This is a genomic window from Ruegeria sp. HKCCD3925 (genome assembly GCF_057221175.1).
On the sequence record NZ_JBWVBI010000002.1, the window covers coordinates 1 to 114,107 of the forward strand.

Below are 114,107 nucleotides of genomic sequence, written 5' to 3' on the forward strand. Positions count from 1 at the left end.
CAACCAACTTACCTCCCAACTCAACATGCAAAGCGTGAAGAGGCGTGCGTTTTAATTCGGTCATCAGACTAACCTTTCAATCAGCGGGACTGGTCGCGAACAACCGTGACAGTGCAATGCGCGTTGCGCACGACACGGGCCAGGTTCGGGCCAATCTCGTAGTTCGGAAAATCGCCTTTGGTCGAAGCCATGACGATCAGATCAAAGCCCTCTTTGTAGGCGAGCTTCAGTATCTCACGATAGACGCTGCCTTCTTCGATATGGATCGCCACATCAGATGCACCGTTGTAATCCAGTATGGCCTGCACCGCATTGCGCACGTGGTCTTTTGCGCCTGCGCCATAGTTGGCGGGCAGGTTCGGCAACTGGATGATCTCAGGAATGACGGCAATCGCGTGCAATTCGGCACCGTAGAACTTTGCTTGTTCTTGTGCGAGCGGCAGGGCGTTCTTCCACGAACGGTCGTCGGTGTGATCAATCGGCAGCAGGATTTTCGTGGCCATCACGTCTCTCCTCGAGAAATGGAATTCTGTTTGAAGCCGGGGGGCCGGGATGGCCCCCCGTATTTTCATCCGAGATTATTCGGCGGGTGTGCCGCCTGGCTCTTCGGACTTGCCGCCCGAAGCGAAGAACTCTTTCGTCAGTTTGAAGACGATCGGGCTCAGCAGCGCCAGGGCGATCAGGTTCGGAATGGCCATCATCGCGTTCAGCGTATCGGCCAGCAGCCAGATGAAGCCCAGATCCGCTGTTGCGCCAAAATAGATCATGACGATCCACAGGACGCGGTAGGGCATCAGGGATTTCACGCCTAGCAGAAACTCAACACATTTCTCGCCATAGAAGGACCAGCCCAGAATGGTGGTAAAGGCAAAGATCGACAGAGCGATGGCGATGAGATACCCACCGATACCCGGCAGCGACAGTTCGAACGCGTGGCTGGTTAGTGCTGCACCGGATTCACCCGATGTCCACGCACCCGACGAGATGATCGCCAGACCGGTGATGGTGCAGACGATGATTGTGTCGATGAACGTACCCAGCATCGCGATCAGGCCCTGGTTGACCGGACCTTTGGTCTCGGCTGCGGCGTGTGCGATCGGAGCGGAACCCAGACCGGCTTCGTTCGAGAAGACACCACGTGCCACACCAAAGCGGATCGCGGCCCAAACGGCAGCACCCGCGAAACCACCTTCGGCGGCCGACGGGGTGAAGGCGTAGGTGAAAACAAGCGACAGAGCGGAGCCGATGTTACCGATGTTGATCAGTAGAACCAGCAGGCCTGCGACGATGTAGGCAATCGCCATGAACGGAACCAGTTTACCTGCAACCGCACCGATGCGGGTGATGCCGCCCAGGATCACGGCCGCGGTCAGAACCATCAGGACAACGCCGGTAACCGAAGTGTTCAGGCCGAAGTTCGACTCCAGAACCTGTGCAACACCATTGGCCTGTACACCGTTGCCGATGCCGAACGCCGCGATTGCGCCGAACAGAGCAAATGCAACACCCAGCCAGGCCCATTTCGCGCCGAGGCCGTTTTTGATGTAGTACATCGGGCCGCCGACATAGTTACCAAGCTCGTCTTTTTCGCGGTATTTCACCGCGCAGACAGCTTCGGCATATTTGGTGGCCATGCCCACCAGGGCGGTCATCCACATCCAGAACAAGGCGCCCGGACCGCCCAGGAAGACAGCAGTGGCCACACCAGCGATGTTGCCCGTACCGATAGTCGCAGATAGCGAGGTCATCAGTGCGTTGAACGGGCTGATCTGGCCCTCGCCCTGACCTTCGCGGCCTTTGAACAGCAGGCTGAAGCCCGTGCCAATGCGCAGGATCGGCATGAACTTCAGGCCGACCTGCAGGAAGAAGCCAACGCCGAGAATGAGAACCAGCATCAGCGGCCCCCACACGACGCCATTGATGGCCCCTACGATTGAATTTAACGCTTCCATGGTTTCCCTCCCATTTGCGTTAGGTTTATGCCCTGTTCGCCAAAGCCCGCTGGCGGGCCCGCTTAAGGGCGGCAAAGTCTTCGTCCGCGTGGAACGATGATCGGGTCAGCGGCGTTGCCGACACGTGCAAAAAGCCCTTGGAACGCGCGATCTGTTCCAGTTGGGCAAATTCTTCCGGTGTCCAGAACCGGTCAATCGGATGGTGTTTAGGGGTCGGTTGCAGATATTGGCCGACGGTCAGGAAATCGACATTGGCCGCGCGCAGGTCGTCCATGACCTGACGGACATCGTCCAGACTTTCGCCAAGCCCGACCATCAGGCCAGATTTGGTAAAAAGCTCCGGGTTCGCGCGTTTGGCATCATCCAGCAGACGCAGCGAGGTGTAATAGCGTGCACCCGGTCGCACAGTTGGATAAAGGTGCGGCACAGTTTCCAGATTGTGGTTGAAAACGTCCGGCGCCGCTTCAAATACGATCTCTGACGCAGTGCCTTTTCCAAGAAAATCGGGTGTCAGAACCTCGACAGTCGTACCGGGGTTCTGATGGCGCACGGCACGGATGGTCTGAGCGATATGCTCGGCCCCACCATCTGCTAGATCATCGCGATCGACCGAGGTGATCACCACATGAAGCAGGCCCAGTTTCTTGACGGCGGCGGCGACTCGCCCGGGTTCAAACACATCCAGAGCATCCGGGCGACCCGTTGAGACATTGCAGAACGAACAACCCCGCGTGCAAACCTCACCCATGATCATCATGGTGGCGTGGCGCTTGGACCAGCATTCGCCGATATTGGGGCAGGCGGCTTCTTCGCAGACCGTCGCCAGATCATGCTCGCGCATGAGGCGTCGTGTTTCATAGTATTCAGCGCTGTCGCCCTTTTTCTTGCGAATCCACTTGGGCTTGCGCGGGATGACACTGTCGGCCTTTTTGGCTTTTTCCGGGTGGCGGGGGCGAAGCTGGATGGTCATCTGGCTGGTCTCCCTTATGCGTGGATCGCGCGGCCCAAGGCGTCGAGGCAGGCTTCTTTGACGGCCTCGCCCATGGCCGGGTGCGCATGGCAGGTTGCAGCGACTTCGGACACCGTTGCGCCCTTTGTCATCGCCAGAACCAGTTCAGCGATTAGATCGCCGCCATGGGCTCCGCATATATGCGCACCCAGGATCTGGCCGTTCGGGTCTGCCAGAACCTTCACTGCACCGTCTGTTTCACCGGTCGAACGCGCGCGCGAGTTCGCCATGAAGGCGAATTTGCCGACCGAATACTCGGCACCGGATTCTTTCAGTGCTTCTTCGGTCAAACCAACCGAGGCGACTTCGGGGTCGGTGTACACCACGCCGGGAACAGTGTTGTAATCGACGTGGCCAGCTTCGCCTGCCAGCATTTCTACACAGGCGACACCATCTTCTTCGGCCTTGTGCGCCAGCATAGGTCCGGGAACGCAATCACCGATGGCGTAGATGGCCGGGACAGATGTCTGAAATGCGCCATCAACTTCAATGAAACCGCGTTGGTTCACGGCCACGCCCAGCTCTTCCAAACCAAGGCCACGTGTGACTGGGCGGCGACCCACGGCGATCAACACCTTGTCGGCCTCGATCACTTCTTCTTTGTCCTTGCCGACGCGGTCCACAGTTAGTGTCAGGCCAGTATCCGTTTTGTCGACGGATTTCAGTGCCCGGCCCAGCTGGAATTTCAGGCCACGTTTTGACAGCGCGCGTTGCGCCAGCTTAGCAATTTCACCATCCATGCCGGGCAGCACGCGGTCCAGATATTCGACGACCGCAACTTTGGCTCCGAGACGCGCCCAAACTTGCCCAAGTTCCAGTCCGATGACACCGGCACCGATCACCACCAGGTGCTCGGGCACACTCTCCAGCGCAATCGCGCCCGTCGAACTGAGGATATCTTGCTCGTCAATCTCAATTCCTGGCAACGGAGTAGGTTCGGAACCAGTGGCAATGAGGATGTTCTTGGCCTCATGGACTTCGTCGCCTACCTTGACCTGACCAGCGGCCGGAATACTGGCCCAACCTTCGATCAAATCAACGCCGTTTTTCTTGAACAAAAACGCAATGCCCTTGGTCAGGTCGCCTACGATCTTGTCCTTGCGTCCCATCATTGTGGGCACATCGATGCTGGCCCCCTCGACCGCAATACCGTGGGAGGAGAGATGTGCAAGTTCGGCATATTTGGCCGAGGAGGTCAGCAACGCTTTGGAGGGTATGCACCCCACATTCAAACAGGTCCCGCCAAGCGCACTGCGGCCTTCAACGCAAGCGACTGTCAGGCCCAGCTGTGCCGCGCGGATCGCGGCGACATAGCCGCCCGGACCGCCCCCGATGACAATAAGATCGTAAGTCATTTGGTCTTCTTTCAGTAGATCGGGTGGCTTGCGCAGAGCGCGCGGACCTTTTCACGGGTTTCCTTTTCGACGGTCTCGTCACCGTCAGACGATTGTGCCAGCGCGTCCAACACATCACCGATCATGTGGCCAATCTGTTTGAACTCTTCTGGTCCAAACCCACGGCTGCAGCCTGCGGCCGTACCAAGACGGATGCCGCTGGTGACAGTGGGCTTTTCGGGATCACCCGGAACGCTGTTTTTGTTGCAGGTGAATCCTGCACGCTCTAGCGCCGCTTCGGCGTCTTTGCCGGTTACGCCGATTGGGCGCAGATCAACCAGCATAAGGTGGTTTTCAGTGCCGCCCGAAACGATGTCGCACCCGCGCGCCATCATCACGTTGGCCAGTGCCGAGGCACTGTCGACAACGCGCTGCATATATTCTTTGAATTCAGGCTCCAGCGCTTCACCAAATGCGACTGCCTTGCCTGCGATCACATGCATCAGGGGGCCGCCCTGCAGACCCGGGAAAACAGCCGAGTTGATCTTTTTTGCCAGCGCTTCATCGTTTGTAAGAATAATCCCACCGCGCGGACCGCGCAGCGTCTTGTGCGTAGTCGACGTAACAATGTGTGCGTGCCCGATGGGCGAGGGATGCAGGCCAGTCGCAACCAAGCCGGCGATGTGGGCCATGTCTGCCAGAAGCCACGCGCCTACTTCGTCGGCAATGGCGCGGAAGCGTGCGAAATCGATCTTTTGCGAATAGGCCGATGCGCCTGCAATGATAAGTTTGGGCTTTTCGGCTTTCGCCAATTCTTCAACCTGATCATAGTCAATCAGCCCGGCCTGGGTCAGGCCATATTGAACCGGACGGAACCACTTGCCGGACTGGGCAGGTTTTGCGCCATGGGTCAGGTGGCCCCCAGCATCCAGCGACATACCAAGAATCGTGTCACCTGGGCTGAGTAGTGCCAGCTTAACCGCTCCGTTGGCTTGCGCGCCTGAGTGCGGCTGGACGTTTGCATATTCACAGCCAAACAGCTTCTTCAATCGATCAATGGCTTCGGCCTCAACCTCATCCACATATTCACACCCACCATAATAGCGGCGACCCGGATAGCCCTCGGCGTATTTGTTTGTAAGTACGGAACCCTGCGCATCGATCACTGCCTGAGAGACGATGTTCTCGGAAGCGATCAGTTCGATCTGTTCAGCCTGGCGTATGCCCTCGCGTGCGATCGATGCTGCGATGACGGGATCAGCCTCGGTGAGCGGTTTTGTGAACATGATCTCCTCCTGTAATCTCGTTTCCAGTGTACGAAATTTTGTTTCCTATAGTGGAATTAGTGTACGCAAGGCAACAAAAATTTCATCACAGTAAAGTTGTTTGGCTCGGGGGAAATGAGTAAGCTTTGATAAAACAAGGAGATTCCCATGTCTGAGGACAACCTGAAAGATGGTGCCGGACCGGAAGAACAGGACGAGGGGGCGGCTTTGGGTCGGTCGATCCGGGATGCACGCCGCGCAAAAGGCTGGACATTGGAGGAGGCCGGGCGCGAAGCGGGAATCGGTCGATCAACACTTTCAAAGATCGAAAACAACCAGACACGTCCAAGTTTCGAGATCGTGCGGCGGCTGACACAGGCCTTGGACATGAACACGCCACAGCTGTTCTTGCAGTCCGCTCAATCGGGAATTTCGGGGCGACGTGATTTTACGCCGAAAGGGCAAGGCGAGATAAGAAATACGCCGACCTACATGCACGAATTGCTGTGCTCGGACCTGACCAGTAAGCGAATGCTTCCTTATATCGCGACGATAAAAGCGCGTGACATATCAGAATATGAGAACTGGATCAGGCACACAGGCGAAGAATTCATGTACGTTATCAGTGGCGAGTTGATATTCGTATCCGAGCATTACCGCCCCTTACCGATGAAACCCGGAGATTCTCTGTACTACGATAGCGGTATGGGGCATGGCTGTATTTCTACGAGTAAGGAAGACGCCAGGGTCCTGTGGGTTTCGCTGGAATGACACGTTAGGCCACGGCGCTTTCGCGCAGAATACCAATACCAACCTGAGCAAACGGATATCTCATGGACCGGACTATTTTCACTGGAACTATGCCTGCCCTTATGACGCCGTGTAAGGCCGACAGGACACCTGACTTTGACGCGCTGGTCAAAAAGGGCAAAGAGATGATCGCGGCCGGCATGTCCGCTGTCGTCTATTGTGGCTCGATGGGGGATTGGCCGCTTCTGACGGATGCCCAACGGATGGAGGGCGTGGAACGACTGGTCGACGCTGGCTTGCCGGTTGTCGTGGGGACGGGTGCCATCAACTCGAATTCCGCTGTGGCGCACGCAGCACATGCACAGAAGGTCGGCGCGGCAGGGTTGATGGTTATCCCTCGGGTTCTGTCACGAGGCTCATCGGTTGCCGCGCAAAAGAACCATTTCAAGGCTATTCTTTCTGCGGCACCGGACGTGCCTGCGATCATCTACAACAGCCCTGTCTATGGGTTTGCCACTCGTGCGGATTTGTTTTTTGCACTGCGGGCCGAGCATCCGAATTTGGTTGGCTTTAAGGAGTTCGGGGGCAAGAGCGACCTGCGCTATGCCGCCGAACATATTACATCGCAGGACGATCAGGTCACTTTGATGGTAGGCGTCGATACTGAAGTCTACCATGGGTTTGTGAATTGCGGCGCCACCGGATCGATCACCGGGATAGGAACGGCGCTGCCCAAAGAGGCATTGTTGCTTGCGGCGCTTTCGAAAAAGGCAGCAGAGGGACATGCCGAAGCACGGTTGCGTGCGCGCGAACTGGACGAGGCATTTGGCGTTCTGGCAAGTTTTGACGAAGGCACGGATCTTGTTCTTTACTACAAGCATCTGCTGGTGCTGAACGGCGAAGAAGAATACCGCCTGCATTTCAATGAAACCGACGTGTTATCCGACGCCCAGAGAAATTACTGCGAGCAACAGTACAATTTGTTTAAGTCGTGGTTTACCGATTGGGTTCGTCAGGGTGGGGTCATTGCGGAATGCATGTGATTGACAGCCATACCGGTGGAATGCCCACACGGGTCATTCTGGACGGGGGGCCTGATCTGGGTTCAGGATCACTGGCTGAACGCGCCAAGCGACTGGCAACGGAACATGAGCGGTTCTACAAGTCTGTTCTACTGGAGCCACGCGGCCAGCCCGGCATGGTCGGGGCGCTCCTTGTCGAACCGGTCAGTGCTGAATGCAAAGCGGGCGTGATCTACTTTGACGCGGATGCGGTACTGGGCATGTGCGGCCATGGGACGATCGGGTTGGGCGTAACATTGGCGCATCTTGGACAGATCGAGGTTGGCGCGCACCGAATCGAAACTCCGGTAGGTGAGGTTAAGATTGATCTGCTGGACGCCAACACCGTGCAGGTCACCAACATTGAAAGCCGCCGCGTACATCATTCCGTGACGGTCGAGACTGCAGAGTATGGCCCCGTCACCGGCGATGTCGCTTATGGCGGCAATTGGTTCTTCATTGTCGAGCCAAGCCCGATCCCGGTTGCGCCTGAGAACATTCGCCCGCTGACCGACATGGCTATCGCAATTCGCGAAGCCTGCATTGCGCAAGAAGTTGGTGGCGAAAATGGCGAGCCGGTTGATCACGTGATCTTTCAGGGCACCTCACCGAATGCAGGTATTCATAGCAGAAACTTTGTTCTGTGCCCCGACGATGACTATGACCGCTCGCCTTGCGGCACCGGCAGCTCGGCCCGGCTGGCCTGCCTCGCGGCCAGTCGGCGCTTGTCCGCTGGGGAAGAAATCGTTCAGGAAAGCATCATCGGAAGTTCGTACAGGCTGTCCTATCAGCCGGGGCAGGGCGGAGGCATTGTTCCCCAGCTAACTGGCCAGGCGCATGTGATGGCAGAGGGTAAGCTCTTCTTTGCGCAGAATGATCCGTTTCAATTTGGTATTGCGCGTTGACGCAGGGAGACGAGCAAGACGGAATCCCATTCGGGCGTCGTGTTCAGAAAATCGTATCAGGTGGACAAACCGGCGTAGACACTGCCGCATTGGAGTTTGCCCGCGCAAACGGCATCCCTTACGGCGGCTGGGTGCCGAAGGGTCGAACAAATGAGGATGGGCTGATCCCGGCTCATCTCAGCGGGCTTGTTGAAACGAAGTCTGAAGATGTCGCTGAACGGACAAGGCTCAACGTCTTTGCCAGTGACGCCACGCTTGTTTTTATCGACGGGTCAGACAGTCCCGGCACGCGGAAAACGGTTGAGTTTGCAGTTGATGCTGAAAAACCGCATCTGGTGGTGGATATCAGAAAAGGAAAGGCCGATTGCGCGCAACAGATACGTGCTTGGCTGAGCGCCAACCCTGTAACAGTTCTGAACATTGCAGGCCCGCGCGCTTCGGAGGCCCCCGAGATTGGTCCGCGTGTGCACGAGGTGCTGGACGCTTGTCTGGATCAGTTCATTCAGCCCAAATAATCGCGCAGCGCTGGCGGAGGATTGTTGAAGAGTGTCTCGGTCTCAGCAGGTGGATGTGCGATTTGATCCGCAACCAATACGGTTTGGTCGGTTATCCGAAGCGCATCCCGTGGGTCGTGGCTGACCATAAGCAGGGTGGTTTTGGTCTCGGCAACCAGTTCTGCGACCAGATCCAGCATCTCAGTTTTCAAGGCGGGTCCCAGCGCTGCAAAAGGTTCGTCGAGCAATAACACCTGACGCTTTTGCACAAGGATCCTCGCCAGCGCCACGCGGCTTTGCTGACCACCTGACAATTCGGCGGGCTTTCTGGCCACCTTTCCCTGCAGGCCAACGCGGCCGAGGGCCGATTGAATGTGGTGTTGGTCGTCTGCGGTCAAACCTCCATTGGGCCTTAGGCCCAGGGCAACATTCTGTTCTGCGCTCAGGTGAGGAAACAGGTTTCCGTCCTGAAACAGCATTGCAATCGGTCGACTGCCTGGTGGTAATGTCGACAGGTCATGATCCTTCCAGTGGATGTGCCCACTTCTCAGGTCTCGAAAACCCGCGATAGTTTCAAGAAGTGTTGATTTTCCTGCCCCCGACGGACCGATGATCGCAACGCTGGATCCGGCCTTGACTTCAAAGTCAGCGCTTAATTGGAAGTCGCCATTTGCGATGATGCAATTATCAAGCTTCAGCATGCCAGCGACCCCCTCGATCCAGAACCCAGAAAACACTCATCGATAGTATAAGCAGCAGCAGCGCGCCTCCTGCTGCGGCCTGCATCTGGTAGGCGCCCATCAGGCGGTAGATTTGCAGGGGCAGCGTCGCGATCTGCGCATCTGCAAACAGGGCGATCACACCCAGATCACCCATGGACAGTGCCGCCGTCAGGCCCGCGGCAAAACCGATCTGGGGGCGCAGGCGCGGAAGCATGACACGCAAGAAAAAGGACCAGTTGTTCATGTTCAGGGCCAGTGCCAACCGCCCGTGCCGTTCCAACACATCGCGCGCTGCGGGAACCAAAATTCGAAGGGCGAAGGGGAGGGCCATAACCGCGTTCACAAGCGCGGTTACCGGCAACGCGAGAGTTGTAGGATTGGCCAGCGGGCGGATCAGAATAAAGAGACCCGTACCAATGACCAAGGGCGAGGCGGCGAGGCCAAGAAGTCCGCCAAGTTCGACGATGCCGAACCGGCCTGTCGCGACAGCTGTCGCCATGGGCAGGGCCAGCAGTAATAGGAGGATGGTACTGGCGGCGGCAACACAGATTGAAATTATAGCGGCACGGAATACCAAAACCGGCATCTCAAACAGCCCAGCGATACCCGAAATCGTGACGGATGCCAGAGGTAGCAGCAGGAACGCGGCGGCGGTGATAATCCAAAACGCATCCAGCAGCGGTCCTCGGCCATCCCAGCGCCGGATCTCACGATTCAGGCCGGTACCGAACCCGTCGCCGCGCGAGAACTTTAAGGCTGCCAACGCAGCCGCTGCAGTCAGGACAAGTTGCAAAGCGGATAATAAGGCGGCGCGCCCTAAGTCAAAATCATATGTAAAGGCCTGATAGATCGCGAGTTCAATCGTGGTGGCGCGCGGCCCTCCACCCAGCGTCAGGGCAACAGCAAAACTGGTCAGGCAAATGGCGAAGATCACGGCCAACACTCCGGGCAGAATGCGGCGAAGCATTGGCAGTTCGATCAAACGGAACATTGCCATTCCTTCGCACCCAAGTTGGGCCGCTAGCCGGAAACGCTCGGCAGGGATCTCCTGCCAACCCTGCAAGATCAGGCGTGTTGCCAGAGGTAGATTAAAAAATACGTGGGCCAGAACGACACCGTGCAGCCCATAGATTCGAATGGGCGGCAGACCGAAATAGCCCAACGCGTCCGAGATCCATCCTGCCCGGCCAAAGACCTGAAGCAATCCCAGAATGGCGACGATGACCGGCAGGATGAAAGGTGCACCCAACAGCGTGATCAGGACGCGCCTGCCGGTGAACCGGCGGCGGGCCAGCGCGCGGGCGACCGGAATAGCCAGACCAGCGCTGAACACTGCAGAGAGTGTTGCTTGCAACAGGGTGAAGCGTAAGGCTGCCCAGTCGGCTGGACCAAACCCGCCGCCTGCATCTGCCCGCACCGCCACCATGAACAACGTGCCCAATATCAGTGCGGCAACGATGGCCGCCGCACTGACACCGGGGAGTGGGTTTACTGGCTGAGTGCGCCCAACCATTCCGAAAGCGCCTGTTCCCGCGCAATGGCGGCTTGGTCCTGATCAAACAGCAGAGACTTCTGAGGGATCGTTAGAGTTTCAAAACCTTCGGGCAGACCGGAAGATGGAGTTACGGCAGGGTACATCCAGTTGGTCGTTGGAATGATCGTCTGAAACGCGTCAGACACCATGAAGTTCAGAAACTGATCTGCCAGCTCGGGCTGATCGGAATTGGCTAGCTTGGCCGCAACCTCGACCTGCATATAATGGCCTTCGTCAAAGGCTGCCGCTGCTTTGCTGGCATCTTCCTCGGCAATCAGGTGATAGGCTGGCGAGGTCGTATAGCTTAGAACCATGTCGGCCTCACCTTCAAGGAACAAGCCATATGACTCGGACCAGCCCTTGGTCACCGTCACGATATTGTCAGCAAGGTCAGCCCAGATTTCTTGGGCTTCATCGCGATACGCGGCCTTGACCCACAGCAGAAGACCCAGCCCCGGTGTCGATGAACGCGGATCCTGAATGATGATCTTGATGTCACTATCTGCCAACTCTCGGAAGCTGGTAGGAGCGGCAAAATCTGCATTGTGAACAAATGCAAAGTAACCCCAGTCGTAGGGGGCAAAAACTGTGTCGGTCCACTCGATGGGCAGTGCATACTCGGCAGTGACTGAATGAGGTGCAAACAGGCCGGTTTCTTTAGCTGCCGATATCAAGTTGGTATCCAAACCCAATACAATATCGGCGTCGCTGTTTTCGCCTTCCAGCCGAATGCGTGACAGCAGTGCCGCGCCATCTTCGACGCCGACAAGGTTCAGGTCGCATTCGCATTGCGCTTCAAACGCCTCTTCGACCTTCGGGCCGGGGCCCCAGTCCGAAACGAAGCTGTCGTAAGTATATACGGTCAACGTGGGCTTATCGGCTGCCACAGCCGAAGTCGCAGTCAGTATTCCCGCAGCAATTGCCAGATGTTTCATATCATCCTCCAATGCGGCGAGAGGGTAAGGATGGATGAAACCTGTACCTTTCCCTCCGCCGGTTCTAGCCGGTTCAGGTTCAACGGGTTTGCCAATTGGCATCTCAGCGCGGTCTTTAGCGCACCCCGAGGTAGGGTCGTGATTAGGGGGATGAGAGGATGATTTCAACCGAAATCGTTAGGTTCTCGTTCAATAAGCATTGAATGAAATACCATAAGAACGAGCCACGAAGCCAGAGAAGTCCTTTAGGAGATATGCGCATATTTGACGCGCATATAGTATATTGATATTCTCAGGCACATGGAGGCCAAGAAAGAATGAACACTCAACCACGCAAACCGACCAATCTATCACTTGATAGCGCATTGCTCACCGAGGCCAGAGCGCTGAACGTGAACCTGTCGCGTGCCGCCGAAGAAGGATTGCGTGCCGCCGTTGCCGCTGCGAAGGCAGCACAGTGGAGGGCCGAAAACGCGGAGGCACTGCTAAGCTCAAACTCGTATGTTGAACGGCACGGGTTGCCCTTGGATGGCTTTCGTCAGTTCTGATGCCGAAATACGATGTATTCCACAACCCATCCGGCGATGGCTATCTTCTGGATGTGCAAACCGATCTTCTGAGCGATCTGAATACCCGCATGGTGGTGCCGCTTTTACCAAAAGCACATGCGCCGAAACCAGCGACCCGCCTCAACCCTGAGTTCCTGATAGATGGTGAGCAGGTTGTAATGGTGACCCAGTTCATGGCTGCTGTTCCTGTGGGGCTCCTCAAATCACCAGTGGGTCATCTGAAAGATGATTTCGAGCAGATCACCGTGGCCGTAGACATGCTGATGCAAGGGTTCTGAACGACAATGGCTGGCCTCATTGGCCAGCCATCTTGCACGCATAACACCGGTCAGGTGTTATGCTTCTGCTCTACTTGTCGCGCAGTACCACGACACTGCAATGTGCATGGCGGACAACACGTGCAGCCGTTGAACCGATCAGATAGTCCGAAAGGCCCGGTTGGTGTGACGCCACCACTATGCAGTCCACTTTGTGTTCTTCGGCCCAATCCAGAATGGAATTTGTTGGATGACCTGTAACAACATGAGTGCCGATCTTCGGAGACTCCATCGATGCGTTCAGTTTGTCCTCAAAATCAGAAACGCTTTTCTGAACCTGCTCGGGTGGAAAGTACGACCCGATATACGAAGGTAGTTCTTCGAGAACGGACAGCACCGATACTGTCCCGCCATCCGTCAGCAAGCGGCTTGCTGCATCCAGAGATTTGGCACAGTCGTTGATGTGATCAGGGGCGACTGGAACGAGGATATGGTTATACATCTGTACCTCCGGATTATTTCAGGATGTTGGGCAACCAGGTGGCGATCTGCGGGAAGATGAAGATCAGTGTCAGGCCAACGAACTGGAGTGCCACAAACGGGCCAACCGAATTGTAGACATCCCCCATGCTGACATCCTTGGGCAGAACCCCTTTGATCCAGAACAGCACAAAACCGAACGGAGGTGTCAGGTAAGCGATTTGGATGTTCACGATGAACAGCGCGCCAAACCACAGCTTGTCGATCCCCAATTCGTCGATAATCGGGATGAACAGTGGTGTGCAAAGCATGATGATGGCCCAATCATCCATCACCATACCCAGGACGAGGATGATCAGCATCATCATCAGCAGGATGCCGGTTGCACCGCCGGGCATGGAAAGAACCAGATTGGTCAGCAGGTCCTGGCTGCCAAGCGTGTTGAACACATTAAGATAGACGGTGGCACCAATCAGAATCCAAAGCCCCATACCGCTGAGCTTCAAGGTGGACACCAACGATTCCCTCAGCACCTCCCAGGTCAGTTTGCCGTAGATCAGGTTGATGACAAAGGCGCCTGCGGCACCAAATGCGGCAGCTTCCGCCGGTGTTGCGATACCGCCCCAGATGACGCCCAGAACGATGATGATGAGTAAGGCAAACGGCCAGATGCTGAGAACGGCGGTCAGTTTTTCGGTGCGGGTGAATTTCTGATCAGCGGGCAGGGCGGGGCCCAGCTCGGGCTGGATTTTACAACGTACGCCGATGTAGATCGTGTAGAACGTGGCCAGCATCAGACCGGGCAGCAACCCCGCCATGAACAGGTCACCGATCGAAACCTTGGCCAGCAATCCATAGAAGATGAACGGAACGCTTGGTGGGATCAGAGCACCCAACGCACCGCCTGCCGCGATACAACCGATCGCGATACGGCGATCATATTTGTAGCGCATCATCGAAGGATAGGCGATCTGACCCATCGTGGTGGTCGCCGGCGGTGTGATGCCGGTGATTGCGGCAAAAACAGTACAGACCTGAACTGTACCCATCGCGAGACCACCATGAATGTGGCCGATCAGCTTGTAAACGGCGTCATAGGCCGTTTCGGCTATCCCCGAAAATCTTATGAGTGAGCCCATGAACAGGAACAATGGCACTGTGACCAGTACCGAATTCCAAGGCGTTGAATAGAATGCACTGGGTACGGACAACAGCGCGCGAGGTTCGAAAACCAGGGCAAATAGAACCGCTGTTCCGCCCAAGCCGAACGCAACCGGCAGCCCCATGAAAAGGATCCCAAACAGTATTAAGAAATACAGCGCTGTAATTAGTTCGAGGCTCATGATCTTTAGTTTCCCTACCTAGTGGCCGTTCGCGCGGTCTTTGCCGGGTTGTGTGTCAGCAGTGCTTTTAACACTGACATGCGCCCGTCTGGTCCGCTGGCCCGACGATCGGGCCAGCGAAGGAGTTTTAGCTATATTGGAAAGATGACATTGCGCGGGATTATTGCGCGTTCGCCTTGTCTTCCAGGAACCTCTTGAAGATTTCCACGCCTTTGGCGTTGCCCTCGGATGCGGCTGCAACCTGCGGCCACACTTCGGCAATGGATTTCTCGCGCATACGAGCAACTTCTTCATCGCTCAGCTCGATTACTTCACCACCGGCATCGCGCAGGATTTGAAGCGCTTCTTCGACACCTTCCGCATGCATGCGGCTGGTTTCGAAATAGGTTTCTTCAAAAACTCCGTTGATCTTTTCGCGCTGCCAGTCGGTCAGGGCGTTCCAGCTCTGCAGGTTGATGAAGATCTCCTGGTGCTGAGCAGGGTTCCAGCCGGGCATGATCGCATAGTCGATAACTTCCTGGAACGACATGTCATCGATGCCGCCTGTATCCCAGTAGGTGCCTTCGATGGTGCCCAGTTTGATTGCGGTGTAAATCTCACCACCGTTCATCGAGACCGGCGCGCCGCCCATGGTCGAGTGGAAGATGGCCTGGGGTCCACCGGCGCGCATCTTGCGGCCTTCCAGATCTTCCAGTTTTTCGACACGGAACTTGGTGAACATTGCGTTCGGTCCCTGGTTGGTCCAGCCTGCCCACTGCAGGTTCCGCGCGTTGGCGGCCTCTTGCACGATGTCACCAACGCGGTAGTCGGGGTTGCCCCACATCACTTCCCACGCTTCTTCGGTGTTGTCGGCGCCCATGGCCATGCCAAACGCCAGCATGCCTTCGGGCATGTCGCCACCATAGACTGAACCCCAGCCCGCGTAGCCATCGGTCAGACCAGCAGCCGCTGCGCCAAAGGCCTCTGCACCACTGACCAGCGCCCCTGCGGGCTCAACACGGATTTTGACCGTGCCTTCAGTCGCTTTTTCAACTGCTTCAACCCAAGGGATCAGGCCATTGTCCCAGCCGGCATCGGTCTGGTCAAATGCGGGCTGGAAGGTCCACTCGGTTACTTCATCCGGCGGCCCATCTTGTGCGACGGCAATGCTTGCGGTCACGGCTATGGCGCCTGCCCACATGGTTGTGTGCACAAACCTGTTTGGTTTCATGTTAATTCCTCCTCGTTAGTGGATCAGTCTATTTTCGTTTGTATTTGCGGGCGCCCAGAACAGCGTGTCTAACTGCGCCCGAAGATCGTTTGCAGATCGCGGAGCAAGTGTTTCAGGACCACCAAGAGAACCATTGCGCCGCTGAGCGGGATCGCAAATTTGATCGGATAAATCGGGATCGGAATGGATGTCGGGGTCTTCTGATTAAGCATCAGAGACAGCGATGCGGCTTCGTAACCCTTCCAGATCAATGCGACCAGAAACAGGATTGCAATCGGTGCCGTCAGGACATCCAAAATCGCCTTTGACCGCTTGCTGGCGTTTGCATAAAACAGGTCGAGTTTGACGAAACTGTCATGCTGCAACGCATAGACGCCGCCGGTGCAGGCCAACAACACCATCGCAGCTTGCAATGTGGTGCCGATCCACTGGGAGGGCGCGTTCAGTACATAGCGCATGAATACGTCCGACACGCCAAACGCCATGCAATACAAGATGAGAAACCAGCCGATGCGGCCCATGACTTCTGAGATTGCGCTTGTCAGCTTTTCCAGACCGCGCATCAGCATGCCAACCTCGTTGTGTTTTTCATGGATCTGGTTCTCCCTCAAAAAATCTGTGCGCTGAATTGATGTACCGGACCCTTCGCGTCGGGGTTCGGACGGACATCAGAGAAACGTCTGCTGAATCGCTGTTCACAGAGTCGACGCATATCCCACTCCTGCAAAACCATGCGAATGGTCTCCCTCCCTAGTCGCATCGAACGGCCCGGGTGATCCCTAATTTCGACATGGAACTTCCCGGATCGCTACAGCAAACGCGAAGGAGTTCGACTGAGAAAGATACAGTTGTTTGTAATAATGGGTACAGATTTCATCGCGCCAAGTGACTGTTCGATGCCGCGATTCAGTCCCGAGCGTTAAGATGTTACAAGTTCAACAATGGTAGCGCAGGTTGCTTAAGCACATCTCAGGTCGGTATAAGTACTTTAAAAACATAGCGTTGGCTGAAGCCTCTTTTTTGAGTTATCATCAACCCGCTTTTAGTAAGAGCGCTATTGCTTTCAGCATTGCCAGCACAGAATTTGGGAATTTGGCGTCGTTTCCACTTTGCATGGAGCACTTGAAAACATGGATACAGTTTGCAAATCGCGTCGCAGAATTTGCGACTAGAGCCTGACAGGACATGACACAACGGTTGAGCATCGACAAATCTCAGTCCAGCGGTTTGCGAGATCAGATCGTCTCGCAGATATCACGACTCATTTTTGAAGGTTTGATGCCGTCTGGACTAAAGCTTGCCTCATGTCGGGGGTTGGCGCGGGATCTCGATGTTTCGATCAATACGGTCGTCGCGGCTTATCGAAAGCTTGAAGAAGAGCAACTGATCGAGGCCCGGCCCCGCTCGGGTTTTTATGTTTGCTCTGACGTGGGGATTCGCACGGACGGTGATGCGATTGGGCGAACCAACACCAGACAGCGCACATCGATTGGCCAGAAACTGAACAAACTGCGCCGCACCGAAGAGATCGAAACCATCCAGCGCCCGAATGACTGGTACAAGTACGACTATCCGTTTGTGTGCAACCAAATCGATGATGGCGCATTCCCAGTTGCGGATTGGCGCGAATGCACTCGGTTGGCCATGAATCGAAAGCACCTGAAAATCTGGTCTGCGGACGGGCTGTACGAGGATTGCTTTGAACTTATCGAGCAGGTCCGGCAGCGCATCCTGCCCCGTCGCGGTATTTTTGAACCCAGCGATTCAATCCTGATCACATTGGGTTCGCAAAACGGGTTGTTTATCACCAGCCTGTTGTTCGGCGGGCGCGATAAAACAGCGGTCATGGAGGATCCGGGATATCCGGATGCACGCAAGATCCTTCAGGCAAATTTTGGGAATGTAAGGTTTCAACCCATTGATAACGAGGGTCTGATCGTCGATGAACGTCTGCGCGAGGCTGACCTGGTATTCGTAACCCCCAATCGCCAGCACCCAACCACCGTCACGATGTCCGAGCGTCGCCGCAAGGCCTTGCTGCAGGCCGCTGAAGAGTATGATTTTTACATCGTCGAAGACGATTACGAATGCGATGTGGATTACCGGCATTCTACTTTGCTGCCGCTGCGCAGTCTGGATGACACGGATCGACTGATCTATTTGGGCAGCCTTTCCAAAGGTCTTTCACCAGGTTTGCGCCTGGGGTATCTGGCGGCTGCGCCAGAATTTATTGACGCCGCGCGCGATTGCCGGGGCATGATGATGCGCCATCCGCCGATGATCCTTCAGCACACTGCTGCAGCGTTTATCAACTTGGGGTACTATGATGGCTTGTTGCGCAGGGTTCGCCAGAATTATGAGCTGCGCTGGCATCTGGCTGATACGACGATCCGTGAAAAGCTACCCCATTTCCTGAAAACGGGCGAATTTGGCGGAACGGTTTTTGTGCTTTCTGATCCCGAGGCCCGTTTGGATGCCATGACGATATGTCAAGCCGCCCTAAAACGCGGTGTTATTGTGGAGCCGATCGGGCCCTGTTTCTCAAATAAAACCGCAGGGAGATACCACTTTCGTCTTGGCGTCTCGTCAATCCAACCCGGTTCTATCCGAAAAGGGATTGAGCTGTTGTCCGAAGTGATTTCAGACCTACGCGCAACAAACTCGTAATGTACCAGGGCGGGAGGCAAACCAATAGTCCGCAAGCTTAAAAAGATTGATCGATGGTTCAATCTCCGACAGCTGAGTTTTCCCCCCACAGCATACGTGACACCAGGCTGGCTAGAAGGCTCAGGACGTACCAAGTCAGCAGAAAGCCGACGCATTCCAGGGCGAATGACCCCCATTTGTAGAATAGGTCAGCAATAACAAAGGCGATAAGTAGCCAGGGGGCTTCCTGCCGCAAGAATGACTTTACGCCTTGTGATTTAATCGCTCTGTGCATGATGTATATCCCTGAATTATAAATGGTTATAATGTTTTAGACGATAACGGGCGGATGGCGACGTGGTGCGTCATAGCGCTGCTGTGCGAACCAGGTCATGGTTGGTTCGATGTCAGTTTGGGTGTTCCCGCCCTGCAGCGTGTACCCGGCTGCCAGCCAGGTGAAGCCATCATCGGCAACCTCGGCACAGTTGGTGTAGTCGCCCCATTTTCCCAGACCCGGAGTGTCTGTGCCACGTCGAGCGAGGGCCAGCCGCCAAGTCAGATCGATATCGTCGTATGAGCCAACAACATGGCTCGGATGCAAATTCCCACCACCCGCAAAGACCGAAAGCCCTACATCACCAACCCGGTTTACAGCTGTTGAGGGGTAGGCGAACGCGATCTGACTGTTCCAGATATCTGGTTCGTCAATCAATGACATGGTTGCTTCGTCAATGCGGACGGTCCTGACGAAAGGGAGTGGCCTGTTGGTCTGACGATTAGCTGTCCACATAAAGCCCAGAACGCCGCGTCCCAGCCAACCAGCCATAATGCGTGGATCAGTGCGCGACATCCAGTCGCCACCGGTGGTCAGCGCGGAATAATTGCCTGCGGACCAAGGCGTGACATCGATGTCGAATTCATCTACGTCCGAGGCGTTCTCGGCCCATCTGAATACGCGGATCTGCGAGTTCGTGTTGTGGCTGGCAAAGTACATCGCGCCGCGTGCGCCTTGTACGCAGCGCAGAGAGAAGTTGTCTTCTGTTTCGAATATGTCGAATGATAGCGTTGCCGCGGTCGCCAGTTCGTCCAGTGAAATCCGCAGAATGACCGAGCGGGTAAACTGGTTAGCCCCGGCCGAGAACACATTGGTGCCTGCATACATATAGTTTTCGGACAACGAAACGTGGTTATAGTCGAACCACTCATTGTTCCACGCGGGATCAAGCCCGGCGGGGGTGAAATCCCAAATGTTCCATGTGTCGTTCCCCAAGGTGCGCCCTTGTTTGACCGCAACCCGCAGTGTGTTGGTGCCCCCCTGTTCGATATATTGAAGCAGCCAGATAAGCAGATCCCGGCTTGGGTCGTAAATCGTGGTCTGGTCGCAGCAAAACCCCCCGTCAACAGGTGGGAACAACGTGAAAGGGCTCATGTGAGACCAGCTTTGGCCGCCGTCCAGTGACCGACTTGCATACCAGTTGCCAGTGGCCAGAATCTGACCTCCATTGCTGGAAACTGTCGGCTCGCCCACCGTAGAGGTTTGGCCGTTAGTATCGAAATCCGTAAGGTTTATTGTGTTGAAAATCCTTGGCTGATGGGTCGAGGGCATAGCAGCCTCCGTAATCTATTCATGTCAAAAAAATGTGCTTAATTGATTAGTAATCCAGTTCCGTCGGATCAGCGTCATTGCCGGATTGATCCGAATTATCTTCTTCCAAAGCAGGCCCGCCCTTTTTGCGAGTTTTTGAGACGCGCTCATCGCGTTCGCTCAGCATTTGCGGGGTCATGAGGCCTGACACCCCGGCCCGTTCGCTCAGGGCGGAATGGGCCGATGGTTGTGGTCTCACCTCAAGTGTGCCCTTTCGGGTCGTTCGCTTTCCACGTGCTTGATTTGCCATTCAACTCTCCTATCCGTTCGTCAAGAAACGCATCCGAATTCGCAGGTCGTCGGATGGTGTTGAATGCACTATACATAGCAGATTTGCCCCGACTCTTCAATTGAGCCGGCTCGATGCGGGTCTCGCTCTGCTTGAATTCGCGCGCGTTAAAGCGGCACCATCCGAGATAAGCGCCCCGATAGCGGGAACAGGCAAGCCTGCAATGAATGATAGATATCCGGTTTGCCGTCAAAGATGGATGTCACGATGTCACCGGATTCATCCACCGCCGGGAACCAGCCGCCATGTTGGTGATCCACGAACGTTTCATTCGCAAAGGTCCAGAGTTTTCTGTACCAAATTTCATCCTCTTGCCTTTTATCCAGTGCGATCAGGGCTCCAACCGCACCAATGGCTTCAGCTACTGGCCACCAGAACCGCGACGCATTTGCGACCCGACCCCCAAAATCCAGCGTATATGCCATGCCGCCGCCGGGCAGCCATGCATCCTTGAGGGCCTGCTCAATCAATCGTCGCGATGACTCGGGCGCGCCCGAGTTTGGTCGGCCCGATAAATCCCAATGCTGCAGCTGAAGTCGCCCAAGCTCGAATGAATGGCCCGGGGTCGTGCCTGCGGGACGAAACATCGGGTCACCGGCATAGCCTCGGTCAATCTGCCAATCTGAATTGAAATGCTCGGGCAAGCGCCAGTTTTCAGCAGGTGCGATCCGGCCGATAAAGAAATCCAGAATACGACCGGCGCGGGTAAGATAGATTTCGTCGCCTGTCGCCTCAAAAGCTGCAAGCAGTGCCTCAACTCCGTGCATATTCGCGTTCATTCCGCGATATGTGGAAAACGGCGTCCAATCGCGGTTCCATTCGTCGCGGAACAACCCGGTCTCATCATCCCAGAAATGTGTATCAAGGATATCCCGGATTTCGGCCAGCAGTTTGTCAGCTTCCGAGTGCCCTATCTGTTTTGCGCTTGAGGCAGCGAGCAGAACAAAGACATGCCCGTAGGCAAGTTTGCGATCATCCTTGATGTTGTCGCCATCCAAAGCCCAAAGGTAACCGGCGTGATCCCTGTCTTTGTGGTGGCTGTTGAGGTAGGCCATACCGTGATCGATGATCCGCTCTGCGCCTTGAAATTCAATCAGATGCCCCAGAGCGTAAGAATGCACTAGGCGTGTAGTCGTGTGCAGTTCCTGCAATGTGTTTGGCAGCGGGCTGCCATCATGGTCGAGGATGAAAAATCCTGGCTCGGTCCGACAACTTGCGCTGAAAAACGCCAACTGTCGCATAGCCTGATCTTTCAACCACGTGCGGTGTTCAGATGTATCAAGCCAAAAGCCCGGTTCGGAATGCGGGCCGGGTGGCAGAGGCAAGGTGTTGTCCATATTCTTCATCTCGCTTGAGGGACCATTCGGAATCGAACGAAAAAGCGCTGCAAAGCGCCAGTCGCCAATGAACCAAACACCGCGCACGAAGGCAATCGGCAAACCCGCACCGGACTGTCAGGGGTTGCCGTTCAGCCGTCGCAGTTGGCGGAAAACTCTTGGTAACTGCTTCAGGTTAATAGGTTAATCCCGGCCAGAATTACCACGGCGATGAACAACGTCTCCACTATGATGAGGGCGATTGCGGCTGCACCGACCGACAGGATCTGTTTAAGGTTTGTCTTCATCCCAACAGCTGCGATCGCAACAAGCAACAACCATCGAGAGCATTGGCTTAGAAATTCTGAAATCGCTGGCGGGATCACTCCGAATGAGGATGCCGCAGCGAGAACCAGAAATCCTAACACGAATCCCGGCAACAGCGGTGGACGTTTCCCGTCTTCGTCCATTTCAGCAAAGCCACGAATAATCAGTGAAGCGACCAAAACCACCGGTGCCAGCATCGCAACGCGGAACAATTTGACCAGCGTCGCTGTATCTCCGGTTTGTTCCGAGATCGAAAATCCCGCGCCGACAACCTGAGCCACATCATGGATGGTGCCACCCAGAAACACACCGCCCGCAATATCGTTCATCCCTAATGAGCGTACGAGGATCGGATAGGCGATCATGGCGATGGTGGACAAAACGGTCACGCCCATGACCGTAAAAATCAGACGCTCTTCCGAGCGTTCGTCCTTGGGCAGGATTGCACTGATCGCCATTGCCGCCGATGCACCGCAAATTGCAACCGAACCGGCGGTCAGAAAGGCAAAGCGCCATTTGTGGCCAAAAAAACGAGCTACGGACAGGCCAAATCCTATGGTCAACAGCACTCCGACGATCACAAGGGCAATCAGGTCCCAGCCCAGATCCAGCATCAGGGTCATCGACACGCGCACACCCAGCAAGGCCACGCCAAGGCGCAGAAGTGTGCGTGCGGCGAATCCGATCCCCTCAACGGTTTTTCCTTCTTCGCCCAGAAAGCTGACCGCAATCCCCAAAAGAAGGGCAAGCAGCATGGCCGGGGTAGCATAATGCTCGGACAGGAACTTGGCGGCGACGGCAACGGTTACGGCGATCATGACGCCGGGAAAGAGCGTGCGAACACGCTCCTTGCTCCGCTCGGTGAGGGATAGGGCTGAAGGATCGGCGGACGCCATAACGGATGGTCCTTTGTTTGTAATGAATGGGTCGCGGGCCTGCGCGATAAAGCAGGCGGGCTGCCGAGTTTAGGGTTCGCGCGCCTGCAGGATGGTCACCGCGATGATCTGCGTCACATCTTCCGCGCTGCATCCGCGCGATAGATCATTGGCCGGTTTGGCGAGCCCCTGCAAAACCGGACCGATCGCCAGATAACCGCCCAGCCGTTGAGTCATCTTGTACCCGATATTTCCGGCATCCAGATTTGGGAAAATCTTGACGTTCGACTGACCCGCGACCGAGGACCCGGGGGATTTTCGCTCACCAATCGACGGCACGAAGGCGGCATCGAATTGCAGCTCGCCATCCACATTCAACTCTGGGTGTTTCGCCCGCAGTATTTCTGTCGCGTTGACGACCTTGTCCACCGCTGGGTGTTGGGCGCTGCCTTTTGTTGAGAAACTCAACATCGCGATCTTTGGCTCTTCCTGCAGCAATGCCCGCGCGGACACCGCTGAAGCGGCCGCAATGTTTGCCAGTTCTTCGGATGTCGGATCGATCACCAAGCCGCAATCTGAATAGAGCATGGCGCGAGCGCCCTCAGCGGCGGCCTCGGGTGGGTACATCAGAAAGAACGAGGATACCATACCAGCATCGGGCTTCATTCCAATAACCTGGATGGCAGTTCTGACCACATCGCCTGTGGTATGGACCGCCCCGCCCACGGTTCCTGTTGCGTGCCCCATTCGCACCAGCATCGCGGCATAGACCAGCGGCGATTCTGCGGCTTTGCGTGCCTTGGCTTCATCGACACCTTTGTGTTTGCGCAGAGAATGATACTCGGCCGCAAAAGCGTCAGTCAGTTCCGAATGCGCAGGATCATGGATGGCGATACCGTCCCCGGTTGAGCCACCCTCTGCCGCGAGCGCCGCTTTAACGTCGGCCTCAGGTCCGACGAGAATAATATCTGCCAGACCAGCCTTATGGGCGGCTAATCCTCCGGCAACAATGCGGGGATCGGTGCCTTCGCTCAGCGCTACAACTGGGCGGGTTTCCGAGGCACTGGCCGCCAACAGCTCGATCGGTGTTTTCGTCATGCGTCTCGGTTCCTGAACTGTTGTTAATCGGTGTCGGAACAGGTGCCTTGAGGTCAACGATGATCGTTTCGGCGCTGTTCCGATTTCGTTTCTTGATTGCTTGGTTCTGGTTCACCGTCAAGTTGTTGCCGATAGGTCCAGAATCGCCATCTGGCTATAGGCGGCGGCTACTCTGGACTTACTGTTCACTTGATCAGAACCTTGGCGGGTTTAGTCCGGCCTGAAACCAGTTGATGAAAGTAACAATAGAAAACACTGGCAAACCAGTCGCCTGCTGTATGTCCGCCGCGTAAGGGCACATGTTTGTACATTCCAGTACAATTGCACCAAGGTCGGGATTGCCCGCTTGCAGCGCAAGCGCTGCTTCGACATTGTCGTCGCGGGCTTTGTCCACATCCAGCGTCAATGCGTTTTCGAGAATAGCGGTTGTGAATTCGCTGCCGCTTTCGGTGGTGCCAATTGGAGTTCCGTCGGGGACCTGTGCCTTTCGCAGGTGCTCATCCGTAAGTGTTGAGGCGGAGATGGTTAGAATGCCGGCACGCTTTCCTGCAGGAAGGATACGGTTCACCATATCGACCTGCATCATCGACGACGTCGCGACCGGAACAGGAACCGCCTCGGCCAGTTCATCCTGAAACAGCGAAAGAAAGCCGCAATTGGTGGTGATCCCGTCTACCCCGTCTTTGACAAGTTCCCGTGCGGCATCGATGAACGCTCCAAGCATTCCTTCAGCACCTTGTCGGACCACCAGATCAGGCGAGGCGTTGCGCACGATGCGATAGAGCACGGGAAACGGCCATGTCCGAGCGTTGCCCATGTCACCGGGAATACGTGGAAACTGTGCGTCCAACATCAGGATGCCGACAGATGCGCCGTATATGGATTTTCCGCCCTGCGCGATCATGACTGCGCCTCCTGAATGATGCGGGTCGAGATATCGTCCGACCCTTCCATATAGATGCTTGATATCCCATGGCGCACCGCGTCCTGCACCTGATCCATCCGCTTGTTGATATGGGTGCCCAAAGCCTGTGCGGCCTCATCAGCGTCGCGGTTCATCAAGGCCTGCATGACACGCTTATGCTCATCTTTTGAGCGCTGGACCCGGTCCAGACTCATGGAAATCCATCGGATATAGCGAATGCGCTCATTAATCCGTATCAGGGTTTGCAGCAATTCCATGTTGCCAGACAGCCGGGCGATGCCCAGATGAAACGCTTCATCTCGCGTGACGGCCTCTTCAACGGTAAGCCCGGTGATATCGATACCCGTCGCATAAAGTTCGTCGTGAAGCGCCTGCAGTTGTTCTGTGGTGGCCTTGGTGCACGCTGCGCGGACGGCGGCGGTTTCGATGATTTGGCGCAGCTCGAACAGGTCAAAAATGCTTTGGGCATCCAATGGGCGGCAAAAGAAACCCTGTCCCGGGCGGAAGTCGAATAAACGTTCGGCAACCAGCCGGTTCAGTGCTTCGCGCAAAGGGGTGCGGCTGACGCCCAGCTCTTTCGACAGGGCGACCTCGTTCAAACGATCGCCGGGACGCAGGCGGAATGAAACCGCCATGGCCTTCACCTGATCGTAGATATCATCAACGCGTGGACCTGCCATTGGTACTGCCTTTTGGTCGTTGCCCCACAGGTGCCACAGGCCAGTCTTGAAATCAATATACAAAACTGTATACAGGTCTGTGTGCAGATTAGATTGAGGGAGTCGCCGACCATGACAGGAACGAATTACCTGACCGGAGCCGAGGCAATGGTCCGTATGCTTGAGGCGCATGGCGTGAAGCACATGTTCGGCCTATGTGGTGATACAACCTTGCCATTCTATGATGCGCTATCTCGGATGGATCACGGTATTCAGCACATTCTGACGCGGGATGAACGTCATGCGGCCTACATGGCGGATGGTTATGCAAGGGTGTCAGGTAAGCCGGGTGTCTGCGAAGGCCCGTCTGGAGGCGGGGCGACATACATCCTACCTGGGGTGGTCGAAGCCAACGAAAGCTCGGTTCCTATTCTTGCGATCACCTCGGATGTGGCGACAACCAGCCGGGGAAAGTACCCGCTGACCGAATTGGACCAACCCGCGCTGTTCAAGCCGCTGGCCAAGTGGAATGCGTCGCTGGATGATGCCACGCGATTGCCGGCCATGGTTCGTGCGGCATTCCGTGCAATGACCACCGGTACACCTGGGGCCACACATCTTGCCTTGCCCTTCGATACTCAGAAAGCGCCGGTGGACGAGGCAGAGATCTGGGCGGATGCAAGACATCGCAGCTATCCGGCGGAACGTGCAGGTCCCGACATGGATGCGGTCGAGGCGGCAGCAGAGATACTTTCAAAGTCTAAATCCGCCGTAGCCGTTTGTGGCGGTGGACCCGTTCTATCAGGGGCAAGCGACGCACTGCGCCGGGTTGCGGGACTGTTGGATATGCCTGTCGCCACGACCGTGTCGGGGCAGGGCTCGATTGCCGAGACAGACTCGCTCGCGCTTGGTGTTGTCGGATCGAATGGCGGGGTGCCTGCCACCCGCGCTGTGGTAGATGCGGCGGATGTCGTTCTGTTCATCGGATGTCGCGCAGGATCCGTCACGACCGAGCGCTGGAGAAGCCCTGCGCGCGATGCCACCATCATTCATATCGACAGTGACCCGATGGTGATCGGAGCCAACTATCCGACCGAAGTCGCTATTTGTGCCGACGCGCGTCTCGCGCTGGAAGCCTTGGCGGACGCATTGGCGGCACGCCAAGACCTGCCCAGCCTGGGTGGCACGGCCAAATCAAGCGCAGCATGGGCGGCCAAGATGGCCGCGTTTGCCCCGCTTGCGGTCAGCCGCGAAACGCCGATCCGGCCCGAGGCTGTCATGGCCTCGTTGATGGATATCCTTGATGACGATGCGATTGTTGTCGCTGATCCCGGCACGCCTTGTCCCTATTTCAGCGCGCATTACCGCTGGCGGACACCGGGGCGGCATTTCATCACCAACCGGGCGCATGGGGCGCTGGGATATTCCTTGGGTGCCGCAATGGGTGCACATGTTGGACGGCCTTCGGTCAAGACCTTGTCGGTGATGGGTGACGGCTCATTCGGCTTTGCCTGTGGTGAGTTCGAAACCATGGTGCGGCATAACATGCCGATCACCTCGATAGTATTCTCGAACTCGGTCTTTGGCTGGATCAAGGCCGGACAGGACGCAGGGTTTGGGCAGAGATACTACAATGTTGATTTCAACCGCACCGACCACGCCGCTGTTGCAAGCGCCTTTGGTGTTAAATCATGGACTGTCAAAGATCCCGAAGACCTGTCCAAAGTTCTGAAACAGGCTATCGAGCATGATGGCCCGACATTGGTCGACATTTACTCACAACCGCTTCACGAGGCCGCTGCACCGGTTTCGGAATGGGTGGCATAAGAGGCGATCGAAGGGGTTAGCTGAGCCAGAAAATCCTGTGCAATCGTTGATAGGGGTCGCCCTTTCGCGGTGATAATGGCCAGATCAAGCATCACAGCCGGTCGGAAGGGGCGGGTTTGATACCCGCTCTCGTCGTCAAAGGTGACAGTGAAAGGATCGATCATCGCGACCCCCATACCCTGCTTGACGAAACTCAGCAGGTTTTCTGACAGATGGGTGTGAATCTGGGTCCGCCAGTTGCGCCCCGCTGATTGGAAGATGTCCCGAGTTCGTCGGTGGGTTTGATGCTCTGGCCCCATCACGATGAATGGTTCGTTTTCAAGAATTTCAGGTGTGAGTACATCATAATCTGCCAAAGGGCTGGTTTCCGGAAAGGTCGCCAGCGTTTCGAACTCAAAGACCTGATAGTTCAGTGTGTCATGCAGAATGGGCATCTCGACAATGCCGATCTCAAACAGGCCAGAGATTACCCATTCTTGAATCTTCGAGGAATACTGCGACTGAAAGCTTACCGACAGGTTCGGGCGGCTTTCTGCGAAGCGAGCGATCTCACGCGGCATGAAGCCGAAGGATAGCAGATGTGGTGCGGCGATCTGCAATTGACCCGGATGCTTGTTCTGCAGATCCGTGACCGCCTGCGCTACGTGATCCAGCCCCCGAACAACCGTATCAACCTCGCGGTATAGAAGTTCAGCTTCTGGCGTAGGCAGCAACCGGCCTTTGTTGCGTTCAAACAGCGGCAAACGCGCTTCGCGCTCTAGCTGTGCCAACAGATTGCTGATCCCGGGCTGTGAAATCCCAAGCACCGAGGCCGCACCAGTGACAGTGCCGGTTTCCATGATGGCGTGAAAAGCCTGTAGCTGACGAAATCGCAGGGACATCGCTATAGTATCATTTTTCCTGATGACCTCTAGATAACATAGTATTTGAAATGATATCCCCGTCAAGGCAGGCTTCGGCCATTGGCAGGGGGTGCAATGGGCGATCTGACACAGAAAATCATCGGCTATGATCTCTGGCATCTTGAGTTGCCCGTGACGTCTCGCCGTGATCATGGCATCGGGTCCGTCGAAGGAATATGCGAAGTCGTCGTCCTAAGGCTGAGATCCGAGGACGGCAATGAAGGATTTGGAGAGGCCTCCCCCTGGTCTGTCTTCACGGGCACCCCAGAGGCCACTTATGCAGCGCTTGATCGCTATTTGCGCCCACTTGTGGTTGGGGCCAGAGTGGGCGACCGTTCAGCGATCATGGCACAGGCAGCTTATGCCGTGGCTCATTGCACCGAGGCGAAAGCTGCATTGGAAACCGCTTTGCTGGATCTTGCGGGCAGAATCAGCAAGGTTCCTGTTTGGTCTCTGCTGGGCGGGAAGTGCCGGGGAACCATTCCACTCAGTTGCTCAATTGCGAACCCGGATTTTGCTCAGGATGTTGAGTTGCTGGCACAATTGCAGGCCGATGGCGTTCGGATTGTAAAGCTCAAGACCGGGTTCAAGGATCACGCCTTCGATATCATGCGATTGGAATATCTCGCACAGAACCACCCGGAATTCAGGGTTCGTGTAGATTACAATCAGGGGCTCAGTATCGAGGACGCACCGGCGCAGGTTCGCGATGTCGCGCAATTTGCCCCGGATTTCATCGAGCAACCCGTCCGCGCCCACCATTTCGGCATGATGGGCAAGTTGCGACAGATGATTGACGTCCCACTTCTGGCTGATGAGAGCGTCTTTGGCCCCGAAGACATGGAGCGGGCAGCGCGTGACGGTATCTGTGACGGGGTTTCAGTGAAAATCATGAAATCCGGTGGCCCGACACGAGGCCAGACTGTGGCCCGTATCGCTGCAGCACATGGTCTGACAGCCTATGGCGGTGATATGTTCGAGGCCGGATTGGCGCATCTGGCGGGCACACATATGATTGCTGCAACACCTGAGATAACGTTGGGCTGCGAGTTCTATCAAGCCTCCTACTTCCTGAAAGAGGACATTCTGGAAAATCCCTTCCAAGTAAGCAGCGGCGAAGTTGTAGTCCCTGACGCACCCGGCCTCGGCAACAGGCCTGATGTAACCAAGCTTGAGCATTATGCAGTGGCCAAGGCGGTGGGGGCATGAGCGAGAAGAAGACCATAGCGATCATCGGCGCTGGGATTGTTGGCGTTTCAGCCGCAATCTGGCTGCAGCGGGATGGTCACGAGGTAATCCTGATCGACAAGGCCGGACCGGGAGAGGGCACCTCGCACGGCAATGGGGGCGTATTGGCGTCATGCTCGATTGTTCCGGTGACTGTTCCAGGGCTGCTCCGGAAGGCGCCCAAAATGCTGCTCAGCCCGTCACAACCGTTGTTTCTGAGATGGGGGTATCTTCCAAAGCTGATTCCTTGGCTAACAAAATATCTGAGTCATGCGAATGCATCAGATGTGGAACGCATCGCGTCAGCTTTGACGCCAATTGTTGGCGATAGCCTGAACGACCACAAAGCGCTGGCTGAGGGCACGGGCGCTGAAAAGTGGATCGTGCCCTCTGACTATCTGTTCCTGTACAACGACCGCGCGCATTTCAAAGATGATGCGTTTGGCTGGGACATTCGGCGCAGGAACGGATTCACATGGGACGAATTGGAAGGCCCTGCCTTTCACGCCTATGATCCGGTCTATAGTGAAGACATTGGATTTGCGGCGAAGCTTTCGGATCATGGCCATATCACGGATCCAGGTCGGTACGTCAACGATCTGGCGGCGTATGTCGAGGCACATGGGGGCACAATCCTACGTGCAGCGGTCGATGACGTTGTTCAGGAAAATGGTCGCGTAACCGGTATACGGGCGGCAGGCGAAACCATCGCGTGTGATACGGCAATTGTAACTGCGGGCGTTTGGTCGGGGCCTTTGGCCAAGCGTTTAGGCATTTCTGTTCCCCTTGAAACCGAACGCGGCTATCATCTTGAATTGGTGGAGCCTTCTGCCATGCCGCGCAGTCCGGTCATGGTGGTTTCCGGCAAATTTGTCGCCACACCGATGGATGGCCGCATTCGTTTGGCTGGCATCGTGGAATTTGGCGGTCTTGATGCGCCACCCTCACGCGCGCCGTTTGAATTGATGCGCAAGAATGCCCGGATGGCCTTCCCGGGTTTGACATGGAAGGAGGAAGTGGAATGGATGGGGCACCGCCCAGCACCAACTGACTCGATCCCGATTATCGGTGAGGCTCCGGGGATTAGCGGTGCGTATATGGGCTTTGGGCACCATCACATTGGCCTGACAGGCGGGCCGAAAACGGGGCGACTTCTGGCCCAGATGATTGCGGGCAGAACACCGAACACTGACATGAGCGTCTACGCGCCCTCGCGTTTCGCAACATAGAAATGACTGGCGAAGAACGCCGGCGTCTCAAAACTCAACAGGGAGAAACATGATGAAAAAACTGACAAGCCTTCTGGCGGTAACCGCTCTGACAGCTACCGCGGCCGCACCTGCAATGGCCGAGAAATGGGATATGCCGATGGCCTATTCGGCATCGAATTTCCATTCGGCCACCGGCGCGGAGTTCGCCAAATGTGTGACCACCGGCACTGGTGGTGAGATTGAGATTGTCACACACCCGTCCGGCTCGCTGTTCAAAGGTGCCGACATCAAGCGTGCGATCCAGACCGGGCAAGCCCCGATTGGTGAGCGTCTGCTGTCTGGGCACCAGAACGAAAACGCGCTGTTCGGCTTTGACTCGATCCCATTCCTGGCAACGTCGTTCGACGACAGCGCCAAGCTGTGGGATGCGGCAAAGCCGTCCATCGAAAAGCTGCTAGCTGAACAGAACCTGACGCTGCTTTACGCCGTGCCTTGGCCGCCTCAAGGGTTGTACTTCAAGGACGAGGTGAACTCGGTCGCGGATATGGAAGGTATCAAGTTCCGCTCTTACAACAACGCCACATCACGTCTGGCTGAGCTGACCGGGATGCTGCCGGTTACCATCGAGGCGGCTGAGATCAGCCAGGCCTTTGCCACTGGCGTGGCGGATTCCATGGTGTCTTCCGGCTCAACCGGGTATGACCGCAAGGTCTGGGAAAGTCTGAACTACTTCTATGAAGTGGATGCCTGGCTGCCGCGCAACTACGTGATGGTCAACTCAGACGTCTGGGCCGGTGTCTCGGATGCGAACAAGAACGTCATCAAAGGCTGTGCGGAACTGGCCGAGTATGCAGGTAACTGGCGTGCCAAGGAATATACCGGCTTTACGCTTCAGGGTCTGCGCGATGGCGGCATGACAGTTGGTCCTGCATCCGAACAGATGACGAATGAGCTGAAAGAAATCGGCGTCACCATGACCAACGAATGGCTTGAGGCCGCCGGAGACGAAGGCAAAGCTATCGTCGACGCGTTCAACTCTCAGTAACCATTCGAATGCGGGCGGCAGTTCATCCTGCCGCCTGCTCCCAATCCACAAAAAGCACAGCGGGGACAGCATGGCGGCAATGCGAGGGCTCAGGTCCGTACTGGATTTCATTTATCTGGCAGCAGGGGTTATGGCGGCGCTCAGCCTGATTGCCATTCTGGTGTTGATTGTTGTGCAAATGCTGGCCCGTTGGACCGGTGAGGTGTTTCCCGGCGCGCCAGACTATGCTGGATATGCGATGGCCGCTGCGTCTTTTCTGGCCTTCGCCAACGCCCTGAACCGAGGCAGCCATATTAGAGTCTCCATTCTCCTGAACGCGGTTCCCGATGGCTTTCGCAGAATTCTGGAAATCTGGTGCTTTGCGATTGGTTCGGCGGTCATGTGGTATTTCTGCTGGTATGCCTATCGCTTTGTGTACTGGAGCTGGAAGTTCAACGATATCAGCCAGGGGCAAGATAAAACCGCCCTTTGGATACCGCAATCTACCATGCTGATCGGAGCGGTCATTCTGGCCATCGCGCTGACCGATCACCTGTTCCATGTCCTGTTCAAGGGTGATCACCGCATCACCCGTGATCTGGCCGATCAGAGCCACGGAGAGTAAGAGCATGGAAAATATATCCGTTATTATCCTCTTCCTCTTTGTCCTTTTCACCTTGCTGGGCACCGGTGTCTGGGTCGGGCTGGCCCTGATGGGCGTCGCCTGGGTCGGGATGGAGTTGTTCACGACGCGCCCCGTAGGCGATGTCATGATCACCACGATCTGGTCGGCGTCCTCTTCCTGGACCCTGACTGCCTTGCCTATGTTCATTTGGATGGGCGAAATCCTCTACCGAACCCGATTGTCCGAAGACATGTTCAAAGGCCTGTCGCCGTGGATGGCACCTTTGCCCGGCGGGCTGGTCCACACGAATATCGTAGGCTGTACAGTGTTTGCTGCGGTCTCGGGTTCTTCGGCGGCGACGCTGACTACGGTTGGCAAGATGTCGATCCCGGAACTGCGAAAGCGCAACTACCCCGAACGCATGGTCATCGGCACGCTGACGGGTGCGGCTACGCTTGGCCTGATGATTCCGCCGTCGCTGACCTTGATCGTGTACGGCGTTACGATCAACGAGTCCATCACCAAGCTGTTCTTTGCAGGCATCCTACCCGGTCTTGTGCTTGCCGCAATGTTCATGGGCTATGTCGCCATCTATTCCAAAGTTGGCAAAGACTGGAACCCCAACGATGAGAGCAAGCTGACCTTTTCCGAAAAGGTTAAGAACTCTCGCTTTCTGTTGCCAGTGATCCTGCTGATCATGGTGGTAATCGGATCGATGTATCTGGGTTATGCTACGGCGACCGAGGCGGCGGCTTTCGGTGTGATTGGCGGACTGCTACTGGCAGCAGGGCAGGGATCGTTGAACTGGAAGACCTTCACTGAAAGTTTGATGGGCGCAACCCGCACCAGTGCGATGATTGCGCTGATCCTAGCGGGTGCTGCGTTCCTGTCATTGTCGATGGGCTTTACCGGCCTGCCGCGCGGACTTGCGGATTTGATCGCGGGCTGGGAACTGACCCGGTTCGAACTGCTCATGGTTCTGCTGGTTTTCTACGTCATTCTGGGCTGCTTCCTTGATGGGATTTCTTCGGTTGTGCTGACTATGGCTGTTGTCGAGCCTATGATCCGGGACGCCGGGATCGATCTGATCTGGTTCGGGATCTTCATCGTGGTCGTTGTCGAGATGGCGCAGATCACACCTCCTATTGGTTTCAACCTGTTCGTGATGCAGGGCATGACTAACCATGAAATGAGCTATATCGCCCGCGCTGCGATCCCGATGTTCCTGATCATGGTGCTGATGGTGTTCGTTCTGATCTGGTTCCCCGAGTTGGCGACGTGGCTGCCCGAAAACCTGCGTCAAAGCCCCGGTGGGTAGACGCCGTTGAACCCGCTTCACTTCGCGGCGCGTCACGGCCCATATGTGTTGGTATCGGGCCTTGCCGCAGGCCTTCTGCTGCCGGGGCTGGCCGCACCGATGCGGCCTCTCTTGCCGCCCTTGGTCATGCTCCTGCTGTTTTTGACGCTGCTGCGAATGCAGCCGGGGGCCATTGTGGGTTCGCTGGTTGACCTGCGAAAAGTTGCGGGAACGATTGCCGCCTTTCAATTGGTTTTGCCGTTGTCTGTCGTTGGGATTGGAATTGCCTGCGGATGGACCGGTTCGCCAGTTTTTTTGGCATTGCTTGTCATGGCTGCAGCCCCATCAATATCCGGCAGCCCCAATATGTGCCTGATGATGGGCTATTCTGCGGAACCGGCGATGCGACTAGTCGTGGTTGGAACGGCTGTTTTGCCACTGACCGCGTTACCGATCTTTTGGCTGATGCCGGAATTGGGTGATCTCAGGGCGGTCCTGATGACCGCGCTTCGGCTTTTTCTTACCATCACAATAGCAATTCTCGCGGCTGTCATATTGCGCCGCACGGTGCTGCGCCAACCTTCAAAGTCTACGCTTTTGAACGTGGAAGGTGCGGCAACGATTACTCTGTCCGTTTTCGTTGTTGGCCTGATGCCATCATTGAGCGCAACCGCACTTGTGGACCCACGTTTCGCGCTGTTCTGGATCGCGTTTGCCTGTCTGATCAACTTTGGGGCTCAGGTTGTCTCATTCCAATTCACACGAACTCGAATGCCCGGTGCCGAGGCTACGGCGGTGTCTCTGATCGCCGGAAACCGGAACATCGCGATATTCTTCGTGGCACTGCCACCTGAAGTGACCGCGCCGATCATGGTGTTCATCGGGGCCTATCAGATACCGATGTATCTGACGCCGCTGATCATGCGCCGACTGTATCAGACGGCTGCCACAACCAGCTGATTTGGGCCAGAGGCATTGGCGGTGCCAGCCCTAACGCTGATCCCCAACCCCGACGCCGACATAGGTTTCAAATCCCGATCCCAGAACCATCGTGGACGAGTAGATATTACGCAAGTCGACCATTCGGGGGGATCTCATAGTCTCTGCCAGCTCGCTCAGGTTCAGGGCGCGGAACTCGTTCCATTCTGTCAGCAAGACAACAACGTCCGCATCTTTGGCCGCGGCGTAGGGATCATCCATCCACTCGACGCCAGGAAGCAGCGCTTCCCCCTCGGCACGGCCTTGCGGATCGACAACGCGGACCTGGGCACCGCCGCCGATCAGGGCGGGAACGATGGTCAGGGAAGGTGCGTCGCGCATATCATCGGTGTTGGGCTTGAAAGTCACACCCAGAACCGCCACGGTCTTGCCATTGAAGCTGTCATCGCAGGCATCCCGGATCTTCTCGATCATCCGCTTCTTGACCTCATCGTTTACACGAATGACGGTTTCGGTGATCTGCATCGGGTGGGCAAAATCCTGTCCGATCCGGGCAAGTGCAGCGGTGTCTTTCGGAAAACACGAGCCGCCATAGCCAGGGCCTGCGTGCAGAAACTTGTTGCCGATCCGCCCATCCAGACCAATGCCGCGCGCCACCTCTTTGACATCGCCGCCTGCCCGCTCGCAAAGACCGGCGATTTCATTGATGAACGTGATTTTGGTCGCCAGGAATGCGTTCGCCGCGTATTTGATCATCTCGGCGCTTTCTAGATCAGTGGTCAGGATCGGAAAGTCACGCAGATAAAGCGGGCGGTAAATCTCGGCCATGACATCCGCCGCTCGTTCGCTTTCGACCCCTACGACAACACGATCCGGGCGCATAAAATCATCAATTGCAGCGCCCTCGCGCAGGAATTCGGGGTTCGATGCGACGTCGAATTCCGCCTTCGGATTTGCCCCCGAGACAACTTCATGAACCTTGCGGTTGGTGCCGACCGGGACAGTCGATTTGGTTACGACAACCGTATAGCCGGTGATGGCATGAGCGATTTCTTCGGCGGCGGCCATCACATAAGTCAGATCAGCGTGCCCGTCCCCGCGTCTCGTAGGTGTGCCCACCGCGATGAACACCGCGTCCGCGCCGTCGACCGCAGCGGCCAGGTCGGTGGTAAAGGTCAGGCGGCCAGCAGCCACGTTCTTGGCCATGAGCACATCAAGGCCCGGCTCGTAAATCGGCACTTCTCCATCCTGAAGCATCTTGATCTTGCGATCGGATTTATCGACGCAAATCACATCATGGCCAAAGTCCGAAAAGCAAACCCCGGACACCAAACCGACATATCCGGTGCCAATCATCGCAATGCGCATTTATCGAATTCCTTCTTTTGGGTTTCGCCAATGGCGCATTTCCTGGTCTCTTTCAACCGCTGAACTAAGAGCTTTTGGGGCTCGATAATTACAACCGCCTAAGCATTGCCGGCTTGCTTTCGACAACAGCTCGGCACTTCTGAGGTGTTGCGGGCGATAGGGCAAAATCATCAGACTGTTTCTTGGCGACCGAATATGCTTGTTGTGGTGAATTGTTCAAGTACTGTTCGTGGCTTGAGTTGAACTGGCTATCTGGTCTCGGCGAAGAACGGCGTGTTGCGATCAAGATTCGTTGCCAGATCGGATTTCCGACGATGTCATTCGTTCGACCGCTGGCGCGCATTCTCAATCCTACATGTAATATCAGGCACTTCTTCGCTTCAGCAGGCGTTGGGCATAGCCAGAATGCGAAGCTTCATATAGTCTCACAATCAGTTTTCGTGGTGTCGAGCGGCGGTGCGAGCAATCTGTTAATTATTTTAAGGCTTCGCGATGGGGGGCATGTTCTCGTTTTTGGGTTCCGGGGAAGGCGTTGGCCTTAAATCTCCACGCCGCATGAGCGCCGGTCGCGGAGCGCGCTGATGGTGCTGCACCCCAACGGCCCGGAAACTGATCTTGGCGCGATGGAGCACCGCCATCTGACTGTCATGATGGTGGATCTTGTCGAGTCCACGGTATTGGCTCAAATGCTTGAGCCCGAAGATTTGCTGTCTACGACATTACGTTATCATAAACTGGTCGAACAAATTGCCGTTGAGTTCGGGGGCAGGGTGCTGCAGATCGTGGGCGACGGTATCCTCGTCGCCTTTGGTTGGCCTGCTGCGTCTGAAAATAATGCCGAGCGCGCTCTACGCGCGGCGCTGCGCATCCATACTGATCTGCCCGCAATGGCGGGTCCGCTCGATCTCAGGTGCCGGATTGGGATCGCATCCGGCGTAGTTCTTGTCGGGGACATCGCGCTTGGGACCAATATTCAGCCGGACGCGATTTTTGGATCGACGCTAAATCTTGCGGCACGTCTTCAGTCGTTGGCGACCCCCGGTGGAACAATGGTTTCTGCGGCAACACGAGCGCTTGGGGCCGAACAAATGGAGTTCGAGCCGCAAGGCGTTCAGAACCTCGCGGGGTTCGACCGGCCTGTTCCAGTTTATCGATTGACCGGTGAAGGCAAGGATCAGGCACGCCGCCATAACCGCACCCCGTTGCTTGGCCGCAAAGCCGAACGCGGACAACTCCGCCGCGCGTGGAAAGATGTGGAAGCCGGAAGAGGGCGGGTGATTCACATATTGGGTGAGGCAGGGATTGGCAAATCGCACCTGATCCGTGATCTGCGTTCGTCGGTCGGGCCGCAGGCATGGGTGACCTATCACTGCAGCCCGTTCCATGTCAGCACACCGTTCTTTCCCTTCATATCACAGGTCGAACGGTGGTGCGGCATCCACAATCAGGACGATATTGCCGCGCGTCGCAACCGGTTGTCAGAACATCTGAGCGATATTCTGGACGACGCGCAACTTCGCACGCTGTATTTCATTCTTGCCCCGGGCCCTGGCGACAGCGGGACGACCAGTGAGGACGAACTGCGCGCGCAGCTGAGTGACATATTCATCCGCGTCTACCAAAAACTCAGCCGAGAAGGGCCGGTGCTTGTCGTGGTTGAGGATATGCAATGGGTCGACCCATCGACCCTTTCGGTGCTGCGCGACGTGGCCGAGCATCTGACATCACTTCCCGTCCTGATGTTGATGGTTTCGCGGATGCCGGCGCCATCAGCGATCAAAGAGAGCATACCGTCTCTTGAGCAATTGTCGCTTCCACCGCTCGATGATGCGACATCGTCAGAACTGGCCAAGGCGGCCTCGGGTGAGCGCCTTGACGACCGCACCACGGCGCAGATTTTGGCGCGCGGCAATGGTGTGCCCCTTTTCATCAAGGAGTGCTCTGCCGCCATCGCTGCGTCGCCTGAACGTATCGTGGACAACATTCCCGCCACGTTGCATGACCTCCTGGCGCAACAGGTGGACGAGGTCGGAGAACTCCGACGTGCCGCGATCGAGGCCGCTGTTATTGGTGGTGCCTTTGGGGCGCCTTTGCTGGCTCAGATCAGTGAACTGACTGAAGACGAGTCCGAAGACGCGATCTTTGGGCTCGCCGCCACGGGTATTTTGCAACATCTGCCCGGCGCGAATGACGACGCCGAAATGATATGGCGGTTCCGCCATGAATTGGTGCGTGAGGCGGCATATCAAAGCCTTGTGCGGGACCGTCGCATTCATTTGCATCGACGCACGGCAGAAGCCCTTGCCGCCCAACCGGAAGCCGCCCGACAGCCTGAACAAATAGCGCGGCACTGGGAACTGGCCGGTGAAACAACGAAGGCGGTGGCCGCCTGGTCGGAGGCCGCGCGGCTGAACCTGAGGCGCCACGCAAATCGCGAAGGGGCTCAGCATGCCCGAAACGGATTGCGGCTGTTGGACGAGTTGCCCGCAGACCAACGCGATAAAGCTGAATTGAACTTGCAATTCCTTCTGGCCGCTGCCGAACGCGTGCATGTCGGTTATGGTGCCGAGCCCGCAATCGATGCCTTTGGGCGCAGTTTTGAACTGGCTGAAAAGCTGGGCGACAGACGTACTCTTGTGCGCGCGGGCAGGGGTCTGTTTACCGCTGCAATGGTCAAAGGTGATTACCAGAACGCCGAGCAATGGGGGCAAGCGATCATCGATGCGTATGACGATCACCACACCCGAATGGTCGGAAACTACATCTGTGGGGCCGCGCTATCCCCGCGCGGTCGGTTTCAGGATGCGGCAGCAGCTCTGGAACAAGCGGCGTCTCATGCGGATGCGCATCGCGCCGAAGCTGGAAACAGCCCCGATATTGCAGCCGTGATACAAATCGAGAGTATGAGCGCGCTGGTTGACAGCTTTCAGGGCAAAACTGAGGCGGCACTCGCCAAAGCCAAGCGGGCAGTTGACGCCGCGATGGCGTCGGGCCAGCCCTTGATCATCGCAAATGCAATGCATTGGTTGACCGAAATCCACATGCAGATGGACCACCCGGATTATGCGCGTATGGCCAAGGCGCTGAGCGCGGCTGTTCAGGACAAGGGCGGCCCTTATTACCAAGCTGTTGCGACGGCCCATCTTGCCGGGGCTGCCATCAGAACCGGCGAGGCCACAGAGGGCGTGGCCATGCTGCAGGCCGCTTGGGGAAGGATGCACGCAACGGGTGCCGAGGCGGCTGGCGTGCTCGTCAACGCCGAGCTCGCACGGGGCTATCTTGCTCTGGGTGAGATTCAGAAAGGGTTGGATGCGGTGGAGGCTGGTCTGACATGTGCAGAAAACACTGACGAGCGGAACTATGAGGCTGAAATCCACCGGATAAAGGCGGCTCTTCTACTGGAACAAGGTAGTCCGTTCGACGCGGCTGAGGCGGCTTTGCGTGAAGCTATAGCCGTGGCAAATGATCAGGGCGCGGCGCTGTATGAATTGCGCGCGCTGAGTGATCTTGCCTGCATCCGGCCAGCCGATACGGAAGTTGCCGCGCGGATTGCTGAGCTGGAAGAGCGCGCGGTCGCGTCTTAGGTCCCGCCGGGACGTCGACCTAAAGTGCAGTCTTCGGGTTGCAGGTCCAAGCCAACAAAACGCGCCACCTGCGAGAATGACGAAGTTTTCTTCAACAACTGAAAACCTTTCTCTGAAAAAGTCTCAGCCGAGTACAAGTTTTTGGACACCATCGGGTTGTTCATAAGCTGCGTGATTGCGTCATACGCCACCATCGATGTCATCAGATCGCCCATGATCACATCGCCCTTGTGCTGTTCCGCAAAGAGACCAGGGAACAACTCGACCCTATTGACGTCGCAATAAAGCCGGCTCAGGTCGGCAATCAATTCGTCCGCATACGGCTGATCACCAACCATCTCAGTAAAGCTTGAATGCGGTTTGCGGCAGAAATGATGACGATAAGTGTTCAGCGACGGAAGACGCGCCTTACGCGTCAGGGCAATTGTAGCTTCGACAGGGGCAGGAGCACCGGGCGCAGGCCTTTGGAACAGGAAATCGGGCGTGTTGCGCAGCGACATGCGGGCCGCAGGTTGGCGCGACAATGATCGGATCATTTCCGCCAAGCCCGTTTGTTCGACCAGTCGTGGATTGAATCTGAACCCCTCCGGGCCAACCTGTGCGCCGTCGATTATGAATCGCTCGGGGATCATCGAATGCCAGCGGTAGAGCAAATTGAACTCAATCGCGATCTGGTTGGAATGATGCCACGGTTGCCAGCGATTGACGCCAACAGGCAGTTTGAATGGCATATTGGCGATGTGGGCGATGTAGTCCTCAAGCACAAGCTTGATCAGCAATGCGATCAAGGTGCAGCGTGTGGTCTGGAACACACGCTCTTTGTCCCAGCCTGATATGCCGCGCTTTTCGCGCCACAACAGATCGGCAAAGGTGTTATGGGCGCGCAACATCAGTGTATTGATCGTGATATAGCCTATCGTACCATTGCCATTATCGAGCCCGGTTGCATGAAAATCGAGCAGTAGCTGGTCGATTGCGTGATCGCTGAGACCCGGATGCGCCCGTTTCACCGCATTCCACAGCTTGCAGGGATCGTGCAACGGCTTTCCGCAATTCTCGCCAGTGGCGAGACTGCCATCAAAAGGGGGTGCTAGCTTAACACCACCGGATTGGTTTTTTTGAAACAGCTTCGGAGCCCACATCTCGCCCTGTGTATCCAGACGAAAGGCCAGCCGGTGCGTTAGTTCATTGGTATCGGGATCGCGTTCGCGCAGCATGTCGGTCTGAAAATCGTTCAGCCCGTAGATTTGGCACAGATCGACTTCGTGGTTCGAATCCGTCTGATCAACCGGTCCTTTCGCCCCAAAGGTGCGAAGGAAACTGTCGGTAAACCATTGTGCGGCCGAGATAAACAATAGTGTCGATCCTTGCGGGCACATCAAGGTAAGCGGGCTGCCATCCATTTGTGTCCGTCGGCGAAAGAGATCAGCAACTTCGCTTTCCGACGGCAGGACGGGTGAGAGGTCTTCTGGCGTCGTATGCCGACCGATCCAGCGATGGGAAAACACGCCGGGCCATGTCGTGTAGTCTGCGCCCATTGTATAGGGCCGCGGTCGGTGGATCTTCGCGGCGTTTGCAAGCCTGATCGCGGCCAAATAACTCGTAACGGGTGGGGAGATCTTGAATCCGAGTTTGATCAGATCATCAACGTCCAGCATCAATACATCTCCGTTTGGTCATCGGTTCGGGAACCGGGCGCGGGCCAGGCTCAGATAGGTTCTGAGCCGGATCGCATTAATCGGTCCTAAAGGTTCGTGATCTGCCGTGACACGCCAGGGCGAGAAGCTCATCGCGTCGCCATTCTGCGGATCAAATTCTGCACCTTTGGGAATCGTGATATCCGCCACGGGCGTGACGGTATGATGGTACGGATCAAGAGGTGCATCTGGTTGCGGATCGCATGCCCACCGGATGCGATTGTCTAGCACATCGAATTCGTCGGCCGGGCGCGGGGGCTCAATCACACACAGCTCGAAGTGATTATCTCCATCGGCCACGTCTTGCCGCAAACACTGCCCGATCCCATCTGGGTCGTCTACCGGATGTGCCGGAACTTTTGGTTTAGCGCTGCGGGCTAGGTATCGGACTGTTAGATCGGGGCCCAGCCGATACGGTGTTGTCGACCAGAAATGGACCTCAAAAGGCGAGTGCATATAGTTCGAGGCGAAATCACTCGCGACGCGAAACTGACGCTTGCCTTCACGAGTGAGGAAGGCTCGAAATCCTGCGCGCAGCCCTTTGGTGATCAACCTAAGGCTCCATTTTCGTCGCCCTTTGATCGCGTGCTGGACCGCTTGTAATGTGGCGACAAGCCTGCCCAATCGCTCATATTCATCGGGGACGTAGCTGGGAAACACATCCTGATCGACCAATACAAAATCGAACTCGTCGCTGAGTTGTGTGGTCCCCAGATGCGCAAGTGCTTCGGCGTCGATCAGCTTGGGGCCAGGCACATCAAAAAGCTTGATCGCCATCCCGTGGGCATCCGATTTCCGGTCATCCAGATGCGCGCCGTTGGAAAAGCGAAGTGCGGCTGAATAGGCTGCGGGCTGTTCAAACAGGCCGTGACGGAACTGTTCTGGTAGATCGTTTCTGACGGTGAATATTGCAGCTACACACCCGTGACTGCGCCCATGCTGAGCCCTTAAGCGATGGCCTTTCCACCGTGCTACGGCCTCGAGATTGTGGTCAATGACATCATCAACAATATCCGGCGGCAATGCGTTTTGCGAAACATGTGTCAAAGAACCGTCTCCTTGGATAAACCCAGGCAATGATCAAACAGGGGTAAGGTGCTGACAAAGCTAAACCTCTAAATTTGTTCAGCTTACCTCAGATTGTCTAATTTCCAAACACACCAACTATGGACAACCGTGGCCAGACAAATTCGGCGCGCAGCCCAAGCTATTCGGTTGGTGCTTCGGACACGTGGTTGGCGGCGCTCGATCCTCGACCAGAGTTGGGTGCCTTCGACTTTATCATTGACGTGTCCGGTGTTCTCGGGCACTCAATCGATTGATGGTTCCCGGTGGCGTTGCCGCGGGATGAAAAGGGAATACGGTGAGGCTTGCCAAAAGGTGCCAATTCCGTAACTGCCCCCGCAACTGTAAGCGGTGAGCAAGGCCAAACAGCCACTGGTCCACAGGATCGGGAAGGTTGGCCGAGCGCGGACCCGCAAGTCAGGAGACCTGCCATCAGATGTTTAACCAACCCGGGGCGGGGCGTCCTGGAAGGAGGCTTTGATGGCGCGTCAATCGCGTGTTTACATTGTCGGCAGCTTCCGCATGCGCTTGGAAACAAGTGGAGTGGACCATGCCAGATACGCCTGATCATTTCATTCTAGTCTGCGAAAGCTGCGCTGAAGGGCTGCCCCTTGATGAAATTTGCGATGCGTTGACTGGGAAATTACCTCGCAGTTTTGCGATCCGCGCGTCGTCTTGCATGGCAGGCTGCGATAGTCCCAGAACGGTTGGGTTCCAGGCCGTAGGAAAGGCGCAATACCTTTTTGGTGGCATTCAGACCGCGGATGAGGTGCAGGCGCTGGCTGAGTTTGCAGCGCAGTATCGTGAAAGCCCGGATGGCTGGACAAATGCCACTGATCGCCCGCAGGCGTTGTCCAATAAAACCCTCTCGCGCATGCCGCGGATCGAACAGGGGGCATCGCAATGACGTTGCCACCCTTTCTGATTGCCGAAAACCTTGAGTATTATGCCCTTAACGGAGATGTCCTGTTGCAGGGCGTCTCGTTCGAGTTGGACGAGGGTTCCATTCTAGCCATCGCCGGCCCGAACGGGGCGGGGAAAACGACGCTTCTCAATCTGTTGTGCGGCGCTGAGCCGCTGGCACTTGGCGATGTTCGGATCAAAGGACGCAGTCTGAAACAGCTCACGGCCAAAGAGCGTGCGCGCATGATTGCAGTGGTAGGTCAGCAGGAACTGCCCGATGGACGCTTGGCGTTACGCGATTATGTTGCGCTGGGGCAAATACCCATCCGTGCGGACCGCTCTGCCGAAGGCCACGCGCAAGAGCTGGACCGGATTTTAGACCTGACCGGTCTCGCCAATCTCGCGGACAAGCGCATGGCCCAACTGTCCGGAGGCGAACGTCAGCGTGCCCATATCGCTCGTGCTTTGGCGCAGAACCCTTCGTTGCTGTTTCTGGACGAACCGACCAACCATCTGGATCCTGATGCAAAAGGGCGGATGCTGTCTTTGGTCGCCGAGCTTGGGATCACCGTGGTCATGATCGTACACGATCTTGTCATGATCCCCGAATTCGCCACACACGTGGCGCTGATGAAATCGACCCGCATGATCGAGTTTGGGTCGGTGGACAAGGTGCTGACACCCGAAAGAGTCCGCGAAACTTTTGGCGTTGATTTCCTCTGCTTTCTCCACGAAGGCCGCGTGATCCCGGCGCTTGATATTCGAAGAACTACAGTCTCAACTTAGTCGAAGGAACACACTGATATGAAATACATCTGGCCCGTGGCGTTGGCCACCGCCATGGCAAGCGGTGCTGCTGCGCAAGAAGTCACCGTAGACAACTGCGGCGAACCGCTGGTTTTTAATACCGCGCCCGAGCGCCTGGTTGTGCATGACATGAACATGACCGATATGGCCTTTGCATTGGGTCTGCAGGACAAGATCGTCGGCCTGACCGGCATCACCGGCTGGTACAAGACCAGCCCTGATTTTGATGCCCTGCGTGGCGACATCCCCGAGCTTGCGCCAAAATATCCGACCGTCGAAAATTTGGTGGCGGTTGAACCCGACCTGTTCTTTGCCGGTTGGTACTATGGCATGAAGCCGGGTGGTGATGTGACCCCAGATACATTGGAACCGTTCGGAATCAAGACCATGGTTCTAACCGAAAGCTGCGTCCATCTGGACAAGGATCGCCCCGAAGCCAGCATGGATCTTCTATTTGGCGATGTGTTGCGCTTGGGCAAGGTGATGCAAGTCGAAGACAAGGCCGAGGCTTTGGTCTCGGGCTGGAAAGAGCAGCTGGCAGCGATCGAAGCCAAGACTGCTGAACTGCCCAGGCCCCGCGTCTTTCTTCTGGATGGTCCTGCAGATGCTCCGTTTACCGCCGGTAAATTCGCGATTCCCGATGCGATGATCGCAGCCGCCGGTGGTGAAAACGTCACTCATGACATGGACACGAGCTGGGGCCGCACTTCGTGGGAGGCCGTTGCCGCATCGAACCCGGAATTCCTGGTTTTGTTGGATTATCAGACCGGCAATGGCGCCGAGGACACCTTCAAGTTCCTGCAGGAACATCCCGTCATGTCCCAGACTGACGCCGTCAAGAACGAACGCTGGATCGGATTGCGCTACGAAGAGCTGACGCCGGGACCGGCAAATATCGAAGCGATCTCGAAGATGGCGCGCGCGATGCATCCGGGTCAGAGCTGATATGGGCCGATTGGGCCTGACATTGTTGCTGGGGGCGGTCGTTCTGGCCGCCCTTTTGCTGATTTCCACAATCTACGGCACAACCTCGATACCTTTGTCCGAGACCTTCACCGCGATCTTGCGCGGTACCGGGTTGCAGGACGGAGAGATGTCGCCGCTGCATAGGATCGTATTCGACCTTCGATTGCCCCGCGCGTTGTTTGCAGCCGTGATCGGTGCCGGGCTGGGCATCGTTGGCGTGGTGCTGCAAACGACCACACGTAATGACCTTGCCGATCCATTTCTGTTCGGCCTGTCCTCGGGTGCGGCAGCGGGGGCGGTGTTTGTAATTACCGTGACCGGAGATATTCTGGGTTTCTGGACTCTGCCTCTGGCTGCCTTTTGCGGCGGTCTTGTGGCGTCGGGCATCGTGCTGGCGCTGGTTCATGGGCTTCGCACCAGCGCACCGGAAAAGCTGATCCTTGCGGGTCTGGCTGTGTCATTTTTGTTTTCGGCCATCACCAACTATCTGATCTTCGCCGGTGATAGCCGCGCCGCCCATTCTGTCATCTTCTGGATGCTGGGGGGGCTGGGCCTGGCCCGTTGGGAGACGTTCCCGCTGGTGTGCATCGGTCTGCTGCTGATCCTGAGCTATTCGCTTTATCGCAGCCGTTGGTTGGATGCGCTGCTGACCGGGGATTTGACTGCCGCAACTCTGGGTGTGCCGGTTCGGGGTCTGCGGTTCAGCATGTTTTTCACCGCAGCTTTGGCAACGGCCGTGTTTGTTTCCGTAGCCGGAGTGATTGGTTTTGTCGGTCTGATGGTGCCGCATATTGCGCGCGGGATCGCAGGTCCCCTGCACAAAAACCTTCTACCTACCGCCGCTATGGTTGGTGCTGCCTTGTTGACCGGCTCTGACATTCTCAGCAGGCTTCTGCTGGCTCCGCAGGAATTGCCGGTGGGGATCGTCACAACTTCAATCGGATCGGTGTTTGTGTTCTTGCTTTTATTCAGGACTGCGAGAAATCAACGGTAAGGCCCTCGATCTTCGCTCCCAAGATATTTCGTCCTGATCAGGTCTGAGCCGAGTTTAAACCTTTCCGTCAGCCGCTTGGCCGAGCCACTTGAACACAAGCTTGGCGCGGTCGGATGAGGTGTTGTGTAGTTTCACGTAGAAATCCAGTTGCGATGAGATGGTTTGCGGCAACAGTCTGACCAGTTTTCCGGATGCGGTCAGCTCCGAGGTCAGTCCCTCCCATCCCAGCACTGCGCCCATATCGTCCTGAGCGGCCTGAAGCGCAATCGTGTAATTGTTGACCCGATGCGCGGAATTCAGCGGGCCTTCATAGCCCAGTTTACGGGTCCAGGCCCGCCAATCGGTCCAACCGGTATCTGGTGCATCAAGATGGATGAGCGGCACTTTGGCGATCTCGCCGACATGCTCGATTGGGTTCTGTTTCGCAAACCGAGGGCTGCATAAGGCCATGATGTTGTCGTGAAACAAGGTCTTGATAATCCCTGAATCCCGGCGTGTATCACCGTAGTGAATGCTTAGATCACATTTTGAGGTATCGACCCCGAGATCGGTCACAACTTGTGTCACAGAAACATGGCCATGCGTTTTCCAAAACTGGGCAAGCCGTGGTGTAAGCCAAAGCGAGCTGACCGCCGTAGAGGAACGGATCGTCACGCCTTTGTGGTCATACTGTCGGCGCAACTGCCCAAGGGCCTCGCTGATCCCTTCAAGGCCACGTTGAAGGGCGACCAGCAAATAGGCTCCGCTTTCGGTAAGTTCGACGCCGCGATGATGGCGCAGAAACAGCGCGCATTGCAGCTCGTTCTCAAGCGCTTTGACCTGATGGCTGATCGCTGCGGGCGTAACATTCAGCTCTTCAGCAGCAGTTTTGAAACTCACATGCCGCGCTGCGGTTTCAAAGCTGATCAGAGAGCTTAGGGGCGGAAGATCATATGGGCGGTTGGGCAAGATGTTTTGACCTGTGACAAGTTGAAAACCCGATAATAAGAACGCAATCAGCAGCGATTTGGCTTAGTTCATCTTATGCAGAGTGAATCTTTTTGCAATTGCCCGCCAGCAGTTCAATGTGAAAATTCGCCACAACCGTTTGAGACATGATCTAGGGATGTGCCAAGGGTCCTCAAGCCCCTTGGACATCATATCGATCTTTCCTCATGCAATTCGATCCCCGGTTGGTCGTGCACAATTTGAAGGAGTTGCAGTATGCAGTCACATGCAAAAGTCGTGGTTGTCGGTGGCGGATGCGTCGGGGCGTCAATTCTATATGGGCTGACCGAACATGGATGCTCTGATGCCGTTATGCTGGAGCGCACCACACTGACCTCGGGTTCGACGTGGCATGCGGCTGGTTTGCTAGTGACCTTTGTGCGGTCGCACAACGTGTCGAAGATGACGATGGAAACCATCCGCATCTACACCGAGGTGGAAGAGAAGATGGGCAGTTCGGTCGGACTGCGTAAGGTAGGACAGCTGCGGGTCGCCAATACCGAAAAGCGCTGGGATGAGTTCCAGTCCTATATCTCGATTGCCGAAGCTGCGGGCGTGCCCTGCCAACTGCTGACGCCGGAGGAGATTGCCGAGATTCATCCCTTGCTGAACCAAAGTCCAGATATTCGGGTTGGTATTCTGCACACGGAAGACGGCTATGTGAATCCCGCCGACATTACCATGGCATTGGCCAAGCTTGCGCGGGATGCCGGCGCCAAGGTATACCAGAACACCGAAGCGCAGGCTTATGAGAAGCTGGACAATGGCCACTGGAAAGTGACCACCAATCAGGGTGAGATCACCTGCGAGCATCTGATCTTTGCCACCGGAAACTACGCCCGCGAAAATGCGCGCCGCGTGGGGCTGGACCTGCCATGTATCCCTATCGTTCACCAGTATTGGACGACCGAGACGGTGCCGCTGTTGAAAGAGCGCCGGGCGCAAGGCTTGCCCGAATTCCCAATCCTGCGGGATGAGGACTACGGCGCTTATCTGCGCGAAGATGTGGGCGGGATCCAGTTCGGGCCGTATGAATTCACCAAAGACCTCAAACTGTTTGCCGAGGATCGTGTCCCGCCCGAGTTCGGAGCCGATCTGTTGCCCGAGGATTTTGATGCCGTGGAAACCCAATGGGAACGCGCCATCGAACGGGTGCCAACCTTGGGTGAGGTTGGGATCAAGGCCAACACCCGTGGCCCGTTCCAGATGACCCCGGACGAGCTGCCTCTGGCCGGACCCGCACCGGGGCATGAGAACCTTTGGCTGGCCGAAGGCATGCCAGGTGGCATACTCTGGGGCGGCACCGTTGGTAACCGTTTGGCCAAATGGATCGTCGATGGCGATCCGGGCATGGATATGTCGGAGCTCGACCCGCGTCGATTCTCGGACTACGCCTCAAAACGTTGGACCATGGATAAGGTGCGCGAGACATGGGGCACCCATATGGATGCGCATGTTCCGGGTGAGGACTTCCCGGATGCGCGCCCGATGAAGACCATGGGGTCATATGATCTTTTGACTGCTCAGGGCGCGGTTTGGACCAGCTTTAACGGCTACGAATTTCCTCGCTGGTTTGCCAAATCGCCCGAAGAGGCGATCCCCGAACACAGTTTCCGCCGCACCAACCATATGGAACGTGTTCAGGAAGAGGTGCGCACCACCCGTGAAGAGGCTGGCTTCATCGAAATGTCGCCGATGACCAAGTTCACAGTGCGTGGACCGGGTGCAGCCAAATGGCTGGATAGCCTGATGGCCAACAAGCTGCCCAAGGTGGGCCGCATGACCTTGTCGCTGATGTTGAACGATAAGGGCGGCATGGATGCGGAGTACACAATCGTGCGCTATGCCGACGACGATTTCTACCTGATATCGACGCCGAACTGGCGAGCCTACAATTGGGATCAGTTACAGCGCGTGCTGCCAGGTGATGGCTCGGTGGTGATCGAGGATATCTCAGAACAGCTGGGCGTGATCGCACTGGCTGGGCCCAAGGCACGGGACATCCTGCAACCATTGACCGATAATGATTTGTCGAACGAAGCATTCCCATGGCTGTCGGCACAGATGGGCGAGGTGGGCTATGCCAAAGGTGTGCACTTGTTGCGCGTCTCCTACACCGGTGAGTTGGGATGGGAACTGCACCACCCGGTCGGGTACAATCGCCACCTCGTTGATTTGCTGCTGAAATCGGGTGTGAAACCTTTCGGGCTTGAAGCGTTGGAGTCGATGCGGCTTGAGAAATCCTATCGCGCAATCAACCGCGAAATCTGCAAAGACCTGACCCCATATGAGGCCGATTTGGGCCGTTTCGTTGCAATGACCGAGAAGATCGGCGGGCAGGTGGCCGAACGTGATTTCATCGGCAAAGCCGCGTTGCAACAGCAGCAGGAGCAGGGTGGATACAACACACTGGTCACACTGAAGCTGCCGTTCTGCGACACCTCGGTGATGTTTGACGAAGGCGTCTATGCCGATGGCAAGCTGATCGGACGCGTCACTTCGGGCGGGTTCTCGTATTACTGCAACCACGACATTGCGATGGCGCTGGTTCCACACGAGATGACGGCACCCGGCACCAAAATGCAGGTGCTCATCCACAATGAAATGCGCGAGGCCGAAGTGATCGATACCTGCGCCGTTGATCCCACCAGCGCCCGCGCGCGCGCCTGATCCGGAGGATTTGAGATGGCAGAAGTCAAAGCACGCTCGGGCCGTGGCGGTGGACGTGCCGCGCGGGTCAAGGCTCGCACCAACCCGCCCCCAGTCTACTTGTCGACGCTGAACCGCAAAGTTGGCCCGATTGATCTGCTTGGTCCTGAAGGCGTTGAGAAAATCCACAACGCGGCCATGACTATACTTGAAACCACAGGGATTGAGTTCCGCGATCCGGTGGCCTTAGCGGATTGGAAGAAGTACGGTGCGGATGTTCAGGGTGAGCGGGTGCGCATCGGACGCGAGATGCTTATGGACCTGATCTCGGCCGTTCCCTCGGAATGGGGCTATGCCGCGCGCAACCCGGAACGCTCGCTGCGGGTGGGCAATCGGCATTCGGTCTTTGCCAATGCGTATGGCGCGCCGTTTGTCTATGGTCTGGATGGTGTGCGCCGCCCTTCGATGCTGGAGGATGCGCATAACTTCTTCAAACTCAGTCAGATGAGTCAGTCGATGATGGTACCGGGTATTTTGCCGGTCGAGCCGCAGGACGTACCCGTCCCGCAACGCCACCTGGAGCTGGTTCATGCCGCACTGACGCTGACCGACAAACCGATCAAGGGTTCAGTTCTATCCGAACAGGCAGCGTTGGACTCGGTAGAGATGACTCGCATCGTGTTTGGTGAGGAATTTGTTGACAACAATGTGGTGATGGCAGCCCTGCTGAACTGCAACACACCGTTGGTCTGGGATGAGACCATGTTGCAGAGCCTGCGCGTCTATGCCGCCGCCAACCAGCCCTGCCTGCTGTCGCCCTTTGTTCTTGCAGGGGCGAGCACACCTGCAAGCCCGCAGGGTGGTGTCGCGCTGCTGATTGCAGAATCTCTGGCCGGTATGGCCTACAGCCAGATCATCCGGCGCGGAGCCCCGATGGTGCTGGGGGTAGCAATCATGGGCGTTTCGATGAAGACAGGTGCACCGATGATGGGTTCACCCGAACCAGGGCTGATGAACCTTCTGGTGGGTCAGATGGCTCGGTTTTATGGTGTGCCATGGCGGACCTGTACCATGTGGACCGGATCGAAATCCCCGGATATGCAGGCTGCGTTCGACACCGCAAACACCATGTGGCCGGTGCTGCTGGGTGGCGCAAACTACATCGTACACTCAGCAGGCTTCCTTGAAGGCGCGCTTGGGGTCAGCTACTCAAAATGGGTGCAGGACGCGTTGCAGTTGGAAAACTTCCACCGTTTCTTCAGCGGCCTGCAAGAGGAAAATCTGGACACGTTGCTGGGCGACATTGACAAAATCGGACCGGGTGGGCACTTCCTTGGTACTGACCACACGCGCGAAAACCCAATGCATATGAACCACTTGCAAAACAATGACAGTTTTGAACAGTGGGAAGCGGAAGGTGCTAAAACCGCAGAAACCGTTGGCACGGAAGAGGCGCAGCGTATGCTGAACACCTACGTCCAGCCACCAATGCCGGACGATCAGCGCGGGGCGTTGGATGAGTTCGTCGCTAAGAAGCGGGTGGAATACAGCGCCTAAACAGATCTGCAAGCGGGCACTTATGTGCCCGTTTCCTCAACCAACGACAGGATTAGGCACATGGCCGATAACTCGACGATCGCTCTCTCACTCGACGAAGTAGAGGAATTGGCAAAATCTGTCCTTGTGGCTGCAGGCATGGATGAACATGGCAGCACGGTTCTGGCCGGGCTTGTGCGGATGAGCGAGCGCGACGGCCCGCGTAGCCATGGGTTAAGGATGTTACCTGTTTATGCGCAGAGCTTTTCTTCGGGATATGCCAATCCCGAGGCCGACCCGAGTGTCGAACGGATCGCACCGGGGGTTCTGCGCGGAGATGGTGACAATGGCTATTACCAGATCGTGGCCGCCAAAGCTCGAAACGAGCTTATTGAAATGGCGCGCGCGAATGGTATTGCCGCGTTTACTTGTGCCAATTGCCACCATCTGGGGGCACTACGTTTCGATACAGGTCCGCTGGCGGACGCTGGGCTGGTCGCGCTAGGTGTTGTGAACTCGCTCTCGATGGTGGTGCCGCAAGGCGGCACCCGCCCTGTTTTTGGCACCAATCCGATGTCCTTTGCTTGCCCGCGACCGGGTCGTGCGCCGGTTGTTTGGGATCAGGCCTCGTCAATGGTTGCGCTGATGGACATCCGGATGGCCGCGGCTGAAGGGCACGAATTGCCGCGCCCTGCGGGGCTTGACCCGAACGGTCAGCCAACCAGCGATCCCAACGCGATTTTGGAGACCCGCAGTCTGTTGCCGTTTGGCGAGCACAAAGGCGCGGCGATCGCCTTCCTGATCGAAGTTCTTGGCGCGGCACTGGCCGGTGGAACATTGTCCGTGGACAATGCCAACCGCGAAGCGCACGGTGCCTTGAATATCAAGGGCGGCTCAACGTTGATCGCGATTGATCCGGCGCGTTTCGGGAATGCCGCATTTGAAGGCTATGTCCAACGCATCTGCGCTGAGATTGAAGGTAACGGGGATGCCCGCGTTCCCGGAGATGGCCGCTTGAAGAACCGTGCTGCCGCCGAAGCGGATGGTGTTCGCGTCACAGCGGACTTGATGAAGCAACTTCGCGAACTTCTGTAGGGATCCCAGTAATGGCACGGGTGGTTGTAATTGGCGGCGGCATCGTCGGAATATCCTGTGCGCTGACATTGCAGTCGCAGGGCCACGAGGTCACCGTCGTAGAACCGGGTCCGGTTGGTGAGGGCGCGAGTTGGGCTTCCTGCGGGTGTATCGCAGTGGGTGAGATCGTGCCGTTGTCGCAGCCGGGGATGCTGATGAAAGTACCGGGCTGGTTGCTGGATGCCGAGGCCCCGTTGACACTGCGCCCGGCCTCAGCGGTGAAATTGCTGCCGTGGTTTGCACGGTTTACGGCCAATGCGCGTCGCTCGAAAATGCGCGCAATCGCCTCCGATCTGGCAAGACTTACGTTTGCTGCAACAGCGGATTTCAAGGCTCAGCTTTTAGATGTAGGCCATCCTGAGCTTTTGGTCGAACGGCCGGTAATCAAGTTGTTTGACGACGACAATGACCTTGCGACCATGCGCCCAGCTTTTGAGTTGGCGCGTGAGTTGGGCTGCACGATTGATCAAGTTACAGGTCAGGAAGCGCATGAAATCGATCCTGCAATAGCATCTGATTTCAAACATGCAGCTTTGCTTAGAGACTGGAGTTTTGTGACGGACCCTAAGGTATTGGTTGAAACGCTGACGCAGAGTTTTAGCAGCCGCGGCGGGGCAGTCGTGGCAGGAAGAGCAATCGGTTTTACGCAGGACGGACAACATGTGAAAAGCGTGAAGCTGAGCGATGGGCGATCGATCAGCGCAGATGATTTCGTCATCGCTGCGGGAACGCCGTCTAGAATCTTGGCCAAGACGCTGGGCGTTCAACTGAGGATGGAAGGGGTGATCGGATATTCGACTGCGTTGAAAGATAGCGGGGTCGAGCTCCGCCATACGGTGTTTTATGCCAAAGGCGGGTTTGGCATTACACCGTATCAGCAGGCGCTGGCAGTGGCCGGTACCGCAGAATTTGCCGACCTGAACGCGCAGCCGAATTGGAACCGAGCCGATGTGCTGGTCAGGCGTGCATTCCGCGTATTACCGGGTTTGAAGACCGATAATGCGGAACGCCGGATGGGTCGCCGCCCGTTTACACCGGACACACGTCCGATCATTGGCCGCAGCAGGCGACTGGCTAACGTCGCCTTTGCGACGGGTCACGGACAGCTTGGCCTGACACTAGGCGCGACGACGGCGCGTATAATCGCAGATGTAATTGCTGGCAGATCACCGGACATCGATATAGAAGCCTTTAGCCCAGATCGGTTCTCGTCCTGAGCCAAAGCCCGCCCAGCTCTTTTTGAGCCACATGGGACGTCATCAGCAACGCGATCATCCAGCCAGTCACCACGGCACCTGCGGTGCCGAACCAGACACCAATTTCGTTAAAGCCGAGCAGGCCGACGAAAATCCAGACAAAAAAGGCGACGCCAAATCCTTGACGATATAGGCTGATCCACACGGTCCAGATCGGTCGCTTCAAGGCTTGCAATAGCGAGTTGATGGAAAAAAGCATCATGTAGATCGGGAGGATCAGACTATCGACACGTAGATAGCTAAGTCCGACGCGGATCACATCGGGATCGTCGGTGAAAAAGCCCATCATAAGGCGGCCAAAAATCCACAATATGGGGGCTGCGATGGCGGTCATGATGAACCCGACTTTCCAGCAATAAAACAGTGCCTCGCGTACCCTTTCATAGTCGCGGGCACCGAAATTCTGGGACGCGATGGGCAGCAGTGCCCCCGTGACCCCCAGCACCGGCAAAAGCAAAATCTGCTCAAGCCGAATGGCAATGCCAAAGCCAGCGATTGCGTGCTCTCCAAAGATCTTCAGGGCAAACTGCATGACGAAACCTGACAGCAGCATCACGAAGAAAGATGTCGCTGTGGGAAGTACCTGAACCGAGATCTCCTTGAACTTCTGTAGGCGCGGAATGAAGTTTCGGGGGCGCATGCGCCTCATCCTGCGGCGTCTGAGGACCTGACGGATCAGAAACACCATCACACCGGTCTGGCTGATCACCGTCGATACTGCGAGGCCATCAAATCCGATGCCCGGGATCACGCCCGGAATGCCGTAGATCAAGAGGGGGTTCAGACCGATATTGGCAAAAAACGCCACCATGAGGGCGCGTTGCATCGATACCGCGTCACCATGTGCCTGAAGAATGCCATTGCAACCGAAGGCCAGTAGAAATCCGGGCAAGGCCAATAGGAGCCAGTGGAAATAACGTAAACCTGCATCGCGATAAGGTCCCGGTTCCGAAACCAGATTTATCAGCGCAGGGCCGTACCAGAGACCAGCCGCCGCCAGAACACAGGCTGCAATGAAGCCATAGATCATTCCCTGTGCCGCAAACCGCCGCGCTGCGCGAGTGTCTCCAGCGCCTAATGCGTTGCCGACCAGCGCGCTCATCGCGGCACCCAACCCGACCCCGACCGAAATGGCAATGAAAAAGGCCTGAAACCCTAGTGCCAATCCAGCCTGCGCGCTGGTCGAGAGAAGGCCGGCGAAGAACATGTCGACAACGTTGTAGAGAGTGTTGAACAACATCCCGATTGCGCCCGGGATCGCCAGGGTTCGGAAATGGGTCGAGATTGGCCCGCGCGTCAGATCAATTTCAGTTGGGATGGCCATATCAACTGGCCGCTACGGACGTTCGGCCTGAACGGTCAGGAATACGAATTCTGGCGTTAGGACCTCTTCGAAGCCGTGATTCAGCTCTGCATCGACGCTGATGCTGTCTCCTGCTGAAAGAGTAAATCGGGCCTCGCCATAGCGATAGATGGCCTGCCCTTCGAGAACCTGCACAAACACGACGCCATGGCCGACATAAGTGGGTGGCTGCCCCTCGTCGCGCAACAACGTGACACGACGGGCCTGAAAGCGCAGGTCCTTCCGGGAATGCAGTGCAAGGTTGACGTATTCGTGCGAATGGCCGCCCGCCAGTCGCGTAGACTTTAGCCCTTCGCCATGGCGAACCAGCGTATAGTCGGTGTGGTCTGTCCGCGCTTCGCGAAATAGCGATACGATTGGTACCTCTAACGCTTCGGCAAGTGCAGCCAGCGTATCGATTGACGGAGAGACCAACCCGTTTTCGATACGGCTGACCATAGCAGCTGAGATACCAGACTGTTCTGCCAACCGACGGGCGGATTGCTTGCGGCTTTGGCGCAGCTCCCTGAGCGAGGCACCAATAGCGCGATCAATCTGTCTTCCCGGCGTGTCATCGTGCATGATTCAATCCGTCAATCCTCGGCGTAGTAGCCCACCACGTCCCCTTCCGTTGTGACACCCAGACCATTCAGCAATCGGTTGGCATAATTGAAATATCCGACGATCTGGTTGATCTCGAGAATCTCTCCGTCTTCCCAGCCGGCATCTTTCAATGCGCGAACTTCGGATTCCTCCATTGCACCCGGCGACAGGGTCAGCTTTTGCGCATAGATCAGCGCGGCCAACTGCGCACCTTCAAATGCATCCTGCGGCCGGTGGGCCTTTAACGCGGCCTCGATTGCGTCGGCGCGTGCGTCGTCACCGATCAGATGTCGGGCGTTTGCCCAATGGTTGGCATAAGAATAGGGGCAGGTGTTCAACGTCGATACGTAAGAGCTGATGACTTCCTGAAACCACATGGGTATGGAATTGGCTTCATCGTGCAGGCACGCGCGATACAGAATGACGTGACCTTTCATGGTGTTGGGACGCAGTGAATGCACGCGCATCACGTTGTCCACGGTCCCGTGTGGTGTGCGCGCCAGATCCAGAGTCGCTCTCAGGTGCTCGTCGGCATCTTCGTCAGATATCATCCGAATCCAGGCGGACATTCACGTTTCCTCTCGTGTTTTCTGTTTCTATTTTCGCGGCGTGTGCCGTTCGGCTGAGTTTTTTATTGACGAATATTGCACATTAAGCAACCATATTGAACAGCGCGCAACGAATTTGAGGATTCTGAAGCTTTGCCAGATCTCTCCACTCTGCCTGAATCGCCGCGAATGACTTCGTGCGCATGCGTGCATGACCTCATGTTGCGATCGCACTACCACAGCGTCATAGATCAGCGGCGCCAGCTGATCCGCATCTTGACAGGTTCGGTATGACACAGCTCTCCCCCATGATCGAAGTGACCAATCTGGATAAGTTCTATGGGACTTTCCATGCGCTCAAGAACATCGATCTGACCGTTCATCAAGGTGAGAAGGTGGTAATCTGCGGCCCGTCCGGATCGGGAAAGTCCACCCTGATCCGCTGTTTCAACGGGTTAGAGTGGCATAATTCCGGGCGTCTCGTGATCGATGGGATCGAAGTCTATGAAGGTGCCAAGGAAATCCGTGAACTGCGACAGGAAGTCGGCATGGTCTTCCAGCAGTTCAACTTGTTTCCGCACCTGACTGTGCTTGAAAACCTGATGATCGGACCGATGAAGGTGCGCAAGCTATCCAAGGCTCAGGCCGAGGAAACCGCGCGCAATTATCTCGACCGCGTTCATATTCCTGAGCAGGCCGATAAGTACCCGGCGCAATTGTCGGGGGGGCAGCAACAGCGCGTCGCTATCGCGCGGTCCTTGTGCATGGAAACACGGATCATGCTATTTGATGAACCAACATCCGCGCTTGATCCCGAAATGATCAACGAGGTGCTGGATGTGATGGTTGAACTGGCCGATACGGGCATGACCATGGTGGTTGTCACGCATGAGATGGGGTTTGCGCGCAAGGTCGCCGACACGATGGTCTTTATGGAGGCGGGGCAGATCGTTGAAATCTCGCCGCCCGATCAGTTCTTCACCAACCCGTCAAGCGAGCGCTGCCGTCTATTCCTGAACCAGATATTGGAACACTAACGTGACCGATCTGGGCATATCACAGGGACGCGGGCAAGCGCTGCCGAAGCCGCCACTATACAAGCGGTTCTTTGGCTCGGTGTTAGTGTCCGTCGTGATCTATGCGGTTATTGTCGGGTTGATCGCCTACGGGTCATATGTTGGCGCGCAGGGTATGGGCTATAATTGGCAGTGGTATCGCGTGCCTCAATTCCTGTACCGCAACACCGAGATTGGGTTCGAGTGGGGCGAAATCCCCATCGGACTGGTTGCCACGATCAAGCTGTCAGTTACCTCGTTTCTGCTGGCCACAGCTATCGGGTTGCTAGTGGCGTTACTGCGCTTGTCCGGCTTGGTAGTTGGCACTGCTGTCGCGGTTGCCTACCTTGAACTGATCCGCAATATCCCTCTGCTGGTTCTGCTTTACCTGTTCTATTATGTCCTGGGTCCTATCTTTGGATTTGATCGATATACCGCCAGCATCCTGACTTTGGCGGTGTTTCATTCAGCCTTGATTTCAGAAATCCTACGGGCGGGGATCAACGCCATCCCGTCTGGTCAGTGGGAGGCGGCCAAGTCTATCGGTATGACCCCCTATCAGACCTACAGATATATCATTCTGCCGCAATCTGTTCGCTTTATGCTACCGCCCATGACGGGCGAGGTCGTCCACCTGATTAAATCCTCGGCTATTGTCAGCGTCATTGCCGTGGCCGAACTCACCACCTTCGGGCGCAACATTATATCCGACACGTATATGAGTTTTGAAATCTGGTTCACTATCGCGCTGGTCTATCTGGTGGTGACCCTGATCCTGTCGATTGGCGTAAGCTATCTGGAGAAGAAATATGCCGTCGACCAATAACCACGAGAACTTAACCGGACAACAAGGAGAACCAAGATGAAGCTATCTCGCAGAATGCTCGGGGCGGCCCTGAGCGCGGTCGTGGCAACAGGCATGGCGACCTCAGGCTGGGCGCAAAGTGCGACTCAGGAACTGTCCCGCGAAAGTGTGATTGAAACGATCAAACAGGATGGAGTGATCCGGATTGGTCTGTCGCTGTTCGTGCCGTGGTCGATGCGCGACAAGAATGGTGATCTGATCGGGTTCGAACTTGATGTCGGTCGCAAGCTGGCCGAGGACATGGGTGTAGAGGTCGAGTTTGTACCGACCGCCTGGGATGGCATCATCCCGGCGCTCGTATCCGGCAATTTCGACGTGATCATCTCAGGCATGTCGGTGACTGCGCAGCGAAACTTGACGATCAACTTTACCGATCCCTACGCGTATTCGGGCCTGGCTATTATGGCTAACAAACAGTTGACCGATGGTATGTCTTTGGAAGATTTCAATAAACCTGAGGTCACCTTTGCCGCTCGTCGCGGTGCGACACCAGCTACAGTGATCGCGGAAAACTTCCCCAACGCGACGCTGCTGTTGTTTGATGAAGACGGTGCATCAACGCAAGAAGTGCTAAACGGAAACGCGCATGCTTCGATGGCGGCTCAACCTACGCCGAACCGCGAGGCCGGTCGCCATCCGGAAACTCTGACCGTTCCGTTCGATAACCTCTATGATCCGCGTGGCGAAGCGTTCGGAGTACGCAAGGGCGATCCGGACGCCATGAATTTTTTCAACAATTGGATCGCTCAGAACTGGCGGTCTGGTTGGTTGGAAGAGCGTCACAACTATTGGTTCGCAACTGAAGAGTGGGCAGACCAGGTTGCCCAATAACCAATTAGCCGGGGGCGGATCAGCCGCCCTCGGGCCTTAAGCGGAGCGCCCAGGTGCCTGAATTTCTTAGAAAACTCAGATGGCCAGATTATCTGATCGTGGCGGTATTGATCGCCTTCTTCGGATATATCTGGCTGTCGATCGAAGGTACGCTGAACTATAAGTGGCGGTGGGAATTGATCCCCAGCTACATCGTCGGCTGGCATACTGGGCGAGAAGAGTATTTTGCCAATCTATTGCTGCAAGGCTTGGTGGCGACGGTTCGTATCAGCATTTATTCCGGCATTTTGGCGCTCATTCTGGGTACAATTCTGGGGATCGCGCGCTGTTCTGCCAACCTGACCATACGCATGCTGGCACGCACATATCTTGAATTTCTGCGTAATGTGCCACCGGTTGTTGTTGTCTTTATTTTCTTTTTCTTCCTGTCACAGCAACTGATCGACGCACTAAACCTTGAACGCTGGGCACGTGGAATTGCGCGGCAGGAAGACAACCACATCTGGACATTTTTCTTTGGTGAGATGCGGCGCTTTCCGTCGCTTGTCTCAGGTGTCATCGTTCTGGCGCTGTTTGAAAGCGCATTTGTCGGCGAAATTGTCCGTGCCGGTATTCAATCGATCCCCAAAGGTCAGCGTGAAGCTGCACGCTCGATCGGGATGAGCCGTTTGCAAGAGCTTCGCTATGTCGTGCTGCCGCAGGCGATGAAAAAGGTCGTCCCGCCGCTGGCCAACCAGTTCATCTCACTAATCAAGGACAGCTCGATCTTGTCGCTGATCTCGGTTCAGGAACTGACCTACAAGACCGTCGAGTTGGTCGCTTCGTCCCGGATGATTTTTGAGGCATGGATCACAACGGCTGCATTCTATTTTGTCGTCTGCTTCGGCCTCAGCCGCATCTTTGCGCGGCTAGAGAAACGATCTGACAAGCGCTAGGTTCAGGTCACATTCGGACCTGAACCATTCCATCCTGAATCCGTGTCTCAAAGACCCGCATTGCTCGGGTCGCAGGCGCTGAAACGGGCTTGCCATCACGCACATCGAACGCGCCCTGGTGCAATGGGCATTCGATAACATGCCCATCAAAATAGCCGTCACACAGATCAGCCCCACCATGGTTGCACAATGCCAGCGAGGCATAGACACCGCTGGGTGTATCATAAACTGCAATCAATCTCGGCCCGATCTGAACCCGCGTGACCCAGTTTTCTTCCAGCTTCGATGCCTCGATCACATCGCGCCAAGGTTTGTCTGCTGCCATCGCTCAGGCCTCGGCTTTGCGTTGCACGATCTGCCGCAGAATGTCGCGATGCGCAGCCAGATATCCACCTTTCTCGACGAAGATATGATCCTTTAACTTCTCATGCAGACGGGGCAGAGCGTGAAAGGGAACTGAGGCGACATAGTGATGTTCAGCATGATAGTTCATATTCCAGCATAAAAATGACATCGGCTTTGACACCAGATTGGTGCGCGTGTTTTCTGACATCTGCGCCACGGTGGGACGTCCGACATGCTCGGTCATTCGTATGAATCGCATCACCGGCTCACCCAGAAACAGGGGTATGATCCAATACCAGATCAATCCCCACCATCCGGTGGAGGCCATAGCCAGAAAGATCAAAGCGTAAATGGCCAGCATGCGGCGCGCGTCCCAATAGACCGACTGATGCTCCTCTTTGGGAATGAAACTCAACTCGGCCTTGCTGAGCTTCCCAAAGGCATGTCGGAACAGCTCAGTTAATTTACCGCGCCAATAAGGCAGGGCTGACAGGTACAAAAAGTACTCGCCAAGGGATTTGGGCAGCGGGATCAGTTCGGGATCCTCTCCGTTCAGTTGCGTATATGTGTGATGATCACAATGTTCGTATCGGAAGAACCGATGCGGCAGAATGATGATCAGCCCGCAAATCTGACCAACCAGATCATTCAACCTCCGGGTGCGAAACACGGTATAGTGCACACACTCATGCTGAAGTGAGAAATGATGCACCAAGACGACCCCTTGCAGAAACATCGCGGGCCAAATCAGCCAACTGTTCCAGGCTAGGGTGATCAAAGTTGTCGTGCAGGCCAGCACTAAAATCCACATTGCAAGATGACGTAACCCGTGCGCGTTCGAGCGTTGCATGAATCCCTTGAGTTCTTCGCGCGTCAGTTTTCCTTCGGCCAGAGCCTGAGTCAGCGGCGTAACAATAGCTTTTGACATGTGATTTCCATGATTTTGCCGGAGCGGGGGTCTTGCCCTCTGCGCATATTCCGGCACCGGAGACGGGAGTGCTCCGCACCATAGGGCCAACTCGAACAGACCCTATTATCTAAGAGTATTTCCACAGCTCGTGATTCGATCAAGCCGCTATTGATCAGCCAACTGCACGCAGACCGATATCCGGATCGGGATGGGCGAACAGGGCGGCCGCGCAAGGGTGCCGATCCAGGATTGATTGGCCGTAAGGCAACCGTTCGGCATGGAATGTACCGTGGTTCCAATAAGTTACGCCATCGATTTCGATGGAAGGATCAATAACGTTCCAGCTGATTTCACCGGGGGCGTACGCCCCGCAGGTGTGGAAATGCAGGATGCGTGGATTTCCGAAAGCGGAGCCGCCCCAGCGTTCATAGTTTTCGCGCATATCCCAGGGGTAGCCGCAGCCCGGATGGATACCTGCATGCCAAGAGTGCACGAAATTGCGATCAATTCCCAACTGGTTGGCTACCCGGTCATAATGCGCCTCGGCCCGTGCGGCGTTGTCGGGATCGCCGTCAAAACGCTGCAGCCGCCCATTCTCCATCATCGCAAAGACGGGGCGGTCGAATTCGATGGTGTAGTCATCGTAATACTTCGACCCCGTTCCCGTCAGAAAACTGATCGCGACACGGCCCGAGAAACTGTGGGCAGGAACCGGGGTAAAGACTGACATCGGAAAACGCAGGATCGAGGTGTCGCCCGAGGGTTGCAGGTTCATCACTGGCCGACCGCTTACATCAGTGCCCAAAGGGCAAGTGATCCGCACCTCGCTGGCCGCGTCCAAGACCGCGTTGATATCGGCCTTAAGCTCCATGAACGCATCGTGGTGGCCGTTGGAAAAACCAGATCCCAGCATTTCTTTGGTTAAAGCGAAGCTAACGATGACTTTCTTACCCTGCGGCATGTCCGAGAACCGCAACTGATCCCCAAGCCGGGCCAGAAATAGAATGATGTCTGCCGCTTCGAACCGGGCAAGCAGATCGGGCGATAATTGCGGATTGTCCGGATTGAAGCCCACATCAACCGTGTCGACCCCCAGCCCAAGTTGACGGGCCGCCTGACTGACAACATTTACGCTGTCGGCGTCGAAATATCCAAACTCTGCAGGTTCATAGGCAATCAGCAGCCTTTCACCCGCCGCCGCGCGGGCGCAATTGACCAGCAGATTGTAAGCGCCCCGCTCTGGCGTCATGTCGGACATCGACATCTCCTGATTACTTGACACTATCAACTTACGGCCTAGGGCCGCCGGCAATCCATTTGAAAGTGATAATGGCTGACATTAGGATGACTAATATGATCTTGAATCTGCCATACTCCGCGCTGCGAGCCTTTGAGGCAGTTGTACGCCATTCCGGCTTTTCGCCCGCCGCCGAGGAACTGGGGGTCAGCCAAAGTGCCGTCAGCCAGCACGTCAGATCGCTCGAGGAATGGCTTGGGCGGGATTTGCTGGTGCGCGGTGCGCGGCAATCGCGACCTACCCGCGAAGGTGAGCAATTGGCGCAGGCAATCTCGGATGGGTTGGGGCGCATTTCAGATGTGTGCGCGCAACTTCGCGATCGAACGCGTGCGGACCGGACCATCGTGATTTCGTGCTTGCCGGGGTTTGCATTCAACTGGCTGTTTCCAAGGCTTCTGCACTTTGATTTGGCCCACCCGGACCTGTCTATTTCGATCGCGACGGATACGGGATACTATCCGTTTTCCGGTGCGGATTCCGATATCGGCATTCGATATGGTCTTGGTGAATATCCCGGGTTTGAAGTTGATTTGCTTATGCGGGAAAGGCTGTTTCCCGTCTGCGCGCCCGCGCTGTTGCCTGAACTGAAGCGCATTGAAGATTTGTCACAGCACACACTGCTCGTAGATGAAAATCTGCACCATGGTACGTCCAGCCCAACATGGGAGTTCTGGGCGCGGCAAACCAATCTGACATTGCCGTTTGAAGTGCGCACGCGCCGATTGGGCCAATCAAACATGGTCATACAGGCAGCGATAGAGGGACTGGGGGTGGCGCTTGGGCGCGAACCGCTGGTGATTGATGCGTTGTGCGATGGCCGTTTGGTGCGACCGTTTCAGCAACTGACCCAATCGCCACTTTCCTATTGGCTCGTCCGGCGCCCTGATAGCAAAGACAGCCAAAAAGTCAGCGAGTTCCTGAACTGGATCAAGGCCGAAGTTGCTTCGCAGCCCGATCTGCCCCCGTCGGTTATGCTGCCGAATTAGCTTGCCTTATATGTATCATTACAAATCCGGAATGGTGTATTGCACTGACGCTGCCATAATGGCGCTAAGCCAACTGATCAAATTGGAGAGCAAACCATGTACCTCAGAAATTGCTGGTATGTTGCCGCCTGGAGCAAGGATATCGGGCGCGAACTGAAGGCTGAGACATATCTGGGTGAGAACATTGTGCTCTATCGTCAGCAGGATGGGACGCCCGTTGCGCTTGAGAATGCCTGCCCGCATCGCAAGCTCCCGCTATCCGATGGCAATCTGAAAGGGGATCTGGTCGAATGCGGCTACCACGGGCTGACATTCGATTGTTCGGGCAAATGTACGGACAGCCCAACGCAGCGGGGGATGACGCCTCGGCGCGCGGTGGTGAAGTCTTATCCAGTTGTCGACCGCTATCGCCTGCTCTGGATCTGGATGGGCGATCCTGAACTGGCTGATCCGGACCTGATTTTCCCAATCGAAAACTTTGATGACACGAGCTGGGGCCTAACCGATGGCGGGGTGATGGATATCGATTGCCATTATCTTTGGGTTTGCGACAACCTGCTTGATCCCAGCCACGTGGCCTGGGTACATGTCTCGTCATTCGCCGGCGCGGGAACGGATGAAGAGCCTCTGGACGTCAAAAAGACAGATCGCGGCGTGATTGTCTCGCGCTGGATCGAAAACAAACCTCCATCGCCTTACTATGCCAAACTGGTCTCGTTCGACGGCGATTGCGACCGCTTGCAGCATTACGAAATGTGCATGCCCGCAATCGGGCTGAATAAGTCCATCTATACTCCGGTTGGCACGGGTGGATATGACAAAGATCCTGTCGATGAGACATTCATCAACATCTCTTACAACTTCATGACGCCAATCAACGAGGATCAGACCAGGTATTTCTGGTTCCAGCATCGCAACTCTGATCCGGACAATGCCGAGGTTTCGAAATTCATGAATGATGGTGCGCGGATGGCGTTTCTTGAAGACAAAGATGTGCTGGAAAAAGTGCACAAGGGCATGAAAAACGCACAGACACCGCATATTGATCTGGGTTTGGATGCCGGGGCAAAAACATACCGACGCGTGCTCGACCGAGCGATCGAGGCCGAGGCCGCTGTGCCAGAGGGTGCAATTCGGCAAGCCTAAAACTTGAACAGGGGCCAGTTCCCGGCCCCTTATCTTAGGTGTTGCTATAGATGACAGGGAAGCGCCCACCGGCAAAGGGAGCACCCGATTTCAGGTCGTCATCATGCAGCCATTCAGTAACGCTATCGCGCGGTTCATAGGTGGCACCTTCAACGGCAAAACGTACCGCATATCCACGCCTGCGACGGGTCGAGGTTCGGTTGCCCATCGCCGAATGCACAGTCATTCCATCGAAGGCCAGGGCATCGCCAGGTTCCATCTGTTCATAGTGGAATATGTCATATTTAGTGCGATCCGCCTCGAAATCGGGCATGTCGATATAGTCCGGGTTATCCTCTTCCAGATAGTGAAGAAACTTGCCAAGCTGGTCAGTTTTGAAAGGCCGGTATTTTGCGCCCCAAGCGTGCGAGCCACGGACAAATTCCAGCGCTCCATTGTCTGTGTCGACAGGATCAAGTGCGATCCACATTGTCATGATGGGACCGGCCACAGGCCAATAGGGCTGATCTGTATGCCAGCCTGTCTGGGTGCGTGTGCCAGGTTCTTTCACGAAAATTTGGTCATAGATCAACGAAGTCCAGGGGCTGCCCGCCACCTCGGCCACGCGCTTTCCAATATCTGAGTTCAGACAATAGTCCTGAAAGACACTCGGTTTTTCACACATATTTTTATAGGCAAAATACCGGTCACCCTTTTTGACCTCTTCGTCCACGGCATCACGCAACTTGTTTAACCAATCGTCCCTGAGGATGTTTCTCAATAAAACGACGCCATCGCGCGCATACGCTTGCTGAACAGAATCTGTATCCGGTGTGTTTATCATAGTTCTTCCATCCATAGCATCCGCCTCATTTCCCGGCGGGCTTGAATTCAGGCGCAAAGCGCCACGGTCTGCATGGAGTCAGAGAGAGGGTGAACTGCGGCAGTTTATGATGAAGCAGGGCCAGCGGGATCGGGCCGACCATTTGCCGGCAAGATTCCGATGAAACTGTTCGATTTTGAAGGTCATGCGCCATGGTAGCCCTCGACCTTTGATTGCGCAAGCAGTTTTGCGTAATGGTAAATATATTTATTGACGATATATTTTTTCTGATAAATATTGTGCTTGTTATGCAAAAATACTCGGCATTTTCACTCGCCCGTAACGCGATTTCTGGTCATAAGAACTGGTCCCGAGCCTGGCGAAGCCTGCCACTCAAAGACCGGTACGAGGTGGTGGTGATCGGGGCAGGGGGTCACGGGCTGGCCACGGCTTATTATCTGGCCAAAGAGTTTGGCATAACCGACGTCGCCGTGCTGGAACGGGGCTGGTTGGGTGGCGGAAACATAGCGCGCAATACGGTTACGATTCGGTCAAATTACATGCGTGACGAGTCGATCCCGTTCTACGTCAAATCCGTCGAGATGTACGAAAGGCTGACGCAAGAGCTGAACTTCAACATGATGCATTCCAAGCGTACCATGGTGGATGTGGTGCAGACCTGGCCCAAACTGCGAGAGTTGCGGCGTCGGCAATTGGTCATGGACATCTATGGCTCGACATATGAACAGATCACGACAGAAGAATTGCGCAAACGCATACCTGCGCTGACAGGCGGTGGGCCAGATGCGCGCCTGCCGATCATCTGCGGAATGGTCCACACGGACGCAGGTGTAAACCGTCATGATGCGGTGGCCTGGGGCTATGCCCGCGCGGCGGATGCGATGGGGGTGGAGATGCACCAACAGACCGCCGTGCAAGCATTGATCCGTGGCGCTGATGGGCGCATCGAAGGTGTCGAGACCAATCGCGGCACCGTGCGGGCGAAAAAGGTTGTGGTGGCCGTATCGGGCCATACCACGACGTTGACCGAGACAGCGGGGCTCAAGCTGCCATTGCGCACGATGAACCTGACGGCCTTTGTGTCCGAACCAGTGAAGCCCTTGGTGGATGTCATCGTAAATTGCCCGGACAGTGGGTTCTATTTCAGCCAGTCTGACAAGGGCGAGATGGTGATCGGCGGCGCTCCTGATATGGGGCAAAGCTTTCGTCGCGACATCAAGCAACATGTGTTCGAAGACACTGTGACCGCGATGCTGTCGCTTTTCCCGAGCTTCAAGAAACTCAAACTAATGCGCCAATGGGGTGGGCATCTTGATATTGCCCATGATGCCTCGCCCATCATGGATCAGACTGAGGTACCGGGGCTGTTCGTGACCGCTGGATGGTGGGGCGGATACAAAGCCATTCCTGCGGGCGGACTGACGCTTGCGCATCTGGTCGCCAAAGGCGAGCCGCATCCGCTGATGGCCTCGTTCACTTTAGGCCGCTTCCGCCATCTGGAATTTGTGATGGAAGCCGGCACCACAACGGCGAGATAGGAAGGGACAGGATCATGATGCTCATCCCCTGCCCATTCTGTGGCAAGCGCAATGAAAGCGAGTTCGTCTATGGCGGCCCGGTCGGTGCTACTCGACCCGATGCCAACGCCGTCAGCGATGCTGATTGGGTCGAATACCTGACCATAACGCCCAACCCGATGGGGCCTGTGCAAGAGCGGTGGTGGCACGCTCGGGGCTGTGGCGAGTGGCTGACAATCTGGCGGGATACCGTGAAGCATGACATTGTGGAGGTGCCCGATGGCTCAGATTAATCGCCGCGCAGTGGGTGGTCGTGTTGAACGAAGCCGCCCTCTGACGTTCCGGTTCAATGGGAAAACTTACGAAGGGTTCGAAGGGGACACTCTGGCCTCGGCCCTGCTGGCGAACGGGGTGCGAGTAACAGCCCGTAGTTTCAAGTACCACCGCCCACGCGGCATTGTCGGACACGGTCCCGAAGAGCCAGGAACGCTTGTGGAGCTGGAAGGCGAGGACGCCTCGGGCAACCGTCCAGCGACTACGGTTCCATTGCGCGAAGGGCTGAACGCACGCTCGGTCAATTGCTGGCCATCGCCCGAGTTTGATCTGGGCGGGATCAATCAATTGATTGGCCGTTTTATTCCTGCGGGCTTCTACTACAAAACTTTCAAATGGCCTAACTGGCATCTGTTTGAACCGTCTATTCGCAAGGCAGCGGGTTTGGCCGCAGCGCCTGCGCACCCGCCGTCATCGGGGCATTTCGAAGCGCGCTACGCTCATGCAGATGTCTTGATTGCAGGTGCAGGTCCCGCTGGCCTGCAAGCTGCACTTGAGGCTGGTCGGGCGGGCAAGCGTGTCTTCCTCGCAGACGAGGGAACCGAAGCGGGCGGCAGCCTCCTGAACCGCACCCTGACCATTGGCGGGCGTCCGGCGATGGATTGGGTGGGCGAAGCGGTTGAAGAACTAAGCCAAATGGCAAACGTCACCCATCTTCAGAACGCGACCGTATGGGCCTATCGCGAACACAACCTACTGATCGTCAATGAACGCGAGCCGGATCAGGCCAGCATTCTAGAACGCAACTGGCGGGTCCGTGTTGCTGAGGTGGTGATCGCCACCGGGGCTACGGAACGGTCGATGGTGTTTGCCAATAATGACAGGCCGGGCGTCATGTTGGCCTCATCCGTGCAGGCCTATGTCAATCGTTGGGGCGTGACACCCGGTCAGAGTGTGGTTCTGTTCACCAACAACAACAGCGCTTACGCAGTGGCCGCCGATCTGGTCGCAGCTGAGGTAACGGTTAACGCGATCCTCGATAGCCGCGACACGGTTCCAAGGGAATCTCTTGATCTGGTGTCGGGGATAACCGTCCATGCCGGAACAGTAGCCGCCGATATCCGAGGGTACAAAAGCATCCGTGCTGTCAAGGCCGTTCCCAAGTCCGGGGGCGCAGGCACCTGGATCGACTGCGACTTGCTGGCTCATTCCGGCGGTTGGAATCCGACGGTGCACCTGTGGTCTCAGTCCCGCAGCACACTTCGGTTTGATGAAGAACTCGCTGCGTTTTTGCCCGATCAACCGATTCAATCCTGTCGGGCCGTCGGCGCGGCGGCGGGGGATCTCACACTGGATCGGATCATCGATGACGGTTCAGAGCTGCCTTATTCGATTGAACCGCTATGGCGCGTAGATGTGCCAGGGCAACGCGGAAAGGCATTCCTGGATATTCAGAACGATGTTGCGGTCAGCGATGTGCATCTGGCGCTGCGTGAAGGATATGACAACGTGGAACATGTCAAACGCTACACCACTGGCGGGATGGGCGTAGATCAGGGCAAGACGGGCAATATCAACATTATTGGCACCGTTGCTTTGCAAAAGGGCGTTCCATTGCAAGATGTTGGCACGACGACATTCCGCTCTCCCTACACGCCAGTCTCATTCGGTGCGATTGGGGGGCTGCGTGAGGACTCGGTGTTGTTCCCCTACCGGCACACGCCGGTGACCCAATGGAACAAGGATTATGGCGCAGTGATGTATGAGGCTGGTGCCCGATGGCGCCGTCCGGGGTTTTTTCCCAAACCCGGTGAGGGCCTGCAAGAGGTGGTGAACCGGGAATGCCGCGCGGTGCGTGAAGGCGTTGGCGTATACGACGGTTCGCCGCTCGGCACGTTCGAGCTTAAAGGGCGCGATGTACCGCGCTTTCTGGATTTTCTGTATTCGAACATCATGTCCAGCCTGAAGCCCGGCGATGGTCGCTATGGTCTTATGTTGTCGGATGACGGTCTGATCATAGATGACGGGGTGGCCTTTCGGCTGGATCAGCGCCGCTGGATAATCTCGACCTCAACGGGCCATGCAGACGCCGTCAACCAGCACATGGAAAAGCTGCTTCAGACCGAGTTTCCTGACTGGCAAGTCATGATCACAACTGTGACAAGCCAGTGGAACAACGCCACCATTTGTGGACCCCGCGCGCGCGATGTCATGCACGCGCTGTGTACGGATATCGATCTGTCGCCCGAGGCATTCCCCTTCATGTCGTTCCGGGACGGTACGGTAGCGGGGTTCCCTGCGCGGGTTGTGCGCGTCAGTTTCACCGGTGAGCTATCCTATGAGGTCAACGTTGCCCCACGCCACATGGCCGCCTTGTGGGACAAGGTGATGGAGGCTGGTGCACCCTTTGATATCCTGCCTGTAGGATCGGAATCCAGCCATGTCTTGCGTGTGGAAAAAGGCTTTCTTTCGCTGGGTCACGAGGTCGATGGTACCGTGGACGCCTATGACCTGGGCATGGGCTGGGCAATGTCGAAGAAAAAGCCCGACTACCTAGGCAAGCGCTCGGTCCACTTGCGCCGTGAAGCGGAAGGGAAACGCCGGGAATTGGTCGGCATCTTGCCCGAAGACCCTGACAAGCAAGTGCCCGAAGGCGCGCCACTGACCCCTAAAGGTCGCAAAGAAGCGACCGAAGGATTGGTTACCGCCTGCGTCTGGAGCGTCGTCAACAATCGCTGGGTTGGCCTGGCGTTGCTGAAGAACGGGCAGGAGCGACACGGGCAAACCGCGCATGTTCGGCTGAAAGACGAGGTGATCCCGGTGACCATCACAAAGCCTGTATTCCATGACCCCGAGGGTCAGCGCCTGAGGTCCTGAGATGAGCTACGACGTCAAGATCGAACGCCAAACCCTGAATGCGCTGTTTGACCTCAAAGGGGATCCCGAGGTCGTTCAAAATTGGGCCGAGTTTTCTCTGCCAAGCCGCCCCAACACAAGGGCGATGCAGGAAGCGGTTGAGGTATATCACATTGGACGCAATCACTGGATTGTACGTGCTTCGCTGGAACTGGAAGATGTGCTGGAAGCGCAGCTCAAACCCACGGACTGCCCTGCAGATATCAGTATCGTTCGGGTTTCGGACACTCTTGCCTTCTTTCGCGTCACCGGCCCTCAAGCCGTGGATGTGGTGACCATTGCCTGTCCGCTTGATCTGCACGCCTCTGCCTTTGATGATGACGCGGTAACGTATTCTGAGCTGTTCGGCCTCAAAGCACTGGTGATGCGATGCGAGGGCGGTTTTGAGTTCGCTGTTGAACAGAGTTTTGGCGATATGGTTCAGGATTATCTGACCCGAGCAACTGCCTGACGTAATTCGAAGCAGGGGCGGTTTACGCTTTATGGCTATTCATTACCTCGCCGGTCTATATGCATATCGTCCGGGAACAGGGTTCAGATAAGGACATAGCGGACTTATCGAAAGTCATTGGCTGGCACAAAATCCTTTGTGAAGTGTTGCTTTTAGACGGGACATCGCGCCACAGGTGCAAGGCTTGCAAGTTCCGATCATTTAGTATACCGCCGCATACAATTAGGATGCTCGGGCGTTCATAACGTCTTTGAGCCCCTGCTAATCGAGCCACATATACCGGAACGAGCCATGAGCCTTTACACCAACTACCTCGACGAAATTGAAGCCCGCAAAGCGCAGGGTCTGCATCCGAAACCGATTGATGACGGCGCGCTTGTCAAAGAGCTTGTTACACAGATCAAGGACGTCGATCATGCGCATCGTGCGGATTCTCTAAACTATTTCATCTATAATACGCTGCCCGGCACGACCAGCGCCGCTGGCGAGAAGGCACGTTTTTTGAAAGAGATCATTCAGGGCGAAGCGCTGGTTGACGAAATTTCAGTACCCTTTGCCTTTGAACTGCTGTCGCACATGAAAGGCGGTCCTTCGGTTGAGGTTCTTCTTGATCTGGCTTTGGGTGGTGATCCCGAGATCGCAGGGCAGGCGGCTGAAGTGCTGAAAACACAGGTCTTCCTATATGAGGCTGATACGGATCGTTTGAAGGAGGCGTTTTCTGCCGGAAATCCGGTCGCACGCGACATTCTTGAAAGCTATGCGCGGGCCGAGTTCTTCACCAAGCTGCCCGATATCGAGGAAGAGATCAAAGTTGTCACGTATATCGCTGCCGAGGGCGATATTTCGACTGACTTGCTGTCGCCGGGCAACCAGGCACACTCGCGCTCGGATCGGGAGCTGCATGGCAAGTGCTTAATCTCGCAGCAAGCGCAAGACGAGATTCAAGAATTACAGCGCCAGCACCCAGATAAACGCGTGATGCTGATTGCTGAGAAAGGGACAATGGGCGTTGGCTCGTCCCGGATGTCGGGTGTCAACAACGTTGCGCTTTGGACAGGCAAGCAGGCCAGCCCATATGTGCCATTCGTAAACATTGCCCCGATCGTGGCCGGCACGAACGGTATCTCTCCGATCTTTCTGACCACCGTTGGTGTGACGGGCGGGATTGGTATCGACCTGAAAAACTGGGTCAAAAAAGTCGATTCCGAGGGGAATCCGATCCTCAACAATGACGACAGCCCTATCCTGGAGCAAAAGTACTCGGTCGAAACCGGGACAGTGCTCACGATCAATACGAAAGACAAAAAGCTTTATGACGCCGATGGTGCCAATGAGCTTGTTGATATTGCCTCGTCCTTCACTCCGCAAAAGCAGGAGTTCATGAAGGCCGGCGGATCCTACGCCATCGTGTTCGGCAAGAAGTTGCAAACATTTGCAGCACAGACACTGGGAGTCGAGCTGAAGTCGGCATTTGCGCAGTCGAAAGAGATCAGCCGAGATGGACAGGGCCTGACCGCGGTTGAAAAGATCTTTAACCGCAACGCTTTGGGAGTAGCGGAAGGCACGGTCTTGCACGCCGGGTCGGACGTACGGGTCAAGGTCAACATCGTAGGATCGCAGGACACCACTGGCCTGATGACCTCGCAAGAGCTTGAGGCGATGGCGGCGACCGTGATTTCTCCAACCGTCGATGGTGCGTATCAGTCCGGTTGCCACACCGCCTCGGTCTGGGACAAGAAGGCGCAAGCCAACATCCCCAAACTGATGGCGTTTATGAACAATTTCGGCCTGATCACAGGGCGCGATCCCAAGGGTGAATATCACTCGATGACTGACGTGATCCACAAGGTTCTGAACGATATCACCGTGGATGATCGCGCCATCATCATTGGGGGCGACTCGCACACGCGCATGTCCAAAGGTGTGGCTTTCGGGGCGGATTCGGGCACCGTTGCCTTGGCACTGGCCACGGGCGAAGCAACCATGCCCATTCCGGAATCCGTGAAGGTGACGTTCAAAGGCAAAATGGCCGATCACATGGATTTCCGCGACGTGGTCCACGCGACACAGGCTCAGATGCTGAAGGCATTCGGCGATAACGTGTTCCAGGGGCGTATTATCGAAGTTCATATCGGAACCCTGCTGGCGGATCAGGCTTTTACCTTCACCGACTGGACGGCCGAGATGAAGGCGAAGGCTTCGATCTGTATTTCCGAAGACGAGACCCTGATCGAGTCACTGGAAATCGCCAAAGGTCGGATTCAGATCATGATCGACAAGGGAATGGAGAATGAGGCACGGACCCTGAAAGGCCTGATCGACAAAGCCGACGCACGTATAGCCGAGATCAGATCCGGCGCAGTTCCAGCCCTGAGGCCGGATGAAAATGCCGAGTATTTTGCCGAGCTGGTCGTTGATCTGGACGAGATCAACGAGCCCATGATCGCCGACCCTGATGTGAACAACGCGGATGTCTCCAAGCGTTATACGCACGATACGATCCGGCCTGTTTCCTACTACAAAGGGGAAAAGAAAGTGGATCTGGGATTTGTCGGATCTTGCATGGTCCACAAGGGTGATCTGATCATCGTATCGCAGATGCTTAAGAACCTTGAGAAGAAGGAGGGCAAGATTGAATTCAAGGCCCCTCTGGTCGTCGCGGCGCCAACCTACAACATCGTTGATGAGTTAAAGGAAGAAGGTGAGTGGAGCATTCTTCAGGAATATTCCGGTTTCGAATTCGACGATCTTTTCCCCAAGACATCAGCGCGAACCGAATATGAAAATACGCTGTATCTTGAGCGTCCGGGCTGCAACCTTTGCATGGGTAATCAGGAAAAGGCTGAGAAAGGTGATACTGTTCTGGCGACATCTACCCGCTTGTTCCAAGGGCGTGTTGTCGAGGACTCGGAAGATAAGAAAGGTGAATCCCTTCTGGCTTCCACACCGGTAGTTGTACTGTCTGCCATCCTCGGGCGAACTCCGAAAATCGAGGAATACAAGGCCGCTGTCCAAGGGATCGATCTGACCCGCTTTGCACCGCCGGTCACCAAGCCCGCAAATTTCAATTCGGCGCATTTCTGATTGGAAAAGGCCGGTCGCCGCTCAGGCGCACCGGCCTTTTGCTGTTTAACAGGATCCACTCTGAGTCGATAAGTTTAGCAATGCTTGTATTGCGGTATGAGATTTTGGCCATTTCAGTAGGGTACACGCCCAGAATCTCAGTTTATGGAAAGCGAATTTTAACGGTTCTACTAGCGACGTAAACCACACGCCCATCGCTTGACGCTTAATAAGATAGACGCCAAAACGCGCAAAATTTGATTTTGAAACATCGCGGGAAATGCTCACGGGTTCAAATAGTCATCTCAGTTCGCTTGGCCAAAGAAAGTTGAAGGCCTGCTCCTTCCGGCTTTCGGGAAATTGGCTTGTATCCTTACAAAAACGCATTTGAACCCTTTAGAAATAAGGCTTTTTTACTCCACTCGGAGGGTATGAGGTCACAACGTCCCAAACAGTTTCTTGCATTGCGCGCGCCGCTTCTTGTCCTGGTGAAACTGCCGCAGAACCATCCCACCTTTTCAGCTTGTGAGATAACCCCACAGGAGATCTGCCATAGAGCACTGCGTAATGTGTCAGAGCAACTAAATAGGCTCCATAATCGTTGAAATGGATATCATCAGAGAACAAATCTTCATGTGTTTGAATGGGCCCTATCCCGTTTTCCTTTTCGACTCGACGGGCAAACGCGGCCATGACTTGACCCACAGGAATAACATAAATGGGATTGTTGACATCTTCATATGCGAGAGCCCTAAGAAGGATCTCACCTTCCCAATAAAGTTCTAAATCTTGATCTAGCCGCGTAAGCCAACCTTCTTCGACATCCAGACCATGCCAGCTTTCATATAGATAAACCCGGGTTTCTGGATTACCTGTCCAAGCAGCGACTGCCCATTTGTGCAGGTATTTCTGTGGATCCTGGTACTTGATTGCGCTGCGAATAGGAAGCGCCTCGGTTAAAACGACCGCATCGTATTCCCCGGAACCCAATGCTTCGTGCGGATCCCGAAATTCCTGATGGGTATTTTCTTGTTCGAAACCGCTTACTGGAACGTCTGGCTCCCAGTGTTCACGCAGATTGGCACCCCAACCCAGCTGGCTATTGTAGCTGTGACCAGTGCCAGCCAATTGCGCGACCATCGCTGGCATGTCCTTGCCAACTAACGAGTGTCCCAAATGGTAGACATTGAGCGGCACCTCCGGCGGCGCGAGAGGCTCTTCATAAAGCGAGTTGAAATCTTCTCGGGCGATTGGATCGGGCAGACCACAGCGAGCAGATAGCCCGCAAGCGGAGACTAGCGTCAAAAGAAGTGCCGTGGATTTGCGTTTGAGACGGTGCAGCATGTTTTGAAACCGTTGTGTGCTTGTAATGACATATCAGTTTGCGCAAGCCTTAGTTTCACTCATCTACCTACAGGCTTGATAAAACTTCAAGCTGTTGCTGGAGCTTACCTCAAACTATGCCCAAACTAATTTCTATCAAAGCGAGCGCCAAAATCTACCCTATTGGGCAGTTGCACTAGCAGAGAAATTTTGTTTTGAGTCAACGGTTTTTAGTATAGGGCATACTAGATGCTATTTACAGAACCTAAATTCTGGGCCTTCTTTGCGATTGTCTCTTTTGCGTATGTGGTGTTGTCGCACAGAGCGCAAAACCGAATGCTTCTAATAGCAAGCTACGTTTTCTATGGTGCGTGGGATTGGCGTTTTCTGAGCCTAATTATGCTCAGCACTGCAGTGGATTATCTGATCGGCCTCAAGATACAGGACACTCTGGAGCAAACCCAACGTCGACGGCTTCTGTTTGTCTCACTAGCAGTCAATCTTGGAATGTTGGGTATTTTTAAATATCTGGGTTTCTTCGTCGATAGTTTTGAGAATCTGCTGGCTGGTATTGGATATAATGCGGATCCATTTACACTGTCGATTGTATTGCCAGTTGGTATTTCATTCTATACCTTTCAGACACTTAGCTACACAATTGACATCTATAGGCGCGATCTAAAACCCGTTAAGAACTTCCTGGACTTTGCGCTGTTTGTGGCATTTTTTCCCCAATTGGTAGCCGGGCCTATTGAACGCGCACGGAACCTACTACCCAACATAACGTCACACCGCGTTTTAAGTTGGGAAAACTTGGGGCGTGGTGCGGTGTTGTGCCTATTGGGGCTTATTAAGAAAGTAGTTATTGCAGATGGTCTCGCCCCTTCAGTAGACGCAATTTATGCCAGTCCAAGCCCGACAAGACTGGATGTTATCTTTGCAACTTGGTTGTTTGCCATACAAATTTACTGCGATTTTTCGGGGTACACGGATATCGCGCGCGGCGTCGCCAAAATGTTGGGCTTCAGTCTGATGCGGAATTTCGCGCAACCCTACTTCGCGGCTGACCCGCAAGAGTTCTGGAGGCGATGGCACATTTCACTTTCAACGTGGTTACGAGACTACCTTTACATTAGTATGGGCGGCAATCGCGGCGGGAAGTGGAAGACCTACCGCAACTTGATGGCGACCATGACCTTGGGGGGATTATGGCATGGTGCAGCGTGGAATTTCGTGGCGTGGGGGGTGTATCAGGGTGGATTGCTTGCGTTTCATCGTGCCTTTGCGGGTCGCCATGATCGAAGTGGAGAAGGTACGCGGCGTTCAGTTCTTGGATGGTTGGTTCGAATAGGCGCGATCGTTCTATTCTTTCAAGTTGTCAGCTATGGTTGGTTGCTGTTTAGAGCCACGTCATTTGAGCAAATCGTGGACTTCACAAGGCGTATCTTCCATGGCCCGCCGGGCCTAACAATACCAGAGCCGCCATTCCCCGCGCTTGTCGGATTGGGTTTCTTGTTGATCTGGGATTTGTGTATCGAACTTTCGGGTAGCGTTAAGTTCTACACACATTGGCATCCGGTTATTCGAGCGGCTCTTTATGCCAGTATGATATACCTTCTTGCATTTGGGGCCACCACCCAGACATCTGCCTTCATCTATTTCCAATTCTGAGGAATGTGCATTGAAAAAAACAGGATTTATGATCGGTCTCACTTTAGCTTTTCTGGCGCTGATTGATCTGGGTGTCCAACAGATTCTGAATCAGGCTGAAACCTCGGGGCGTTTAGGTCGGCTGGTCACGTTTTTTGAGTACGGCCGATCTGTTCCGGGCAAGCTGGCTCGCTGGCAGGACAACCCCGCGATGCGCGGTAATCTTTTCGACGTGTCCTGGCGTTCAGGCATCCTTGCAGAATCTACGTCGCAATTTGCCGAAGATACTACAGAAAACTCGCCGACGATACGTAGTTACGGAATGTCATTTGTGAACAACATCATCACGAAGGCAGTTGAAAAACGTCCAGAGCTTGTCTCTGATTCTCATGCCGGACCCGGCGCTCCTCCTAACTTCACATACGCGCTCTTCGAAGATGATCGGCAAAACAGAAATCCAGGCGACATTGTGGTTTTAGGCATCCTATCATCTTCAGTGCCTGCTATGGCGGCGCTGAGCAACAGGTCATGGGTCTTTGAGCAACCTGCCCCGTTCACATACCCGGTTTATTGGCCTGAGGATAAGGGACTTCGCCGGGTTGAGCCACTGATCAATAGCGCTGACGAAGAGCGCTCACTGACAGGTAATCCAGTGCTGCGCCGGGCATGGGAAGATCAGATCGCGTCTGTTGATCAATTCTATACATACTCAACATTCGGAGCACCTGCCTTTGATGCTTCCCCATTTTTGCGACTCGTCCGTCGGTCGATCGGCACTTCGCACGTGGCGCGGACAGAGGCCGATATCCTGTCAGGGGAACGATATCCCTATGACACTGTTTTGCGCCGAATAGTCTCTGAGTTCGCAAAGATTGCCCGAGAAGACGGCCAGCTACCAATAGTCATGTTAATCCAGTCACGCGACCCCGGAGACGCAGACATACTGTCGATTGTACGCCCAGTATTGGAGGCTGAGAGCATCGCGTATCTCGCAACCGCCGAGCACTTCGCCCCGACAAATTCATCAGGCTTCCTTCCAGATGGACACTACAGACCCCATGTGGACGACTTGTTTGCCGATCGGTTCCTTGATCTAGTACCGTGACCTCATGTGCATAGACGGTCGTGGACGCAGTGCATTGTTTCGATCGCGCACACAATAAGCACCGCTTTGTAGTATTTCCGCCCTATTAAGCTTGCATCATATATGACAAGTACAATGTTAAAGCTTGCAGCGTTGCGAACGGCTAAATTTGATAAGCGATTTTGATAGAGGACTAGTAGTTTTGAGTAAGTTAAAAGTGGCCGTTGTGGGGCTGGGAAAGATGGGTCTCAGTCACTTTGCTATGGTTAACGCGCATCCTGATGTCGACGCTGTTGCCTGTGATGGCGCGGGCTTTTTGGTTGATATACTTAGTAAGAACATCTCGACGCCTATCTTTAAAGACTATGAGGAGATGTTGACGGAATCAGCGATTGATGCGGTGATAATCTCAACCCCATCGCGATTGCATGCCCCCATGGTCGAAGCTGCCCTTAATAGGGGAGTGCATGTATTTTGTGAGAAACCCTTCTGTCTTGACTGGGCTGACAGTGAACGGCTCACGGCGCTGGCAGCAGCAAAGGGATTAGTGGCGCAGGTGGGATACCATTATCGCTACGTGGGTGCTTTTGCCGAGTTGAAACGCTTAGTCGAAGCTGGTGCCATTGGTCGGATCACTCATGTGCTGGCCGAAGCCTATGGACCGGTGGTTCTACGACCTAAACGGGCAACTTGGCGTACGAATAAATCCGAAGGCGGAGGGTGCCTATACGACTATGCAGCACACCCGCTCAATCTATTGAACTGGTTCTTCGGTGCGCCTGATCAGGTGATTGGTTCGCACTTGGGTCAGGTTTTTTCTGATGGAACAGATGACGAAGTGTTCTCTACACTTAGATGGAACGATGGGCCTACGGCACAGCTGTCCGTGAATTGGTCGGACGAGAGTCACCGCAAGATGTCCACTAAGATTAGCCTCTTAGGCACAAATGGCAGGCTCTACGCTGACCGGCAGGAATGCCAGGCGTTTCTGCGAAAACCGGTCGAGGGGCTTGAGGACTATGCTCCAGGTTGGACAGTGAAGTACACCACTGAATTGACCGAAGATCGCTGGTTTTATCTAAGGGGTGAGGAATATTCTGCTCAACTCGACGATTTCATTTCGGCGGTCCGCGATGGCAAAACAGTCGCGGTGGAAAATGGCTTTGCCAGCGCTACTGAGACCGATAAGACCATGCGTATGATCATCGACAACGCCGAATCCGGACAACCGTTGGGCGAGGCGCGTGCTGCCGTCCCTCAAGCGGCAAAGAAACGCAGCTGGTTTGGACGCTGAAGGAGACAGAGATGGACAAGCTTCTGTTTGGCGACAACCAGTTCTTTGGCATCAATCACATGTCCGAAGAAAAGGCACGCGCCCAAGCCATGCGTTTTCAGCGTACCGATGCGGTCATGCAGGTGCTCGACACCGCCTATGATGCGGGGATTCACACCTTCATGTGCACAACGCATGATCGCATCGCCGAAGTGGCCGACCGGATCAAGGCAGAGCCGGCTCGGTACGCGGATTTTCAGTTCTACCCTTGCATGCCCTACGCGCATAAATACGCCAATGCAGTCACTGAGCACGGTATGGTAGGTGCGCTACGGGAATTCATGCCATCAGGCGGCTTGCTGGCTACAGCGCTCACCGGAGCAACGGCCTTAGCGACCAAAGAAGTTGAAGGCATCGCAAAAGTGCTCATCGACATGGAAATGAAGATGTTTGCGGGCACAAAAGCCCCTGTGGTCTTCATCCAGAACGTCTTTACTGATCTTCTGCTGGGTATGGGCTTTACTCGTGCATTTCGTATTTTTGATGATCACATCCGTGAAAAATATGGTGCGGAGCCTGCCTATATCACCATGAACATGCCGATGTTGCTGGAGGCGTTGGAAAAAGAAGGCATCGAAAGGCCTATCATCTGTTCGAACATCAACAAGATTGGCTTTCGGATGTCGGGTGGCTTCGAGTCATATCTGGAGGTGCTTCAATCAGGCCGTGTACGGGCTGTAGCAATGTCGGTCTATGCAAGTGGAGCTATTCCTGCAGACGAGGCGATCCACTGGATTTCCGAATTGCCGGGTGTGGAAGCGATCGTTTTCGGAGCTTCATCCGCGGGGAACATCAATGGTACTAAAGCGCTTGTTGATAAATACATGAGAGGGCCAGCGTAATGGCAGACGGAAGCAACGTGGACATTCTGCCAGGTCTGGGTGAGATGACACGCGTACCCATGCTGAATGCCTGGGTGCATGATGTGGCGATGGACGATATTGTCGAACACTTCCGCGAAGGCGTTATGCTGACCCTGCATGTCGACATGATCATGAAGCTGCAGCAGGACCGAGAATTCTATGATCTTCTGCCTGAGTTCGACGTGATCACATGCGACAGTCAGATTATGTATTTCGCCACGCATTGGTTGAGAAAGCCAGTGCAGGAGAGAGTGTCGGGAAGTGACTATTTTCCGAAGTTCTATACCCGTTATGCGGATGATCCTTCGGTGACCGTGTTTTTATGTGGTGGTAAATCGGGGGTGGCCGAGAAGGCGGCCAAAAACATCAATGCCAAGGTCGGCCGCCAAATGATCGTGGGTACTGACAGTCCTGCATTCGATTTCGACAAAAACCCAGAAGAGATCGAACGTATGATTGCGGCGATTAATGACAGTGGTGCCACCGTCTGCCTTGTGGGCCTGGCTGGTGCGCGGCAAGAAAAGTTTATTCTAGAATACCGTGATCGGATGCCGGGCATTAAGCTGTGGCTTCCGCTTGGTGGGACCATCGACTACGAATCCGGCACCTTTGAACGACCACCGACTTGGATAACCAGTTGGGGATTTGAGTGGCTTTATCGATTGGCAAAAGAGCCGCGAGCGCGCTTTCACCGCTACATCATCCATGAACCGCCCTTCCTGTGGGCCATATTGAAACAAATGCTGGGCATTTATCGTAACCCTTTCCGTTGAACACTCAAGGCAATCGAGCGCCTGCCCTAAGCTAAGACTTCTAAGATGAATTCGTGCCGAATATCAGGGTTTGCATTTGATTTTGTTGGCACGTGGCATCATGGAGAATGACACTAGCAATGCGACTAGTGTGGCCTGCATATACAATTCCAACCACCAGATCTGACCTTTGAACCCGATTATTCTGGGGTTCACCCAGTCCCTCAGATGCGTACCGAAGCCTGACAATTCCAAAGTCACAATCGCAACAAGTACGAGCGTCGGAACAATAAGGTGTACGATGCGAAATCGCAGCGGACGCCCTTGCAGCAAACTCGCAATACCTATCAGAGCCCAAGGTGCGAGTAGTGCAGAAATGCGAATCTCAACAATCCGACCCATTAACAAATGGGTGATCAGCACTAAAATAAACACTATTGGAAGCGTGGCAACCAATCTCTCCAAATAATCTGGCGGACCGCTTTCCTCATCGCAATTCTTCAACTTGAGGCTTTGAAGAGTCATATTATACGTAGATGCGATACGTGTTTTGAGAAGTAAGGTGAACAATCCTACCCAGCCGAATCCAAGAATGAGAAAAATGCTCATCGGGATAGTCAGGGCGGTTTCAAAGTTTTCGTTGCGCAAAACCTGATAGCCTTCAGTGCCCATCAGAATGCGAATTCCAAGCTGTAGCGCTACGGCGCAAATCAATGGAAGCACTCTTTGCGATAAGGGCTTGCAAGAAACTAGAAAGAACACCAACGGCAAAATCAAGAGCGTTTCACGAGTCAGCGCTGCTAGTATTGTCCAAAACAGAACTCCATACAGATCGTTCTTAAGTATTGAACGAATGCCCAAAAAGAAGATGCCATATGCTAAGAAGTCTTCCTTAGTTTGCACTGGCAGAAGAAAGGCATGATGGATCGGAGGAAACAAAAACCAGACGATCAACAAAATCGACCTGAGTGATGGTTTGTAGTTACACTCCCGCAGCAAAAGTTCCAAAGCAACAAGCGAAAAACTGATGCTAATCAGAAGACCAGTTACTAAGGCGTACCAGTAGGTTGTTAGATCTTTCGGAAGAAAGGCCGTAAGGCTATCAGCGAAAAAGTCTACTGAATAGCGAAATAAAATTCGATACTTAAAGGGCTCTGCACTTTTTGACCATGAGCCTTCCCAAGCCCATGAATTGGGAGAAAGTTCCCCGCCGAAATAGGCGTCCATTTTTGCCGGGGATGAATACGTGCTTCCCGGTTGCAGCACTATCGCCAAACCTAAAAGAACCGCTAATGCGCCGATTGCAAATAGGTGTGGCCACGATAGATGTTCCTTATCTTGCATTAAGCTGTCCCAAGCAATTACAATTTGACGCGCCTCAATTCCTGACTCGTGATTTGGTGGGAATTTTCTTCCCGGTGCAGTCTATCCCATTAAATCGTCCGGCCAATAATGAGGTAATTCATGTCTAACGGTTGTTAGAAGCAAAATGGCTAATCTTAATCCTTCTTGTTTTGCCAAAAATGCTTGTTTCGGCGTGTTGAAGTACAATCTGAACGTTGGGATAGATTAGTCGGGTGCGCAACGATCTACGACAACGCACCTGTTAATGAAGGTTAGTTGCAGCTTGCGAGCTTTGAATCATACCTCTTTGGCTAGTTTTCTCAAGAAGTCTCCGTAACGGGACTTGTCAAAAATTTTGGCTTGTTCCAGCAAATCATCTCGGTCTATCCAACCTTGTCGAAATGCAATTTCCTCTGGCGCTGATATCTGGAGCCCCTGCCTGTCCTGAAGGGTGCGCACAAAGTTACCTGCATCAAGCAAGGAGCCGTGAGTCCCGGTGTCTAGCCAGGCGTAGCCACGCCCCATACGTTCGACCGTAAGGTTCCCATCCGCTAGGTATGTGTCCAACAGGGAGGTGATTTCCAACTCCCCCCGGGCTGACGGCTTAACGCTACGTGCGCGTTCTGGTGCGCTGCCATCCAGAAAATAGAGACCTGTGACCGCGTAGTCGGACGCAGGTGTTTCAGGTTTTTCGACAATATCAACTACTTCACCTTTCGCATCGAAGCTTACCACCCCATAGCGTTCTGGGTCAGTTACTTGATATCCAAAAACCGTTCCGCCGATCTGCCTTTCGTTTGCACGTGCAAGAATCTCGGGTAGTCCATGGCCAAAAAAAATGTTGTCGCCCAGCACCATTGCTGACGGTGTTTCAGCAAGAAAATGCTCTGCCAAAAGGTATGCCTGTGCCAAACCGTTCGGTGAAGGTTGCACGATCCAAGTGAAGGAAATGCCCCATTGGCTGCCGTCCCCCAGAAGTCGCTGGAACTGCGCTTGGTCTTCGGGTGTTGTGATTATTGCGATATCACGGATTTCCGATAGCATCAGGACGCTTAGCGGATAGTAGATCATTGGTTTGTCAAAAACGGGAAGTAATTGCTTGGATACCCCCGTGGTAATCGGGTAAAGCCGCGTGCCTGAACCTCCAGCTAAGATAATACCTTTGCGTTTGCTCATGCAGTTAACCTTTCAACAAATTAAACGACGATACTGTAGTACGAAGATATCCGTGTAGAAACTGAATCGGCACTCTCATACAAGATCAGCCACAATTTCTCTGGTTGCTGCTTGCCAATCCGGGCGAGAAATTCCGAATTGTTCATTTAATTTTGAACAATCCAGGCGAGAATTGAGTGGACGAATGGCTTTGGTGGGGTATTCAGCGGTCGAAGTTTCAACGATATCAATATCGCGTCCTGCACAAGCAAAGATTGTGCGAGCGAACCCCGCCCAACTGGTATCTGGTTCTCCTGCCATATGATAGATGCCGGATTTGCCTGGCGTTAGCCGGCGCGCTACTTCTAGACTTGCCAGTGCTATTGCGCTAGCGGGTGTGGGACCGCCGATCTGATCGGCAACAACAGTCAACTTGTCTCGTGTCTCAGATAACCGGAGCATGGTTTTTAAGAAATTGTTGCCATAACTGGAAAAGACCCATGAGGTCCGCAATATCGCATAATTGCCGCCCGCCGATTTGACGGCGGTTTCGCCTGCCAACTTAGACCGGCCGTAGGCACCCAGTGGCGTCGGAGGATCATCAGGGGTGAACGGGAACTTTCCACCGCCATCAAAAACATAGTCAGACGAGATTTGCACAAATGGAATGCCAAGTTGTGAGCAAGCAATCGCCATCGCTCCGGGCGCTTCACCGTTTATTATGGTAGCCAGATCTTCCTCTTGTTCGGCCCTATCTACAAAGGTGTAGGCCGCCGCATTAATTACTGCCTGAGGTGCATATCGTTTGATTGCTGCCGCACAGGCCGCAGGATTCGTTAGATCCGCTCCAGCGCGATCGAGGAACACGGCTCCTGACGCGTAAACCGAGAGGGCCTGCGCAACCTGACCGGTTTTACCAAATACAAGAACAGTCATGACCGTGCACCCAGCCGTTTTCCGACACCCCTTCGCTTCTGTAGCGCACGCCACCAGGGTTCATTGTCTAAGTACCACTTTGCGGTGCGTTGCAAGCCTTCCTCAATAGTGATTGAGGGGCGCCAGCCCAATTCAGTGCGAATGCGTGTTGGGTCGATTGCGTAGCGTGAATCATGACCTGGGCGGTCCGCAACAAATGTGATTTGGTCTACGTAGGAACCCTGTGCCTTGGGGCGCAACTCATCAAGGATCGAACAGAGCGTCTTTACCAAGTCAAGGTTGGAGCGCTCGTTCTCACCGCCGATGTTATAGGATCGGCCTAGTTTACCTTTTTCTAGAACCAGCAAAAGAGCGTCGGCATGGTCTTCGACATAAAGCCAGTCACGTATGTTGAGCCCGTCGCCGTAGATTGGCAGCGGTTTGCCCGCTAAGGCGTTCAGAATGACAACCGGGATCAGCTTTTCGGGAAAATGGTAAGGGCCGTAGTTGTTCGAGCAGTTCGTCAGAACGACTGGTAAACCAAATGTTTCATGCCAAGCGCGCACTAGATGATCTGATGCTGCCTTCGATGCAGAATAAGGGCTGCGCGGAGAATAAGGGGTATCCTCGGTGAAATGACCAGTAGGCCCGAGGGACCCATAGACTTCATCGGTTGAGATGTGGTGGAAGCGGAATGTTTCAGGCCTACCGGCTTCGTTCCAGTACTTTCGGGCGGCTTCTAGCAGGGTGTAGGTCCCAGTAATATTTGTCTCAATAAAGGCTTCGGGCCCATCAATGGAGCGGTCTACATGGCTCTCGGCAGCCAGATGCATGATCGCGTCAGGCGCGTATTTTTTCAAAACTCGATCTAACTTCTCACGGTCGCGTATATCGGCCTCGATGAACGTGTGAAACGGGTTTTCCATAACCTCTGCCACATTTTCAAGGGAGGCAGCATAGGTAAGCGCATCAAGATTGATCACCTCATGGCGTCGTGCTACCGCTAGCCTTACAACAGCAGATCCGATGAAGCCTGCTCCGCCTGTGACAAGAATTTTCATGTTGGGTCCTTGAATTCTATGATGCGCGCAGGCACCCCAACTGCAGTTGCTCCGGCCGGAACATCGTTCAAAACAACAGCATTTGCCCCAATCACTGCGTGTTTGCCAATTTGTACCGGTCCAAGGATACGAGCACCTGGCCCAATATCCACATGCCCACCAATCTGAGGAGCACCCGCTTTGTTACGGTTCACGCCAAGTGTTACCTGCTGAAATATAGTACAGTTCACTCCGATTTTGGTGTCAGGGTGGATTACTATCCCATTGGAATGCGGCAACAACAATCCACCCCCGATGCACGTATTGAGCGGGATATCGGCTCCTGTGACGGTAGACCAGAACCGATAGCGCAATATGGCAATGCGTCGACTTAACATTCCGCCCCTCTGATAAGCGCGAATAGCGCTTAAAAGACCGCGTGATGGATCCCAAGCACTGCGCCGTTGTTCCCTTGCCCAGTCTGGCTCTGTCGCTGAAATGGTCATGTAATTTGAGCCTGAGTATTGAAGTCTGTGGAACCAACCGACACAATTTTGACGTATGGCACAGTGTTTACAGACTTGCAGTGTCGACTGTCTAAGGCTTGAACTGAGCCAAACAAGGCTTTGGTTATTTGTCCAAACAGTCCGATCGCCAATGCCCTCATGCACTGTGCCTTCTTTTAGTCTCTAAAATCTCCAAAATCCTTCCCGATCCAACTGGATAGAGCCACAAAAGACCTTACAAAGCAACATAGCTAAAGCTAAGAATTTGCAATATAGAGGTATAGGGTTAATGCCGGAAGGCGACATATTGGTGAGTGCATAAGGATATAAATTTATGGCGGATTTGCCCGGATCGCCTGCCCCCGACTATTTTCGGTGGATTGATGGAATGCGTGGTGCCGCAGCGCTAGTCATTGTTATATTTCACTATCACCACTTCTATCTGGCCGATTACACTGGGCGATCATCGCTGCCCAGCACCGAAGACTTTCCCTTCGCCGGTGTTTTCCAGATCTTTTTTGACTACGGATATTGGGCCGTGGAGCTTTTCTGGGTGATCTCTGGATTTGTGTTTGCCCATGTATATCTTCCACGCAGAGCAACTTTGCGCGAATATGTTACTGCGCGTGTCGCAAGACTTTATCCTCTTCACGCAATTACTTTGATTTATGTTGCTACTATTCAAGTTGTTTCCCTTTATGCTGTGGGTCATTGGCAGGTCTATGGAAACAATGATCTGCGTCACTTTCTACTGAACATATTTATGGCAACAAACCTGACCACTCAAAGTAGGGGATTAAGCTTTAATGGACCAATCTGGTCAGTCTCAATGGAATTGGCGGCATACGCGATCTTCTTTGTTGCGCTCACCGCCATTCGGCGCTTTCCTGTGCTGGCTCCATTGATGTGTTCCATCATGGGATTTGCAATAAGCTCTTTGGAACCAGACTTACCCGTGGTTCGGCTCGCCATATTTAGCTGCGCCGCATACTTCTTTGTTGGAACATTCCTTTATGGCCTATGCGCACGGTTGGATTGGAATGTTCGATACTTGTTTTGGCTTTCAATAGTTACGAGCGGAACAGTCGTTGTTGCATGGGGGTCGTTGGACGTTCCTGTGCGTGCGATCCTCGTCAGTGCTTCTATAATTGTTTTCTTAGCAGTGTGTGATCTTAGCCTGCCGTCTATTGGGGCGCACCTGCGCGTGTTGGGGGATATCAGTTACTCCGTTTATCTGGTTCATGTTCCCTTGCAGATCACACTGCTCGTCGTAGCAGACTTGTTATTAAACGGCAGCCGTGAGTTTGCGAACAGTGTTTGGCTGATGCCACTATACATAGTCGCCAGCGTTGGTTTGGCACTGGCAACTCATCGGCTGATCGAGAAACCCGCCAGTTCGTGGATACGCGCCAGGCTATCGAGAAAATCGCACTAAAAAGGACTCTCAAACTCCGAGAACAAGGGCGCAACCGCGTCTTTTTCCGAGAGCACTGGTAGGGAACCACCAAGCTTCCAGTCAATACCACAACTGTCCCATCTGACCGCCCCCTCTGACTCAGGAGAGTAGTACTCAGAACACTTGTAGATAATTTCTGTATCCGGCTGCAGAGTTATGAAGCCATGCAAGAAACCACCCGGCACCAAGAGTTGCTGACCATTTTCAAAGCTTAGTTCCACGCTCAACCATTGTCCGTAGGTTGCGGAGTTTCTTCGAATATCCACGACTACATCCAAAAAACTTCCGCGACCGCAACGAACCAACTTAGTTTGGGCATGTGGTGGAGCTTGATAGTGAAGGCCCCGGATTGTGCCTGGTGCAGCCGTCAGAGAGTGATTATCCTGTACCCAATCTATGTCAAGACCTGCCTCTGCCATCTGATGGCGATTCCAACTTTCAGAGAAAAACCCACGGTTGTCGCAATGACGCCGTGGTGTCAGAACCAAGATGCCAGGAAGGCTAGTATCATCGATGTTCATTTTTAGCATCACCGTAGTGGGTCAGAATCCTATTCGCCTCAGACGCGGGGCTATGCGGCGATGTAAAACCGGTGGCAGGACATCGTGCAGCAAGCGTCTTCGGCGATCTCTCTTGTCCGAGGCGTCGTTAGATCCAGGCCGTGGTTTGAAAATAGTGCCGTGTGACACCCGCGTATCGTCCCAGGTTGCAGTGTAATAATAAAGCGCAATTGACTGACGCGGTAAGCCATCGGGATGGTTCACGGGCTCCGGGTTCCCATGAAATGTGCTTGATCCTGTAGAAAAGCACACCATTCGATTTTCAGTGGGTGTAAAACTCGCCATTTTTCGAGTCATGTCATTGTCCCAAATCTCAAAAGATCCCCCCCATTCTTCCTTCCATGGTGGGTTAAGATAGATCAACACATTTAGGCGCCGCTCCACGTTCATATGTGAATGAAGATTAAAGTCGGCATGAATGTTAAGATGGCCCCCATTCAATGTTTTATGAATTCCAGCCCCCATGAAATAGGGGTCGGGAATGAGCTTCTTGATCCCGGTCATTTCCTCCAGAAACAATAAAAAGGGGCGTGAGTTGAAGGCCTGAAACAGATGCCTTGTGTATTCCGGCAAACGGTCTGGATTGTATTGCGACTTGAGCTTCTCCTCTGCGTTGTCGAACGCTAGGTCGGCGTCCGGTAGCGAGGCGAGATCTTCGCGTACCTTTTCAACAACATCCATCGGCAAGAAGTTATCGATACAAATATGGTGATATGGTTCACCGGATTGGTATTCATCCGCATAACGAGAGCCAATTTCTTTTGCTGTAGCAGTCGGGATGATAAGAGCTGCGGAGTCTATGGGAAACGCACTGTCGGACATGTCTGGTGTTCTCACTATTACAATTTTGACGTCGAATAGGCAGTTATTCAAAGTCATACACTTGGTAGTTAGTTGTAGCTTTGCTATTCGGATAAATCGATACAAGCCCTAACGAGGTCATAGTCCCATGTAGATGCGTCTCGGTCCACCCGTTTTGACAACAACTTTTTTGAGTGAGCAGATGAACCTGACTGCCAATAAGTTTATTATAAGTTTTGGCGATGCAAGTTGGCGTAGGATTAGTATCGATCTCAAGAACTCGACGGCCGGAGTCGATTTGGAGTTCGACTAGAGTTCGTTGGACATTAGGCGTATCGGATAGTCTTCATGTTGTGCAATCAAAAGGGGCGTAGGCGCGCATCCGTTCGTTTATCAGCGTTTCCGTGAGCCAATCCGCTTCAAGTATTCAGTATCTAAGTTGACATTCGCATAATGCTTGGAATGCGGGAGATACATCAACCTAGGCGCTTTTCGAATCTTAGTATCACTGCAAGCAATCCGAGAACGGCAATACCGATCATCCAAAGGATCTCCCAACGGAGTTCATATGGCAATACGCCGCTTAGAACGACGCCTCGGACCATATCCATGAAATGTGTCGCCGTAATACCTGCGCCATTACTTGGACTGGTTGCGGCATGCCATTTGAAGCGAACATGAAACCGAACATCAGGATAGAAGTAGCAGGACAAAGATGGTCATTTGCATCGATTTTAGTTGGTTTTGGGCAAACGTTAAGATGACCAATCCAAGCGACAGGCTGGCTACGATGAACAGCAACTTCACCACCAAAAGCACACCCAAGGCACCATCCATTGAAACATCGAACAGGACGTGCCCAAGGCCGAGGATGATCGCGACTTGAATCAGGCCCAGAAAGATATAGTGGATAGTCTTGCCGACCATCAGCTCGATCGACCGAATCGGGGTATTGATTAACATCTCCATATTGCCCCGGTCGCGTTTGCGGACGATGGCGGCCGAGGTGAAAAGAATCATCGTCATGGTCAGGATGATTCCGACGAGCCCGGGCATGATATTCACCGCTGGTCGTTGTTCTGGATTGAAGTAGAGTGTCACCTCGAATTGTGGCATTTGCTGATTTGGCGGCTTTTCAGCAATTCGGTCAAGGGCATCATCCGTAGGGATTTGATCGCGCTTGCGACCATCGTGTCGGAGCTATCGACGATCCAATGGGCGACGGGCCAACTGCTGGTCAGGTCCGTAGAGTTGGGAAGACCAAGCCCGACAGACGGGCTGCGGGCAAGACGTTGGCTCGTGTCCTGAGGGATGACCAACGCGGCACACACGCGGGACTCGGTGATCGAACGCTTGGCTTCTTGCGGGTGGTCAGCTCTTCGGTGATTGTAACGACCTGCGTGGCCTGAACGATCTGTGAAAATTTGCGGGACAGTTCGGTTCGGGACTTATCCACTAACCCGACGCGCACATGGCGCAGGTTGGATTTGAACGCGTCGCCAAACAGCCGCAGCTGGATCATGATGATTATTGAAAAGGTCAACCTGTCCCGGCGAAGTTGCAGCAGTTCTTTTTTCAGCACAGGTGCGATGCGGTGTGGCGAGATCATTGCTCCGGATCCAGCGTTGCATTGCCGAACACATCTCCCAGAGTCGGGCGTTCCGGTGAAAGTGACAAGTCAAGAAATGTATCTAGCTACGCACACATCATGTTCACGGGCTGTGGGTCAGACTTGTCGATAAGCACGCGCGGCCGCGACCCGACCTGAGCGGTAGATAGGACTTTGGGTTTTCCATCCAACTCGTGTTTGACCTTTTGCAGGCCTGGCCCTTCGATCTCTACAACATCAGTCAGCAGATCATCCATCTACCGTCGCGGAGAACCTTCCACCTTTTTGCCCAGTGCTAGAGGATGGCCGGCCGGTGACAGCGCTCGGCCTTGTCCAAGAAATGGGTCGATACGATCATCGTCGCATACAGATCGACCAGATAAATAAATGCTCCCAGAGTGTTCGGCGAATTTCTGGATCAACGGCCGAGGTTGGTTCATCCAGAAACAGCTGTTTTGGCCGATGCATGACCGTCGCTACAAGTGTCAGCTATTGTCGTTGTCCGCCGCTCATGCTACCGCTGAACTTATGCACATTGGTCGTTAGGTTATTGGTGCGCACTAGCTCGCCGACCCGGCCTTGAGCCGATTTAGCCCGAATACCGCAGATTTCAGCCGCAAACCGAAGCTTTTCCAGAGCAGTCGCATCTGGGTAGTACGAGAAGATCTGGATCATAAATCCGATTTCGTTCTTCAATGGCTCTGCCATTTTGGGCATCGACCGACCTAAAACTAATATCGTACTACTACTTGGTGTCAGCAAACCGGCTGGCATGTGCATGGTCGTGGTCTTGCCGCAGCTATTGGGGCCGAGAAATCCGTAAATCTGGCCTGTGTTGATCTCTAGATCCAGATTGTTGACTGCTGTTTTTTCCCCGAACCAACGGGTCAAGCCCTTTGTCCAGACAACGACATCGCTCGTGCCATTGGGACTTGCGCGGGTACTCTAGCAGGCAAGTCCGGCGATGCTGTGGGCAGGTCAATCTCTGCCAGATAGACAAGCCGCGTCCGGTCATCCTCGTTCAATCGCTAATAAGCCGTGAACGACATATCGTGGCTGATCCATCGGATCAGCAGGCCCGTCAACGCGTACTTCCAGCGCGCCGACCGGATTTAGACTGACGCCATGTGGCTCGGGCACATTTGCGCGCGCACAAGGTGTTTGTCTTGTGATCATGACGGCAACAGGGTTGCCGGATTTTACACGCTCGCCCAGATTCTAGGGCAGTGAAACCAGCACACCGTCACGGGTTGCAGTGACTGTCAGTTCATCCAACATGGTTTGTTCGGTGACGACCGAGACTTCCACCGCGCGCACGTTGGCCTCTGCGACAGCAAGATCTTCAAGACGGGTGCCGTTTTGCAACTCCTTCAGCGATTGCTCTAAGCTGGCCAAGTCGGCCCGCGCGAAATCTCGCAAGGCCAAGTCATTTGCCACTGGGCTTCTGTCACGATCGAGTTTTTGACTAGTTTGGCGTATTGTTCTTAAACGGCTTCGGCATCAGCCCGCTGAGCAACAGCGCCTGCGACTTTGGCTTCGGCAATCGCAATCTCTTCCTCTCGTGGCCCAACCTAAAATTTTTGGAAAAGCGTGGCCTGTGCCTTTTCAAGCCTGGCCTGTGCCAGAGCCAGCTTTGCGCTCTGCAGCGTTGGAACAAGCTGAACCTATGTGTCGCCTGCCTTCACAACGGTCCTTTCGGCGATGGGTAAATCGACTACAATTTCGCTGGCCATTGCGGCCAAGGCCACCCGGTCGCACACCAAAACCCCCAAGGCCACGCTGGCGCTAGAGCCAGAGCAGCGATCCAGAAAAGCCGGCATTGCCGCCGCTAGTATCAACGTTATGAGAATTGTCATGTTCAACAAAGTTACCCATCGGTTTATGGTCCTTGTTTGGGTTGGGCTGGTGGTTGAACCATGTAATCAGGGATTCTAATTTGTATATATCGTCCAACTGCTGCGCGCAGCTGTAACGTGTCATGCGAGCAGGCGAGACAACCAATCCGCCAGTCCTTGTCCGATCAGATGGGCGCTACTTTCTTCGTGCCGGAGGTGAATGCCCAATGCAGATATCAAACACTTCGAGATTTTGGGTGGTCTGACGGCACCATTCAACCTTTTATGCCAAAGGTACCTCAAGGTGTGCCTTTAACATGAGGATCGGCGTACGGGTTTCACCCAGCCAACAGCTATAAGAAATGGCAATGTCATGCACCTCCGTCGGCCCTACTCTGATCGGAATTTAGCACGGCCACACCCGAACAGCTTTTCGGCTGCGCGCCGATGAGTAGGGTGCATGATACTGTGCCATTTCTTGCGCAGTCGAGTGCCAATCGTATTGTTTGGAATTGATCACCAGAAAATCCCAGTTGGCGCGAGATTATCGAGGGGACCACATCGAAGGGAACGATTCCGTCGAGCCGCGCTAAAAGCAAAAAAGGAAAGTATGCGCTGACTGCGTATTGATCTTACTCAAGTCAATTTCTACTTTGGTAAATTCATTTAATGCGTTCACTGATAGCTTTGCGCTGGAGACAAGTCTGAGACGGATGTCAAGCAAATGTTAAACCTATCCCATTTCGCGATTTTTACCTGATCAAGGCGTGCACGGCAGACTGGAGACAAACCGACAGGATACCGCTATTCAGCGAAGCGAATAATCCGCAATCGCGCATCGCATTTCTAGCAAAGAAAGTACTGTCGTCGCAGCATTTACCAGCCCGCGGATATTTCGATCCCAAGGCACTTTCCATTAAAAAGCCCTGTGCATTTCACGTCCTCGCGGCGCCATGGAAGTTCTCTGCTTCCGCGTTTGCAGCGCGAAGCATGAAGGCGTGTTCTGAAGCGACGAAGATCATGGTCACCCCATAGTCGCGCAGCTTGTGTCCGGCTTCTGCGCTGGCTGCAAAGGTCATCAGCGTCTTTCCATGTGCTTTGGCTGCATCGCCCGAGCGTCGCATTGCATCAAGAACCTGTGGGTCGGACTGATCAGTCACGCCGTAGCACACCGCAAGATCCGCAGGCCCTACAAAAACCCCGTCGATGCCCTCGGTCGCGGCGATATCATCGACTTCTGCGACGCCTTCTGGTTCTTCGATTTGGGCAATGATAATTGTCTCTTCTTCGCTTTGCTTGAGGACATCAGCCATGGATCGAGTCGCAAACCCTGCCCACCGGGTTGATCCGGCATAGCCGCGACCACCATGGCCAAAACGACCCTCGCGCGCAATGCGACGGGCCTTTTCGGCGCTGTCAACATGCGGCACAACAATACCTGTCGCGCCACTGTCGAGCGCCTTGAGAATCTCGTCCGCCGACCCAGTCGGCACCCGCACCAACGTCGGCAACCCCAGAGCCCGGGCGACGGCGAGGCAAACATCCAACCGACCCCGGTCAAAGGGTGCGTGTTCCGCATCCAGGCACAAGAAGTCCAGTTTTGACTTGGCAATTATCTCGACCAGTTCATGGGCTGGTGTCTTGAGAAACGTTCCGACGAGAGGCTCGCCAGAAAGCATGCGTTGTTTGAAATTCATGGGAAAGTCCTGACGGTTTTGTTTGGGCGGCACATGGCAATTGGCAGCCAAGCGGTTTGGAAACATCGGCCATAGCGTAGAGCATTGACGTTGGCAGGGCCAGACTATCGAACAGTCGTTATTGCGTTTTCACCCGAAACGCTGTTCTTGTCGAGGCTTGCCGGTAGTGTTGGCAGGCGCAACTCTGAAAAGGTGTTCTCATGGTATTCGATATCCGTTCCAAACGCTTCACAGATCTGGTGCACCCTGACGCTCAACTGGAAGAAATCGCTAGCGGTCTGGGGTTTACCGAAGGGCCAATATGGCACCCCGAAGAGCATTGGCTGGTATTCTCGGACATTCAGGAGAGTCATCAATACAAGTGGAGCGAGGGTGAGGGAGTTCGCGTTTTTCGCACCCCATCCAACCAAGCAAACGGAAATTGCTTCGACAAAAGCGGGGCAGTGATCTCTTGCGAGCACGCCAGTTCGCATTTGGTACGCCATGATCACGGCGGCAAGCGGGTTACTTCGATCGCCACGCATTTTGATGGCAAAGAACTCAACAGCCCCAACGATGTTATCTGCGACTCGCACGGTCGGATTTGGTTCACTGATCCCAGTTTTGGTCGTATCCGAGAGGATCTTGGCATTCTGAGAGAGCAGGAACTGCCGGTGCAAGGCGTGTTCCGGCTGGATCCCGACGGCACGTTACACCTTGTCGCGGATGATTTTCAGCAACCCAACGGGTTGTGTTTGTCAGCTGACGAAACAAGGCTGTTTGTCAATGACAGTTGGGGTGGCCATATCCGCATCTTTGATGTCGCCGCTGATGGCTCACTGACCGGTGGGGTGGTCTGGGCCGATGTTGTTGGCGATGGGGAAGGGGTACCGGACGGTATGAAGTGCACCCGCGACGGCCAGATTTTGTGCAATGGTCCCGGCGGTGTACATCTGTTTGATGCCCAAGCGCACTGCCTTGGTGTCATTCTGACGCCGCAGAAATCTACCAACTTCTGCTTTGGTGGGGCCGGGTTCAGCATGCTGTACATCACTGCCTGCACGTCCGTTTACCGTATTCCGACCAACATGACGGGTCTGGCCATGATCTAAAGGCCCACTCGCGCCATGCGGTCCAGAATATCGACACCCTGTTGCTTCCAGAAATGAAGCAGATCGATGAAAATCCAGTTCTCGGCCAGTTTATCACCTTTGCGACGATAAATGTCTATCACCCGGAACTCACCGGCTTTGTCAGTGGCAGGCATTCCCATGAACCCGCCGGTTGGTCGGGCGGTAAAGTTCGGCCAGCCAAAAAAGCCGCCATAGTGGCCCTCGGCCATGCGGCAGATATGGTTGGTTTTTGACCGGTCGGCAAACCCAGCACGGAACGGGCCAGCGTGTTGTTTGGCGTAACGTTCGATTGTGTAGGTCGCACCGATACCGGATGGCCCCCACCAGATCATGTCTTCGCACCATGTGCGGCGCAACTCATCTTCAAGGCTGAGCCCGCTGTCCCACCGCCCAAGATCGGAGATCATCGCGTTGATAGCGGCCAATGTCTTTTGGCCGTCTTCGGCGGGTTGAGGCGTGAACATCAGGCCGTCATGGGTCATGGGCCCGGGCTGGACAAGTTGTGCGGCGGTCTGCGGCGGGAAGGGCTGCAACCCGGCCTGAATCATGAAATGCGGGATGTCGAAATACATCGCGGTTTCGACAATCTTACCTTTCTCAATCCTGTTGAACTCGCAATAGCGCAGTAAGGCCATTTTTCCGGTTGGCGCAATGCCCAGCCAGTCCTTGTCGAACAGCCCCATGAGATGGCCCATCGAAACAACCCAGACTGAATTGAACCCGTCGATTTCATTTTGACCAGCCATGAACACGTCCATCCGACGCTGCAAGTTAGTTAGGCTGTGATTCAGCGGCTGCCAGAATTTTTGCGCCACGTTGCTAGCGCCACGCAGCTCGTTGAACGGGTGAAAGCCGCGCCACAGGAGGTCCTCGGCGCAATACTCAGCGATCACATCAGAGTGGGCTGATTCCTCTGCATCGCTCAGAGCTTTGTAGAAGTTCAGGACAATTTCTTTCTCGGCTTCGTAAGACATATCTTTTACTTTCAATGCTTTGCCCGGAGGGAAGCGTCAGTCTTTAGCAAGATTGCGGGCGCTTTTGCATTCGCTTGCAAAAAATACTTGCCAGATGTTCCTTTGGATGTCTATGCTTTTGCAAACGTATGCACTCAGGTGCAACTGGGAGGACAGTATGGCCGAGATTCAACTGCGCAATGTTGGAAAACGTTGGGGTTCGTTTGTTGGAGTGGACAATTTCGACCTGACAATATCCGACAAGGAATTTCTGGTGCTCCTCGGCCCGTCGGGTTGTGGCAAGACCACGACGATGCGCATGATCGCAGGTTTGGAAGACGCAAGCGAGGGTGATATTCTGATCGACGGTACCCGCGTCAACGATATGGAGCCAAAAGACCGCGACGTCGCGATGGTGTTCCAGTCTTACGCTTTGTATCCGAACATGAATGTCTACGAGAACATTCGTTTCCCGCTGAGGGTACGTGGCATCGACGCTTCCACCCATGACGAAAAAGTGCGCCGTGCGTCGGCGATGGTAGAGTTGGACGACTTTCTGCATCGTAAGCCGGCAGAGCTGTCAGGTGGGCAACGTCAACGGGTGGCTCTGGCGCGTGCGATTGTACGCGAGCCCAACGTGTTCCTGATGGATGAGCCGTTGTCCAACCTTGACGCAAAACTGCGTGTTTCGACTCGCGCGCAGATCAAGAACCTTAGCCATGAACTGGCGGTGACTACGATTTATGTGACACATGACCAGATCGAGGCGATGACACTGGCCGATCGCGTGGTGATCATGAAGCAGGGTGTTGTCCAACAGGTTGGCTCTCCGACGGCGATCTACGACGAGCCTGCGAACACGTTTGTCGCCAGCTTTATCGGCAACCCGGCGATGAACCTGGTTGATGGCGATGTTCAGGGCGGTGTGTTCCGCGCGCAGAATACCGAAGTGCATGGTCTGAATGCTCCGGATGGCCCAATAACTTTGGGTTTCCGCGCCGAGGACGCCAATGTCGTAGAAAGCGGGGGCGAGATTAACGCGCCCATCTATACGCAGGAATTGCTGGGCGATAGCACCATGGTCTCGGTTCGGATCGGCGGAGCGCTGGTCTCGGTCAAGGCCGACAAAACCTATCGTGCTGAAATCGACGATCAGGTGTCGATTCATATCCATACCGATCACTGTCACCTGTTCGATGCGCAAACCGGCGCGCGCCTTGAGATCTGAGAGACGAAAACCAATCCCGCAATGACGGGACAATCTCGGGTGCAGGCTTCGAAGATGCACCCAATCACCTAGGGAGGAATCAAAATGTTTCTAAAGAAAATCGCATTGGCCGGGTCACTGACCGCCTTTGCTTCGAGCGCGGGTTATGCCTGCGAGATCACGGATCGGGTCAACATCGTCGGCAACGAATTTGCCGCCATTCAGGCTGTGGCCGCTGCTGCAAAGGAATGCACGGGCGCATCTGTTGAATCCAACCTGACATCCGAACACCAAACCATCAACGTCGCCGGTCTGTCGGGTAATCCGTCGGAATACACCTCAGCCATCATCGCCAACAGCTCGATTGTGGCGTTGATGAATGAAGACGTTATCCGACCGCTCAATGACCTGGTCGAAAAACATGGTCAGAACCTGCAGCCGGGACAATTGATCAAGATCGGCGATGACATCATGGCCATCGCCTTCATGGCCAATGCTCAGCACCTGATGTACCGCAAGGACGTTCTGGAACAGGCAGGCGTCGAAGTGCCAACCACGTATGAAGAACTGCTCGAGGCGGCCGAAGCCATTCGCGCGCAGGGCATAATGCAAAACCCGGTTGGTGGTGCTTACGCTGCGGGATGGAATCTGGCGCAGGAATTCAACAACATGTTCCTTGGCTATGGAGGTACTCATTTCAAGCCCGGCAGCGCAGAGCCCAACGTCAATACCGAGGCCGGTGTCAAAGCGCTGAACATGATGAAGGCTTTGTCCGAGTATATGAACCCCGACTTTCTAACCCATGATTCCAATGCCACCAACGCGGAATACCGCGCGGGCAATGTGGCGATCATGAATATGTGGGGGTCACGGGCGTCACAGCAGACCACAACCGAAGGTGTCTTGCAGGAAGTAATTGATGGCCATGCAATTGCAGCGCCGCTGACCGTGGGTGGCGGCACGACTCCGGCCTCGACCCTTTGGTGGGACGGATGGACCGTCGGCAAGAACATCTCGGATGAAGAGGCTGAGGCGACTTTTGTCGCGATGACGCATGGCGTCCGCCCCGAAATGTTGAACGATGAAACCACGCCGCTGGCAGTCTGGTTGATCGAAGGGTACGAACCTGCAGACGACGCGCAGGGTGTATTTGACGCTGCCAAAATGGGCACGACGCCTTATCCGATGCTGCCCTACATGGGTTTGATGCACAGTGCACTCGGCAATGAACTTGCCGATTTCATGCAGGGCAAGGAAAGCGCTGAACAGGCGCTGGCCGATGTCGAGGCCGCCTATCGCGCCGCGGCAATCGAACAGGGCTTCCTACAGTAAAACGCCCCTCGCGGGTGCCCAATTCGGGCACCCGCCCAATCAAGCCGACACGGGAATTGCGACATGCGCCATAAGACATTCCTTTGGTTTTTCCTGCCCACAGGACTTGCAATGCTGCTGTTCATTGCAATGCCCATCGTCTCGGTGGTGATCCAATCCATTTATGCCCCACACCCGGCGGTTCTGGTGGAAGTCGAAAACTGTACTCCGCTTGTCGGATGCACAACCGAGACCACCATCGATCAGGAAGCCACCGCAGCGCTTCGCGCCGAACAACCATTGGGCAGATTTGTCGGGCTAGATATCTACTTTGATCGCGGCCACCTGGCGATACAGGAGGTTGGCGAAATCTGGGCGGCGAGCGATACGTGGGGCGACCTTTTCTCAGAGGTCGGAAACCTGCCCTTCTATCGTGCCATGGCCTTTACGCTGACCTTCACATTCATTGTGACACCCCTCACGATCATTCTGGGGCTGGTGATTGCGCTGGCGGTCAACTCACTGCATCGGCACCTCAAGGGTTTGATGATCTTCTTCTCGCTCTTGCCCATGATTGTGACACCGCTGATCGGCTCGCTCATTCTGTTTTGGATGATTGACAGTCGTGGCGTCATCGGCAACGCCCTTGTAAACTTGGCCGGAGATCCGGATTTCAGTCTAAAGGCTTCGACCGGGCTGATGTGGGTGGCGCTGATGGTTTATGGCGTCTGGAGCTCGGCCCCCTTTGCCTTCGTGGTGTTCTACGCCGGTTTGCAAACTTTACCCAAAGATCAGATCGAGGCTGCCCAGATCGATGGGGCAACCCGCTGGCAACAGGTTAAATTCGTGGTTGTTCCCCATCTCATGCCACTGGTTACGTTTGTTGCGCTGATCCAGTTGATGGATAATTTCAAAGTGTTCGAACCGATTATCGGCTTCAGCGCCGGTGCCCATGCGCAATCGCTCAGCACTTTCATCTTCAACGACCTCGGCGGTGAAACGCGACAGCTGTCCTCTGCAGCCGCTACGTCTGTGATCACGATTATCGGGGTCGCCATTCTGTTGTCGCCCGTGCTTGTCCGCACCTGGCGTGACTTCAAAGGAGCAAGATAACATGGCCAGTCGTGCGCAAAGAATGCCCAAAAGCCTTCGGATTGCTTCGTCGCTTTTTGTGATCCTTTGGTTCATCCTGGCCGCTTTCCCGTTCCTCTGGACGGTTTGGGGGTCGTTCAAGGTAGAGCTGGATTTCTTCTCGATCGCCGATTGGACCAACGCTCTAACCGGCGCGCGGACCGAGGCAGTTTATGGCTCACCCTTTACCACCACCGGTTACGAAGGGGCTTGGATTCAGGAAGAATTTTGGCGGAATGTTCTGAACACGGGGATCGTTTGCGTCTTTGTGGTAGCCATCTCGCTGACCATCGGAACGCTGGGTGGCTATGCGCTTTCGCGGTCGAGCTATAACTACACATTCTGGCTTTTGATCACGGCGCTGATCTTCCGCGCAATGCCGCCGATCACGTTGGTTTCGGGTTATCTGTTGCCCTTCTTTGAATGGAATATCTGGGGGATACTTCCGACGACAATTATCGTACTTGTCGCGATCAATCAGCCGTTCACCCTGTGGATGCTACACGCCTTCTTCAAGAACATCCCCAGCGAGCTTGACGAAAGCGCAAAGGTCGACGGCTGCAACCAGTTTCAGGCCTTCCGCCGCGTGATCATTCCGGTGATGTGGCCGGGTGTGATCACCACGGGGCTGTTCTCGTTTCTTCTGGCCTATAACGACTTTGCCGTTGGGGCGATGCTGTTGTCAGAAAGCAACCGCACAATGGTTCCAGCCATCGCCGCGTTCCTTGGTACGACGCAAACCGAGGGCAACGTAATGTTCGCCGTTGCGGCCGTGGTTTCTGCGACGGTTCCGCTGTTCATCTTGGTGATGTTCTTCCAGCGTCAGATTGTGGGCGGTTTGACCGCCGGGGCTGTGAAAGGCTGACGCTGATGGGACGCACGCATCCTCAGTCCGTATTTGCCCATGCGCACGCCGCCAGCCTGAATATGGCTGCGTGCCGGGCAAGGCGACCAGGGCGAATTCCTTTTGCTTTGATGCGCGCAGGGCCTTGCGGGACGTTTCTCCGCAGACGCCTTGAACAGATCCTACAGAGACAAAGTTAATGGAACGCCTCGACCGTAAACCCTTTCTGAATTTCATCGCCGCGCAACGCCATCCAGGCAATTTCCGGCCAGCCTATGAGGGGTTCTTCGCCCCCGGTGCACATGTCAACGTGGTGCATCCTTTCAACGAGGTCGCGGGTGGCCTCGGGCTGCACGATCACGTCATCGCCCCGCTCGCAGCCTCCTTCGATGGGCTTTTTCGGCGCGACGATATCGTCATGGCCGGTATATCTGATGGACAGGGCTGGATCAGCGCCACCGGCTATTTCGTCGGTCGGTTTTCGCGCGACTGGCTTGGTATCCGCGCCACAGGTGAGCTTGCCTATCTGCGCTTCGGCGAGTTCCACCGCATGCAGGATGGCAAGGCGGTGGAGAGCTATATCTTCTTCGATATTCCAGAACTGATGCTGGCTGCAGGGCAATGGCCGATCACCGATAGCCCGGGCAAGACCCGTGGCTTCACCGGGATGATTCAGGGTCCAGCAAGCCATGATGGCATCTTGACCACGCCGCAAGACCCAGTCGAGGGGGCCAAGAGCTATCGTATGGTCACAGAAATGCTGGCCAAGCTTGCCACCAAGAACGAGGCCTGGCGCCCGTTCTGGCATGACAACATGGTCTGGTACGGCCCCGGCGCCTTCGGTTCTTTCGTCGGGCTCGAGAGTTTTGCAAGCTTCCAGGTGCCTTTCGAGGCCACCTTCGAAGGTTGGTCCGGAGGTAGTACGGGAAATGGCATGACTACGCATTTCACCCGCTTCGGCGAAGGCAATTACGTATGCTCGGGTGGCTGGCCTTCCTTGACTGGTGTCCAGGTGAAACCCTTCCTCGACCAGCCCGCAAGCGGAAAACGCGTCTTCATGCGGGTCTGCGACTGGTGGCGTCGAGAGGACGATCTGTTGGTCGAAAACTGGGTTTTCGTCGACATCCCGCATGTGTTGTTGCAGCTGGGATATGACCTTTTTGTCGACATCGCCGAGCAAGCCGCATGAGCAGCTCTGCAAGACATAACGCCGTTGGCCGCCACCCGGCGCTCAACCGGATGCCGAGGGATTTTCTGTCAGCTGATTGAGCTACCCGATGAAGACAGAATTTCTATTGGCACCAATACAAGGATGAGAAAGATGAAGGGTTCCCGCCCGGAACAGGCCGTGCTGACACGTGATACGGACCTCGACAAAACAGAAGACACCCGCCGTGTGATTGAAACCATGGTGGATGGTCTGAACGATCACCGCATAGATGACATCGGCGAATTCTTCTCGGAAGGCTTCCGCTGGATGGGCAATGAGGGCTGTGGCACAAAAACTGGCCTGAAAGAGTTTCAGGACAATTGGCAACGCCCGTTTCAGGCGGCTTTTTCGGACAAGACCTGCATCGACGAAGCGCGCCTTTACATGGGCGAATGGGCGGCTGCGTTTGGTCGACAGGAAGCAACCCATTCGGGTGAGTTCCTGGGGATCGCCCCCACCGGAAAGCGGGTCGAGATCCGATATATGGATTTCTGGAAAGTGGTCGACGGCAAGATCGTCGACAATTGGGTGAATGTCGATTTCGCGCATGTAGCGGCACAGCTGGGTGTCGATCTGTTTAACGGCGAAGGCTGGGAAGCATTTGACCGGGGTGAGAAGTCTCCGCCCCGGCCTGAAACTAAGGATTAGGACAATGACAATCGAGTATCTGAAACGTGGTAAGTCCGATGCTGACCGAGCCGAGGATGACGCCAAAACACGCGCTGTCGTCGAAGCGACACTGAAAGACATCGAAACACGTGGCGATGCTGCGGTACGCGAGCTAAGCGAGAAGTTCGATAACTATTCGCCAGCATCGTTTCGGTTGTCTCAAGACCAGATCGACGACCTGATCAATCAGCTGACGGATCGAGAGCTGGCGGACATCAAATTCGCGCAGGAACAAGTGCGCAACTTTGCACAAGCTCAGCGCGACTCGATGCTGGATATCGAAGTTGAGACTCTGCCGGGCGTCATTTTGGGCCACAAGAACATCCCCGTACAATCGGTGGGCTGTTATGTGCCCGGCGGCAAATTCCCGATGGTGGCCTCGGCGCATATGTCGGTGGCGACGGCCTCGGTGGCGGGCGTGCCGCGCATCATCGCCTGCACCCCTCCGTTTCAGGGCAAACCCAATGCAGCGGTGATCGCCGCCATGTATTTGGGTGGGGCGCATGAGATTTACGTGATGGGCGGCATTCAGGCTATCGGCGCCATGGCGTTGGGAACCGAGACGATTGATCCAGTCCACATGCTTGTCGGTCCGGGCAACGCGTTTGTCGCAGAAGCCAAGCGACAGCTTTTCGGCCGCGTCGGTATCGACCTGTTCGCCGGCCCGACCGAGACCATGGTAATCGCAGATGAGACCGCCGCAGACGCAGAGCTGTGCGCGACCGATCTTCTGGGTCAGGCCGAACATGGTTATAACAGCCCCTGCGTTTTGCTGACCAACTCGCGCAAACTGGCCGAGGACACGATGGCCGAGGTCGACCGGCTGCTGGGCATTCTGCCGACCGCGGGCACCGCAAAAGTATCGTGGGAGGAATATGGCGAAGTGATCGTCTGCGACACGTATGATGAGATGCTGCGGGTTGCTGATGACATTGCATCTGAACATGTGCAGGTCATGACCGATCGCGACGACTGGTTCCTTGAGAACATGACTTGTTACGGCGCACTGTTCCTTGGCCCGCGTACCAATGTCTCGAACGGTGATAAGGTAATTGGCACCAATCACACGCTACCTACCAAAAAAGCTGGCCGCTATACTGGTGGTCTATGGGTGGGTAAATATCTGAAAACACATAGCTATCAAAAGGTTATGACTGATGAGGCGGCAACCTTGATCGGCGAATATGGCTCGCGCCTATGTATGCTCGAAGGTTTTGTGGGGCACGCCGAGCAATGTAACGTCCGCGTACGGCGTTACGGCGGCATCAATGTCCCCTACGGCGCGCCTGCACCTTATAGGGACGCCGCAGAATGAGTGACAGGCATACTGAGCACAAGACCCTGATCGCACAGGTCAGGGCTGCGATGTATGACTTTACCGAAGCCGGTGTCCGGCAGGCGTTGGATCAGATTTGTTCTCCCGACGCTGTGTTCCATCTGAGCTATCCGTTTGGCGACACCAATGGGAGTAGTGCTTATTACGATTGTTGCTATCGCGATCTTCTGACCGCATGGCCCGATCTTGAGCGCCGCGATTATATCGTCATGGCTGGACCTGATGAATTCGGGGCTGATTGGGTTGGATGCGGCGGGTACTATACCGGCACTTTCGCGGGGCCATGGCTGGAGATTCCGCCGACAGGCCATCAGGTCACCATGCGGTTTCACGAGTTTTACCGGATCGAAAATGGCAAAGTCGCCGAGGTGCAGGCGCTTTGGGATATCCCCGAAGTGATGATGCAAGCGCAGGCCTGGCCCATGGCACCCGGTTTGGGGCGGGAATGGCATGTTCCGGGACCAGCGACGCAGGACGGGCTGGTGCCCGGCCCGTATGACAAGGCCAAGGGCAAAGAGACCTGCCAGCACATTGTCGACATGCTAGATCATCTGACCAAACATCCCGTAGAAGGTGGTCCGGAGGTGATGGAGTTGGAGCGGTTCTGGCATCCTCGGATGAACTGGTACGGCCCCTCGGGGATCGGCACAGGGCGGGGTATCGCGGGGTTCCGTAATTGGCATCAGATTCCATTCCTCAACGCAATGCCGGATCGCGGGCAGGATGTAGATGACATCACCTGTCATTTCTTTGGCGACGGTGACTATGCGGCTGTTACGGGTTGGCCCAACATGATCCAGACTGTCACCAATGATGGCTGGATGGGGATTGCACCGTCGGGCAAGAAGATCACGCTGCGCAGCCTCGATTTCTGGCGGCTTGAAAATGGCAAGATTCGCGAGAACTGGGTTTTAGTTGATCTGCTGGATACCTATCGCCAGCTGGGTGTTGACGTCTTTGCCCGTTTGCGAGAGTTCAACAAGGCGCGCGTTCCGGGCCGCATTCCATTTCCGGTTGGCGAGGTCTGATATGTCCCAATTTCCCAGCACCCCAAGTTTCAATCTTAACGGCAAACGCGCATTGGTCGCGGGCGCGTCGTCCGGTATCGGCATGGCCTGTGCCGTAGCACTGGCAGAGCATGGTGCCGAAGTGACACTGGCGGCGCGGCGCAAGGATGCGTTGCAGGATCTGGCAACAGAGATGAACGCTCGGGGATGGTTGGCGAATATACTTGAACTGGATGTTTCTGACGTTGCAGGCACTGCTGATGCTGTGGCGCAAAACGGGCCATTTGATATCCTGCTGAACTCAGCCGGTCTGGCCCGACACAGCAGGGCCGTAGACACACGGCCCGAGGATTTTGATGCGGTAATGGATGTCAATGTCCGAGGGGCCTATTTTCTGACCCAAGCGGTGGCGAAAGGACTGTTAGAAGCTGGGCGCCCCGGATCGCTGATGAACATCTCCAGCCAGATGGGCCATGTAGGCGGGCGGGAAAGGGCCGTCTATTGCGCGTCAAAATTCGCAGTCGAAGGCTTTTCCAAGGCGATGGCGTTGGAGTTCGGTCCTGCAAAAATTCGGGTCAACACGATCTGCCCAACTTTTATTCTGACCGATTTGACCAAGTCGACTTTTGATGACCCGGACAAGCGCGCATGGATATTGGACAAGATCAAGTTGGGCCGCCCGGGCGAGATCGAAGACATCATGGGGGCAGTGGTTTATCTTGCCTCGGATGCATCGGCTTTGGTGACGGGCACCGCGTTGATGATAGACGGAGGTTGGACAGCAGACTGATGGCGGCGCAAAAAGTTACATCCATGGAGGTCGCCCGCCTCGCCGGGGTCAGCCAGTCTGCCGTTAGCCGTGTGTTCACTCCGGGGGCGTCAGCCTCGAAGAAGACGATTGAAAAGGTGCGTCAGGCCGCCAAGCAACTGGGCTATCGGCCGAACGTCCTTGCGCGTGCCGTAGTGTCCGGCAAAAGCCGGATCATTGGGCTTGTTGTGGCGTATCTGAATAATCAGTTTTATCCTGAAGCACTGGAAAGGTTGACGAACACGCTGCAGGAGCGCGGCTACCATGTGATGATATTCATGGCGTCGAACCAAGCCGAAAACGTCGATAGCGTGGTCGAGGAATTGCTCGACTTTCAAGTCGACGGCATAATCGCGGCATCGGTGGCCCTGTCGTCGACCTTGTATGAACGTTGTCGGACCGTTGGCGTACCGATGGTGTTGTTCAATCGGGCACAGGATGACCTCACTATGTCATCGGTTACATCCGACAATGTCGCCGGTGGCCGAAAGGCAGCCGAGTTTCTGCTGGCTGGCGGTCATGAGAAGATCGGATATATCGCCGGATGGGAGGGCGCTTCGACCCAACGCGATCGCGAAGCGGGATTCGTATCGGCCCTGCAAGAGGCGGGTGTCAAACTGCACGCCCGTGGAGCCGGGAACTTCATCGCTGAACAGGCGCGTGAGGCAACGCTACGCATGTTCGCGTCCGATCCACCGGACGCTGTGTTCGTGGCCAATGATCACATGGCGATCTCTGTGATGGACACGCTGCGGTTCGAGTTGGGCCTGCAAATTCCGGCCGATGTCTCGGTTCTGGGATATGACGATGTCGCCGTTGCCTCTTGGCCAGCCTACAATCTGACAACTATTCGTCAGCCTGCCAATCGGATGGTTGCCGAAACCGTCGATATTCTACTTAGCAAGATCGAAAATCCCGCTGCTGCGCCGCGCCGCACCGAGATTGACGGACCTTTGATCGTTCGCGGCTCCGCCCGCATACCTGAAGGATGGAAGACATGAAGGGATTTGATCCCAAATTCAAAGATTTCCCGGATTATATCATCGGCATCACCAAAGAGATTTGGGAAGACCGTGGCATTGCGACTCTGCATCAATATTACAGCCCAGACATCGTCGTCCGCTCGCCCGGTTCGGTTGTGTTGGGTAACCAGAATGTCATTGGTGCAACAATGGCCACGTTGGCCGAGTTCCCCGACCGTCAGCTGCTGGGCGAGGATGTGATCTGGTCGGGCACCCCGGAAGAAGGCATGCTGAGCTCGCATCGTATCCTGTCGACCGCCACGCATCGGGGCAATGGTGTCTATGGCAAAGCCACCGGAACACGCTTGCGATACCGAATTCTGGCCGACTGCCACGCCATCGACAACATGATCGATGACGAATGGCTGATCCGAGATCAGGGTGCGATTGTCCGGCAAATGGGCTGGGATCCCAAGGAATATGCCGCCGATCTGATAGCGCGTGAAGGTGGGGCCGAGGCCAGTGTGAAGCCTCTGTCACCCAAGAACGACATCGAAGGCCCCTACAAGGGGTACGGCAATGACAATGAATGGGGACACCGCCACGCGGATCTGCTGACACGGATAATGAATGCAGATATGGGCGCGATTGAACGAGAGTATGACCGAGGCGTGCAGACCGAATATCCCGGCGGTGTCACTGGCCATGGCTGGGATTCGGCTGATCGGTTCTGGATGTCTTTGCGTGCAGCCATGCCAAGCGCAACCTTCACCATCCATCATCAGATCGGGCGCGATGATCCGAATATGCCGCCCCGCTCGGCCCTGCGCTGGAGCTTGCATGGCAAGCATGACGGTTGGGGCGTGTTCGGGAAACCAACAGGTGCTGAGTTGTATGTGCTCGGGATCAGCCATGCCGAATGGGGCGAGTTGGTTGGAGGCGACATCAGGCTGCGACGCGAATGGACCTTGTTCGATGAAACCGCGGTCTGGAAACAGCTTCTGTTGGAAACCGGGGATCTCTGATGCCTCAAACGCGCGTCGCATTGGATGCCAGTGAAGGAACCCGGCGGTACCATGGCCACCGGGCGTCCTTGCGGGCGCGGCGGCTGAATAATCGCCCTCCGGGTGCATGAGGATCGAGACCTCTTGTACCAATTCAATGAACGGAGACTATTATGAGCACGATCCAACAACGCATTGTCCGCTACGGCGAACTGCAGCCTTGTAAAACCGCATTTATTGACGCGCACACGCCCGGTTCGGACCAGAAGGAAAACTTTACCATCGTAGGCGGTGGCGTATCCGAAAGCCCCGATCAGCATGTCCACATCACCGACAAAATCGGCTTCAATATTGGCGCGGCGGGGCAACCTCCGAAATGCCGGAATTCGCTGCACAGCCACACCACGGCCGAGGTGTTCTTTGTCGCCAAAGGACGTTGGCGGTTCTTTTGGGGTCGCTATGGCACTGCGGGTGAGTTTATTGCCGAGGAAGGTGACATATTTAACATTCCAACTGGCATCTTTCGCGGTTTCGAAAATGTCGGGCAGGATTATGGGATGATCATGTCGATCCTGGGCGGCGATGATGCGGGTGGCGGTGTCACCTGGGCACCACAGGTGATCGAAGACGCGCAGGCGCATGGGCTGATGCTGGGCGACAATGGCGTGCTGTATGACAGCAAGAAGGGTCAGGAACTGCCCCACAACGTGCGCCCCATGCCGCTGCTGACCGAAGAAGAGCTTAAGAGCTATCCGGAAGTTCCGGTCGAAGATGTTATCGGCAAATATGTGGCACGCTATTGGGATCTGATGGCGCTTTCCGCTAAAAAGCCAGCCAAAGTTATTGGCGAAGATGCCCTGATCAAGGATAAGCCGGGGTTTGAGGTCGATTTCCTCGGGCGCGGCTCTTGTTTGAACGAACCCGTCGCGGCGCATATGCCCGTCGTCCTCATGCCTGCGAGTGGTCATTGGCGGATTACAGTCGATGGCTATGAAACAACTTTGTCCGCAGGCGATACAGCGCTGGTTCTGTCAAGTGAAAGCTACAGTATCGTGCCCTCAATGACCGGAGAGGCCGGTCTGTATCGTATCACGGCAACGGACGATCCCGCCGGTGCTACCTGGACCGGTGCATAAAGGCAAAGTTGCGCGCTCCGATCTCCTTCGGGGCGCGCAGTATGTGACCCGTTCTTCACTTTGGACTCGGCACAGGGAAGTAATTGAATTGGAGATGACATGATGACCCGAATTTCAACCACCCACGTGGGGAGTCTGCCGCGTAGTCAGGAAGTCGTCGATTTCATCTTCGCGCGCGAGCGGGGGGAATCGTTCGATCAGACAGATTTTGATGCCTGCATGACGAACGCGGTGTCCGAAACCGTAGGCAAACAGGCTGCAGCGGGGATCGATATTGTATCAGATGGCGAGACTTCGAAAATCTCTTACGCGACCTACGTCAAGGACCGCTACACCGGGTTTGCAGGCGACAGCCCGCGCAACGCCCCGGCTGATCTGAAGATGTTTCCGGGCTTTCTTCAACGTTTGGCGAATGATGGCGGAACTCCGCAATACGCGCGGCCCATGTGCGTAGGCGACGTGCGCTCGAAAGGGCAGGGCGAGTTGCAGAAGGATATCGACAACCTCAAAAGAGCCATGGCTGAGCACGGGATTGAGCGCGGATTTATGAATGCTGCCAGCCCGGGTGTGATCTCTCTTTTTCTGCAGAACGACTATTACCCGACGCGCGAGGCGTATTTGGCCGCGCTGGCCGATGCGATGAAATCCGAATATGAAACCATCGTCGCGGCGGGCCTGGATCTTCAATTGGATTGCCCCGATCTTGCCCTGTCGCGCCATATGCTGTTCACCGACCTTTCTGACGAGGAATTTGTCAGTATTGCCGAAATGCATGTCGAAGCGCTGAACCATGCATTGCAGGATGTGCCCGCCGACAAGGTTCGGGTTCACATCTGCTGGGGCAATTACGAAGGTCCGCATTGCTGCGATATCGGAATGGACAAGGTGTTCTCGACTTTGATGTCAACCAAGTCGCGCTATGTGCTGTTTGAAACCTCGAACCCGCGCCATGCACATGAATGGACGGTGTTCCGCGACCGCAAGTCCGAGATACCCGATGACAAGGTACTTGTGCCGGGTGTGGTCGATACCACCACAAACTTTGTCGAACACCCCGAACTGGTCGTGCAACGTCTTGAGCGGTTCGTGAACATCGTGGGAGCGGAGCGGGTGATTGGCGGATCGGATTGCGGTTTTGGCACTTTTGCGGGGTTTGGCGCTGTCGATCCTGATATCGCCTATGCCAAACTGAGTGCGCTGGCCGAAGGGGCTGCTCTGGTCAAATGACACCACTTGTCCTTTTGCCGGGCATGATGTGCGATGCTCGGCTATTCTCGCCGCAAATTGGTGCATTGTCTGGCAGATATCCGATACTTGTCGCCCCCATTGGTGCGCATGATACGATGCAGGCTCTGGCCGCCGAGGTTTTAAAACACGCGCCCGACCGGTTCGCATTGGCCGGTCTTTCCATGGGAGGCATTGTTGCGATGGAAATGCTGCGGCAAGCACCGGGGCGTGTAGCGGGGATGGCGTTGATGGACACCAACCCGCTGGCAGAGGTGGATCAGGTCAAGGCGAGGCGTGAGCCCCAGATAGAGGCGGTTAAAAACGGTCGGCTAAGCGATGTGATGGCCGAGGAAATGAAGCCCAACTATCTGACCGATGGCCCTGATCGACAGGCAATTCTGGACCTATGCATGGATATGGCTATGGCCTTGGGGCCGGAGATTTTTGTTAACCAATCCAAGGCCCTACGAGATCGCCCGGACCAAAGTCACACATTGCGCGCTTTCAAGGGAGCTGCGTTGGTCCTTTGCGGCCGTCATGACGCGTTATGCCCAGTCGAACGCCACGAATTGATGCATGACCTGTTGCCGCGAAGCCGGTTGGAAGTCATCGAACACGCGGGCCATTTGCCAACTCTGGAACAACCGCGGCAAACCACGGCGGCGCTGCTGCGCTGGCTGGAGACAATCGAAGCAATCTAAGCCGGATTTCCGCAAGGCCGTAGATAGCTCTGGTGGAAACTGACTACGATATTACTCTGTCGGACTTGGAGCCTCTTTCGTAGCGTGGATGCAGCAGTAACATTTAAGGGTTTCAGAAGCACCCAAATCTTGTTCAGAGCCTACTGTCGTGATCAAAACTGCACTTAAGTCAGGGTGCACGCGATACACCAAATACAAGGCCTGCTACCAAGTCTCTGACGACGATTGCTTCGTTGCACTCAGCCACCTGCGGAATGTGGTGGAAGAGGGAGAAATTTGCTGTTCGGCGTAACAAACTTTTTAATCGTCCGGAATGCGCCAATCGATGATTGTCTGGTCTAGCCATGAGTGGCGATTGCGGTCGCTGCATACCGGACAGTTTGATCGTTCTCTGCAACATTGACAGCTTCGAATAGCAAATGTTGTTATCGTAACGACAGGCATCGTCCCGAGGAGAAGAGCTATGCAAGACGTCGCGGATCAATCCGCTGGCTATGATGAGCACATTCTGATTTGTGACGATGACATCGAGTTTGCTCAGGGTGTTTGTGCATTTCTGACTGACAAAGGGTACAAAATCGAACATGCGCAAGATGTACCCGCTGCGCGGTTGATGATGGCTGATGAAACCTACAGCTTGTTTCTGCTGGACCTCGTGATGCCAGGAACTAGTGGTAAGGTGTTATGTCACGAGATCGCTTCGCGCATAGATGCCGGGATCATCATGATCAGTTCGATTGATGACGACGCCGAGCGGATTTCCCTGCTGGAACTGGGCGCGGATGATTACATCATTAAACCATTCAACGAGTTGGAACTCCTCGCGCGCGTGCGTGCTGTGCTGCGCAGGCGTGCTGGTGGAACGCAGGGAAAATCCCGGGTTACCCGGTTCGGAGAATGGGAGCTTGTTGAAAACGAGCGACATCTCAAAAGTGAAGATGGTCGTCTCATCACACTCACCTCAAGCGAAGTGCGGGTTATGCGCTTCTTTGCTGAAAACCCGGACGTGTTGTGTACCCGAGAAGACCTTCTTGCCGTTGCCCGGACCCGACAGCATGGCGGTGCAGGAGACAGAAGCGTTGATGCTCTGATCAAACGGTTGCGATCGAAGATTGAGAGCGACCCTTCAAATCCGGAATATATTCGAACGGTCTGGGGGCAGGGTTACATCTTTCGTCCCGGCTGAACTCCGGTATCAAGCGGCAACAGCACATTTGCCCTAAGGCCTCCGCTCAGGCGGTTCTCAAGCGTTACAGTGCCCCCCTGATCAACCACAATCGCCCGGACTATGGCGAGGCCGAGGCCCGTTCCGGGTTCGGTGGCTCCTAGTCTCTGGAAAGGCTCAAATGCTGTTTCAAGTTGTTCGGTTGGGATACCTGGTCCTTCATCGTCTATGTGAATTGCGGCCATATCGTTCGACGCGGTCAAAGAGACATTTGTTCGACCCCCGTATTTGACCGCATTCTCCAACAAGTTTCTAAGAACCCGGGTAAGCGCGTTATGTCTTCCTTTGACCACCGCAGATTGTTCGATTGTGCAGGTCACATCGCGACCCGCCTCAACCTGTTCATCTACAAGCGCCTCAACCAGTGAGCGCAAATCCAGGCGTGCAAGCTCTCCATCGTGATGCGTTTCGCGGTTGAGGTTGGTGACGGAGTTTACAATATCGCTGATGGTTTCCAACCGCTTGAGCAGTTGCTCTTTGGGTGCTGTTGGTTCCAATTTCTGGATCGCATCGTGCATCCGTGCAATCGGTCCCTTCAGGTCATGCCCGAGGCTACGAAGCAAGGTTGTCTTGTACTCAAGCGCCAGAACAATCCGGGCTTCCATTCGATTGAACGCAATAATTGTGTGGCGGATATCAATGGCACCCGCCTCGACGAGTGGGCCGACTTCTTCACCCCGGCCGATCAACTCGGCATTGACGGCCATCGCGCTCAGCGGTCGCATCACTTTCTGAATAAGAAACGCAAGTGCGCAAAGCAGGGTAAGCGCGACCAGACTGTCGATTGAGCCAACGATGACCAAAGGTACAATGTTCTTGTTTTTCATGAGCAAATAGCAGTTCAGCCATTCGTCATCATCCTTGAGCCGGACCGAAAAAACGCTCACCAGAAACGCGTCAACGCTTTCTGCATCGATAGGTTCGCCCGAGTGGCTCTTGAACAGTTGCAACAGCGCGCTTTGGTCGTGTTTGGCGTCAACGACCGTGTCTGCCACGGACAGTTCCGCGACGGCGATCCCGCGGTGTTCCAGCCGCGCCGTCAGCCAGTTAGCCAGATTCGGGCGGTCGCGGCCATTGGCCAAAGCGGTTGCTGCATCCTGCGTGCCGACCCTGACACTCCATTCTGCAGGAAAGAAACCAAGCGCTGCTTCGGAGCGGCTGTCAGGAGGCACGCGGGCCAGGGTTGAAACCACCTGCGCAAGAAAGGCATCGCCCCTGTTTCGGATCTCTTCAGCGCGAGAGTTTCGGATCTGAACCACATCGGTGACTACCGAGAACACGCCGACAATCGTCCAGCTGATAAGCACGATGCTCATAACTTGTGTTCGAAGTGTCAGATCATTCCAGCGCATTGCGCGTAGGCTCCCTGTCCCATCCCCCTGACTTGGGACGCTAATTCAAATACCGCCGCATTCCCAAGCGGAAATTGCAACCGCCATGCCGCTGATGATGCAAAGGGGTTTCACCCACCGGTACCGCACTTCCGGGCACCCGGTTTCGTCAGCTCGGTAAAAAACCGGCCAAATTCGTCAATTGAATCAAAGTGTGACAAGCCCTTGGGGCATCGGCGGCTGGTCTCCAAGTATCACCCACAGAGTTTTTATTGGGAGCCAGCTATGTCAAAGCATTCATCCGTTCATCCACAACTTGCCAGCGCCCGGCGCGCGCTGAAGGGCAATCTGATTGCCACCGGCGTTTTCAGCGGTGTTGTGAACCTATTGATGCTGACAGGGCCGATTTTCATGCTTCAGATCTATGATCGCGTGATGTCTAGCCAAAGCGTGAATACGCTTGTCGCGCTCAGCACACTTGTCGCCGGTCTGTACTTGTTCATGGCCTTGATTGACGGCGCGCGGACCCGTGTGCTGGTTGCCATGGGGCATCGCTTTGAACAAAGGCTCACCCGAACAGCGTTTGATTGCACTTTGTCCGAGCCGTCGCGCAACCGTCCGGGTGGCAACCCTGCGGCGGCAATTCAAGATGTCGAAAAAATTCGCGGTTTCCTGTCGGGTCAGGGTGCCGGAGCTTTGTTCGATCTGCCGTGGATCCCGGTCTATCTGGGATTGGTTTTTGCCATGCACATGTGGCTGGGTATGGTCGGTGTAATTGGCGCGCTGGCATTGGTTGCCATTGCCATCGTTACGGATATCAAGGTCCGCGCTGCCGCGTGCGTTCAGTCTGAGCATTCAGCCAAGCGCAATCGTCTGGCAGAAGCCGGCCGCCGGAATGCCGAAATGGTTCGCGCGATGGGGATGCAGTCCAATCTGGGCAAGACCTGGCAAGATGTGAATGATCTCCACCTTGGTGCGAGTGCTAAGGCGGCCACTACTGTCGGAGTGTCTGGTAGCTTTACCAAGGTGTTCCGCCTGGCACTTCAGTCCGCCGTTCTTGCGGTCGCCGCTTATCTTGCCATCCATGGACATATATCGGCTGGCTCAATCGTTGCGGCATCGGTCATCATGTCCCGTGGCTTGCAGCCTATCGAGACTCTGGTCGGTAGTTGGCGCAATCTGGTTGCTGCCCGGCAAGCATGGGCTCAGCTGAAGCAAACTCTTTCTGGTGACGAAGCTGACCGTCGTATTTCCATGCCCAAGGCACAGAAGTCGCTGACCGTTGACGGCCTGATCGCTGCCCCTCCGATGGCCACTGCCGCTGTTCTCAAAGGTGTTGGTTTCGATATGAAAGCAGGCGAGGCACTGGCTGTGATTGGGACGACCGGCAGCGGAAAATCAACCTTGGCGCGCACACTTGTTGGTGCATGGTCGGCGGCCAAAGGCAGCATCAGCCTCGACGCTGTGCCAATCGACCAGTACCTGCCAGAGGAGCTTGGCCCCCAG

108 protein-coding genes and 2 riboswitches (1 of these 110 running past the window's edge) are annotated in these 114,107 nt (G+C 55.1%); of the genes, 58 read left to right on the top strand and 50 right to left on the bottom strand.

The genetic code is table 11. The annotated features are described in order from the left end of the window. Positions 1-80: 80 nt before the first annotated feature. From AC2TEM_RS05000 to glyA, 5 genes are all read right to left on the bottom strand, one after another. Positions 81-503: a universal stress protein gene (locus tag AC2TEM_RS05000; RefSeq protein ID WP_170422492.1), complete on the bottom strand. Its 423-nt coding sequence runs from the start codon at positions 501-503 to the stop codon at positions 81-83. Positions 504-578: 75 nt separating this feature from the next. Continuing rightward, complete coding sequence (locus tag AC2TEM_RS05005) at positions 579-1,952, bottom strand: alanine/glycine:cation symporter family protein (protein ID WP_170393738.1); 1,374 nt, start codon at positions 1,950-1,952, stop codon at positions 579-581. 25 nt (positions 1,953-1,977) lie between these two features. Next, positions 1,978-2,922, bottom strand: a complete 945-nt coding sequence (gene lipA / locus AC2TEM_RS05010; protein WP_170422494.1) for a lipoyl synthase — start codon at positions 2,920-2,922, stop codon at positions 1,978-1,980. 14 nt (positions 2,923-2,936) lie between these two features. Next, on the bottom strand, positions 2,937-4,316 hold the full coding sequence (lpdA, locus tag AC2TEM_RS05015; RefSeq protein WP_480856019.1) for a dihydrolipoyl dehydrogenase: 1,380 nt from the start codon (positions 4,314-4,316) through the stop codon (positions 2,937-2,939). An 11-nt stretch (positions 4,317-4,327) separates the two neighbouring features. Beyond that, complete coding sequence (gene glyA, locus AC2TEM_RS05020) at positions 4,328-5,581, bottom strand: serine hydroxymethyltransferase (RefSeq protein WP_170422498.1); 1,254 nt, start codon at positions 5,579-5,581, stop codon at positions 4,328-4,330. 147 nt (positions 5,582-5,728) lie between these two features. Between glyA and AC2TEM_RS05025 the strand changes: the two genes are divergently transcribed. The 4 genes from AC2TEM_RS05025 to AC2TEM_RS05040 all read left to right on the top strand — a co-directional run bounded on the left by AC2TEM_RS05025 (position 5,729) and on the right by AC2TEM_RS05040 (position 8,791). Further along, a complete protein-coding gene (locus tag AC2TEM_RS05025) occupies positions 5,729-6,331 on the top strand; it encodes a helix-turn-helix domain-containing protein (protein ID WP_170393747.1) in 603 nt (200 codons plus the stop codon). Between the two features lie 62 nt (positions 6,332-6,393). Continuing rightward, on the top strand, positions 6,394-7,353 hold the full coding sequence (locus tag AC2TEM_RS05030; protein WP_170422500.1) for a dihydrodipicolinate synthase family protein: 960 nt from the start codon (positions 6,394-6,396) through the stop codon (positions 7,351-7,353). Beyond that, the gene (locus AC2TEM_RS05035; RefSeq protein ID WP_170422502.1) at positions 7,344-8,276 is read left to right on the top strand and encodes a 4-hydroxyproline epimerase; all 933 of its coding nucleotides are present in this window, start codon (positions 7,344-7,346) and stop codon (positions 8,274-8,276) included. The genes AC2TEM_RS05030 and AC2TEM_RS05035 overlap by 10 nt, the downstream gene beginning before the upstream one ends. Then, entirely contained in the window at positions 8,273-8,791 is a 519-nt protein-coding gene (locus AC2TEM_RS05040) for a putative molybdenum carrier protein (protein ID WP_170422505.1), read from the top strand. Before AC2TEM_RS05035 ends, AC2TEM_RS05040 begins: the two co-directional genes overlap by 4 nt. Here AC2TEM_RS05040 and AC2TEM_RS05045 read toward each other — a convergent pair. Genes AC2TEM_RS05045 through thiB form a run of 3 tightly spaced genes read right to left on the bottom strand, consistent with a single transcriptional unit; the run spans position 8,779 to position 11,961 of the window. Next, complete coding sequence (locus AC2TEM_RS05045) at positions 8,779-9,471, bottom strand: ATP-binding cassette domain-containing protein (protein ID WP_170422507.1); 693 nt, start codon at positions 9,469-9,471, stop codon at positions 8,779-8,781. The two genes, AC2TEM_RS05040 and AC2TEM_RS05045, sit on opposite strands and share 13 nt — an antisense overlap. Further along, on the bottom strand, positions 9,458-11,005 hold the full coding sequence (locus AC2TEM_RS05050) for a thiamine/thiamine pyrophosphate ABC transporter permease ThiP (protein WP_170422509.1): 1,548 nt from the start codon (positions 11,003-11,005) through the stop codon (positions 9,458-9,460). Before AC2TEM_RS05050 ends, AC2TEM_RS05045 begins: the two co-directional genes overlap by 14 nt. Then, entirely contained in the window at positions 10,981-11,961 is a 981-nt protein-coding gene (thiB, locus tag AC2TEM_RS05055) for a thiamine ABC transporter substrate binding subunit (RefSeq protein WP_170422511.1), read from the bottom strand. The genes AC2TEM_RS05050 and thiB overlap by 25 nt, the downstream gene beginning before the upstream one ends. Before the next feature lie 32 nt (positions 11,962-11,993). Beyond that, positions 11,994-12,099, bottom strand: a riboswitch (TPP riboswitch). A 179-nt stretch (positions 12,100-12,278) separates the two neighbouring features. Here thiB and AC2TEM_RS05060 point away from each other — a divergent pair. Then, positions 12,279-12,509 (top strand): type II toxin-antitoxin system CcdA family antitoxin, encoded by a 231-nt coding sequence (locus AC2TEM_RS05060; RefSeq protein WP_170422513.1) that lies wholly within the window; start codon positions 12,279-12,281, stop codon positions 12,507-12,509. Further along, a complete protein-coding gene (locus AC2TEM_RS05065) occupies positions 12,509-12,808 on the top strand; it encodes a CcdB family protein (RefSeq protein WP_170422515.1) in 300 nt (99 codons plus the stop codon). The genes AC2TEM_RS05060 and AC2TEM_RS05065 overlap by 1 nt, the downstream gene beginning before the upstream one ends. A gap of 70 nt (positions 12,809-12,878) precedes the next feature. Here the strand turns inward: AC2TEM_RS05065 and AC2TEM_RS05070 are convergent, their stop codons facing one another. The 4 genes from AC2TEM_RS05070 to AC2TEM_RS05085 all read right to left on the bottom strand — a co-directional run bounded on the left by AC2TEM_RS05070 (position 12,879) and on the right by AC2TEM_RS05085 (position 16,389). Beyond that, positions 12,879-13,289, bottom strand: coding sequence for a universal stress protein (locus tag AC2TEM_RS05070; protein WP_170422517.1), 411 nt, complete (start codon positions 13,287-13,289; stop codon positions 12,879-12,881). 13 nt (positions 13,290-13,302) lie between these two features. After that, positions 13,303-14,610: a TRAP transporter large permease gene (locus AC2TEM_RS05075; protein ID WP_170393768.1), complete on the bottom strand. Its 1,308-nt coding sequence runs from the start codon at positions 14,608-14,610 to the stop codon at positions 13,303-13,305. Between the two features lie 160 nt (positions 14,611-14,770). Next, positions 14,771-15,820: a TRAP transporter substrate-binding protein gene (locus AC2TEM_RS05080; RefSeq protein WP_170393770.1), complete on the bottom strand. Its 1,050-nt coding sequence runs from the start codon at positions 15,818-15,820 to the stop codon at positions 14,771-14,773. A 68-nt stretch (positions 15,821-15,888) separates the two neighbouring features. After that, positions 15,889-16,389 (bottom strand): TRAP transporter small permease subunit, encoded by a 501-nt coding sequence (locus tag AC2TEM_RS05085; protein ID WP_170393772.1) that lies wholly within the window; start codon positions 16,387-16,389, stop codon positions 15,889-15,891. Between the two features lie 616 nt (positions 16,390-17,005). On the opposite strand from AC2TEM_RS05085, the gene AC2TEM_RS05090 reads away from it, so the two are divergent. Beyond that, positions 17,006-18,487: an aminotransferase-like domain-containing protein gene (locus AC2TEM_RS05090; protein ID WP_170422519.1), complete on the top strand. Its 1,482-nt coding sequence runs from the start codon at positions 17,006-17,008 to the stop codon at positions 18,485-18,487. 58 nt (positions 18,488-18,545) lie between these two features. Here the strand turns inward: AC2TEM_RS05090 and AC2TEM_RS05095 are convergent, their stop codons facing one another. From AC2TEM_RS05095 to AC2TEM_RS05130, 8 genes are all read right to left on the bottom strand, one after another. Further along, entirely contained in the window at positions 18,546-18,761 is a 216-nt protein-coding gene (locus AC2TEM_RS05095; RefSeq protein WP_170422521.1) for a hypothetical protein, read from the bottom strand. A gap of 36 nt (positions 18,762-18,797) precedes the next feature. Next, positions 18,798-20,072 (bottom strand): hypothetical protein, encoded by a 1,275-nt coding sequence (locus tag AC2TEM_RS05100; protein WP_170422523.1) that lies wholly within the window; start codon positions 20,070-20,072, stop codon positions 18,798-18,800. Between the two features lie 46 nt (positions 20,073-20,118). Further along, a complete protein-coding gene (locus AC2TEM_RS05105; protein WP_170422525.1) occupies positions 20,119-20,361 on the bottom strand; it encodes a hypothetical protein in 243 nt (80 codons plus the stop codon). A 146-nt stretch (positions 20,362-20,507) separates the two neighbouring features. Next, positions 20,508-21,737 (bottom strand): AGE family epimerase/isomerase, encoded by a 1,230-nt coding sequence (locus tag AC2TEM_RS05110; RefSeq protein WP_170423215.1) that lies wholly within the window; start codon positions 21,735-21,737, stop codon positions 20,508-20,510. A 170-nt stretch (positions 21,738-21,907) separates the two neighbouring features. Next, positions 21,908-22,939 carry a YeiH family protein gene (locus tag AC2TEM_RS05115; protein WP_480856020.1) on the bottom strand — a complete coding sequence of 344 codons (1,032 nt, stop codon included), beginning with the start codon at positions 22,937-22,939 and terminating at the stop codon, positions 21,908-21,910. Positions 22,940-23,008: 69 nt separating this feature from the next. Further along, positions 23,009-24,016, bottom strand: a complete 1,008-nt coding sequence (gene pta, locus AC2TEM_RS05120) for a phosphate acetyltransferase (RefSeq protein ID WP_170422529.1) — start codon at positions 24,014-24,016, stop codon at positions 23,009-23,011. A 193-nt stretch (positions 24,017-24,209) separates the two neighbouring features. Beyond that, positions 24,210-24,920, bottom strand: a complete 711-nt coding sequence (locus tag AC2TEM_RS05125; protein WP_170422531.1) for an aspartate/glutamate racemase family protein — start codon at positions 24,918-24,920, stop codon at positions 24,210-24,212. After that, entirely contained in the window at positions 24,917-25,621 is a 705-nt protein-coding gene (locus AC2TEM_RS05130) for a GntR family transcriptional regulator (protein WP_170422533.1), read from the bottom strand. The genes AC2TEM_RS05125 and AC2TEM_RS05130 overlap by 4 nt, the downstream gene beginning before the upstream one ends. Positions 25,622-25,732: 111 nt before the next feature. On the opposite strand from AC2TEM_RS05130, the gene AC2TEM_RS05135 reads away from it, so the two are divergent. Next, complete coding sequence (locus tag AC2TEM_RS05135) at positions 25,733-27,427, top strand: thiamine pyrophosphate-binding protein (RefSeq protein WP_480856021.1); 1,695 nt, start codon at positions 25,733-25,735, stop codon at positions 27,425-27,427. Here the strand turns inward: AC2TEM_RS05135 and AC2TEM_RS05140 are convergent. Next, the gene (locus tag AC2TEM_RS05140; protein WP_170406952.1) at positions 27,388-28,308 is read right to left on the bottom strand and encodes a LysR family transcriptional regulator; all 921 of its coding nucleotides are present in this window, start codon (positions 28,306-28,308) and stop codon (positions 27,388-27,390) included. The two genes, AC2TEM_RS05135 and AC2TEM_RS05140, sit on opposite strands and share 40 nt — an antisense overlap. A 96-nt stretch (positions 28,309-28,404) precedes the next feature. Between AC2TEM_RS05140 and AC2TEM_RS05145 the strand changes: the two genes are divergently transcribed. The 6 genes from AC2TEM_RS05145 to AC2TEM_RS05170 all read left to right on the top strand — a co-directional run bounded on the left by AC2TEM_RS05145 (position 28,405) and on the right by AC2TEM_RS05170 (position 34,673). Next, complete coding sequence (locus AC2TEM_RS05145; RefSeq protein ID WP_170422537.1) at positions 28,405-29,538, top strand: enolase C-terminal domain-like protein; 1,134 nt, start codon at positions 28,405-28,407, stop codon at positions 29,536-29,538. Next, positions 29,535-30,785 carry an NAD(P)/FAD-dependent oxidoreductase gene (locus tag AC2TEM_RS05150; protein WP_170422539.1) on the top strand — a complete coding sequence of 417 codons (1,251 nt, stop codon included), beginning with the start codon at positions 29,535-29,537 and terminating at the stop codon, positions 30,783-30,785. The genes AC2TEM_RS05145 and AC2TEM_RS05150 overlap by 4 nt, the downstream gene beginning before the upstream one ends. A gap of 52 nt (positions 30,786-30,837) precedes the next feature. Next, complete coding sequence (locus AC2TEM_RS05155) at positions 30,838-31,812, top strand: TRAP transporter substrate-binding protein (protein WP_170422541.1); 975 nt, start codon at positions 30,838-30,840, stop codon at positions 31,810-31,812. Positions 31,813-31,882: 70 nt separating this feature from the next. Then, positions 31,883-32,416, top strand: a complete 534-nt coding sequence (locus tag AC2TEM_RS05160) for a TRAP transporter small permease subunit (protein WP_170393801.1) — start codon at positions 31,883-31,885, stop codon at positions 32,414-32,416. Between the two features lie 4 nt (positions 32,417-32,420). Further along, positions 32,421-33,734, top strand: coding sequence for a TRAP transporter large permease subunit (locus tag AC2TEM_RS05165; RefSeq protein WP_170393803.1), 1,314 nt, complete (start codon positions 32,421-32,423; stop codon positions 33,732-33,734). 6 nt (positions 33,735-33,740) lie between these two features. Further along, the gene (locus AC2TEM_RS05170; protein ID WP_170422543.1) at positions 33,741-34,673 is read left to right on the top strand and encodes a hypothetical protein; all 933 of its coding nucleotides are present in this window, start codon (positions 33,741-33,743) and stop codon (positions 34,671-34,673) included. Positions 34,674-34,703: 30 nt separating this feature from the next. On the opposite strand, the gene AC2TEM_RS05175 is transcribed toward AC2TEM_RS05170, so the two are convergent. Beyond that, positions 34,704-36,020, bottom strand: a complete 1,317-nt coding sequence (locus AC2TEM_RS05175) for a UDP-glucose dehydrogenase family protein (protein ID WP_170422545.1) — start codon at positions 36,018-36,020, stop codon at positions 34,704-34,706. Positions 36,021-36,601: 581 nt separating this feature from the next. Here AC2TEM_RS05175 and AC2TEM_RS05180 point away from each other — a divergent pair. Continuing rightward, positions 36,602-39,604 carry an AAA family ATPase gene (locus AC2TEM_RS05180; RefSeq protein WP_170422547.1) on the top strand — a complete coding sequence of 1,001 codons (3,003 nt, stop codon included), beginning with the start codon at positions 36,602-36,604 and terminating at the stop codon, positions 39,602-39,604. On the opposite strand, the gene AC2TEM_RS05185 is transcribed toward AC2TEM_RS05180, so the two are convergent. Further along, positions 39,601-41,262: a peroxidase family protein gene (locus AC2TEM_RS05185; protein ID WP_170422549.1), complete on the bottom strand. Its 1,662-nt coding sequence runs from the start codon at positions 41,260-41,262 to the stop codon at positions 39,601-39,603. The genes AC2TEM_RS05180 and AC2TEM_RS05185 overlap by 4 nt on opposite strands. An 18-nt stretch (positions 41,263-41,280) precedes the next feature. Further along, positions 41,281-42,348 (bottom strand): catalase family protein, encoded by a 1,068-nt coding sequence (locus AC2TEM_RS05190; RefSeq protein WP_170422551.1) that lies wholly within the window; start codon positions 42,346-42,348, stop codon positions 41,281-41,283. A gap of 119 nt (positions 42,349-42,467) precedes the next feature. Between AC2TEM_RS05190 and AC2TEM_RS05195 the strand changes: the two genes are divergently transcribed. The 5 genes from AC2TEM_RS05195 to AC2TEM_RS05215 all read left to right on the top strand — a co-directional run bounded on the left by AC2TEM_RS05195 (position 42,468) and on the right by AC2TEM_RS05215 (position 46,036). Further along, positions 42,468-42,623 (top strand): hypothetical protein, encoded by a 156-nt coding sequence (locus AC2TEM_RS05195; RefSeq protein ID WP_170422553.1) that lies wholly within the window; start codon positions 42,468-42,470, stop codon positions 42,621-42,623. Then, a riboswitch (cobalamin riboswitch) is annotated at positions 42,607-42,814 on the top strand. It overlaps the preceding gene by 17 nt. A gap of 102 nt (positions 42,815-42,916) precedes the next feature. Continuing rightward, positions 42,917-43,273, top strand: a complete 357-nt coding sequence (locus AC2TEM_RS05200; RefSeq protein WP_170422555.1) for a DUF1636 domain-containing protein — start codon at positions 42,917-42,919, stop codon at positions 43,271-43,273. After that, positions 43,270-44,055: an ABC transporter ATP-binding protein gene (locus AC2TEM_RS05205; RefSeq protein ID WP_170393818.1), complete on the top strand. Its 786-nt coding sequence runs from the start codon at positions 43,270-43,272 to the stop codon at positions 44,053-44,055. The genes AC2TEM_RS05200 and AC2TEM_RS05205 overlap by 4 nt, the downstream gene beginning before the upstream one ends. Before the next feature lie 18 nt (positions 44,056-44,073). Beyond that, the gene (locus tag AC2TEM_RS05210) at positions 44,074-45,021 is read left to right on the top strand and encodes an ABC transporter substrate-binding protein (protein ID WP_170422557.1); all 948 of its coding nucleotides are present in this window, start codon (positions 44,074-44,076) and stop codon (positions 45,019-45,021) included. Position 45,022: 1 nt separating this feature from the next. Continuing rightward, positions 45,023-46,036, top strand: coding sequence for an iron ABC transporter permease (locus AC2TEM_RS05215; protein WP_170422559.1), 1,014 nt, complete (start codon positions 45,023-45,025; stop codon positions 46,034-46,036). 54 nt (positions 46,037-46,090) lie between these two features. Here the strand turns inward: AC2TEM_RS05215 and AC2TEM_RS05220 are convergent, their stop codons facing one another. After that, complete coding sequence (locus AC2TEM_RS05220) at positions 46,091-46,984, bottom strand: LysR substrate-binding domain-containing protein (protein WP_170422562.1); 894 nt, start codon at positions 46,982-46,984, stop codon at positions 46,091-46,093. Between the two features lie 255 nt (positions 46,985-47,239). On the opposite strand from AC2TEM_RS05220, the gene AC2TEM_RS05225 reads away from it, so the two are divergent. From AC2TEM_RS05225 to AC2TEM_RS05240, 4 genes are read left to right on the top strand one after another with little or no spacing between them, the layout of a single operon-like run. After that, positions 47,240-49,693 (top strand): GcvT family protein, encoded by a 2,454-nt coding sequence (locus tag AC2TEM_RS05225; protein ID WP_480856022.1) that lies wholly within the window; start codon positions 47,240-47,242, stop codon positions 49,691-49,693. Between the two features lie 15 nt (positions 49,694-49,708). Then, a complete protein-coding gene (locus AC2TEM_RS05230; RefSeq protein ID WP_170393827.1) occupies positions 49,709-51,229 on the top strand; it encodes a trimethylamine methyltransferase family protein in 1,521 nt (506 codons plus the stop codon). Positions 51,230-51,289: 60 nt separating this feature from the next. Beyond that, positions 51,290-52,303: an Ldh family oxidoreductase gene (locus tag AC2TEM_RS05235; protein WP_170422566.1), complete on the top strand. Its 1,014-nt coding sequence runs from the start codon at positions 51,290-51,292 to the stop codon at positions 52,301-52,303. Positions 52,304-52,314: 11 nt separating this feature from the next. Continuing rightward, entirely contained in the window at positions 52,315-53,559 is a 1,245-nt protein-coding gene (locus AC2TEM_RS05240; protein WP_170422568.1) for an FAD-dependent oxidoreductase, read from the top strand. Here the strand turns inward: AC2TEM_RS05240 and AC2TEM_RS05245 are convergent. From AC2TEM_RS05245 to AC2TEM_RS05255, 3 genes are read right to left on the bottom strand one after another with little or no spacing between them, the layout of a single operon-like run. After that, on the bottom strand, positions 53,534-54,922 hold the full coding sequence (locus AC2TEM_RS05245; RefSeq protein WP_170422570.1) for an MATE family efflux transporter: 1,389 nt from the start codon (positions 54,920-54,922) through the stop codon (positions 53,534-53,536). The genes AC2TEM_RS05240 and AC2TEM_RS05245 overlap by 26 nt on opposite strands. Before the next feature lie 12 nt (positions 54,923-54,934). Continuing rightward, positions 54,935-55,522: a helix-turn-helix transcriptional regulator gene (locus AC2TEM_RS05250; protein ID WP_170393837.1), complete on the bottom strand. Its 588-nt coding sequence runs from the start codon at positions 55,520-55,522 to the stop codon at positions 54,935-54,937. Between the two features lie 11 nt (positions 55,523-55,533). After that, entirely contained in the window at positions 55,534-56,112 is a 579-nt protein-coding gene (locus AC2TEM_RS05255; RefSeq protein WP_170393839.1) for a carboxymuconolactone decarboxylase family protein, read from the bottom strand. 269 nt (positions 56,113-56,381) lie between these two features. Here AC2TEM_RS05255 and AC2TEM_RS05260 point away from each other — a divergent pair, with 269 nt between their 5' ends. The 4 genes from AC2TEM_RS05260 to AC2TEM_RS05275 are packed head-to-tail and all read left to right on the top strand — an operon-like array spanning position 56,382 to position 59,777. Next, the gene (locus AC2TEM_RS05260; RefSeq protein ID WP_304621969.1) at positions 56,382-57,128 is read left to right on the top strand and encodes an amino acid ABC transporter ATP-binding protein; all 747 of its coding nucleotides are present in this window, start codon (positions 56,382-56,384) and stop codon (positions 57,126-57,128) included. A gap of 1 nt (position 57,129) precedes the next feature. Beyond that, on the top strand, positions 57,130-57,972 hold the full coding sequence (locus tag AC2TEM_RS05265) for an amino acid ABC transporter permease (protein ID WP_170393841.1): 843 nt from the start codon (positions 57,130-57,132) through the stop codon (positions 57,970-57,972). A 36-nt stretch (positions 57,973-58,008) separates the two neighbouring features. Continuing rightward, positions 58,009-58,842 (top strand): transporter substrate-binding domain-containing protein, encoded by an 834-nt coding sequence (locus tag AC2TEM_RS05270; protein ID WP_170422572.1) that lies wholly within the window; start codon positions 58,009-58,011, stop codon positions 58,840-58,842. A gap of 53 nt (positions 58,843-58,895) precedes the next feature. After that, positions 58,896-59,777, top strand: a complete 882-nt coding sequence (locus AC2TEM_RS05275) for an amino acid ABC transporter permease (protein ID WP_170422574.1) — start codon at positions 58,896-58,898, stop codon at positions 59,775-59,777. Positions 59,778-59,784: 7 nt separating this feature from the next. Here the strand turns inward: AC2TEM_RS05275 and AC2TEM_RS05280 are convergent, their stop codons facing one another. The 3 genes from AC2TEM_RS05280 to AC2TEM_RS05290 all read right to left on the bottom strand — a co-directional run bounded on the left by AC2TEM_RS05280 (position 59,785) and on the right by AC2TEM_RS05290 (position 62,290). Further along, complete coding sequence (locus AC2TEM_RS05280; protein ID WP_170393847.1) at positions 59,785-60,102, bottom strand: non-heme iron oxygenase ferredoxin subunit; 318 nt, start codon at positions 60,100-60,102, stop codon at positions 59,785-59,787. 3 nt (positions 60,103-60,105) lie between these two features. Beyond that, on the bottom strand, positions 60,106-61,050 hold the full coding sequence (locus AC2TEM_RS05285; RefSeq protein ID WP_170422576.1) for a fatty acid desaturase family protein: 945 nt from the start codon (positions 61,048-61,050) through the stop codon (positions 60,106-60,108). Between the two features lie 154 nt (positions 61,051-61,204). Beyond that, the gene (locus tag AC2TEM_RS05290; RefSeq protein WP_480790456.1) at positions 61,205-62,290 is read right to left on the bottom strand and encodes a hypothetical protein; all 1,086 of its coding nucleotides are present in this window, start codon (positions 62,288-62,290) and stop codon (positions 61,205-61,207) included. A gap of 95 nt (positions 62,291-62,385) precedes the next feature. Here AC2TEM_RS05290 and AC2TEM_RS05295 point away from each other — a divergent pair, with 95 nt between their 5' ends. Together AC2TEM_RS05295 and AC2TEM_RS05300 are read left to right on the top strand one after the other, a co-directional pair. Continuing rightward, positions 62,386-63,315, top strand: a complete 930-nt coding sequence (locus tag AC2TEM_RS05295) for a LysR substrate-binding domain-containing protein (protein WP_170422578.1) — start codon at positions 62,386-62,388, stop codon at positions 63,313-63,315. Between the two features lie 96 nt (positions 63,316-63,411). Beyond that, positions 63,412-64,461, top strand: coding sequence for an aromatic ring-hydroxylating dioxygenase subunit alpha (locus AC2TEM_RS05300; RefSeq protein WP_170422580.1), 1,050 nt, complete (start codon positions 63,412-63,414; stop codon positions 64,459-64,461). Positions 64,462-64,495: 34 nt separating this feature from the next. Here the strand turns inward: AC2TEM_RS05300 and AC2TEM_RS05305 are convergent, their stop codons facing one another. Continuing rightward, positions 64,496-65,299, bottom strand: coding sequence for a phytanoyl-CoA dioxygenase family protein (locus AC2TEM_RS05305; RefSeq protein ID WP_480790457.1), 804 nt, complete (start codon positions 65,297-65,299; stop codon positions 64,496-64,498). A gap of 272 nt (positions 65,300-65,571) precedes the next feature. Between AC2TEM_RS05305 and AC2TEM_RS05310 the strand changes: the two genes are divergently transcribed. The 5 genes from AC2TEM_RS05310 (at position 65,572) to AC2TEM_RS05330 (ending at position 73,525) form a co-directional block, all read left to right on the top strand. Next, a complete protein-coding gene (locus AC2TEM_RS05310; RefSeq protein WP_170422582.1) occupies positions 65,572-66,822 on the top strand; it encodes an FAD-dependent oxidoreductase in 1,251 nt (416 codons plus the stop codon). Between the two features lie 14 nt (positions 66,823-66,836). Then, on the top strand, positions 66,837-67,094 hold the full coding sequence (locus AC2TEM_RS05315; protein ID WP_170422585.1) for a sarcosine oxidase subunit delta: 258 nt from the start codon (positions 66,837-66,839) through the stop codon (positions 67,092-67,094). Next, positions 67,081-69,951 (top strand): 2Fe-2S iron-sulfur cluster-binding protein, encoded by a 2,871-nt coding sequence (locus AC2TEM_RS05320; RefSeq protein WP_480856023.1) that lies wholly within the window; start codon positions 67,081-67,083, stop codon positions 69,949-69,951. The genes AC2TEM_RS05315 and AC2TEM_RS05320 overlap by 14 nt, the downstream gene beginning before the upstream one ends. 1 nt (position 69,952) lies before the next feature. Beyond that, a complete protein-coding gene (locus AC2TEM_RS05325; RefSeq protein ID WP_170422589.1) occupies positions 69,953-70,441 on the top strand; it encodes an aminomethyltransferase family protein in 489 nt (162 codons plus the stop codon). Between the two features lie 291 nt (positions 70,442-70,732). Further along, entirely contained in the window at positions 70,733-73,525 is a 2,793-nt protein-coding gene (locus tag AC2TEM_RS05330) for a bifunctional aconitate hydratase 2/2-methylisocitrate dehydratase (protein ID WP_170422591.1), read from the top strand. A gap of 375 nt (positions 73,526-73,900) precedes the next feature. Here the strand turns inward: AC2TEM_RS05330 and AC2TEM_RS05335 are convergent, their stop codons facing one another. Next, positions 73,901-74,848 carry a hypothetical protein gene (locus tag AC2TEM_RS05335; RefSeq protein WP_170422592.1) on the bottom strand — a complete coding sequence of 316 codons (948 nt, stop codon included), beginning with the start codon at positions 74,846-74,848 and terminating at the stop codon, positions 73,901-73,903. Positions 74,849-75,076: 228 nt separating this feature from the next. Here AC2TEM_RS05335 and AC2TEM_RS05340 point away from each other — a divergent pair, with 228 nt between their 5' ends. From AC2TEM_RS05340 to AC2TEM_RS05360, 5 genes are all read left to right on the top strand, one after another. Further along, positions 75,077-76,498, top strand: a complete 1,422-nt coding sequence (locus AC2TEM_RS05340) for an MBOAT family protein (protein WP_170422594.1) — start codon at positions 75,077-75,079, stop codon at positions 76,496-76,498. Further along, positions 76,452-77,582 (top strand): hypothetical protein, encoded by a 1,131-nt coding sequence (locus AC2TEM_RS05345; protein WP_170422596.1) that lies wholly within the window; start codon positions 76,452-76,454, stop codon positions 77,580-77,582. The genes AC2TEM_RS05340 and AC2TEM_RS05345 overlap by 47 nt, the downstream gene beginning before the upstream one ends. A gap of 124 nt (positions 77,583-77,706) precedes the next feature. Continuing rightward, positions 77,707-78,855, top strand: coding sequence for a Gfo/Idh/MocA family protein (locus AC2TEM_RS05350; protein WP_480856025.1), 1,149 nt, complete (start codon positions 77,707-77,709; stop codon positions 78,853-78,855). Positions 78,856-78,914: 59 nt separating this feature from the next. Continuing rightward, positions 78,915-79,736, top strand: a complete 822-nt coding sequence (locus tag AC2TEM_RS05355; RefSeq protein ID WP_480856026.1) for a hypothetical protein — start codon at positions 78,915-78,917, stop codon at positions 79,734-79,736. Beyond that, on the top strand, positions 79,736-80,530 hold the full coding sequence (locus AC2TEM_RS05360) for a WecB/TagA/CpsF family glycosyltransferase (protein WP_170422600.1): 795 nt from the start codon (positions 79,736-79,738) through the stop codon (positions 80,528-80,530). The genes AC2TEM_RS05355 and AC2TEM_RS05360 overlap by 1 nt, the downstream gene beginning before the upstream one ends. 63 nt (positions 80,531-80,593) lie before the next feature. Here the strand turns inward: AC2TEM_RS05360 and AC2TEM_RS05365 are convergent, their stop codons facing one another. The 5 genes from AC2TEM_RS05365 to AC2TEM_RS05385 all read right to left on the bottom strand — a co-directional run bounded on the left by AC2TEM_RS05365 (position 80,594) and on the right by AC2TEM_RS05385 (position 85,361). After that, positions 80,594-81,853, bottom strand: a complete 1,260-nt coding sequence (locus AC2TEM_RS05365) for a hypothetical protein (protein WP_170422602.1) — start codon at positions 81,851-81,853, stop codon at positions 80,594-80,596. A gap of 297 nt (positions 81,854-82,150) precedes the next feature. Beyond that, positions 82,151-83,029, bottom strand: a complete 879-nt coding sequence (rfbA, locus tag AC2TEM_RS05370; protein ID WP_170422604.1) for a glucose-1-phosphate thymidylyltransferase RfbA — start codon at positions 83,027-83,029, stop codon at positions 82,151-82,153. A 75-nt stretch (positions 83,030-83,104) separates the two neighbouring features. Further along, positions 83,105-83,944, bottom strand: a complete 840-nt coding sequence (rfbD, locus tag AC2TEM_RS05375) for a dTDP-4-dehydrorhamnose reductase (protein WP_170422605.1) — start codon at positions 83,942-83,944, stop codon at positions 83,105-83,107. Continuing rightward, positions 83,941-84,984 (bottom strand): dTDP-glucose 4,6-dehydratase, encoded by a 1,044-nt coding sequence (rfbB, locus tag AC2TEM_RS05380; RefSeq protein ID WP_170422607.1) that lies wholly within the window; start codon positions 84,982-84,984, stop codon positions 83,941-83,943. The genes rfbD and rfbB overlap by 4 nt, the downstream gene beginning before the upstream one ends. Next, positions 84,981-85,361: a serine O-acetyltransferase gene (locus AC2TEM_RS05385; RefSeq protein WP_480790459.1), complete on the bottom strand. Its 381-nt coding sequence runs from the start codon at positions 85,359-85,361 to the stop codon at positions 84,981-84,983. Before AC2TEM_RS05385 ends, rfbB begins: the two co-directional genes overlap by 4 nt. 442 nt (positions 85,362-85,803) lie before the next feature. On the opposite strand from AC2TEM_RS05385, the gene AC2TEM_RS05390 reads away from it, so the two are divergent. Then, positions 85,804-86,904, top strand: coding sequence for an acyltransferase family protein (locus tag AC2TEM_RS05390; RefSeq protein WP_170422611.1), 1,101 nt, complete (start codon positions 85,804-85,806; stop codon positions 86,902-86,904). On the opposite strand, the gene rfbC is transcribed toward AC2TEM_RS05390, so the two are convergent. From rfbC to AC2TEM_RS05440, 10 genes are all read right to left on the bottom strand, one after another. Beyond that, complete coding sequence (rfbC, locus tag AC2TEM_RS05395; protein ID WP_170422613.1) at positions 86,901-87,446, bottom strand: dTDP-4-dehydrorhamnose 3,5-epimerase; 546 nt, start codon at positions 87,444-87,446, stop codon at positions 86,901-86,903. The genes AC2TEM_RS05390 and rfbC overlap by 4 nt on opposite strands. A gap of 21 nt (positions 87,447-87,467) precedes the next feature. Then, on the bottom strand, positions 87,468-88,307 hold the full coding sequence (locus tag AC2TEM_RS05400) for a 2OG-Fe(II) oxygenase (RefSeq protein WP_170422615.1): 840 nt from the start codon (positions 88,305-88,307) through the stop codon (positions 87,468-87,470). Positions 88,308-88,976: 669 nt separating this feature from the next. Further along, the gene (locus AC2TEM_RS05405; protein ID WP_480856027.1) at positions 88,977-89,402 is read right to left on the bottom strand and encodes an ABC transporter permease; all 426 of its coding nucleotides are present in this window, start codon (positions 89,400-89,402) and stop codon (positions 88,977-88,979) included. Positions 89,403-89,523: 121 nt separating this feature from the next. Further along, on the bottom strand, positions 89,524-89,895 hold the full coding sequence (locus AC2TEM_RS05410; protein WP_480790462.1) for a hypothetical protein: 372 nt from the start codon (positions 89,893-89,895) through the stop codon (positions 89,524-89,526). A gap of 86 nt (positions 89,896-89,981) precedes the next feature. Continuing rightward, a complete protein-coding gene (locus AC2TEM_RS05415) occupies positions 89,982-90,152 on the bottom strand; it encodes a hypothetical protein (protein ID WP_480790463.1) in 171 nt (56 codons plus the stop codon). Between the two features lie 232 nt (positions 90,153-90,384). Further along, the gene (locus AC2TEM_RS05420; RefSeq protein WP_480790464.1) at positions 90,385-90,786 is read right to left on the bottom strand and encodes an ATP-binding cassette domain-containing protein; all 402 of its coding nucleotides are present in this window, start codon (positions 90,784-90,786) and stop codon (positions 90,385-90,387) included. A 120-nt stretch (positions 90,787-90,906) separates the two neighbouring features. Continuing rightward, a complete protein-coding gene (locus AC2TEM_RS05425) occupies positions 90,907-91,071 on the bottom strand; it encodes a hypothetical protein (RefSeq protein ID WP_170422617.1) in 165 nt (54 codons plus the stop codon). A gap of 42 nt (positions 91,072-91,113) precedes the next feature. Beyond that, entirely contained in the window at positions 91,114-91,332 is a 219-nt protein-coding gene (locus tag AC2TEM_RS05430) for an HlyD family secretion protein (RefSeq protein ID WP_170422619.1), read from the bottom strand. A 348-nt stretch (positions 91,333-91,680) separates the two neighbouring features. Then, entirely contained in the window at positions 91,681-91,875 is a 195-nt protein-coding gene (locus AC2TEM_RS05435; protein WP_170422621.1) for a hypothetical protein, read from the bottom strand. Positions 91,876-92,665: 790 nt separating this feature from the next. Further along, complete coding sequence (locus tag AC2TEM_RS05440) at positions 92,666-93,427, bottom strand: aldolase/citrate lyase family protein (protein ID WP_170422623.1); 762 nt, start codon at positions 93,425-93,427, stop codon at positions 92,666-92,668. 200 nt (positions 93,428-93,627) lie between these two features. Here AC2TEM_RS05440 and AC2TEM_RS05445 point away from each other — a divergent pair, with 200 nt between their 5' ends. Next, entirely contained in the window at positions 93,628-94,518 is an 891-nt protein-coding gene (locus AC2TEM_RS05445; protein ID WP_170422625.1) for an SMP-30/gluconolactonase/LRE family protein, read from the top strand. On the opposite strand, the gene AC2TEM_RS05450 is transcribed toward AC2TEM_RS05445, so the two are convergent. Beyond that, on the bottom strand, positions 94,515-95,513 hold the full coding sequence (locus AC2TEM_RS05450) for an ester cyclase (protein ID WP_170423225.1): 999 nt from the start codon (positions 95,511-95,513) through the stop codon (positions 94,515-94,517). The two genes, AC2TEM_RS05445 and AC2TEM_RS05450, sit on opposite strands and share 4 nt — an antisense overlap. Before the next feature lie 157 nt (positions 95,514-95,670). On the opposite strand from AC2TEM_RS05450, the gene AC2TEM_RS05455 reads away from it, so the two are divergent. The 15 genes from AC2TEM_RS05455 (at position 95,671) to AC2TEM_RS05525 (ending at position 111,231) form a co-directional block, all read left to right on the top strand. Continuing rightward, a complete protein-coding gene (locus tag AC2TEM_RS05455) occupies positions 95,671-96,720 on the top strand; it encodes an ABC transporter ATP-binding protein (RefSeq protein ID WP_170394099.1) in 1,050 nt (349 codons plus the stop codon). Between the two features lie 84 nt (positions 96,721-96,804). Next, on the top strand, positions 96,805-98,031 hold the full coding sequence (locus tag AC2TEM_RS05460; protein WP_170422627.1) for an ABC transporter substrate-binding protein: 1,227 nt from the start codon (positions 96,805-96,807) through the stop codon (positions 98,029-98,031). A gap of 63 nt (positions 98,032-98,094) precedes the next feature. Further along, positions 98,095-99,123, top strand: a complete 1,029-nt coding sequence (locus AC2TEM_RS05465) for a carbohydrate ABC transporter permease (RefSeq protein ID WP_170394095.1) — start codon at positions 98,095-98,097, stop codon at positions 99,121-99,123. A gap of 1 nt (position 99,124) precedes the next feature. After that, positions 99,125-100,006 (top strand): carbohydrate ABC transporter permease, encoded by an 882-nt coding sequence (locus AC2TEM_RS05470; protein ID WP_170394093.1) that lies wholly within the window; start codon positions 99,125-99,127, stop codon positions 100,004-100,006. Positions 100,007-100,184: 178 nt separating this feature from the next. Then, entirely contained in the window at positions 100,185-101,174 is a 990-nt protein-coding gene (locus tag AC2TEM_RS05475) for a nuclear transport factor 2 family protein (RefSeq protein ID WP_170422628.1), read from the top strand. 132 nt (positions 101,175-101,306) lie between these two features. Then, positions 101,307-101,843 carry an ester cyclase gene (locus tag AC2TEM_RS05480; RefSeq protein ID WP_170394089.1) on the top strand — a complete coding sequence of 179 codons (537 nt, stop codon included), beginning with the start codon at positions 101,307-101,309 and terminating at the stop codon, positions 101,841-101,843. Between the two features lie 4 nt (positions 101,844-101,847). Continuing rightward, complete coding sequence (hisD, locus tag AC2TEM_RS05485) at positions 101,848-103,179, top strand: histidinol dehydrogenase (RefSeq protein WP_170422630.1); 1,332 nt, start codon at positions 101,848-101,850, stop codon at positions 103,177-103,179. Next, positions 103,176-104,228: an ester cyclase gene (locus AC2TEM_RS05490; protein WP_170422631.1), complete on the top strand. Its 1,053-nt coding sequence runs from the start codon at positions 103,176-103,178 to the stop codon at positions 104,226-104,228. The genes hisD and AC2TEM_RS05490 overlap by 4 nt, the downstream gene beginning before the upstream one ends. A gap of 1 nt (position 104,229) precedes the next feature. Beyond that, on the top strand, positions 104,230-104,997 hold the full coding sequence (locus AC2TEM_RS05495; RefSeq protein WP_170422633.1) for an SDR family oxidoreductase: 768 nt from the start codon (positions 104,230-104,232) through the stop codon (positions 104,995-104,997). Further along, positions 104,997-106,016 (top strand): LacI family DNA-binding transcriptional regulator, encoded by a 1,020-nt coding sequence (locus AC2TEM_RS05500; protein ID WP_170422635.1) that lies wholly within the window; start codon positions 104,997-104,999, stop codon positions 106,014-106,016. Before AC2TEM_RS05495 ends, AC2TEM_RS05500 begins: the two co-directional genes overlap by 1 nt. After that, on the top strand, positions 106,013-107,002 hold the full coding sequence (locus AC2TEM_RS05505) for a nuclear transport factor 2 family protein (protein WP_170422637.1): 990 nt from the start codon (positions 106,013-106,015) through the stop codon (positions 107,000-107,002). The genes AC2TEM_RS05500 and AC2TEM_RS05505 overlap by 4 nt, the downstream gene beginning before the upstream one ends. A 152-nt stretch (positions 107,003-107,154) precedes the next feature. Next, positions 107,155-108,117 carry a cupin domain-containing protein gene (locus tag AC2TEM_RS05510; protein ID WP_170422639.1) on the top strand — a complete coding sequence of 321 codons (963 nt, stop codon included), beginning with the start codon at positions 107,155-107,157 and terminating at the stop codon, positions 108,115-108,117. A 102-nt stretch (positions 108,118-108,219) separates the two neighbouring features. Next, entirely contained in the window at positions 108,220-109,344 is a 1,125-nt protein-coding gene (locus AC2TEM_RS05515; RefSeq protein WP_170422641.1) for a cobalamin-independent methionine synthase II family protein, read from the top strand. Then, a complete protein-coding gene (locus tag AC2TEM_RS05520; RefSeq protein WP_170422643.1) occupies positions 109,341-110,045 on the top strand; it encodes an alpha/beta fold hydrolase in 705 nt (234 codons plus the stop codon). Before AC2TEM_RS05515 ends, AC2TEM_RS05520 begins: the two co-directional genes overlap by 4 nt. Before the next feature lie 463 nt (positions 110,046-110,508). Next, the gene (locus AC2TEM_RS05525) at positions 110,509-111,231 is read left to right on the top strand and encodes a response regulator (protein ID WP_170394071.1); all 723 of its coding nucleotides are present in this window, start codon (positions 110,509-110,511) and stop codon (positions 111,229-111,231) included. Here the strand turns inward: AC2TEM_RS05525 and AC2TEM_RS05530 are convergent. Further along, a complete protein-coding gene (locus AC2TEM_RS05530) occupies positions 111,210-112,622 on the bottom strand; it encodes a sensor histidine kinase (protein ID WP_170608986.1) in 1,413 nt (470 codons plus the stop codon). The genes AC2TEM_RS05525 and AC2TEM_RS05530 overlap by 22 nt on opposite strands. A 264-nt stretch (positions 112,623-112,886) precedes the next feature. Between AC2TEM_RS05530 and AC2TEM_RS05535 the strand changes: the two genes are divergently transcribed. Beyond that, positions 112,887-114,107: the 5' portion of a type I secretion system permease/ATPase gene (locus AC2TEM_RS05535; protein ID WP_170422647.1), read on the top strand. 555 nt of this gene lie beyond the right edge of the window; 1,221 of the gene's 1,776 nt are visible here — the first part of the coding sequence; its start codon is at positions 112,887-112,889; the stop codon falls past the right edge of the window.

What these genes read in the sequence shown, in the direction of transcription:
- AC2TEM_RS05000 (WP_170422492.1), bottom strand. Translation starts at nt 503, where the DNA reads ATGGCCACGAAAATCCTGCTGCCGATTGATCACACCGACGACCGTTCG.
- AC2TEM_RS05005 (WP_170393738.1), bottom strand. Translation starts at nt 1,952, where the DNA reads ATGGAAGCGTTAAATTCAATCGTAGGGGCCATCAATGGCGTCGTGTGG.
- lipA (WP_170422494.1), bottom strand. Translation starts at nt 2,922, where the DNA reads ATGACCATCCAGCTTCGCCCCCGCCACCCGGAAAAAGCCAAAAAGGCC.
- lpdA (WP_480856019.1), bottom strand. Translation starts at nt 4,316, where the DNA reads ATGACTTACGATCTTATTGTCATCGGGGGCGGTCCGGGCGGCTATGTC.
- glyA (WP_170422498.1), bottom strand. Translation starts at nt 5,581, where the DNA reads ATGTTCACAAAACCGCTCACCGAGGCTGATCCCGTCATCGCAGCATCG.
- AC2TEM_RS05025 (WP_170393747.1), top strand. Translation starts at nt 5,729, where the DNA reads ATGTCTGAGGACAACCTGAAAGATGGTGCCGGACCGGAAGAACAGGAC.
- AC2TEM_RS05030 (WP_170422500.1), top strand. Translation starts at nt 6,394, where the DNA reads ATGGACCGGACTATTTTCACTGGAACTATGCCTGCCCTTATGACGCCG.
- AC2TEM_RS05035 (WP_170422502.1), top strand. Translation starts at nt 7,344, where the DNA reads ATGCATGTGATTGACAGCCATACCGGTGGAATGCCCACACGGGTCATT.
- AC2TEM_RS05045 (WP_170422507.1), bottom strand. Translation starts at nt 9,471, where the DNA reads ATGCTGAAGCTTGATAATTGCATCATCGCAAATGGCGACTTCCAATTA.
- AC2TEM_RS05050 (WP_170422509.1), bottom strand. Translation starts at nt 11,005, where the DNA reads ATGGTTGGGCGCACTCAGCCAGTAAACCCACTCCCCGGTGTCAGTGCG.
- thiB (WP_170422511.1), bottom strand. Translation starts at nt 11,961, where the DNA reads ATGAAACATCTGGCAATTGCTGCGGGAATACTGACTGCGACTTCGGCT.
- AC2TEM_RS05060 (WP_170422513.1), top strand. Translation starts at nt 12,279, where the DNA reads ATGAACACTCAACCACGCAAACCGACCAATCTATCACTTGATAGCGCA.
- AC2TEM_RS05065 (WP_170422515.1), top strand. Translation starts at nt 12,509, where the DNA reads ATGCCGAAATACGATGTATTCCACAACCCATCCGGCGATGGCTATCTT.
- AC2TEM_RS05070 (WP_170422517.1), bottom strand. Translation starts at nt 13,289, where the DNA reads ATGTATAACCATATCCTCGTTCCAGTCGCCCCTGATCACATCAACGAC.
- AC2TEM_RS05075 (WP_170393768.1), bottom strand. Translation starts at nt 14,610, where the DNA reads ATGAGCCTCGAACTAATTACAGCGCTGTATTTCTTAATACTGTTTGGG.
- AC2TEM_RS05080 (WP_170393770.1), bottom strand. Translation starts at nt 15,820, where the DNA reads ATGAAACCAAACAGGTTTGTGCACACAACCATGTGGGCAGGCGCCATA.
- AC2TEM_RS05085 (WP_170393772.1), bottom strand. Translation starts at nt 16,389, where the DNA reads ATGCTGATGCGCGGTCTGGAAAAGCTGACAAGCGCAATCTCAGAAGTC.
- AC2TEM_RS05090 (WP_170422519.1), top strand. Translation starts at nt 17,006, where the DNA reads ATGACACAACGGTTGAGCATCGACAAATCTCAGTCCAGCGGTTTGCGA.
- AC2TEM_RS05095 (WP_170422521.1), bottom strand. Translation starts at nt 18,761, where the DNA reads ATGCACAGAGCGATTAAATCACAAGGCGTAAAGTCATTCTTGCGGCAG.
- AC2TEM_RS05100 (WP_170422523.1), bottom strand. Translation starts at nt 20,072, where the DNA reads ATGCCCTCGACCCATCAGCCAAGGATTTTCAACACAATAAACCTTACG.
- AC2TEM_RS05105 (WP_170422525.1), bottom strand. Translation starts at nt 20,361, where the DNA reads ATGGCAAATCAAGCACGTGGAAAGCGAACGACCCGAAAGGGCACACTT.
- AC2TEM_RS05110 (WP_170423215.1), bottom strand. Translation starts at nt 21,737, where the DNA reads ATGGACAACACCTTGCCTCTGCCACCCGGCCCGCATTCCGAACCGGGC.
- AC2TEM_RS05115 (WP_480856020.1), bottom strand. Translation starts at nt 22,939, where the DNA reads ATGGCGTCCGCCGATCCTTCAGCCCTATCCCTCACCGAGCGGAGCAAG.
- pta (WP_170422529.1), bottom strand. Translation starts at nt 24,016, where the DNA reads ATGACGAAAACACCGATCGAGCTGTTGGCGGCCAGTGCCTCGGAAACC.
- AC2TEM_RS05125 (WP_170422531.1), bottom strand. Translation starts at nt 24,920, where the DNA reads ATGATCGCGCAGGGCGGAAAATCCATATACGGCGCATCTGTCGGCATC.
- AC2TEM_RS05130 (WP_170422533.1), bottom strand. Translation starts at nt 25,621, where the DNA reads ATGGCAGGTCCACGCGTTGATGATATCTACGATCAGGTGAAGGCCATG.
- AC2TEM_RS05135 (WP_480856021.1), top strand. Translation starts at nt 25,733, where the DNA reads ATGACAGGAACGAATTACCTGACCGGAGCCGAGGCAATGGTCCGTATG.
- AC2TEM_RS05140 (WP_170406952.1), bottom strand. Translation starts at nt 28,308, where the DNA reads ATGTCCCTGCGATTTCGTCAGCTACAGGCTTTTCACGCCATCATGGAA.
- AC2TEM_RS05145 (WP_170422537.1), top strand. Translation starts at nt 28,405, where the DNA reads ATGGGCGATCTGACACAGAAAATCATCGGCTATGATCTCTGGCATCTT.
- AC2TEM_RS05150 (WP_170422539.1), top strand. Translation starts at nt 29,535, where the DNA reads ATGAGCGAGAAGAAGACCATAGCGATCATCGGCGCTGGGATTGTTGGC.
- AC2TEM_RS05155 (WP_170422541.1), top strand. Translation starts at nt 30,838, where the DNA reads ATGAAAAAACTGACAAGCCTTCTGGCGGTAACCGCTCTGACAGCTACC.
- AC2TEM_RS05160 (WP_170393801.1), top strand. Translation starts at nt 31,883, where the DNA reads ATGGCGGCAATGCGAGGGCTCAGGTCCGTACTGGATTTCATTTATCTG.
- AC2TEM_RS05165 (WP_170393803.1), top strand. Translation starts at nt 32,421, where the DNA reads ATGGAAAATATATCCGTTATTATCCTCTTCCTCTTTGTCCTTTTCACC.
- AC2TEM_RS05175 (WP_170422545.1), bottom strand. Translation starts at nt 36,020, where the DNA reads ATGCGCATTGCGATGATTGGCACCGGATATGTCGGTTTGGTGTCCGGG.
- AC2TEM_RS05180 (WP_170422547.1), top strand. Translation starts at nt 36,602, where the DNA reads ATGGTGCTGCACCCCAACGGCCCGGAAACTGATCTTGGCGCGATGGAG.
- AC2TEM_RS05185 (WP_170422549.1), bottom strand. Translation starts at nt 41,262, where the DNA reads ATGCTGGACGTTGATGATCTGATCAAACTCGGATTCAAGATCTCCCCA.
- AC2TEM_RS05195 (WP_170422553.1), top strand. Translation starts at nt 42,468, where the DNA reads ATGGACAACCGTGGCCAGACAAATTCGGCGCGCAGCCCAAGCTATTCG.
- AC2TEM_RS05200 (WP_170422555.1), top strand. Translation starts at nt 42,917, where the DNA reads ATGCCAGATACGCCTGATCATTTCATTCTAGTCTGCGAAAGCTGCGCT.
- AC2TEM_RS05205 (WP_170393818.1), top strand. Translation starts at nt 43,270, where the DNA reads ATGACGTTGCCACCCTTTCTGATTGCCGAAAACCTTGAGTATTATGCC.
- AC2TEM_RS05210 (WP_170422557.1), top strand. Translation starts at nt 44,074, where the DNA reads ATGAAATACATCTGGCCCGTGGCGTTGGCCACCGCCATGGCAAGCGGT.
- AC2TEM_RS05215 (WP_170422559.1), top strand. Translation starts at nt 45,023, where the DNA reads ATGGGCCGATTGGGCCTGACATTGTTGCTGGGGGCGGTCGTTCTGGCC.
- AC2TEM_RS05225 (WP_480856022.1), top strand. Translation starts at nt 47,240, where the DNA reads ATGCAGTCACATGCAAAAGTCGTGGTTGTCGGTGGCGGATGCGTCGGG.
- AC2TEM_RS05230 (WP_170393827.1), top strand. Translation starts at nt 49,709, where the DNA reads ATGGCAGAAGTCAAAGCACGCTCGGGCCGTGGCGGTGGACGTGCCGCG.
- AC2TEM_RS05235 (WP_170422566.1), top strand. Translation starts at nt 51,290, where the DNA reads ATGGCCGATAACTCGACGATCGCTCTCTCACTCGACGAAGTAGAGGAA.
- AC2TEM_RS05240 (WP_170422568.1), top strand. Translation starts at nt 52,315, where the DNA reads ATGGCACGGGTGGTTGTAATTGGCGGCGGCATCGTCGGAATATCCTGT.
- AC2TEM_RS05245 (WP_170422570.1), bottom strand. Translation starts at nt 54,922, where the DNA reads ATGGCCATCCCAACTGAAATTGATCTGACGCGCGGGCCAATCTCGACC.
- AC2TEM_RS05250 (WP_170393837.1), bottom strand. Translation starts at nt 55,522, where the DNA reads ATGCACGATGACACGCCGGGAAGACAGATTGATCGCGCTATTGGTGCC.
- AC2TEM_RS05255 (WP_170393839.1), bottom strand. Translation starts at nt 56,112, where the DNA reads ATGTCCGCCTGGATTCGGATGATATCTGACGAAGATGCCGACGAGCAC.
- AC2TEM_RS05260 (WP_304621969.1), top strand. Translation starts at nt 56,382, where the DNA reads ATGACACAGCTCTCCCCCATGATCGAAGTGACCAATCTGGATAAGTTC.
- AC2TEM_RS05270 (WP_170422572.1), top strand. Translation starts at nt 58,009, where the DNA reads ATGAAGCTATCTCGCAGAATGCTCGGGGCGGCCCTGAGCGCGGTCGTG.
- AC2TEM_RS05280 (WP_170393847.1), bottom strand. Translation starts at nt 60,102, where the DNA reads ATGGCAGCAGACAAACCTTGGCGCGATGTGATCGAGGCATCGAAGCTG.
- AC2TEM_RS05285 (WP_170422576.1), bottom strand. Translation starts at nt 61,050, where the DNA reads ATGTCAAAAGCTATTGTTACGCCGCTGACTCAGGCTCTGGCCGAAGGA.
- AC2TEM_RS05290 (WP_480790456.1), bottom strand. Translation starts at nt 62,290, where the DNA reads ATGTCCGACATGACGCCAGAGCGGGGCGCTTACAATCTGCTGGTCAAT.
- AC2TEM_RS05295 (WP_170422578.1), top strand. Translation starts at nt 62,386, where the DNA reads ATGATCTTGAATCTGCCATACTCCGCGCTGCGAGCCTTTGAGGCAGTT.
- AC2TEM_RS05300 (WP_170422580.1), top strand. Translation starts at nt 63,412, where the DNA reads ATGTACCTCAGAAATTGCTGGTATGTTGCCGCCTGGAGCAAGGATATC.
- AC2TEM_RS05305 (WP_480790457.1), bottom strand. Translation starts at nt 65,299, where the DNA reads ATGGATGGAAGAACTATGATAAACACACCGGATACAGATTCTGTTCAG.
- AC2TEM_RS05310 (WP_170422582.1), top strand. Translation starts at nt 65,572, where the DNA reads ATGCAAAAATACTCGGCATTTTCACTCGCCCGTAACGCGATTTCTGGT.
- AC2TEM_RS05315 (WP_170422585.1), top strand. Translation starts at nt 66,837, where the DNA reads ATGATGCTCATCCCCTGCCCATTCTGTGGCAAGCGCAATGAAAGCGAG.
- AC2TEM_RS05320 (WP_480856023.1), top strand. Translation starts at nt 67,081, where the DNA reads ATGGCTCAGATTAATCGCCGCGCAGTGGGTGGTCGTGTTGAACGAAGC.
- AC2TEM_RS05325 (WP_170422589.1), top strand. Translation starts at nt 69,953, where the DNA reads ATGAGCTACGACGTCAAGATCGAACGCCAAACCCTGAATGCGCTGTTT.
- AC2TEM_RS05330 (WP_170422591.1), top strand. Translation starts at nt 70,733, where the DNA reads ATGAGCCTTTACACCAACTACCTCGACGAAATTGAAGCCCGCAAAGCG.
- AC2TEM_RS05335 (WP_170422592.1), bottom strand. Translation starts at nt 74,848, where the DNA reads ATGCTGCACCGTCTCAAACGCAAATCCACGGCACTTCTTTTGACGCTA.
- AC2TEM_RS05340 (WP_170422594.1), top strand. Translation starts at nt 75,077, where the DNA reads ATGCTATTTACAGAACCTAAATTCTGGGCCTTCTTTGCGATTGTCTCT.
- AC2TEM_RS05355 (WP_480856026.1), top strand. Translation starts at nt 78,915, where the DNA reads ATGTCCGAAGAAAAGGCACGCGCCCAAGCCATGCGTTTTCAGCGTACC.
- AC2TEM_RS05360 (WP_170422600.1), top strand. Translation starts at nt 79,736, where the DNA reads ATGGCAGACGGAAGCAACGTGGACATTCTGCCAGGTCTGGGTGAGATG.
- AC2TEM_RS05365 (WP_170422602.1), bottom strand. Translation starts at nt 81,853, where the DNA reads ATGCAAGATAAGGAACATCTATCGTGGCCACACCTATTTGCAATCGGC.
- rfbA (WP_170422604.1), bottom strand. Translation starts at nt 83,029, where the DNA reads ATGAGCAAACGCAAAGGTATTATCTTAGCTGGAGGTTCAGGCACGCGG.
- rfbD (WP_170422605.1), bottom strand. Translation starts at nt 83,944, where the DNA reads ATGACTGTTCTTGTATTTGGTAAAACCGGTCAGGTTGCGCAGGCCCTC.
- rfbB (WP_170422607.1), bottom strand. Translation starts at nt 84,984, where the DNA reads ATGAAAATTCTTGTCACAGGCGGAGCAGGCTTCATCGGATCTGCTGTT.
- AC2TEM_RS05385 (WP_480790459.1), bottom strand. Translation starts at nt 85,361, where the DNA reads ATGTTAAGTCGACGCATTGCCATATTGCGCTATCGGTTCTGGTCTACC.
- AC2TEM_RS05390 (WP_170422611.1), top strand. Translation starts at nt 85,804, where the DNA reads ATGGCGGATTTGCCCGGATCGCCTGCCCCCGACTATTTTCGGTGGATT.
- rfbC (WP_170422613.1), bottom strand. Translation starts at nt 87,446, where the DNA reads ATGAACATCGATGATACTAGCCTTCCTGGCATCTTGGTTCTGACACCA.
- AC2TEM_RS05400 (WP_170422615.1), bottom strand. Translation starts at nt 88,307, where the DNA reads ATGTCCGACAGTGCGTTTCCCATAGACTCCGCAGCTCTTATCATCCCG.
- AC2TEM_RS05405 (WP_480856027.1), bottom strand. Translation starts at nt 89,402, where the DNA reads ATGCCACAATTCGAGGTGACACTCTACTTCAATCCAGAACAACGACCA.
- AC2TEM_RS05410 (WP_480790462.1), bottom strand. Translation starts at nt 89,895, where the DNA reads ATGATCTCGCCACACCGCATCGCACCTGTGCTGAAAAAAGAACTGCTG.
- AC2TEM_RS05415 (WP_480790463.1), bottom strand. Translation starts at nt 90,152, where the DNA reads ATGGATGATCTGCTGACTGATGTTGTAGAGATCGAAGGGCCAGGCCTG.
- AC2TEM_RS05425 (WP_170422617.1), bottom strand. Translation starts at nt 91,071, where the DNA reads ATGATCACAAGACAAACACCTTGTGCGCGCGCAAATGTGCCCGAGCCA.
- AC2TEM_RS05435 (WP_170422621.1), bottom strand. Translation starts at nt 91,875, where the DNA reads ATGACACGTTACAGCTGCGCGCAGCAGTTGGACGATATATACAAATTA.
- AC2TEM_RS05440 (WP_170422623.1), bottom strand. Translation starts at nt 93,427, where the DNA reads ATGAATTTCAAACAACGCATGCTTTCTGGCGAGCCTCTCGTCGGAACG.
- AC2TEM_RS05445 (WP_170422625.1), top strand. Translation starts at nt 93,628, where the DNA reads ATGGTATTCGATATCCGTTCCAAACGCTTCACAGATCTGGTGCACCCT.
- AC2TEM_RS05450 (WP_170423225.1), bottom strand. Translation starts at nt 95,513, where the DNA reads ATGTCTTACGAAGCCGAGAAAGAAATTGTCCTGAACTTCTACAAAGCT.
- AC2TEM_RS05455 (WP_170394099.1), top strand. Translation starts at nt 95,671, where the DNA reads ATGGCCGAGATTCAACTGCGCAATGTTGGAAAACGTTGGGGTTCGTTT.
- AC2TEM_RS05460 (WP_170422627.1), top strand. Translation starts at nt 96,805, where the DNA reads ATGTTTCTAAAGAAAATCGCATTGGCCGGGTCACTGACCGCCTTTGCT.
- AC2TEM_RS05465 (WP_170394095.1), top strand. Translation starts at nt 98,095, where the DNA reads ATGCGCCATAAGACATTCCTTTGGTTTTTCCTGCCCACAGGACTTGCA.
- AC2TEM_RS05470 (WP_170394093.1), top strand. Translation starts at nt 99,125, where the DNA reads ATGGCCAGTCGTGCGCAAAGAATGCCCAAAAGCCTTCGGATTGCTTCG.
- AC2TEM_RS05475 (WP_170422628.1), top strand. Translation starts at nt 100,185, where the DNA reads ATGGAACGCCTCGACCGTAAACCCTTTCTGAATTTCATCGCCGCGCAA.
- AC2TEM_RS05480 (WP_170394089.1), top strand. Translation starts at nt 101,307, where the DNA reads ATGAAGGGTTCCCGCCCGGAACAGGCCGTGCTGACACGTGATACGGAC.
- hisD (WP_170422630.1), top strand. Translation starts at nt 101,848, where the DNA reads ATGACAATCGAGTATCTGAAACGTGGTAAGTCCGATGCTGACCGAGCC.
- AC2TEM_RS05490 (WP_170422631.1), top strand. Translation starts at nt 103,176, where the DNA reads ATGAGTGACAGGCATACTGAGCACAAGACCCTGATCGCACAGGTCAGG.
- AC2TEM_RS05495 (WP_170422633.1), top strand. Translation starts at nt 104,230, where the DNA reads ATGTCCCAATTTCCCAGCACCCCAAGTTTCAATCTTAACGGCAAACGC.
- AC2TEM_RS05500 (WP_170422635.1), top strand. Translation starts at nt 104,997, where the DNA reads ATGGCGGCGCAAAAAGTTACATCCATGGAGGTCGCCCGCCTCGCCGGG.
- AC2TEM_RS05505 (WP_170422637.1), top strand. Translation starts at nt 106,013, where the DNA reads ATGAAGGGATTTGATCCCAAATTCAAAGATTTCCCGGATTATATCATC.
- AC2TEM_RS05510 (WP_170422639.1), top strand. Translation starts at nt 107,155, where the DNA reads ATGAGCACGATCCAACAACGCATTGTCCGCTACGGCGAACTGCAGCCT.
- AC2TEM_RS05515 (WP_170422641.1), top strand. Translation starts at nt 108,220, where the DNA reads ATGACCCGAATTTCAACCACCCACGTGGGGAGTCTGCCGCGTAGTCAG.
- AC2TEM_RS05520 (WP_170422643.1), top strand. Translation starts at nt 109,341, where the DNA reads ATGACACCACTTGTCCTTTTGCCGGGCATGATGTGCGATGCTCGGCTA.
- AC2TEM_RS05525 (WP_170394071.1), top strand. Translation starts at nt 110,509, where the DNA reads ATGCAAGACGTCGCGGATCAATCCGCTGGCTATGATGAGCACATTCTG.
- AC2TEM_RS05530 (WP_170608986.1), bottom strand. Translation starts at nt 112,622, where the DNA reads ATGCGCTGGAATGATCTGACACTTCGAACACAAGTTATGAGCATCGTG.